We start from the raw sequence: 113,231 nt of genomic DNA, 5'->3' as shown, positions 1-113,231 counted from the left end.
ACCAAAGTCGCCGATACCCCGCTCGAACCAGTTTTCGGGTATCACCCGCGGGGCAATGACCAGCAGCACGAACAGCGACCAGCCGATGCCTGCCGTGGCCAGCAGCAGGAAGGGGACCAGGAAGTCGCCGAGGGTGGTCAGCGACAGCGTAGCCAGGGCCGCGACGATGGTGTAGTCGAGTGCGGTGCCGGCGATACGCGACATGGTGCGTGCCGAGACGTGGCGCTCCCAGCCGCGCTTGATCACGCACAGCTGGACGATGACTCCACCGATCATGGCCATGGGAAACAGGGGCACATGGGCCATGATTTCAAGGCCGCCATTACGTGCCCAGGTAAACTGCTCAATTGCTTGCAGCCCCTGCAGGATCAGCCAGCCGATGACGATGGCGATACCTACCAGACCCAGGTGGATGCTCAGCGGATCGGTGGTACCGGCTTCCTGTTCGAGGTCTTTCTGAAATTCGTGAATCTCCTCCCGCGAGGGCGCGCTGTCTTCCTGCATCAGCGCATCGGGATCGCCCTGATCGGGTGTTGGCGAGACGATCCGGCGGCGTGCGGCAATATTGATCAGCAGGGTACCCACCAGCACCCCCGAGACGATGCCGATGGTGGCCAGGCCGAGTGCCAGGTCGGCGCCCTCTTCGAAACCTAGCTCGGCGAAGGTGTCGGCCATGCCGGCAGCGGTGCCGTGTCCGCCCTCGAAACCGATCTCGATCAGCGCCCCGGCCATGGGGTTCATGCCGAACAGTGGCGCCAGTACCAGCAGCGCCAGGCTAAGACCCACCACGTACTGGCCCCAGGCCATGGTCTGGCCGACTACTACCTGTGGGCCGGCACGCAGCCAGATGGTGCGCAGGCCGGGGATCGGCTTGCCGAGGAACAGTGCGGCGAACACCACGTTGATCAGCAGGCCAGGAAGTTCCGCCCAGCTCTCCATCACGTAGTCGGGGAAGAGGCCGGCGCCATCGGTGAAGGGGCTGCCGGCTACAGCACCGAGCACTTCCGGGCCGAGCAGCAGCACGATCAGGCCGCCGACCACCGAACTGGGCAGGAACAGCCGACGCATCCAGCCTACCTTGGCACGCAGTACCGTGCTGAACAGCAGGATCAGGCCGATCAACAGCAGGGCAACGAACAGCTGGCCCACGCTCATGGTCATGAGAAACTCCCTTTCTCTTCAGCCGCACTATCAGCGTAGCCCGCTACGAGAAAAGGGGAAGGGCGTTTATTTGCCGATACAGAAGCTGCCGAAGATCTCGCCGAGCAGATCGTCGGCGCTGAATTCACCGGTGATCTCGCCCAGCGACTGCTGGGCGTCGCGCAGGTCTTCGGCGAGCAGTTCGCCGGCGCCGTAGCCGGCCAGCTGGGTTTCGCCGTTGATCAGCGCCTGCTTGGCGCGATCCAGGGCGTCGAGATGGCGACGTCGCGCCGAAAAGCGCCCCTCGGTGGTGGCAGTGAAACCCATCACCGTCTTGAGGTGCTCCTTGAGCGACGTGATGCCCGCGCCGGTCTTGGCCGACATGCGCAGTACCGGGGTGGCATTGGCGTCGTCGAGACCGGCCGGCTCATCGCTGGTGTCGACCTTGTTACGCACCAGCGTCAAGCGGCCAGGGTCGGCCAAGCGAGCGACGAATTCGGGCCAGATCTCCATCGGGTCGGTGGCGGCGGTGGTAGTGGCGTCGACCAGCAGCAGTACCCGGTCGGCCTTGGCAATCTCCTCCCAGGCACGAGCCACGCCGATCTTCTCCACTGCATCGGGGGTGTCGCGCAGTCCCGCCGTATCGATGATATGCAGCGGCATGCCGTCGAGATGGATATGCTCGCGCAGCACGTCGCGGGTGGTGCCCTCTATCTCGGTGACGATCGCCGTGTCCTGTTCGGTCAAGGCGTTGAGCAGGCTCGACTTGCCGGCATTGGGACGCCCGGCGATCACCACGCTCATGCCCTCGCGCATCAGGGCTCCCTGATTGGCGGCGGCGCGTACCTCGGCCAGCTCGTCCTTGACCCCTGCCAGCATCGTCGCGACCTTGCCATCGGCCAGGAAATCGATCTCCTCCTCGGGAAAATCGATCGCCGCCTCGACGTACATGCGCAGTTCGATCAGCCGTTGGACCAGCGCCTCGACCCGCTGCGAGAAAGCTCCCTGCAGCGAGCGCAGTGCGTTCTCGGCGGCGGCCCGGGAGCTTGCCTCGATCAGATCGGCGATGGCCTCGGCCTGGGCCAGGTCGAGCTTGTCGTTGAGAAAGGCGCGCTCGGAGAATTCGCCAGGCTTTGCCAGGCGGGCACCCAAGGCAACGCAGCGCTCGAGCAGCAGGTCCATGATTACCGGGCCACCGTGGCCCTGGAGTTCCAGCACGTCTTCGCCGGTGAACGAGTGAGGGCCGGCAAAATAAAGCGCGATGCCTTCGTCGATGTTGCCTTCAGCGCCCTGGAAGGGGCCGTAGTGAGCGCGGCGCGGCGTGGGGCAGTGGCCTACCATGGCGTTGGCGATAGCGCTGCTTAGCGGCCCCGATATGCGAATGATGCCCACGCCGCCGCGTCCGGGGGGCGTGGCCAGGGCGGCAATGGTGTCCTGAGTATAGAGGCGCTCGGGCATCGGGAATTCCTCGTCGTGGCGTGCGGGCATTGTCTCGGGCGTGGCCCATAAACGCCAGACCCCCGCACGTGGCGGGGGTCTGAAAGCGGCGTGGGCGTCGTGTTACTTGGTCTTCATGCCCTTGCCAATGCTTGGGTCGTTCTCGATCTTGCGTGTGATCGCGTACTGCTGGGCGATCGAGATGCAGTTGTTGACAACCCAGTAGATCACCAGGCCTGCCGGGAACCACAGGAAGAAGAAGGTGAAGACGATCGGCAGCATCTTCATGATCTTCGCCTGCATGGGGTCCGGCGGTGTCGGGTTGAGCAACTGCTGGACGAACATCGAGGCACCCATGAGGATCGGCAGGATGAAGAACGGATCCTTCACCGACAGATCCTGAATCCAGAACATGAACGGTGCGTGGCGTAGTTCCACCGACTCGAGCAGCATCCAGTACAGCGCAATGAACACCGGCATCTGCACCAGGATCGGCAGACAGCCACCCAGGGGATTGATCTTCTCCTTCTGGTAGAACTTCATCATTTCCTGGGACATTTTCTGGCGGTCGTCGCCGTACTGCTCCTTGAGGCGCTGCATCTCAGGGCCCAGCTTGCGCATGCGCGCCATCGATTTGTAGGCCTTGGCCGACAGCGGCCACATCGCCAGCTTGACCAGAATGGTCAGGAAGACAATCGACCAGCCCCAATTGCCGAGCAGGCTATGGATCTGATCGAGCAGCCAGAACAGCGGGTTGGCGATGAACCACAGCCAACCGAAGTCGACGGTCAGACGCAGGTTGGGCGCTACCTGCTCGAGGCGCTCCTGAACCTTGGGCCCCATGTACAGGGTCGCACCCAGGCGACTCTCGCCTTCGGCGGCGATCTGCGTGGTCGGGCCGGCGAATGCCGCGACGGTGCGATTACGGCTGTCGGTGGTGCCGTAATAGAGGTTCTGCTGGTTCTGCGCCGGCGCCCAGGCACTGGTGAAGTAGTGCTGGATGATCGCTACCCAGCCGCCTTCGACGTCACGGTTGTCGAAGTTGCCTCTACGGATATCGTCGAAGTCGACCTTTTCGTAGCGGTTGTCCGGCGAGGAGAAGGCCGCCCCGAGGTAGGAGCTCATGCCCAGTGCCACACCGCTGGTGGGGTCGGGGCTGTCATCGCGTGCCAGCTGGCCGATAAAGCGGGCTGTTACCGGCTCCTCGGTGTTGTTGGCCAGGTAGTAGCCGACGTCGACCGCATAGTTGTCGCGCTCGAAGGTATAGCGCTTGATCACCTCAACGCCGTTTACCTCTGCCGTCAGGTCAACGGTCAGGCTGTTGGCACCTTCTTCGAGGCGGTACTCGGTCTGTTCGGCATCAAAGCCGATGCGGCCCGAGTGGCCGTCGAGCTGCAGCCCGGACTTGGCCACGTAGCTGCGTGTCTCGCTGTCGGAGAGCAGTACGAAGGGGCGATCGGAGTCGAGCGTCAACTTGTGCTGGGGCAGGGCAGCGTAGACGATGTCACCGCCCTGAGGGTCGATACGCACGTCGAGGACGTCAGTGGTCACCGCGACCAGGTCGCGGCTCCGCGTTTCGGTCTCGGCGGCTGAGGGCAGATCGCTCTCCACCGCCGCCTGCTGATCGGCGCTGGGAACGCTCAGGCCGCCATCGTCGTCGGTCTCAGCACTGTCGACCTGCGGGGCCCCGCCGTTGGTAAAGGAGGGCGCGTCCGGCTCAGGCGCTGCCTGGCCGTAGTCCTGGTTCCACTGCACGACCAGCAGATATGCCAGCACGGCCAGCGGAACCAGCAGAAGTAGTCGTTTTACGTCCATGAGGGTCCTGCCCGATGGGTAATGAACATTCTGACGGCAACATCGATATCAGCGGTGCCGATACACACGAAAGCCTGCCAGAGGCAGGCTCGAAGCGTCACCGCGAAGACGGCGAGGAAGTGTCCTGGCTGACAGCGGCCGTCGACTGCTTGCGTACATCCTTCTCCAGACGCCGCCACATGCCGTAAAGCTGGCGGTGCAGGGTGTCGTTGTCCAGCTCGTGTACGCCTCGCCGGGAGAGTACCACGATGTCGACAGCGGGAAGTTGGTGCTGCTGAAGGCGGATGGATTCGCGAACCAGTCGTTTCAAACGATTGCGATCCACGGCCCGGCGCACGTTCTTCTTGCTGAAGACCAAGCCGACGCGGGGGTGACCCAGTGCGTTGGGGCTTGCCAGTGCCAGCAATCCTTTGCCGTGAATCTTGAACGCCGCGTGATCGAAGACGTGTCGGTACTCCCCGGCATTCAGCAGTCGCAGATGCCGGGGGAAACCATGACAGGACACACGCAAGCCGAGTTCAGGCGCTCAGACGCTTGCGGCCCTTGGCGCGACGACGCGCCAGCACGGCGCGGCCATTCTTGGTAGCCATGCGGGCACGGAAACCGTGCACGCGCTTGCGCTTGAGAACGCTGGGTTGAAAAGTGCGTTTCATAACTATCGATTCCCACGTGGTTAATTGGACGGAACGTCAATGGTGAGGCGCCCTGGCTCCGGCGGGGAACCCGGGGTAATTCGGCTCAAGACCGGGCATTTTAGTGAATTCGGGCCACGGGTGCAATTTTTCCTCACCGTCATCGCCTAGGGCCTTGGCCGTCGTCCAGCACGCGTTCTAGACAGCGCCGCGGCTAGGCTTGCCAGTGATTAGAACATCTTGTTATTAAAATTGGGGATGGTATATGTGGATAAGCCATTTTTCATCATGTATTACAGTTAGATAGCACTCTTCGATGGGTGTGGGGAACACTTTGATAACTGACGGCGACCCGCGTCTCGGTGGGTTGCGCGGTGGCGCCTGGGTAACGCTTCGGCGGGGCTCGATGGAGTGCGGCGCCGGCGAGTTTTCCACAGCGATGAGGCATGGTCGGTGCGTGTGGATAACTCGCTGCTTGGGCGATACAATGGCCGGTCATGCATCAACGGGATGGTGAGGTCGAGTGTCGGTCGCTCTTTGGCAACAATGTCTGGATTTCCTGCAGGACGAGCTCAGCTCGCAGCAGTACAACACCTGGATTCGCCCCCTCCAGGCGGAACAGGGGGAGTCCAACGAACTCTGCCTGTTGGCGCCCAATCGCTTCGTGCGTGACTGGGTAAGCGACAAGTACATCAAGCGAATCAACGAGTTGCTGCGTGAGCTGGCACCCACCAAGCCGCCCAAGGTAACGCTGGCAGTCGGCAGTCGCCGGGCCGTGCCAAGCCCGCAGCCACGCGACCTGGGCAATCCGGTGTCTGCTGCGCCGCGCCAGCCTGCATCGCCGGCGGTACACACGCCGCCGCGTGGCGACCTCGCCGACGAGCGCGAGATCGAGGCGCCCAGCGATACACCGTCGCCACGCGGCGGGTCCCGCGGGGGAGGCGCATCGCGCGGTGGTGGCGAGCGCCAGGTACAGGTTGAGGGCAGCCTCAAGCACCAGAGTGGCCTCAACCCCAATTTCACCTTCGAAACCTTCGTCGAGGGCAAGTCGAACCAGCTGGCCCGCGCCGCCTCGCGGCAAGTCTCGGAAAACCCTGGTGGTGCCTATAACCCGCTGTTCCTGTACGGCGGGGTTGGCCTGGGTAAGACTCACCTGATGCACGCCGTGGGCAATGCGCTGGCCACCCGCCGCGAGAATGCCACCGTGGTGTACCTGCACTCCGAGCGCTTCGTGGCCGACATGGTCAAGGCGCTGCAGCTCAATGCCATCAACGACTTCAAGCGCTTCTATCGCAGCGTCGACGCGCTGCTGATCGACGATATCCAGTTCTTCGCCGGTAAGGAGCGTTCCCAGGAAGAGTTTTTCCACACCTTCAATGCGTTGCTCGAGGGCGGTCAGCAGATGATCCTGACGTCCGACAGGTATCCCAAAGAAATCAATGGTGTAGAAGAGAGGCTCAAGTCTCGCTTCGGATGGGGGCTAACCGTTGCCATCGAGCCACCGGAGCTTGAGACGCGAGTGGCGATTCTGATGAAGAAGGCAGATCAGGCCAAGGTCGATCTGCCTCACGATGCTGCCTTCTTCATCGCCCAGAAGATTCGCTCCAACGTGCGCGAGCTGGAAGGAGCGTTGAAGAAGGTGATCGCCGACTCCCACTTCATGGGCAAGACGATCACCCAGGATTTCATTCGCGAGTCGCTGAAGGATCTGCTGGCACTGCAGGACAAGCAGGTCGGCGTCGACAATATTCAGCGCACGGTGGCCGAGTACTACAAGATCAAGCTGTCTGATCTGCTCTCCAAGCGCCGTTCGCGCTCGGTAGCGCGGCCGCGCCAAGTGGCCATGGCGCTGGCAAAGGAGCTGACCAACCACAGTCTGCCGGAAATCGGTGACGCTTTCGGCGGACGCGATCACACCACCGTATTGCACGCCTGTCGCAAGGTGCAATCGCTCAAGGAAGAGAGCGCGGATATCCGCGAGGACTACAAGAACCTGCTGCGGTTGCTGACCAGCTGATCGCGGCAATGCAAAGCCATCGAAACTCAGGACAAGAGTGGAGCCTCCATGAAATTTTCCATCTCCCGCGAAGCCTTGCTGCGCCCTTTGACGCTGGTCGCCGGCGTGGTCGAACGGCGCCAGACGCTGCCGGTACTTTCCAACGTATTGATCCAGGTCAGTGCCGATGAGCTGTCGCTGACCGGCACCGACCTCGAAGTCGAGCTGATCGGTCGCACGGCGCCGAGCCAGGTCGAGCAGCCCGGATCGGCTACCGTTCCGGCCCGCAAGCTGATGGATATCTGCAAGTCACTGCCGGAGCAGGCCGAGATCAGCCTTGCCCTCGAAGAGGGGCGTGCGGTGCTGCGCAGCGGTCGTTCGCGTTTCACCCTGTCGACCCTGCCGGTAGCGGAATTCCCCAATATCGAAGAGGGCCAGGGTAGCGTCGAACTCAGCCTGCCGCGTGGAACGCTCAAGCACTTGATCGACGCCACCTCCTTTGCCATGGCGCAGCAGGACGTGCGCTACTACCTGAATGGCATGCTGCTAGAGCTGCGCTCCAACCTGGTGCGTACCGTGGCCACCGATGGCCATCGTCTGGCGGTGTGCTCGCGTCCAGTGGATATCAGCGTGGAACCGGCCCAGAAGCTGATCGTGCCGCGTAAGGGGATACTCGAACTCGTGCGCCTGCTGGATGACAGCGATGAGCCGGTGAGCCTGACGCTGGGGGCCAGCCATGTACGCGCCCACACCGGTGACTTCACCTTCACCTCGAAGCTGGTCGACGGCAAGTTCCCTGACTATGAGCGAGTGGTGCCCCGCGGTGGCGACAAGGTGTTTATCGCCGAGCGGGCGCAGCTTCGCCAGGTGTTTTCACGTACCTCGATCCTCTCCAACGAGAAGTATCGTGGGGTCAGGCTCCACCTGGAAGAGGGCAACCTGCGGGTGATGGCCAATAACCCGGAACAGGAAGAGGCCGAGGAGAACGTGGCTGTGGAATACAGCGGCGCGGCCATGGAGATTGGTTTCAACGTTGGCTATCTGATCGATGTACTTGGCGTGCTTGACGAGGATCGCGTACAGATGACGCTGGCCGACCCTAACAGCAGCGCGCTGATGGAGGAGCCGGGCGGCGGCGATGCCATGTACGTTGTCATGCCCATGCGCCTCTAAGCCAGGCATTGATGCCGATCGCATGCCAATAGAGCGTCTCGCCTTCCAGGGGTTGCGTAACCTGGCGCCCCTGGACCTGCGCCCCCAGCCGGGTATCAATCTACTTCTCGGTGCCAACGGCAGCGGCAAGACCAGCCTGCTCGAGGGTATCCATATCCTTGCCATGGGTCGCTCCTTCCGTACCCAACAGCTCAAGCATGCCATCTCTCACGACGCGGATGCGCTCTCCCTGCACGCGCGTATTGGCGGCGATCCGCCGCTACCGATTGGCGTTCGTCGTCAACGCAGCGGCAGTGAGCTCGAGATGCGCATGGCGGGGGAACGTGTCGCTAGAGTCGCGCAGCTGGTCGAGGCACTGCCTCTGCAGCTGATCAATCCTGACGCTTTCCGCCTTCTGGAGGGCTCTCCTTCGTCGCGTCGAGAGTTTCTCGACTGGGGCGTGTTTCACGTGAAACATGACTTCTTTGAGGTATGGAAGGGGGTGCGGCGGGCATTGAAACATCGGAACGCGTTATTAAGGCATGGTAGAATGGATGGCCGCTCCCTGGCTGTTTGGGAGCACGAATTGGCACAATGGGGCGAGCGTCTAGACGTCCTGCGCAGCGACTACATGACCGCCTTCGTTCCTGTATTCGAAGAGACCCTGGCGGCCCTGCTGCCGTTGCCTGACCTGACGCTGCGCTACTCGCGGGGGTGGGACAGGCAACGCTCGCTGATGGAGGTGCTCAAGCAGGGCAGAGACACCGACCGGCAGATGGGTTTTACCCAGCAGGGACCTCAGCGAGCCGATCTACGCCTTCGCATCGAACGCAGGCCAGCAGTGGAGGTGCTCTCACGTGGCCAGCAGAAGTTGGTTGTCAGTGCGCTCAAGCTTGCCCAAGGCCGCTTGCTCGAGCGTCAGACGGGTCGGCGCTGCCTGTACCTGATCGATGACCTCCCCGCAGAACTCGATGCGCGGCATCAGCAAGTGTTTTGCCAATGGTTGGAAACGATGCGCTGTCAGGCATTTATTACCAGCGTCGAGCCGCAGGCGCTTCGCGACACCTGGCAGCCGAACACCCAGTTCAGCGTGTTTCACGTGAAACATGGCGAGGTCGCCCCGGACGATTCGGTGGCACTGACTCACGGAACGAAAGATTTCACGACGGAGTAGTCAATGAGCGAACAAGCTTACGACTCATCGAGCATAAAGGTCCTCAAGGGCCTGGATGCAGTACGCAAGCGTCCCGGCATGTATATCGGTGACACCGATGATGGCACGGGGCTGCACCACATGGTGTTTGAGCTGGTGGACAACTCCATCGATGAAGCTCTAGCGGGGCACTGCAGCGAAATCCGAGTCGTCATTCACCCTGACGAATCGATTACCGTCAGCGATAACGGGCGTGGCGTACCGACCGATATCCACGAGGAGGAGGGGGTTTCGGCCGCTGAGGTCATCATGACGGTGCTCCACGCCGGCGGCAAGTTCGATGACAACTCCTACAAGGTTTCCGGTGGCCTGCACGGCGTCGGGGTGTCGGTAGTCAATGCCCTGTCAGAAGAGCTCAAGTTGACGATCTGGCGGGCGGGACAGGTATTCGAACAGATTTACCATCATGGCGTACCCGAGGCGCCGCTGGGCGTCGTCGGCAAGACGGAGAAATCGGGAACGCGAGTGCATTTCCGGCCCTCTCCGGAAACCTTTGGTAATATCGAGTTTCACTACGACATTCTCGCCAAACGCTTGAGAGAGCTCTCTTTTCTGAACTCCGGCGTGGCTATCCGGCTGCTGGATGAGCGCAGCGGCAAGGAGGAGTTGTTCCACTATGAGGGCGGGTTGCGCGCCTTCGTCAACCACCTCAACACCAACAAGACCACGCTCAATCCGGTGTTCCATTTCAACGCGGAGCGTGAAGATGGTGTGGGTATCGAAGTGGCGATGCAGTGGAACGACACCTTTGCCGAGAATATCTTCTGCTACACCAATAATATTCCACAGCGCGACGGCGGCACGCACCTGGCAGGTTTTCGCGCCTCGCTGACGCGCACATTGAACAATTACATCGAAGCCGAGGGCCTGCTTAAGAAGGCCAAGGTCAATACCTCCGGTGACGATGCCCGCGAGGGCCTGACGGCAATTATTTCGGTCAAGGTGCCCGACCCGAAATTCTCTTCGCAAACCAAGGAAAAGCTGGTTTCTTCCGAGGTCAAGACCGCGGTCGAGCAGGAGATGGGGCGGCTGTTTTCCGAATACCTGGTCGAAAAGCCCAATGAGGCCAAGGCGATCGTCAACAAGATGCTCGAGGCGGCGCGTGCTCGCGAAGCGGCGCGCAAAGCGCGTGACATGACGCGCCGCAAGGGCGCGCTGGATATTGCCGGTTTGCCGGGCAAGCTTGCCGACTGCCAGGAGAAGGATCCGAGCCTCTCAGAGCTCTACCTGGTCGAGGGTGACTCGGCGGGTGGTAGTGCCAAGCAGGGCCGAGATCGGCGCACCCAGGCGATCCTGCCGCTCAAGGGCAAGATTCTCAACGTCGAAAAGGCGCGCTTCGACAAGATGCTGTCGTCGGCCGAAGTCGGTACCTTGATCACTGCGCTCGGCTGCGGCATCGGGCGCGAGGAGTTCAATCCTGACAAGCTGCGCTATCACTCGATCATCATCATGACCGATGCCGATGTCGACGGCTCGCATATTCGTACCCTGCTGCTGACTTTCTTCTTCCGTCAGATGTCGCAGTTGATCGAGCGTGGTCACGTCTTCATTGCCCAGCCGCCGCTCTACAAGATCAAGCGTGGCAAGCAGGAGAGCTACCTAAAGGACGAGCAGGCGCTGATCGACTATCTGACCACGACCGCGCTGGATGGCGCTCGCCTCTACGTCAATCCCGATGCGCCGGGTATCGCCGGTGAGCAGCTAGAGACGCTGGTCAATCAGTATCGCGACGTGATGAAGCGTATCGATCGTTTGTCGCGGGTCTATCCCAGTGAAGTGCTACGCAAGATCGTCCATGCTGCAACCCTGGAGGCCGAGGATAGCCTCAAGGATCGCGTCACCATGCAGCACTGGATCGATTTTCTTCAGCAAGAGATGGATAACGTGGTGGCCTACCAGGGCGGACCGCGCTACACCTTCGAGCTGCAGGAAGATCCCGAGCGCGGCTTCTTTTTACCTGCGGTCTCGTTGGCGGCTCACGGCGTAACCACCGACTATGTCTGGGGCGTGGATTTCTTCCGCAGCGCCGACTATCGTGCCTTGGCCAAGCTGGGTGAAACCTTGAATGGCCTGCTCGATGAAGGCTCCTACGTGGCACGCGGCGAGCGCCAACAGCCCGTGGAAACTTTCTATGAGGCCCTCGAGTGGCTGATGAAAGAGGCGCAGCGCGGTTTCTCAATCCAGCGCTACAAGGGGTTGGGTGAGATGAACCCCGATCAGCTGTGGGATACCACCATGAATCCGGAGACGCGGCGTATGCTGCGGGTGTCGATTGAAGACGCGGTGGCGGCCGACATGATGTTCAATACCCTGATGGGTGATGAGGTCGAGCCGCGTCGTGACTTTATCGAACGCTTCGCGCTGGTGGCTAACCTCGACGTCTAGGGCGATGTTTCACGTGAAACACGCTGGTTGAGCGCCAAGCAAAAAAGCCCCGAGATGCTATATCTCGGGGTTTTTGCTTTTGTGGCGCACTATTCTATGGCTCTTGTTGTTCCTCGAGCAGCCAATCAACGAAGCTGGCCAGGTCATCGAAGACTCTTGCCCGGCTACCAGGTGCTGCCAGCTCTGGGTGCTTGGTCAAGGTTCGCTCGCCCTTGCCACTGCGTACCAGCACTGGCTGGCATCCTCTTGCTTCTCCAACTTGAAGATCGACGTTCTTATCGCCAACCATCCAGCTGCCGCTGAGTGACGGCATACCCAGCGCGCGACCAATCTGATCGAGTAGGCCCGGTCGCGGCTTGCGGCAGTCGCAGTCATCCTCGGGGGAGTGGGGGCAGTAGGCGATATGCGCCAGCCTACCTCCGGCGTCGGCCACCATGGCTTGCAAGTGCTCGTGCATACTGGCCAGCGTGGCTTCGTCATAGTAGCCACGCGCAATACCCGACTGGTTGGTGGCGACTGCGACGGTCCATCCAGCCTGACAAAGGCGGCCGATCGCATGGATAGCGCTGGGGTAGGGGTGGAACTCCTCCAGAGATTTCACATAGTCGTCGGAGTCCTGGTTGATCACGCCGTCGCGATCAAGAATTATCAGGCGGTCTGCTCTCGGCATGAGGGATCTGCTGTGCATGGCTAGGGAGTGAATGCAGAGTGTTTCACGTGGAACATCAGCTGCCAAGTCCGCCGAACATTTACCCGCGGCAAGCGTGATCCCGCTGCCGACCAGGGCAGTGCATGTTCCACGTGAAACATCAGGCTTGAGCGAAGGGGGGGATAGAAAAGGGCCGGCGAGTGAACCTCGCCGGCCCTTGGGGTTTGAAGGAGAAGGTGGCTACTGCTGGAGTTCGGCAATATCCGCCACTTCAAGAAACAGCGCCTGAAGATTGGCCAGCAGTGCCAGGCGGTTGTTGCGCACCGCCGGGTCCTCGGCCATCACCATTACCTCATCGAAAAAGGCATCCACCGGCCCCCTCAGTGTAGCCAGGCGGTCAAGAGCGGCGCTGTAGTCGCCGGCCTGGAACAGCGGGGCGACCTCTTCACGGCGCGCTGACAGCGCCTGATGCAGGGCCTGCTCGGCGCCCTCGTGCAGTAGCTGGGGGGCCACGGTCGTGCTGCCGTCATGGTCCTGTTTGGCGAGAATGTTAGAGACTCGCTTGTTGGCGGCTGCCAGGGCTGCGGCCTCATCGCGAGCGGCGAAGGCGTGGACGGCACGCATGCGGCGGGCAAAGTCGAGGGGTTTGGTGACAGGGCGAGCGCGGACTGCCAGATAGCTCTCGACCGCCATGCCTTCATCCTGTGCCCAGGCACGGAAGCGATCCAGCATGTAGTCGAGCACGTCATCCACCAGCCCCTCGGCCTTGGGCAGCTGCTGGTGCTGCGCAACCGCCAGCGAGAGTAGCTCACGCAGGTCGAGGTCGAGTTCGGCCTTGACCATGATATTGAGGACGCCAATGGCGGCGCGACGCAAGGCAAAGGGATCCTTGGCGCCGGTGGGCCGTTGGCCGATACCGAAGATGCCGGTCAAGGTGTCGAGGCGGTCGGCCAGCGCCAGCGCCAAGCCGGTACGCGTCTGGGGGATCTCGTCAGTGGCAAAACGCGGCAGGTATTGCTCATGAAGTGCCTGGGCGACCTCCTCGGCCTCGCCGTCCTGGCGCGCGTAATAGCAGCCCATGATGCCCTGGAGTTCCGGGAACTCGAGCACCATCTCGGTCACCAGGTCGCACTTGGCGAGCAGGGCGGCGCGCTCGGCATGGGCGCCGTCGCCATCAATACGTTCGGCAATGGCACGGGCGACCACGGCACTGCGCCGGGCCTTGTCGGCCAGCGAGCCGAGTTGCTGCTGGAACACCACGCTGGCGAGGCCGGCCTGGCGCTCGGCCAGTGGCGTCTTGCGATCGACGTCGTAGAAGAAGGCGGCGTCGGCCAGGCGCGGGCGGATCACCTTCTCGTTGCCGTCGATTACCTGCTCCGGGTCGTGGCTCTCGATATTGGCGATGGTGATGAACAGAGGCTTGAGCTTGCCGTGCTCATCGAGCAGGTGGAAGTACTTCTGGTTGGCCTTCATGGACGAAATCAGGCACTCCGGCGGTACCTCGAGGAAGCGTTCGTCGAAGCTGCCGGTGAGTGCCACTGGCCACTCCACCAGCCCGCTGACCTCGGTGAGCAGGGTTTCGTCGATGACCGCCTGGGCATCCTGCACCTCGGCCTCGGCGAGCACCTGCTCTCGAATGCGCTCGCGGCGCCGCTGGCGGTCGGCCAGCACAAAGGCATTTTCCAGTGCGTCGAGGTAGGCATCGGCGTGGGCCAGGGTGATCGCCCCGGGGGCATGGAAGCGATGTCCATAGGTGAGGCGGTCGGCGCTCAGGCCGAGGGTCTCGGCCTCGATGATCTGCTCGCCGTAGAGCATCACTAGCCAGTGCACCGGGCGTGAAAATTCGATGCGGGATGCGCCCCAGCGCATGTTCTTGGGTACCGGCAGGCCAGTCACGGCCTTGTCGACGATACCCGGCAGCAGCCGCTCGATGCGCTCGCCCTGCTGGCGTTCGCGATAGCCGAGCCAGGTACCCTTGTCGGTCTCGAGGTGGATCAGTTCACTAACCTCGACGCCGCAGGAGCGGGCAAAGCCTTCGGCAGCCTTGGTTGGCTGACCATCCTTGAAGGCCGCGGCGAGTGCCGGGCCGCGGCGCTCGATCTCGCGGTCGGGCTGCTTGTCGGCAAGCTCGCTGACGTGCACCGCCAGGCGGCGCGGTGAGGCATAGGCGGTGACGTTGGCGAAGCTTACCTCGGCCTCGCTCAAGCCCTGGCGGATGCCCTCGGCGAGTGCATCGGAGAGTCGGTCGATGGCCGCGGGGGGCAGTTCTTCGACGCCGAGTTCGACCAGAAGGGGGTGAAAAGCCATACTCATGCGTCTCCCTGTGTATCGGCGGCTGCTTCTAGCAGCTCGCGGCGCAGGGCTTCCGGGGCCATGGGGAAGCCGGCGGCCTTGCGTGATTCGTAGTAGGCGTGGGCCACGTCGCGGGCCATGGTGCGTACGCGCAGGATGAAGCGCTGGCGTTCGGTCACCGAGATGGCATGTCGCGCGTCGAGCAGGTTGAAGGTGTGCGAGGCCTTGAGCACCATCTCGTAGGCGGGCAGTGGTAGGCCGGCGTCGAGCAGCTTGCTGCACTCGCGCTCCTGATGGTCGAAGGCGTCGAACAGCGCCGGCACGTCGGCATGCTCGAAGTTATAGGCCGACTGCTCGCGCTCGTTCTGCAGGTAGACGTCGCCATAGGTGACCTTGCTGCCATCGGGGGCGTGGGTCCAGATCAGGTCGTAGACGCTGTCGACGTCCTGCAGGTACATGGCGATGCGTTCCAGGCCGTAGGTCAGCTCGCCGGTGACCGGATAGCACTCGATGCCGCCGGCCTGCTGGAAGTAGGTGAACTGGGTGACTTCCATGCCGTTGAGCCAGACCTCCCAGCCCAGGCCCCAGGCACCGAGCGTAGGCGACTCCCAGTTATCCTCGACGAAGCGGATGTCGTGCACCAGCGGGTCGATGCCGAGGCGCGCCAGGGAGCCGAGGTAGAGGTCCTGAAGCGCGGAAGGAGAGGGCTTCATGACCACCTGGAACTGGTAATAGTGCTGCAGGCGGTTGGGGTTCTCGCCGTAGCGGCCGTCGGTGGGGCGGCGTGAAGGCTGCACGTAGGCGGCGTTCCAGGTCTCGGGACCAATGGCGCGCAGGAAGGTGGCCGGGTGAAACGTGCCGGCACCGACTTCCATGTCCAGCGGCTGCATGATCACGCAGCCGTGTTCGGCCCAGTATTGCTGCAGGGCAAGGATCAGGCCCTGGAAGGTTGTCACGTCTGGCGTCGACTGTGTCATTGCTGATGCACCGTTGGCCCATGAATTCAAGAACCGCCAAGTATACAATTACCAGCGAATCGGTTATAGGCACGCTGCAGGAATGTCGGCCTGGCCATCGGTCCGTGGCCTGCCTCCGGCAGGCGCGGCAACCAAGAGGATAGACACATGATCGTAGTGACGGGCGGCGCCGGGTTCATTGGCGCCAATCTGGTCAAGGCGCTGAACGCGCGCGGCCGCAGCGATGTGCTGGTGGTCGACGACCTGAGCGATGGCACCAAATTCGTCAACCTGGCCGACTGCACGCTGGGCGATTACCTCGACAAGGACGACTTCCTGATGCGCGTCGAGGCCGAGCTGCGCGGTGAGGATGCCGGCTTGCCCAGCATCGAGGCCATTTTCCACGAGGGCGCCTGTTCGGATACCACCGAGTGGGATGGGCGTTTCATGCTCGACAACAACTTCGAGTACTCCAAGGTGCTGCTGCACTACTGCCAGCGCAAGGGTATTCCCTTCCTGTACGCTTCCTCGGCCGCCACCTATGGCGGCAGCGAAGTGTTCGTCGAAGCCCCCGAGCACGAGCGGCCGCTCAACGTCTATGGCTACTCCAAGCTGCTCTTCGACCAGTACGTGCGGGCGCGCTGGGAGCAGTTCTCGAGCCAGGTAGTAGGCTTTCGCTATTTCAATGTCTACGGCCCTCGCGAACAGCACAAGGGCAAGATGGCCAGCGTCGCCTATCACCACCATACCCAGGTCCGGGCCGGCGAGAACCCCAAGCTGTTCGGTGCCTGGGACGGCTATGACGCCGGCATGCAGAGCCGCGACTTCGTGTATGTCGGCGACGTGGTCGACGTCAACCTGTGGTTCCTCGATCACCCCGAGCAGTCGGGCATCTTCAACCTCGGCAGCGGCCGCGCCGAACCGTTCAAGGCCATCGCCGAGAGCGTAATCGACTACTACGGGCGTGGGCAGATCGATTTCATCGACTTTCCCGATGAGCTCAAGGGGCGCTACCAGAGCTATACCCGCGCCGATATCTCACGCCTGCGCGCAGCCGGCTACTCCTACGACTTCAAGACCGTTGCCGAGGGCGTACGGGCCTATCTGGAGTGGTTGAATGGCTGATGCCGGCGAGCGGATCCTGGTCGTGGGTCCCTCCTGGGTCGGCGACATGGTGATGGCCCAGAGCCTGCTGATGACCCTCAAGGCGCGCCACCCCGGTTGCCGCATCGGGGTGGTGGCGCCGGCGTGGTCGCTGCCGATGCTGTCGCGCATGGCCGAGGTGGATGATGCCATCGCGCTGGACGTCGGCCACGGCGAGTTCGGCTGGCGGGTGCGGCGCGAGGTGGCGACATCGCTGCGCGGACGCTTCGATCGCGCCATCGTGCTGCCGCGTTCGTGGAAGTCGGCGCTAGTACCGTTTCTGGCACGGGTGCCGGTGCGGCTTGGCTTCACCGGCGAACAGCGGCTGGTGCTGCTCAATCGACGCCGGCCGCTCGACAAGGGCGCGCTCGACCAGACCGTCAAGCGCTTCGTCTCGCTGGGCTTGCCGGTCGCAGAGGCGGCCAGCGGCGACTTCGCGATTCCTCGTCCGCGACTGGCGGTGGACCCTGACAACCTTGTCGAACTGCGTCTGGCCCTGGGATTATCGTCGCGCCCGGCGATCGGCATGATGCCGGGGGCCGAATATGGTCCGGCCAAGCAGTGGCCTCCGGCTTACTTTCGGCAGCTGGCGACCTGGCTGGTGGAGGCCGGCTTCGAAGTGCGGGTGCTGGGTGGTCCCAAGGATGTCGAGGACGGCGAGCATATCGCCGCTGGCCTGGAGCACGTGCACAACCTGTGTGGCAAGACGCGTCTGGCCGATGCCGTGGATCTGCTCGCCGACTGCCAGCAGGTGGTGACCAATGACTCGGGGCTGATGCACGTCGCCGCCGCGGTGGGCACCCGGGTGCATGCGCTCTATGGCTCGTCGTCGCCGGATTTCACGCCGCCGCTGACCGCACGGGCGCATATCCACCGCCTGGGCCTGTCGTGCTCACCGTGTTTCGCGCGGGTCTGTCCGCTGGGGCATACCAACTGCCTCAACCAGCTGACGCCGCAGCGCATCTTCGCTGCACTGACAGCGCCCTCCGAGGGGCACGAGCCAGCCTAGAGCACCGGCGGCAGCTCCTCCTCCTCCTCACTCAGGCCTTCGTCCTGCTCGCGTTGCGTCGGGGCTAGGCCGTCCCACAGCCGCAGCTGCAGCTCGCGCTCCTCGCGCAGCTTGGCGTTGATCAATTCCAGCTGATGGCGCTCGAGCAGCGTCTGCACTGGCGACAGCAGCGAGGCGCCGAGGCCGGCGCGGTGCTGGTGAATCTCGAACCCCATGGCCTCGAGGATGGTCGGGAAGACGTCGACCATCGATGACTCGCGCTCGATGCGCTGTGGCTCCAGGTCGTTGCCCATCAGCATGAAGGTATTGGCGCGGGGGCTGGCGATCAGCTCGTCCCAGGCCGAGACGCGCATGGTCAGGTGGTCGCTGGCGATGACCACCAGGGTGTTATCGAGCAGCCCCTCGGCGGCCAGATCGTCGAGCAGCTCGCGGGTCAGCCAGGCGTTGCACTCCACCGAGTAGAGAATGTCGACGCCGTCGAACTCGCCCTGGCGGTCGAGGCAGCGCTGGGCCGGATGACCGTAGGGCGCATGACCGCCGATGGTCAGGGTGGTGAGATTCCAGGGCGCGTCGCCGGAGGCCAGTTCACGCACCTCCTCGATGACGAAATCGAACAGGGTGTCGTCATAGAGCCCCCAGCTGTTGAGGTACTCCGGGTCCTCCATGCGCGGAGTCAGCTCCTCACGACCCAGCACGCTGTCGTAGCCGTGGCCGTAGTAGAACAGCCCCTTGCCGGCGAAGGCCTTGCTGGCCCCGCCCAGGTAGGTTTGCTGGTAGCCCTGCTCACTGAGCAGGTCGCCGAGGCAGGTCACCCCGGGTACCACCTCGTCGAGCGGCTCGAACTGGCGGTCGTGGAGCAGGCCCGCCGGCATCAGCGGAGAGCCGCACTGGCTGGCGATCATGCCGGCCATGGTCCAGCCGGTGTTGTCGAGCTGGCGCACGCCCTCGAAGACCTTGGCGTCCTCGCCGATGGCGTCGAGATCGGCGTAGGCATCGCCGAAGCGCTCGCGGTCGGCATAGGTGCGCTCGATACTCTCGAGGTAGATCAGCAGCAGATTGGGCGGGGTATCCGGCGCGCTGTGAATGACCGGTTCCACGTAGCGCCGGTCGAGCCAGGCGCCATCCTCGGCAATGATGGCGGCGCTGCGCTGGGTGATGCCGTAAAGCAGCGGGTTGCTGGCCAGCAGCAGCAGCGCCAGGATGCGCTCGAACAGCCGCCAGCGGTGGTCGTGGCGCACCAGCCAGGTGAACGCCACGATGATCAGCACCGCGCACAGCGTGGAGAGGATGGCGGCCACCACACGGCTGGCACCACCGTGGTCGGTCATGCCTGCCTGGAGGTGAAAGTAGATGGCGCCGAGGTCGACGATGCCGAAGCTGGCCGCCAGATAGACATACAGCCACCACAGCAGCAGGGGAGCCAGCGACCAGGGAATCACCGCCTTGGGGGGACGTGGCCGGCGCGGCGCGCCCCAGCGGAACAGATAGGCGGCGAGCAGCCATAGCGTGGCGACCAGGAAGAACGGCCAGAGGCCCAGCGGTAGCAGCGAAGCGGTGGCATAGGCCAGACAGCCACCCAGGAAGAGCAGTGCCCACCAGCGTGGCTGGCGCAGCCTGGCGTCACGAAATACGGCTTGAAACATGGCAAGCGCTCGGCAGGTTTGGAGTGCCTCTAGCTTAGCAAGGCTGGCCGCCCGCTCATACGCCAGAGGCCAGGCGTTTGCCGGGCTCGACGAGCCGCTCTACACTTGGCGGTTTGCCGACCCTCGAGGATGCCCCATGTCGCTGGCCGCGGTAGTGATCGTCAAGAATGAAGCCGACAACCTGGCCGCCTGTCTGGAGACCCTGCGCTGGACCGATGAGCTGGTGGTGCTGGATGCCGGCAGCCAGGATGGCAGCGTCGAGATCGCCCGGCGCTACGCCGACAAGAATGCCGACAAGGTCGAGGTCAACGCCGACTGGCAGGGTTTCGGGATCCAGCGCCAGCGCGCCGAGGCGCTGGTCGAGAGCGACTGGATCCTGATGGTCGATGCCGACGAGCGTGTCACCCCCGCACTGCGCGCCAGCATCGAGGAGGCGCTGGCCGGAGCGCCAGCGATCTATCGCGTGGCGCGCCTGTCATGGTGCTTCGGCGCTTATATACGTCACGCCGGCTGGTACCCCGACCGGGTCGCACGGCTCTACCCGCGCGGGCGTGCCGGCTACGATAGTGCCCTGGTCCACGAGAAGCTTACCAACCCCGAGGGGCTGACGGTGCGCGACCTCGAGGGCGACCTGCTGCACTTCACTTACCGCGACCTGCGTCACTACCTGGAGAAGTCGGCCCACTACGCCCAGGCCTGGGCCGAACAGCGCGCCGCGCGCGGCAAGCGCGGCAGCCTGGCGGCGGGCATCGGCCACGGCCTGGGCTGCTTTCTGCGCATGTATCTACTCAAGGCGGGGTTTCTCGACGGTCGCGCCGGGCTGCTGCTGGCGCTGCTGTCGGCGCACTCGACTTTCGCCAAGTACGCCGACCTGTGGGTCAGGACCCGGACCGCGCCGCCTGACGATCCAGCAGCGCGCTGATGCGCAGGGCGGCATCGTTGAGGTCGATACGCGACATGTCGCTTTCGCTATCTTTACCGGGCGGTGGGCTGAAGGCCAGGCGGCGTTCGGCGGCGTTGCAGGTCTGCCAGCGCAGCGGCGTCGATGAGCGTTTGGCCGGATAGAAGCCGGCGGTGGCCAGGTTCAGGCAGCCGGCCACGTGGAGCGGGCCGGTGGAGCCGGCGATCAGCAGGTCGGCGGCGGCCAGGCCCTGGGCAAAGTCGCGCAGCGAATCACGCGGCGGTACCAGCTGGGCGTCCAGGCCATGCTCACCGAGCGCAGCACACAGCGTCTCGGCGGCCTGTTGCTCGCCGGGGCCGAAGGTCAGCAGCCAGTGCGGCGAGGCCTGGGCGTGACGTGCGATGGCGCTGGCCAGGTGGGCGTACTGCTCGAGGTCCAGGTTGACCGCCGAGCCGCCGCTGCCCGGATGCAGGAAGACCCAGGGGCGGGCGAGATCGAGGTCGAGGGTCTGCGCCAGGCGCCGCCGCTCGTCGTCGCGAGTCGCCGCCTCGAGCGGCCAGTAGGGCGGGGCCACCTGGGGTGGGGCAATGCCCAGTCGCGTCAGTAGCGCTTCGGCGAGCTCGAGGTTGTAGGCATACTCGGGCTGGAGCGAGCGCGACCTGCGTTGGGTCAGGCGATGATTGTAGAATAGCTGCGCCCACTTGGTGGCCGGCGCCAGCCGTAGGGGAATGCCGGCGCGAAAGCCCAGCCAGGCGATACGCGGCGTCGAGAACAGCGTCAGCAGCGCGTCGAAGCGCGCCGCGCGCAGCTGTTCGAGCAGCTCGCGCTGGGCCTGGCGCGGGGCGTCATCACCGGGGTCGAGTAGCACCGCGTCGATCCACGGGCAGGCCTCGGCCAGGGGAGCGGTGTAGGCCGGCACCAGGGCGGTGACATGCAGCGCGGCGTCGGCCTGCTTGAGGCAGGCCAGCGCCGGCCAAGCGAGCATGAAGTCGCCGAGTTTATCGTTACGCACCACCAGAATGCGCCGCGGCGCTGCCTGGGGCGCGGTCATGGGAGAGTCGTCTTGTCGCACAAGGTCATGCACATCTGCCTCTCGAGCGGCTGGGGTGGTCTGGAAATGTATCCCTCGCGGATTATACCCGAGCTGCAGCGCCAGGGCTGGGAGGTACACGGCCTGGCGCTGGCCGGCTCACGGGTCGCCGATAGCCTCGCGGCGGCGGGTGTGACGCCGCTGAGCGTGGCGTCACGCGGCGGCGCACTGCTGGCCGTGGCGCGCATCCTGGGCTATCTGCGGCGTCATCGCATCCAGGTGCTGCACTGCCACAAGTCCTCCGATCTGCGCCTGGTCGCCCTGCTCAAGACGCTGCGGCCCAGCCTGCGGCTGTTCTTCACCGAGCACATGGGCGTGACCCGACCCAAGAAGGGACTCTACCATCGCTGGGCCTACGGTAAACTTAGCCGGCTGTTCTCGATCAGCGAGGCCACCCGGGCGCGCAACCTCAAGGCCTTCGCGCTGCCGCCCGAGCGCATTCAGCGGCTCTACCTGGGTATCGACCCGACGCCCTATGCCGTCCACGGCGACATTGATGCGCTGCGTAGCGAGCTCGGCGCACCGCCCGGGGCACTGTTGATCGGCCTGCCCGGGCGGTTGACGCCGGGCAAGGGCCAGGATATCTGGCTGGAGGCGCTGGTGCGACTCGCCGTACGCGCACCGGCCCTGCACTGGCACGCCGTGATAATCGGCGGCTTGCACGCCAGCGAAGGCAGCGACGAGCCCTATGTCGCCGAGCTCGAGGCCAAGGTGGCCGCGCTGGGGCTCGGTGAGCGGGTCGCCTTCAGCGGCTTTCGTGGCGACCTGCCGCGCTTGCTGAGGGCGCTGGATATCGTCTGCATACCCTCCACCAACGAGGCTTTCGGGCTGACGGTGATCGAGGCGATGGCCGCCGGCCGTCCGGTGATCGGCGCCGACAGCGGCGCGATTCCCGAGCTGCTCGACGGTGCGGTCGGGCGCCTGGCCGCACCCGACGACCCCGACGCCTGGGCGCAGCAGCTGGAGGCCCTGGCCGACGACCCCGCGCTGCGCCAGCAGCTGGGCGGGGCGGCTGAGGAGCGGGTACGCCGGGACTTCTCGTTGAGCGCGCATGTTGCGGCGCTATGTGATGCCTATGTGGCAGCCGACACCGGCAAGGAGGCAGCATGAAGGCCTGGGTGGAAAAAGGCGGTTATCTTAATCATACCGGGCGCCGCTGGTTGTCGTGTCTGCATGTCGATAACGTGCGGCGCATCGTCGTGATTCGTCAGTGCGCTTTCGGCGACATGATGGCCACGCGGCCTTTTCTGGTCGAGCTGCGGCGATTCTTTCCCGAAGCGCATATCACCCTGAGTACCATCAGCCGCTACCAGTACGCGCTACCGCATGACCTGGTCGATGCCGTGCATGTCCTCGACACCGAAGAGCGCTCTCTGAAAGGCCGCTGGTCGCAGCTAAAGGCGCTTGGTGAGCCCGACGTGCTGTTCGATCTCGCCGATACCGCCCGCTCGCGGCTGTTGACGCTGCTGACCCCGGCTCGCGTAAAGCTCGGTTTTCCCTATCGGCGTAGCTTCAACCGCCTGCTGTTCGATATCGGCATTCTGCGTTCGGACTTTCACTACGAGGCAGAGGTGCTGCTCGACTTCCTCAAGATCATGGGCCATAAGCCTCAGTATCCGCTGGAATTCGCCATGCCTCGCCATCGTCGTGAGTCGGCGCGCCTGCGTATCGTCTATTTTCCGTTCGCGGCGGTGGCAGAAAAGTCGCTATCGCCGGAGTCGTGGTGCGAGGTGATCGAGCAGGCAGCACAGCGCTTGCCGCAGTTTGAGCACGTATTGCTCGAGGGCCACAAGGCGGAGGAGAGCGGCGCCTTTCTGGGCGAGGTGCTCACCCAGCATGGCAATGTGAGTGTGCAGCCACGCCTCGGCCTCGACGCCTTAGGGCCTTATATGGCCGAATCCAGCGTGCTGGTGTCTGGGGATACCGGGGTGCGCAACTTGGCCCTGGCGACGCATACGCCGACGCTAGGGATCTTCTTCATGACGGTGCCGTTTCGCTACTGGCCGCGCTACGAGGACTGCCACGAGGCGGTGTTTCACCGCGATGGCCAGGTCCCCGGCCGGATGGATATCATCGCCGGCCTCGTGGCGCTGCTGGCGCGGCTTTATCCGGCGCGAGTCGTCTCTTCTGAACAAGCCTGATAAGCGCGGCGAATGGTCTCCATGGCACCCGGCGGGGCGTCGAACTTGGCCAGCGAGCGCGCCAGGCGGTCGAGGTTGGCGGCCTGCCAGGCGCCGGGCGGGCGCAGCCGGCAGCGGTCGAGATCGATCAGCCATACCTGGTCTGCCGCGTCGACCAGCAGGTTGCGGGCATTGAGGTCGACGTGGTCGAGGCCGGCGGCATGGAAGCGTGCAATGCTGGCGCCGACCCGCTCCAGCAGAGTGGCGTCGGCGTCAGCCAGCCGCTCGGCCAGCGCCCGTGTGCCCGCCAGCCGCACGGTGATCAGCGCTGCCCGGTAGCTCAGGCCGTGCCGCCAGACGCAGGCCGCCACCGGCGGCGGCACCGGCAGGCCGCGGGCGTGGAGCTCGGCGGTGAGGCGCAGCTCGCGGAAGGCGCGGGTTCGTTCCAGGCCGGTCCACAGGTAACGATCACGGATGACGCGGCCGATTAGGCCGCCACGGCGATAGTGACGCAGCACCCACTGCTGTGAACCGGCCTGCACGAACAGGCTGGTGCCGCGTCCGGGTGCCTCGCCGACCACGCCGCCGTGCTGGCGCCAATAGGCGGGGGAGAACAGCGCGGGGTCGATTTGTGAGGCAGGCAAGGCGTCACATACACTGTGCGCATCATATAGAATGAATGTTTTCGCCGCCTGGAACCTTGCCAACTGCATGAAGCGTCCTCTACCCGCCCAGCCCCGCCATATCGGCATCCTGCGCCTGTCGGCGCTGGGCGATGTGTGTAATCTGGTACCCACCGTGCGTGCCTTGCAGCGCCAGTGGCCCGAGGCGCGCATCACCTGGATCATCGGCAAGGGCGAGCACAGTCTACTGGCGGGCCTGTCCGGGGTCGAGTTCGTGGTCTACGACAAGTCCTCCGGCCTGGCCGGCATGCGCGCGCTGTGGCGCCAGCTCGCCGAGACGCGCTTCGACGTGCTGCTGCACATGCAGCAGGCGATCCGCGCCAGCCTGCTGGGGCTGGGGCTCAAGACCGACATGCGCGTGGGCTACGACAGGGCGCGTTCCAAGGATGCCCAGCACTGGTTCACCCATCGCCAGCTGCCGCCGCACCCGCGCGCCCACGTGGTCGATTCGTTCATGGACTTCGCGCGCTTGCTCGGCGTCGAGGATACCCGCCTCGAGTGGCAGCTCAGCGTGCCGGATGCCGCTTTCGACGAAGCCCGACGGCTGAGCGCCGGGCGTCGCTACCTGGTGGTCAGCCCGTGCAGCAGCGTGCGGGTGCGCAACTTCCGTAACTGGTCGGCGGAGGGCTTTGCCGCAGTGATCGAGCACGCCTGGCAGCAGTACGGCCTGGTCACCCTGCTCACCGGCAGCGGCACTGCCAAGGAGCGCGAGATGTGTGAGCGCATCGCCGCCCAGGTGCCGGACCGCGAAGCGCTGGTCGACGCTGTCGGCCAGCTGTCGCTGAAGGGGTTGCTGGCGCTGATCGACGAGGCCCAGGCGGTGATCGCCCCGGACTCCGGCCCGGTGCATATGGCCAATGCCTTGCATACGCCGGTGATCGGCCTCTACGCCACCTCCAACCTGCAGCGTACCGGACCCTATCACTGGCGCCACCTGGCGGTGGACCGCTACCCCCAGGCGGTGGCGCACTTTCTGCACAAGGACGTCGAGGCGCTCGGCTGGGGCGAGCGGGTGCGCCACCCCGACGCCATGTCGCTGATCGCCGCCGACGACGTCATCGACCGTTTGGACACCCTGCTCTCGGAGCCCCGTGATGAAACTTGACCTCACCGCCCTGGAACATGCCCGCGTGCTGGTGGTCGGCGATGCCATGCTCGACCGCTACTGGCACGGCGGCACCTCGCGGATCTCCCCCGAGGCGCCGGTGCCGGTGGTGCGCGTCGAAGAGGCCGACGACCGCCCCGGCGGCGCCGCCAACGTAGCGCTCAATATCGCCTCGTTGGGTGGCCATGCCGGACTCGCCGGCCTGGTCGGCGACGACGCCAACGCCGACCTGCTCACTGCTAGCCTTGAGGATGCTGGAGTGAGCACTCACTTCCAGCGCAGCAGCGAGATTCCCACCATCACCAAACTGCGCGTGATGAGCCGCAACCAGCAGCTGATTCGTCTCGATTTCGAGCAGGGGCTCGGCGAAGTGGATACCTCGGCGCTGCTGGCCCAGGTCGAGGCGGCGCTGGACGGCGTCGACCTGGTGATCCTCTCCGACTACGGCAAGGGCACGCTCAATCGCATCGAGGAACTGATCGCGCTGGTGCGCGGTGCCGGCAAGCGCGTACTGGTCGACCCCAAGGGCAGCGACTTCCGCCGCTACCGCGGGGCCAGCGTGATCACCCCCAACCTCACCGAGTTCGAGACGGTGGTTGGCGCCTGCCGCAGCGATGAAGAGCTGGCGGCCAAAGGCGAAGCGCTGCGCGCCGAGCTCGAGCTGGAGGCGCTGTTGATCACCCGCAGCGAAAAGGGCATGACGCTGATTCGTGGCGATCACGTGCCGCTGCACCTGCCGACCCGCGCCCGCGAGGTGTTCGACGTCACCGGCGCCGGCGATACCGTGATCGGCGTGCTCGGCCTGGCGCTGGCCGCCGACCACGGCTTCGCCGAGGCCATGACCCTGGCCAACCTGGCCGCCGGCCTGGTAGTGGCCAAGCCGGGTACCGCGACACTGTCGATCGCCGAACTCTACACCGCCGTGCATGGCGACAAGCTCGCCGAGTTCGGGGTGATCGACGAGGCCCCGCTTATCGAGGCGGTGCGCGCCGCCCAGGCCCGCGGCGAGCGGGTAGTGATGACCAACGGCTGCTTCGACATCCTCCACGCCGGCCACGTTGCCTACCTGGAGCACGCCCGCCAGCTCGGCGACCGTCTGATCGTGGCGGTCAACGACGACGCCTCCATCGGACGCCTCAAGGGCCCCAAGCGCCCCATCAACCCGCTGGCGCGGCGCATGCAGGTACTCTCCGGCCTCGGCGCCGTGGACTGGGTGGTGCCCTTCGGCGAGGACACCCCGCAGCGCCTGATCGAGGCGGTATTGCCGGATATCCTGGTCAAGGGCGGCGACTACCGGCCCGAGGATATCGCCGGTGGCCAGGCGGTGCGTGACGCCGGCGGCGAGGTGCGCGTGCTGGGCTTCGAGGATGGCGTCTCGACCACCGCCATGATCTCCACCATCCTCGACCGCGAGCGCTGATGGCGGCGGCGGGCAAGCCCTGGGCGCGGTGGCTCTATTCGCTGGCACTGGCGCTGCTGACGCCGCTGGTGTGGCGCCGGGTGTGGCGCGAGCAGCGCCCTGCTCGGCCGCGCCGCGAGCGGCTGGGGCTGATCGAGGCGCCGCCCGGCCCCGGCCTGTGGCTGCACTGCGCCTCGCTGGGCGAGGTGATCGCCGCCCGGCCGCTGATCGAGGCGCTGCTCGACGACTACCCCGACCATCACCTCACGGTCACTACCATGACCGCCACCGGCGCCGAACGCGTCGAGGCGCTGCGCCGTGAAGCGGGCCTGGCGGCGCGGCTTCACCACCGCTTCCTGCCCCTGGACTACCCCGGGGCGACGCGGCGCTTTCTGGCGCGGCTGGCGCCGCAGATGGCGATCATCTTCGAAACCGAGCTGTGGCCCAACCTGCTGGCCGCCTGCCGCCGGCGGGGCATACCGCTGGCGGTGGTCAACGGCCGCCTCTCGCCGCAGGCCTTCGCGCGCTACCGGTGGATCCGGCCGCTGATTCAGGACGCACTGTGCGGGGTCGACTGGCTGGCCGCCAAGTCGGCGGAGGATCTTGCCCGCTTCCGGGCGCTGGGCATGGCCGCCGACCGCAGCCAGGCGGTCGGCTCGCTGAAGTTCGATATCAGCGTGGCGCCTGAGCTGCGCAGCGCGGCAGAGGCGCTGCGTACCGAGTTCGGCAACCGGCCGGTATGGATCGCTGGCTCCACCCACCCAGGAGAGGACGAGCAGCTGCTCGAGGCCCATGCGCTGCTGCGGCGCTCTCATCCGGACGCCCTGCTGATCCTGGTGCCCCGCCATCCGCAGCGCTTCGCGGCGGTGGCAGCGCTGTGCGCGGCGCACGGCATGGCGGCGCCGCGCCGCGCCCAGGGGCAGCTGCCGAGCCACGATGATGCCGTCTACCTGGGCGATACCCTGGGTGAGCTCACCCTGCTGTATGGCGCAGCCGACCTGGCCTTCGTCGGCGGTAGCCTGGTGCCGGTGGGCGGCCACAACCTGCTCGAGCCGGCGGCGATGGGCACCCCGCTGCTGAGCGGCGAGCAGCTGGCCAACTTTGCGGACATCGCCGAGACGCTGGATGAGGTTGGTGCGCTGGTGCGCGTCGCCGACGCCGGTGACCTGGCGACTGCGCTCGCCACGCTGTTCGATGACGACGCCGAGCGGCTACGCCAGGGCGTAGCCGGTCAGCGGGTGGTGGCGGCCAATCGCGGCGCCCTGGCGCGTACCCGGCAAGGACTGGCGCAACTGCTGCAGGGTGAGTGAGTGCTCGCTCACTCGATGGGCGTCAGCCGCTCGACACCGTTCGTATCGCCGAGCAGCAGCACGTCGGCACCGCGAGCGGCGAACAAACCGTTGGTGACCACCCCGACGATGGCGTTGAGGCGCGCCTCCATGGCCAGCGGGTCGTCGATCATGAAGTCGAAGCAGTCGATGATCTGGTTGCCGTTGTCGGTCACTACCCCCTGGCGATAGACCGGGTCTGCGCCGAGCTTGACCAGTTCGCGGGCCACATAGGAGCGCGCCATGGGGATCACCTCCACCGGCAGCGGGAAGGCACCGAGGCGCGCCACCCGCTTGGAGGCGTCGGCAATGCAGATGAAGCGCTCGCTGCAGGCGGCGACGATCTTCTCGCGGGTCAGAGCCGCGCCACCGCCCTTGATCATATGTAAGTGAGCGTTCACTTCGTCTGCCCCGTCGATATAGAAAGGCACGCTGCCGACCTCGTTGAGCTCGAAGACCTCGATGTCGTGGCGCCGCAGGCGCTCGGCGCTGGCCTCGGAGCTGGCCACGGCGCCCTTGAAGTCGTCGCGCAGCCCGGCCAGGCGGTCGATGAAAAGGTTGGCGGTGGAGCCGGTGCCGATGCCGAGCACGGTATTGCGGGCGAGATGCGGACGGATTTCATCGATGGCGGCGGCGGCCACGGCGTCCTTGAGTTCGTCTTGGGTCATGGGAGTTGATCGCGGCTGGTGAATGTGGGCGCCGCCAGTATACGTCAGCCACCTGCCACTGTGGATCAAGGTAATCACGGCTGCGCCTTTAGAGAGGGACGCCGGTGGCAGACCGAAGAGGAGGTTCTGCGCCATGGATGGCGCAGGTAGCGCCCAGGGACGGGTTCACAGCGCCTCCTCGTAGCCCTGCCGACGGATCAGTCCCAAGATACTGCAGTGATCTAGGATAGTGCTGCCCATGGATGGCGCGCTGGACGCCGGGGCCGCGGCAATGCTACCAATAGGGGTTTTCTCTGCCGTTTACGGCAGGCGCTTTTCTCGCTGCCTTCCCCCATCAGGACATCAGGATGCTCGAAGCTACCGTCAAGAAGATTCTCCAGGCCCGGGTCTACGATGCCGCCCGCGAAACGCCGATCTCACCGGCACCCTTCCTTTCCCGTCGCTTCAACAACACCATTCTGATCAAGCGCGAGGACCTGCAGCCGGTCTACTCGTTCAAGATTCGCGGCGCCTACAACAAGATGACCCAGCTCAGCGAGGCGCAGAAAGCCAAGGGCGTGATTGCCGCCTCGGCGGGCAACCACGCCCAGGGCCTGGCCATGGCCGCCAAGCTGATGGGGGTCAAGGCGGTGATCGTGATGCCGCGGATTACCCCCGACATCAAGGTCCAGGCGGTGCGCGCCCGGGGCGCCAAGGTGATCCTCAAGGGCGACGCCTTCTCGGCGGCCGCCGAGCACGCCCGCGAGCTGGTCGCCGAGCACGGCTATACCTACATCCCGCCGTTCGACGATATCGATGTGATCGCCGGCCAAGGCACCATCGGCGTGGAGATCCTGCGCCAGCACGGCGGCCGCCTCGACGCGGTGTTCGTGCCGGTCGGCGGCGGCGGCCTGATTGCCGGGGTGGCGGCCTACCTCAAATACCTGCGTCCCGACATCAAGGTGATCGGCGTCGAGGCCGAGGACAGCGCCTGCCTCAAGGCGGCGCTGGACGCCGGCAAACGGGTGACCCTGGACCAGGTTGGCGTGTTCGCCGAAGGCGTGGCGGTGGCGCAGATCGGCGAGATGCCGTTCAAGATCATGCGCGACCTCGTCGATGAGGTGATCACCGTCAATACCGACGAGATGTGTGCCGCGGTCAAGGACATCTTCGATGATACCCGGGCGGTGGCGGAAACCTCCGGGGCGCTGTCGCTGGCGGGACTCAAGAAGTATATCCAGCAGACCGGGGTCGAGGGCCAGACCCTGCTGTGCATCAACTCCGGGGCCAATACCAACTTCGATCGCCTGCAGCACATCGCCGAGCGCACCGAGCTTGGCGAGCAGCGCGAGGCGATCCTGGCGGTCACCATTCCCGAACGGCCGGGCAGCTTCAAGAAGTTCTGCAAGACCATCGGCAAGCGCATGGTCACCGAGTTCAACTATCGCTATGCGGACCCGGAGAGCGCGCATATCTTCGTCGGGGTGCAGGTCAAGCCGGGCGGAGAGGACCGCCAGGCGGTCATCGACCGGCTGATTGAGGCGGGCTACCCGGTGGAGGATCTCACCGACAACGAGCTGGCCAAGCTGCATATTCGACACCTCGGCGGCGGCCGGCCCAAGCAGCATTTCGAGGAGGAGGTCTACCGCTTCGAGTTTCCCGAGCGCCCTGGTGCGCTGATGAATTTCCTCACCCACCTGCCCCACGACTGGAACATTTCACTGTTTCACTATCGCAACCATGGTGCCGCCTATGGGCGGGTACTGGTGGGCATGCAGATCCCCAACGGCGATCGTAGCCACGTCGAGGAGCACTTCGACGAGATCGGCTATCGCTACTGGAAGGAGACCGATAACGCCGCCTATCGGCTGTTTATGGCGTGATCCATAACGGCATACCGTAGTAAGTGCCAACTCACTCGCTGCTGCGGATATGGTAGGGGTTTGATGGTCTAATCGTGGGATTGAGACGGTTGTTTTTGTCGTCCTTGGGGCCTATAGTCAGCCTGTCGTCAGGGGCGACATTAATGTTTCCGAATGTAACGATTTCACGGAGCTATTCATGAAGCGCAAGCCCGATCTGGTCATGGCATTGGCGCTGCTGTTTGTCATCGGTGTCGTGGCGACCGGCTACGCCCAGGCACTCGCCGGCAGCTGAGTGGACATCCCTGGCACGGCAGTGCCATGACCAGAGAACGACCGAGCCGATGCGGGGTAACCTGCATCGGCTTTTTCGTGGGTGGCTCAGGTAGCACGCGGCGGGCGTATCACCCCGGTATCGCTGACGATGGCGTCCAGCGGGATGTCCCAGCCGGCGCTGGGCAGCGCCGCAACCTGCTGGCAGGCGTGGGCTATGCCGAGCAGGCGCGGTCGCGGGCCGCCGCGGCGGGTAAAAGCGAAGCTGCGGTCGTAGAAGCCGCCGCCCATGCCCATGCGCTGGCCGTGGGCGTCGAAGCCCACCAGCGGCAGCAGCACCAGATCCAGCGCCCAGGCTGGCAGGCGTCGCGCGCGGTGTGCGGCGTGACGCGTGCTGGGTTCGAGGATGCCGAAGCGGTTGCGCACCATTGGCGTCTCGGCATGATAGTGGACGAACCACAGGCGGTTGTCGGCCAGTGGCATCAGTACCGGCAGATAGGCCCTGGCGCCGCGCCGTTCGAGCCAGTCGAGTAGCGGCGTGGGATCGATTTCGCCGTCGTTGGGCAGGTACAGGGCAACGCGTCGCGTGCGCTGCAGTTCGGGCAGCTGGCGCAGCTGATGGCAGAGACGGCGTGAGGCATCGCGCTGCTGGCTGGCGCTCAGCGCACGGCGTCGGCGACGCAGGTCACGACGCAGCTGGCGGCGCTGCTCGGCAAGTGTCGAGGTGGCGTGTGTCACGGAGCTAAGTCGCGCAATAAGGTATGAAGAGTTCCCCGGAGTGCCGCTGTCGTTCTGGCCCTTGAACCCATTGGTTCAAGGTGGGTGGCCGCAGACAGACCGTCAGGCTTTCCGTCGCACGGACATGCACACGGGTCTGTCTAGCATTTGGCCCCCTGGGTACTGCGCATAGGCTCGAGGGACTATAACGACTGGCGCACACCCCAGAGAACGCCTTCATCCTAACAGAGGCGGCGGGTGCGCCAAAGCGAAGGCGTGAATTATCGCCGCCATTCAGCGTGGCGTGACATCGGCCACGGCCTGTTCGAGGCGCTGGCCTAGCCGCTCCAGGGCGGCCTCGCTGTCTTTGCGCTCGTCGAGGGCCTGGAGTAGCTCGTGGGTGATATTGAGGGCCGCCATAAGGGCGATCTTCTCGGCGCCGAGCACCTTGCCTCGGGCATGGATGCCGTGCATGGCGCGATCCAAGTAGCGAGACGCACGGTTGAGCTGCGCCTGCTCCTCCGGCGGGCAGGCGATCACGTAGCTGCGCCCCAGCAGCGTGATCTCGGTGGTCGGCCGGCTGTCATCGGTCATGGTGCGCTCCCGGGCAAGGGATGAGGGTGGGCCAATAGTGGGGCAGATGCGTTAGGCTATGGCTATTCGATCATCATAAGAGAGCCGCTTGCAGACGGTCAACGCGCCGCTGTGGCTCGCCCCCTACTCCCGCGGATGTTTTGTCATGTCAGTGATCAACCACCAGCTCAGCTTCTCCGACGTCGCCGATGCCTTCCTCGTTCACGGCAGCCTGCAGTCGCCAGCCTTTCTCGATGGCCGGCTGGCCGCCAGCCTGGCCCTCCACGACCTGGCCGCCGACGCCTGGCTCAATGAGCTCTGCGATGCGCTGGGCGTCGACCAGCCCCACGACCAGGAAAGCGCCGAGGTGTTGCTGGCCTGGCGTCGCCAGAGTCTCGAGGCGCTGGCTGGCGAAGCGCTCAACTACGAGCCGCTGCTCCCCGACGAGATGTTCTCGCTGGCCGAGCGCGCCCGCGGCCTGCAGGAGTGGACGCTGGGCTTTCTCGAGGTACTCAACGATGTCGATCCCGAGCGGCGCCAGGGCTGGTCGGCGCCGCTGCGCGAAGCGCTGGACGATCTCGAGGGGCTGGCCGCCATCGACACCGAGCTCGAGGAGAGCAGCGAAAACGAGAACGATCTGTTCGCGCTGACCGAGCACGTCCGCATGGCGGCGATGCTGCTGTACACCGAGCAGCACCCCGGCAAGCCTCAGGTCGAACAGGTCGAGGAGCCCCACTGAATGTCGTCTCGAGATGCCATGCTGCTGCCCCCCGCCCTGCCACGACCGGCGCCGATCGGCCTGGCCGAATATCGCGACCGTCGCCTCACACTGATGGCCTCGCTGGCGCCCAATAGTGCCGTGCTGCTGCCGGCGGCGACCCTGGTGACCCGCTCGCGGGACAGCGAGTTCGCCTTCCGCCAGAACAGCGACTTCCACTACCTGAGCGGCTTTCCCGAACCGGACGCCCTGCTGCTGCTATTGCCCGGCCGCGAGGCCGGCGAGTGCGTGCTGTTCTGCCAGGACAAGGACGCCACCCTCGAAGCCTGGACCGGCGTACGCCTCGGCGCGGCCGGTGCCGAGGCCGAGTTTGGCATCGACCAGGCGTTCGAGAACGCCGAGCGCGAGGCGCGGTTGGCAGAGTTGCTCGATGGCCGCGAGACGCTTTACGTGCCGTTCGATGACGCCGAGGCCATGGCCCTGGCCGAGGCCGTGCGCGGCGAGCTGCAGGGGCGACGCCGGCAAGGCGCCGTGGCGCCGAGTCGATTCAGCGACGTGGCGGCACTGATTCACGAACAGCGCCTGGTCAAGAGCGCGGCGGAGCTTGCGCTGCTGCGCCACGCCGGCGAGATCTCGGCGCGTGCCCACCTGCGCGCCATGCGCACCGCAGCGCCGGGCCTGCATGAGTATCAGCTGCAGGCCGAGCTGGAGCACGAATTCATGTGGCACGGCGCCAGCGGCCCGGCCTATGCCAGCATCGTCGGCGGCGGCGCCAACGCCTGCGTACTCCACTACATCTCCAACCGCGATGCGCTACGTGACGGCGAACTGGTGCTGATCGACGCCGGTGCCGAGTTCGACCTCTATGCCGGCGACATCACCCGCACCTTCCCGGTCAGCGGCCGTTTCAACGCGGCGCAGCGCGCGCTCTACGAGGTAGTGCTGGCGGCCCAGGAGCGCGCCGTGGCAGCGGTGGCGCCGGGGGTGACGCTCAAGGCGATCCACGATGGCGTGGTACGCGACCTGACCCAGGGGCTGCTGGCGCTGGGCCTGCTCGAGGGTGAGCTCGAGGCCAACATCGACAGCGACGCCTACCGCCGCTTTTATCTGCACTCCACCTCGCACTGGCTGGGGCTGGATGTCCACGACGTCGGCGACTATCGCCTCGACGGCGAGCCACGAGGGCTGCTGCCGGGCATGGTGCTTACCGTGGAGCCGGGCCTCTACGTACCTGATGCCGAGGACATTCCCGCTGAGTATCGCGGGATCGGCATACGCATCGAGGACGATGTGGCGGTGACGGTAAACGGCCACGAGGTGTTGACCGCGGCGGTGCCCAAGCGGGTCGAGGATATCGAGGCGCTGATGGTCACGTCGTGATCAGTGTGCGGAGTGGTTGAAATCTACATTACGTAAATTACGTAATAGCAGCGAGAGGCGCTACGCATGAAGCAGCCAGTCAGTCGAGTGGATATCGCCATCGTAGGTGGCGGGCTGGTCGGTGCCAGCCTGGCGGCGGCGCTGGCGCCGCTGATCGAGCGTGACGCGCTCAAGGTGGCGGTGATCGAACCGGCTACGCTGCCTTCGAGTATAGACGTTGAGCCGGAACCGCAACCCAGCTTCGATGCGCGTGCCAGCGCCATCGCCCAGGGCTCCTGCGAGCATTTCGCCCGGCTGGGACTGTGGTCGAGCCTTGCCGAGCAGGCCGAGCCGATCCGTGACATCCACATCAGCGAGCGCGGCCGCCTCGGGGTGACCCGCCTGAATGCCGCAGAGCTGGGCGTGGCGGCGCTGGGCCATGTGATCCCCAATGCCTGGCTGGGACGGGTGCTGCACCAGCGTCTGGCGACGCTCGACCTCGAATGGCACTGCCCGGCGCGGGTCGAGACGATCGTCCCCCAGCCCGGGGGGCATCGCCTGCGGCTGTCGGATGGCGCGACCCTCGACGCCGAGCTGACGGTGCTGGCCGACGGTGGACGCTCGGGGCTCAAGGAGCAGCTGGGCATCGTCAGCCAGGCCACGCCCTACGATCAGGTGGCATTGATCGCCAACCTCGAGGTCAGCAAGCCGCACCGCGGCATGGCCTTCGAGCGTTTCACCGCGGAAGGCCCGCTGGCGCTGCTGCCGCTCTCGGGGCAGCGCATGGAACTGATCTGGACCCACCGCGCGGGGGTCGAGCAGGCCACCCTGGCGCTTTCCGACAGTGACTTCCTGGCCCGGCTGCAAGCGGCGTTCGGCGATCGCGCCGGCCGCTTCCGCCGCGTCGGCACGCGTCACTGCTACCCGCTGTCGCTGGTCACCGCCGAGGAGCCGACCCGCCCAGGGCTGGTAGTGCTGGGCAATGCTGCCCATGCGCTGCACCCGGTGGCCGGTCAGGGCTTCAACCTGGCACTGCGTGGGGTGATGGATCTGGTCGCGGCGCTAGAGGCTTCTCGGCAGCGCGGCCTGGGGCCGGGCAGTGCCGAGACGCTGGCCGATCTCGAGCGCCGCCGCGGTGTCGACCGGCATAACGTGATTCGCTTCAGCGACGGTCTGATCCGGCTCTTCGGCATCGACAACGGCTGGCTCTCCCACGCCCGTGCGGCGGGCCTGGTGGGGCTCAACCTGGTCGGGCCGCTGCGCCGCGGCTTGGCGCGGCGCGCGATGGGGCTGGAGCGCTGATCAGATATTGGACTGGGCGCTTTCGCTCTTGCTGGCCACGGCGTCATCGGCGGCGGGCTGCTGGCGCCCGGGCTTGCCGGGCAGGATGGCGTCTAGCAGCAGGGCAGCGAATGCCGCTGGCACCAGGCCCGATTTGAGCAACAGGCCGGCCTGACCGGGCATGGTGTCGGCGATGGCCTCCACCGCTGGCAGGCCGATACCCAGGCTCATGGCGACGGCGATGATCAGCATGGCGCGCTGATTGAGCTCGCACTCCTGGATGATCTTGAGCCCCGCCGAGGCGATCATGCCGAACATCACCACACCGGCGCCGCCCAGCACCGCATGCGGCATGGCCGCCACCAGGCCGCCCAGCTTGGGGAACAGGCCCATGCAGATCAGCAAGATGCCGCCGATGGTCACCACGTGGCGACTGACCACGCCGGTCAGGGTGATCAGGCCGACGTTCTGGGCATAAGCGGTGTTGGGCAGGGTGTTGAAGAAGGCGGCGAAGGAGGTGGCCACGCCGTCGGCCATCACGCCGCCGGAGAGTTCGCGATCCTTGGCCTGACGGCCGGCACCGCCGATGGTGATGGCGGAGATGTTGCCGATGGTCTCGAGGCCGACCACGAACATGATAAGCGTCATGCCGACGATGGCGGTCAGATGGAACTCCAATCCGTACTGCAGTGGCTGGGGAATGGCGAACCAGGCGGCATCGGTGACGCTTGAGAAATCGACCATGCCCAGGGCGATGGCCACCAGGTAGCCGCTGGTCAGCCCCACCAGCACCGAGGCGGCCTTGAGAAAGCCGCGGCCGAACTGGTGGGCGACGATGGTCACCACCAGTACGAACAGCGCCAGGCCTAGGTTGGTGGGCGAGGCAAAGTCATCGGCCCCCACCCCGCCGGCGGCATAGTTGAGACCCACCGGCATCAGGGTGATGCCGATCAACAGCACCACGATGCCGGTGACCACCGGCGAGAACCAGTGGCGAATCTTCTTGAGAAAGGCCCCCAGCACGATCTGCAGCAGGCCGGCGATCAAGGAGGCGCCCAGCACCGCGGCGAGCCCGAAGGCGTTGGCCAGCGGCAGGGCCACCGGCAGGAAACCGAAGCTGGTGCCCTGGACGATAGGCAGGCGGGCGCCGATCGGCCCCATGCCGATGGTCTGGATCAGCGTCGAGATGCCGGCCACGAACAGCGCTACCTGAATCAGGAAGATCTGTTCACCGGTGGCGGCGCCGATCACCCCGGCGATGATGATCGGCGGGGTCACGTTCCCGGCGAACATCGCCATGATGTGCTGCAGGCCCAGCGGGATGGCCTTGCCGAGCGGCGGCATGGCATCGGGATCCTGATTGACGGTGCGCGAGGGCCGCTGGCCCTGTGGGGAGTTGCTCATGGGTTAGCCTCTACTGTGCACTTTTTTTGTATACCGATAATAGGTCTTGTAGACACACTATATCCGGCAGTTGTGTACACAAAATAGACGGCTATGAAAAACATTTCCACCGGTTTTGTGTATCGCGCGATGCTGACTCGAGTGCGCCGCGCCGCCATGAGATACTCGTCGGCATCGCTCAGTGGTTGAGGAGACGCCCATGCAGGCGCAAGTGATCATCGTCGGTGGCGGAATGGTGGGCGCCAGCTTGGCGGTGCTGCTGGGCCAGGCCGGAATGGCGGTGACGGTCGTCGACGGGCGGCCCGCACCGCTGCCCCAGCCCTATGCGCCGGGCTCCACGCCCTCGCCGCGGGTCAGTGCCTTGACCCCGGTGTCGCAGCGCCTGCTCGCGGGGCTTGGGGTATGGCCGCGGTTAGTGCGCATCACGCCCTATACCGGCATGCAGGTGTGGGACGGCGAAGGCAGCGGTGAGATTCACTTCAGCGCCGATCAGGCCGGCGTGCCCGAACTCGGCCATATCGTCGAGAACGAGGTGCTGCTGGCGGCACTCGAGGCGCGCCTGGCCGAACTACCCAGCGTCACCCAGCGCTATGCCGCCCGGGCCGCGGGGCTTGCCCACGGCGCCGCCGGCAGTCGCCTGACGCTCGAGGATGGCGAGACGCTAGACGCACCGCTGGTGGTCGCCGCCGACGGCGCGCGCTCGCCGCTGCGCGAGCTGGCCGGCATCGAGACCCGCGAGGCGCCGACCGGCCAGCATGCGCTGGTCACCACGGTGCGCGTGGCGCAACGCCACGCCGGGGTCGCTCGCCAGGTATTCCTCGCCAGCGGACCGCTGGCCTTTCTACCGCTGACGCTCGACGGCGAGCCACACTACTGCTCGATCGTCTGGTCGACGTCGCCGGTCGAGGCCGAGCGGCTGGCCGGCCTGCCGCGTCCCGCCTTGGCGGCTGCGCTGCAGGAGGCCTTCGAGGGGCGCCTGGGGCACGTCGAGGTCGTCGATGACGCCATTGGCATTCCGCTGGTGCAGCGCCACGCCCGCGACTACGTGCTGCCTGGCCTGGCACTGGTCGGTGATGCCGCGCACAGCATCCACCCGCTGGCCGGCCAGGGCGTCAACCTGGGGCTGATGGACGCCGCGGTGCTGGCCGAGGAACTCATCGCGGCGCAGCGCCGCGGTGCGCCGCTTGGCGATCCGCGCATCCTGGCGCGCTACGCCCGCCGTCGGCGCGGCGACAACGCCGCCATGCTGGCGCTGATGGACGGCTTCCGGCTGCTGTTCGGCGCACGCCATCCGGCGCTGACCCTGGCGCGCAACGTTGGCCTCTCCGGCGTCGACCGGCTGACTCCGCTCAAGCGACTGCTGATGCGCCAGGCCATCGGCGAGCGCGGCCGCCTGCCCGCGACCTGCCGCTGAGGCGCGCAGCCGCCAGCGCAGTGGCCAGCTAGGCCGTGGCGTGGGTCCAGACCCGCGTCATGGCGTCGAGCTGCCGCGACAGACGCGACTTGAGCGCCTCTAGGGTCATGGCATCGTCGCTGACGAACTCCACGAACATCATGTTGAGGCTGTTGAACAGCAGGTCGCCCAGGGCGTCGCTATCCAGCCGTGGATCGATCTCCCCCTGAGCCTGGCCGCTGGCGAGCAGCGCCTGCACCTGGGCGCGCAGGCGTTCATCGAGCTGATGGTAGAGCACCCCGTTGGGGGTCAGCGGTGCTTCGATGGAGAGCGCCATGGCGGCGCGCCACATCTCCTTGCTCAGGTAGTTGAGCGAGTGGTCGTAGTAGTGGTTGATCAGCGCCTGCAGGGCATCGCGCATGCCCGACGGCGGCGTGGCCAGCAGCGTCTCGCCGGCGGCGAGCACCTCCTCGACCTCCATGGCGACGATGGCGATCAGGATATCGCCCTTGGTGGCATAGTAGTTGTAGACCGTCCCCACCGATACCTCGGCGACCTCGGCGATATCCTCGATGCGCACGTGGCGGTAGCCGCTGCGGCGAAACAGCAGCATGGACGCCTTGAGGATGCGGCGTTTGCGATCGGCTTTCTGGCGTGTACGAAGTCCCGTCAATCACCGTCTCCCTGGTGAGCTGAGTAGCGTTTAAAAATATTATTGACGTCAAACTTGAATCTATTCAATATTTTTTTGAGCCAGTAGCCATCCTGACGCTGCCGGCCGCTACCACCACCGGGAGATAACAAGATGAACAAGATCCGTTTTGTGCAGGTCGCTGGACTGCCCGCCTGTGCCCTGTTCGGCCTGACGGCAATGCCCGCCCAGGCCCAGGACAGCCTCAATGCCCTGGTATGGTGCGACCACATCGATGCTTCGCTGATCGAGCCCTTCGAGGAGGCCCACGGGGTCACCGTCAATCTGCGCGAGTACGAGGGTACCGGGGCCGCCTTTGCCATGCTCGAGCAGTCGCGGCCCGGCGACTGGGACGTGCTGGTCATCGATACCATCGACGTGCCGCGGGCCGTCGAAGCGGGCTTGCTGGCCGCGCTGCCGGATGACGAACTGCCCACCGACGACTTTTTCCCCGAGGTGGTGATGGCCTCGAGCAACAGCGTCGATGGCACCACCTATGCGGTGACCGAGAAGTTCGGCTACAACACCATCTCCTACAACGCCGACCGGGTCGATCCCGCCGATCTCGATGATCTGCTGGCGATTTGGTCCGGCGAGAGTGGCTCGCGGATTGCGATATACGATTACTACCTGCCGGTGATCGGCCTGGTGGCGGCGGGCCTGGGGCTGGATACCCAGGCGCTTACCGCCGATGACCTGCCGGCGATTCGCGAAGAGCTGTTCAAGATGAAGGCGGCGTCGCGCTCGGTGGGCGAAGTGGTGGCGAGCCAGACCGCCCTGGCCACCGGCGAGGCGGATATCATCGTTGGCGGTGGCGAATGGCTGACCGCGGTGCTGGCCGAGGAGCAGCCCGAGCTGACCTGGACGATTCCCGAGCAGGGCGCGGTGCGCTGGTCGCAGTCCATCGCCGTGCTCGAGGAGAGCCAGAACCGCGACCTGGCGGTGGAGTTCGTCAAGTACATCGTCAGCCCGCAAGGCCAGGCGGCGCTGGCCACCTCGTCATGCTTCTGGGGCATGCCGGCCAACCAGCGCGCCGCTGAGGTGCTCAGCGACGAACAGAAACAGGTGCTGCGCTGGGATGAGCAGGACGACTACCTGTCGCGCACCCAGCTGTATCCGGCCCCCGACGCCCAGCTCGACGGCCAGATGCAGGACCTGTGGCTCGAGATGCTGCAGCACTGATCATGGCACTCTCTACCACGCTACGCGGCTGGGGATTCGTCTCCCCGGCCCTGCTCTGGACGCTGGCCTTCTTCGTTGCGCCCTTCGCCATCATGGTGGCAATGAGCCTGGCGACCCTGGAGGGCCGCGAACTGATCTGGGGCTTCGATCTGGCCAACTATCGGCGCCTGTTCGGGCAGTCGTTCCTGGCCAATGCCATCGTCGTCTCACTGCAGATCACCCTGACGGTGACGCTGGTGTCGATTCTGCTGGCCTATCCGCTGGCCTGGATCATCGCCTTCCGGGTGCCGCCGCGCTGGCAGCGACTGGTGCTGCTGCTGGCGATCCTGCCGTTCTGGACCTCCTACGTGGTGCGCTCCTACTCCTGGCTGCTGGTGCTGTCGCGGGAAGGGGTGGTCAACAAGACCTTGATGTCACTCGGCGTGATCGCCGAGCCGCTGGAGATGGCCAGCACGCGCTTCGCCACGGTGACCGGCTTCGTGCACTTCTTCGTGATGCTGCTGACCCTGACCATCTTCGCCAACCTGGTGCAGCTGTCGCCCAACTACCGGCGTGCGGCCACCGATCTCGGCGCCAACGGCTGGCAGGCGTTTCGCCATGTGATTCTGCCGCTGACCCTGCCGGGCATCATGGTCGGTGCCTTTTTGACCTTCGTGCTGTGCATCGGCGACTACATCACGCCGCAGATTCTCGGCGGCAACAACGAGCTGACCGTGCCCCAGGTGATCATGGTGCAGCTGGGGCGGCGCGGCGACTTCCCGCTGGCCGCGGCGCTGTCGATCGTGCTGATGGGCCTGGTGACGCTGGCCTACCTGGCGTCGGCGCGCTGGCTACGACTGGATAGGGTATGAACATGCGCGGACTGCAGTGGGGATATCTGTTGCTGGCCTTCGCCTTCATCTATCTGCCGGTGGCGTCGCTGGTGCTGTTCTCGTTCAAGGACGGCAGCTTGCCGCTGCCGCCCTTCGAGGGGCCGACGCTACGCTGGTACGGCGAGGTGCTTGGCGACCGGCGCCTGATGGCGGCGCTGGGGCATTCGCTGATGGTGGCGGTGGGCTCGTCGCTGACCGCCTGCGTGCTGGGCTTTCTGGCCGCCTACGGCCTGGCCCGCCACGTGCTGCCGGGATCAGTCTGGCTGCGCGGCCTGCTGATTGCGCCAATGACCGTCAGCTACTTGATCGTTGGCCTGGGCCTGCTGATCGTATTCAATCAGCTCGGCATCGGCCTGTCGCTGTGGGCGGCGGGCATCGGCCACGTGGTGATCAACCTGCCGCTGTGCTTTGCCATCATCTACGCCTCTATGGGCGCCCAGCAGCAGAATATCGAGCGCGCCGCCCGCGATCTCGGCGCCGGCGAGGTGCGGGTGATTACCCAGGTCACGGTGCCGATGCTGGCGCCGGCGATCCTGGCGGCGTTCTTCCTGGCCATGACCCTGAGCTGGGACGAGTTCGTCATCGCCTTTCTGCTCACGCGCTTCGAGGTGACCCTGCCGGTCGAGATCTGGAGCCTGCTGCGTTCGGGCCTCTCGTCGAAGACCAACGCCATCGGCAGCCTGGTATTTCTCGGCTCCGCCGCCATCGTGCTGCTACTTGAACTGTTCATCTTCGGAAGGCGTCGCCCATGACTGCTCCCATTACCATCGAGTCGCTGTGCCACGATTTCGTAGATTTTCGTGCCCTGAGCGATATCGCGCTGGAGATCGACGCGGGGGAGTACATCGTGCTGCTCGGCCCGTCGGGCTGCGGCAAGACCACCCTGCTGTCGATCCTGGGCGGCTTCATCGTCCCCACCCGGGGCGCGGTGAAGATCGGCGGGCGCGACATGACCGGCGTGGCGCCGGCCAAGCGACCCACCACCACCATGTTCCAGGACTATGCGCTGTTCCCGCACATGACCCTGCGCGACAACGTCGCCTTCGGGCTACGCATGCGTGGCATGGCCAGGCGCGAGCGCTATGCCCGCGCCGAGCGGCTGCTCGAGCTGGTCGGCTTGCACGGCGATGCCGGCAAGCGGCCCCATGAGCTGTCCGGCGGCCAGCGCCAGCGGGTGGCGCTGGCCCGGGCGCTGGCGGTGGAGCCGGATGTGCTGCTGCTGGACGAGCCGCTGGGGGCGCTGGATCTCAAGCTGCGCCGCACCATGCAGGATGAACTCAAGAGCCTGCAGCGCGAGTTCGGCACCACCTTCATTCACGTTACCCACGACCAGGAGGAGGCGATGGCCATTGCCGACCGCATCGTGGTGATGAATCGTGGCCGTATCGAGGACGTGGGGCCGCCGGAGCGGGTTTATCAGCAACCCGCCAGCCTGTTTGCCGCCAACTTCATGGGTGAGACCAACCGCCTCCCGGCCACGCGAGGGTCCCAGGGACTGGAAACGCCGTTTGGCCACCTCGCGCCGCCGCAGGCGCTGGTCGGCGACGGGCCCTTTACCGTCTGCCTGCGCCCCGAGCAGATCCGCAGTGGCAGCGAGGGCTGGTCGCTGGGCAGTGCGCGGGTCGGCGATAGCGCCTTCTTCGGCACCCACTTCCGCTGTCACCTACACTGCGATGATGACGCCGAGACGACGCTGATCGCCCACCTGCCGCCCGAGGTGCAGCCGCAGCCCGGGGCGCGTCTGACGCTGTCGGTGGACCCGGCGCGGCTGAGTGTCTTCGCGGCTGAGGAGAGCATTTCATGAGTACACGTGCTAGCGCCGCGGAGTGGTACGCCACGCGGACCCTGGCAGATGGCGTCACGCATATCGAAGAGCCCTTCATCCAGGCCTTCTACCGCTGCAATATCTGGCATGTGCGCGGCCGCGATCGCGACATGCTGGTGGACAGCGGCATGGGCGTGGTGTCGCTGCGCGAGTGGGTGCCGCTGGTCACCGAGCGGTCGCTGACCGCGGTGGCCAGCCATACCCACTTCGATCATATCGGCTGCCATCACGAGTTCGACCAGCGCGTGGTGCATCGCGACGAGGCGGAGATCCTGGCCCAACCGGGGCGCCGCGCCACCCTGGCCGATCCCTACGTCAGCGATGATATCTTCGAGCGGGTGCCTCCCGAGCCCTTCGCCGCCACCACCTACACCGTCAAGGCAGCCCCCGCCACCCGGCTGGTGGAGGGAGGCGACGTCATCGACCTCGGCGACCGCGTCTTCGAGGTGATCCATACCCCGGGGCACTCCCCCGGGGGCATCGCACTCTGGGAGGCGCGCAGCGGCATCCTGTTTTCCGGCGACATTGTCTACGACGGGCCGTTGATCGAGGACACCTACCACGCCAACGCCGCCGACTACGAGCGCTCGATGCGCCGCCTTCTTGAGCTGCCGGTGAGCGTGGTCCACGGCGGCCACTTCCCCAGCTATGGCCGCGAGCGGCATCGCCAGATCATTCGCGAGTGGTTGGATGGCAAGGAGAGCGCTGGCTGATCATTGCTTGCGTCTAGCAAACGATCAGGGCTTGGCGGGTGACCGCCAAGCCCTGATGTCGTTGGTGGGTAAGGGCCGGTGGCTCAGCCGGCGGCGGACGGCCGCCGGTTGACCACGTTGAGGGCCTTGAGCAGGTTGAGCGCCTCGGTGAGCTGGTAGTCGTCGCGCAGGCGCTCGCTGGCGGCGCTGCGCTCGCGGGTCTCTTCCCGCGAGCGCAGGTGGCCCTCGAGGTCGGCTTCGCGCAGCTGGCGGCTGCTCTCGGTGACTTCCAGCCGGCCACGCACCACCTCCACGTCGGGGACGATGCCCTGGGCCTGGATCGAGCGGCCGTTGGGGGTGTAGTAGAGCGCGGTGGTCAGCTTGAGGCCGTCGCCGTTACCCAGCGGCATGACCTGCTGCACCGAGCCCTTGCCGAAGCTCTCGGTGCCCATCACCACGCCGCGGCGCTGGTCCTGTAGCGCGCCGGCGACGATCTCCGCCGCCGAGGCGCTGCCACCGTTGATCAGTACGACCAGCGGTACGTCCGGGGCGGCGGTGTCGCGGTTGGCCGAGAAGCTCAGCTCGCTGTCGGCCAGGCGGCCCTCGGTGTAGACGATGAGCCCGCTGTCGAGGAAGGCATCGGAGACCGCCACGGCGGCCTGCAGCACGCCGCCGGGGTTGTTGCGCAGGTCGAGCACCAGGCCGTCGAGGGGAGCGTCGGCCTCCATGCGCGCCAGCGCCTGGCGCACCTGCTCGCCGGTACGGTTCTGGAACTGGCTGACGCGCAGGTAGCCGTAGCCGGGCTCGAGCAGCTCACTGCGCACGCTCTCGCTGCGGATGACCTCGCGGGTCAGGCTGAACTCGCGGGGGCTGTCTTCGCCGCGCCGCTGGATGGTGATCTCGAGCTCGGTGCCGGGCTCGCCGCGCATCAGGTTGACCGCCTCTTGCAGCGACATGCGGTCGGTGGCCTGGCCCTCGACGCGCATGATCAGGTCGCGGGACTGCAGGCCGGCGCGCGACGCCGGGGTGTCGTCGATGGGGGTGATCACCGTCAGCTGACCATCCTCCATGCCGACCTCGATGCCGATGCCACCGAACTCGCCCTGGGTCGACTCGCGCAGGCTGCGGAATTCCTCCTGGTCGAGGTAGGCAGAGTGCGGGTCGAGCTCGCTGAGCATGCCGCGCATGGCGTTGCGTAGCAGGGTGCTGTCGTCGACCTCGTCGACGTAGGCGCGCTTGATGCGCTCGAAGATCTCGGCGAAGGTCTGGACGTCCTCGACCGGCAGCTCGTTGCCCGGGGTGCTGTTGGCCGCCGTGGCGTGCAGGGGCATCGCCAGCAGCGCCAGCGCGGCGGCCCAGGCGATCAGGTGTTTGCTAGCAGTGTCGAGCATGATGACTCCGATCCGCAGGTAAGAGACGGCACCAGCGCACGCCGTCGGTGATGCCCAGCATAGCCGCTGCGCCGTCGGTGAATCCATAGTTCCCCTATGACCACAGCGGCTCAGCGTTGTGCGATCCAGCCCTGAGGATCGATCGGCTCGCCGTTGCGGCGCACCTCGAAGTACAGCGCGGCGCGGCCCTGGCCACCGCTGTTGCCCACGGCGCCGAGCTCGTCGCCGCGGGATACGGCGCTGCCGACCTCGGCGCTGAAATGCTGCAGGTGGGCGTGGAGGGTCATGACCTGGTCGCCGTGGTCGACGATCAGCAGGTTGCCGAAGCCGCGCATCCAGTCGGCGAACACCACCCGGCCGCTGTGCACCGCGGTAACCGGCGTGCCCTCGCTGGCCTGGATCAGCATGCCGTTGCGGCTGATGCCGTCGCCGCGGCCGAAGCTCGAGGTCACCGAGCCCTGCACCGGCCACGGCAGGTCGCCCTGGGTTGCGGCGATGGCGGTGGAGGGCGGCGGCTCGGAGAGGCGCGCCATCTCCTCGCGCACCCGCTGCAGCACTCGCTCGGCGTCTTCGCGATCGCGGTCGAGGCCGTCGAGGCGCTGCTGCTCGCTGCTGTAGCGTGCGTCGAGCGAGGCTACCAGTGCCTCGCGCTCTTGCATCTGCGTGGCCAGGTCGGCGCTGCGCTCGGCCAGTTCGTCACTAAGGGCGGCTAGCTCGGCGTCGCGTTCATCGAGGGCGGCGCGATTGTCGGCGAGGTGTTCGTCGAGGGCGGCAATGGCGTCCAGGCGTTCGTTGCGAGCACGACTCAGGTGGTTGAGGTAGGTCTGCAGGCGGTCGAGGCGCGCCGGGTCGTCCTGATTGAGCAGCAGCTTGAGCTGCGGGGTATGGCCCAGCCGGTAGAGCGCCTCGAGCTGGGTAGCCAGGGCCTCGAGCTGGGCGTCGCGCTCGGCTTCGAGGATGCCGCGCCGGCGCTCGAGCTCGTCGATCTCGTCGGCCACCTCGCGGCGCTCGGCCTGCAGGGTATCCAGGCGGCGGTGGGTCGTGGCCAGGGCGGTCTCGACCTCACGCAGCTCGCGGTCGGCGTCGTCGCGGTCCTCGCGGGTTGACTCGAGGCGCCGCGACACCGCCTGGATCTCGCTGCCGATGGCGTCGAGGCGCTCCTGAGCGCGCCGTTCGCGGCCTTCGCTGGCATCGCTCGCGAGCGGCAGACTCAGCAGCAGCCCCGCCGCCAGTGTCGCCAGGCCGTGCAGGGCGCTGCGCCGCATGCCGGGCCTCACGCAGCGTCGATCAGCACGCGCCCGGTCATCTCCGCGGGAACCGCCTGGCCCATCATCGCCAGCAGCGTCGGCGCCAGGTCGCAGAGGCTGCCGTCGTCCTGCAGCCTGACCTTGCGTTCACCGACGTAGACCAGCGGCACCTCGAAGGTGGTGTGGGCGGTATGCGGATTGCCGGTCTGGGGATCGACCATCTGCTCGGCGTTGCCGTGGTCGGCGGTGACCAGGCAGGCGCCGCCGGCGCGCTGGATCGCCTCCACCACCCGTCCCAGGCAGATATCCACCGTCTCGATGGCCTTGACCGCGGCGTCGAAGTCGCCGGTGTGGCCGACCATGTCGCCGTTGGCGTAGTTGCAGATGATCAGGTCATGGGCGCCGGATTCGATGGCCGCCACCAGCTTGTCGGTGAGCTCGTAGGCGCTCATCTCGGGCTTTTCGTCGTAGGTCTTCACGTCCCGCGGCGAGGGCACCAGGATACGGGTCTCGCCGGGGTACTCGGCTTCCTGGCCGCCGGAGAAGAAGAAGGTCACGTGGGGGTACTTCTCGGTCTCGGCGATGCGCAGCTGGGTCAGGCCGCGCTCGGCCACCACCTCGCCCAGGGTGTTGGTCAGCGCCACGGGCGGGAAGGCCGCCGGCGCCGGAATGTCGGCGGCATACTGGGTGAGCATCACCAGGCCGTCGCCAGCCAGCCGCGGGCGTGTGTGGCGGGTGAAACCGTCGAAGCCATCCTCGACGAAGGCGCGGGTCAGCTCGCGGGCGCGATCGGCGCGGAAGTTCATGAAGATCGCCGCGTCACCGTCCTCGGTGACCACCGCGGCATTGTTGGGGCGCACGCTGGTGGCGCTGACGAATTCGTCGGTCTCGTTGCGCTGGTAGGCCTCGCGCAGTGCGACCTCGGCGCTTACCGCGTCGAATTCGCCAACGCCCTCGGTGATCAGCCGATAGGCTTTCTCGACGCGATCCCAGCGGTTGTCGCGGTCCATGGCGTAGTAGCGGCCGATCACCGAGGCGATGAAGCCGTTATCGGCCCCGACCAGCTCGGAGAGTCGCTCATTGACGCGCTCGATCGAGGCCAGGGCGCTCTTGGGCGGCATGTCGCGGCCGTCGAGGAAGGCGTGCACGTAGATGCGCTGGGCGCCGCGGCGTGCGGCCAGCTCGGCCATGGCGATGACGTGCTCCTCATGGCTGTGCACGCCGCCCGGCGACAGTAGGCCAAGCAGGTGCACCGCGCGCTGTGCCTCCACGGCGTCGTCGATGGGCCGGGTCAGGGCGGCGTTGTGGTCGAGGTCGCCGTCCTCGATGGCCTTGGTGATGCGGGTGAAGTCCTGGTAGACGATGCGTCCGGCGCCGAGGTTCATGTGGCCGACCTCGGAGTTGCCCATCTGGCCGTCGGGCAGGCCGACATAGTTGCCGTCGGTGTGGATCAGGCTGCTGGGGCAGTCGCGCTGCAGGCGGTCCATCACCGGGGTGTCGGCGGCGGCGACGGCGTTGGCCTCTAGGGCCTCGTTGTGGCCGTAGCCATCGAGGATAATCAGCGCCACGGGGCGCGGGGTGGCATCAGACATGCAATTGGCCTCATTGATAAGCGTCGTGCCCGGAGGGCCCGGGGTCGCGACTCACGGCTCCATGAGGCATCATATCGCACAGCCGCGCCGGGCGTCAGCCTGGTGGCAGGGCGATATGATGCCGCTAAGCGAAGGACGCCGGGGACAGGCCGAAGAGGAGGTTTGCGCCATGGATGGCGCAAGGTAGCGCCCAGGGATGGGTTTACAGCGCCTCCTCGTAGGCCTGTCGACGGATCAGTTCCGAGCGTTTCTGCCTAATCTGCGATAGCCCTGAGCCTGGCGGCCGGCGCGCAGACGCGATCACGCAGCTTGTGTATACTGGGCGCCGCTCGGCGCAACCGTTACCCAACAAGAGTTATCCGGACCCATGATCGACCAGCTCTTCGAATTCGTGCAGAACCACCCGCTGCTGGTGGGGGCGTTCCTGTTGGTGCTGACCGCCTGGATCGCGTATGAGGTGAGAGGCAGCAGCAAGAGCGGTGTCTCGGCCAGCGAGGCGACCCAGTTGATCAACCGCGAAGACGCCGTAGTAGTCGATATTCGCGAGGCCAACGACTTCAAGGTCGGCCATATCGCCGGGGCGCGCAATATTCCCCAGAGCAAGCTCGACAACCGCATCAGCGAGTTGGAAAAGTCGAAGGATAAGCCGATCATCGTGGTCTGCAAGCACGGCCAGTCATCCGGTGCCGCCCAGGCCAAACTGGAGAAGGCCGGCTTCGAGCGCGCCTTCAAGCTCAAGGGTGGCATGACCCAGTGGCAGGCTGATGGCATGCCGGTGGTCAAGAAGTAACCAGCGCTACTCACTTATCACACGCAACAGACGTCAAGGACCCTTCTCATGGCGGAAGACAACAATCAGCCCGCAGCCAGCAATCCCCAGGGCGCTGCCGGTGATCAGGAAAAGCCGCAGCTGAAATTCTCTCTGCAGCGCATCTACGTCAAGGATATCTCCTTCGAGTCGCCCAACGCGCCAGCGGTGTTTCAGCAGCCGTTCAAGCCCAAGGTTGGCCTCGATCTCAACACCTCGAGCAGCCAGGTCAGCGAGGACCTGTATGAGGTGGTGGTCAAGGTCACCGCCGAGGTCAAGCACAGCGAGACTGGCAACACGTCGTTCCTGGCCGAGATCGAGCAGGCCGGCCTGTTTCGCATCGGCGGCATCGAAGGGCAGCAGCTCGAGCACACCCTGGGCGCCTTCTGCCCCAACGTGCTGTTCCCCTATGCCCGCGAGTGCATCGACAACCTGGTCAACCGCGGTGGCTTCCCGCCGCTGATGCTGGCGCCGGTCAACTTCGAGGCGATCTACGCCCAGAAGAAGAAGCGCGAGGCCCAGCAGGCCAGCGAAACCACGCAGTAAGGGCCCATGCACCTGCTCGTGACTCGCGGAGCGGCTCGATGAGCGGCCCGCGCATCCACGTCGCCGCCGACTTCACCGTTGGCGGCGACGTCGTTCTGCCCGAGGGGCCGGCGCGCCACGTCGGCCGCGTGCTGCGCATGCGCCCTGGCGAGCGGCTGGCACTGTTCGATGGGCGCGGCCAGGAAGCCGATGCGGTGCTGGTCGACGTGGAGCGCAAACGAGTGGTGGTGCGCATCGAGGCCATCAACAGCGGCCGCGGCGAGTCACCGTTGGCGGTGCACCTGGGCCAGGCGATCTCCAAGGGCGACCGCATGGACTACGCCATCCAGAAGGCCGTGGAGCTGGGCGTGGCCGCCATCACGCCGCTCTATACCGAGCACGGCGACGTGCGTCTCAAGGGCGAGCGCGAGGCCAAGAAGCTCGCCCACTGGCAAGCGGTGGCGGCCAGCGCCTGCGAGCAGTGCGGCCGCGCCACGCTGCCGCCGGTGCACCCCCCGCAGCCGCTCGGCGACTGGCTGGCAGCCCGCGACGAAACCCTGCGCCTGGTGCTGCACCCGGCCACCGATGGCACCTTTGCCGAGCCCCACGGCGTGACCCGTGCGGCGCTGCTGATCGGCCCCGAAGGCGGCCTGTCAGCGGCCGAAGTCGACGCCGCCCTGCAGGCCGACTTCTCTCCCCTCACCCTCGGCCCGCGTATCCTGCGCACCGAGACCGCCCCGGTGGTGGCGCTCACGCTGCTTCAGTATCGCTTCGGCGACCTTTAACGCTGCAGGGGCGCTGTGTGTCCCAGGCTTCCTGCCGTGAGCAGCGGGTTCAAGGTTTCCAGAATGGCTTGCGCGCCTCGCGGGCAGCGGTTTGGCGATCAACACCGATATCCTCGAGTAGATGGCAATCGAGCTGCTTCAGGCGGCGCCGCGTACGGTGGCGCTGTGCCTGGCGTCGCCAGGCAGCGAGTCGTGAGGTCAGGTATTGGCTGAGCATGGCCGCTTCCTCAAAGGGATCACCCTGATAGGGTATTGAGGGCGCTTCATTCGATACAGATCCAGATATCAGTTGTTTTTTAGATACAGATAAGTGTTTTCGACGCTTGTAACGGCCGAAACGTGCTATCTGTATGGTCAGTCGTCGGTTTCTTTGGATCTGTCATGAATCGTTATCAAACAGTGGCCCTGGCGGTTGGCGAGCGCATCGAGCAGGGGCTGTATCGCGTCGGCGATCGGCTGCCGTCTATCCGCCAGCTGTGTCGGGAGTTCCGGGTCAGCGTTTCCACGGTGCAGGAGGCCTATCGGCGCCTGGAGGAGCGTGGCGTCGTCGAGGCGCGGCCACGCTCGGGCTATTTCGTTGCGGCGCGGATCGCCGCCAGCGCGCTGCCCAGCGTCTCGCGTCCCGCTCAGCGGCCGCTGGATGTCTCGCAGTGGGACCAGGTGCTGGAGTTAGTGGGAGAGTCGCCAAGTCACGACCGGCTGCTGAGGCTGGGGCGCGGCATCCCCGACCTCGAGGCCGCGACGCTCAAGCCGCTGCTGCGTCGGCTCTCGACGCTGCATCGGCGTGCCGCTGCCCAGGATCTCAACTACGATGGCCTGGCCGGTAGTCTCGAACTGCGTCGCCAGATTGCCCGCCTGGCGACGACGTCAGGCTGCCTGCTGCATCCCGACGACCTGCTGATCACCACCGGTTGCCAGGAGGCGCTGTCGCTCAGCCTGCGCACCCTGGCTGGCCCCGGCGACGTGGTGGCGGTGGACTCGCCGAGCTTCTACGGCACCATGCAGATTCTCAAGGCCCAGGGCCTCAAGGCATTGGAGATTCCTACCGATCCGCAGACCGGCATCAGCCTGGAGGCGCTGGAGCTGGCCCTGGAGCAGTGGCCGGTGAAGGCCATCCAGGTGACCCCGACCTGCAACAACCCCCTCGGCTACACCATGCCCGAGGCCCGCAAGCGTGCCTTGGTCGCCCTTGCCCAGCGCTTCGATGTAGCGATCGTGGAGGACGATATCTACGGTGACCTGGCCTTTGCCACACCTCGGCCGCGTACCATCAAGAGCTTCGACGATGATGACAGGGTGCTGCTGTGCAGCGCCTTCTCCAAGACCCTGGTGCCGGGTCTGCGGGTTGGCTGGATCGCCCCGGGGCGCTACCGGGATCAGGTGCTGCACATGAAGTACGTCTCCACCGGGGCCTCGGCGACCCTGCCACAGCTGGCGGTGGCGGAGTTCGTTGCCCACGGCCATTACGAGCGCCACCTGCGTCAGGTGGTCCGTCAGTACCAGCGCCAGCGCGACATCATGCTGGGCTGGGTGATGCGAGACTTCCCTCCAGGCACCCGGGTGAGCGATCCCCAGGGCGGCTTCCTGCTATGGCTGGAGCTGCCGGACGCGATTGACTGCGTGCGGCTCAATGCGCGGCTAAGCGAGGAGTCGCTGCATATCGCCCCTGGGTCGCTGTTCTCGGCCTCGGGGAAGTATCGCAACTGCCTGCGCCTCAATTACGCGGCGCCATTGACGGGCAAGATAGAGGCCGCAGTAAAGCGCATTGGTGAGACAGTCGCGAGCCAACTGGGCGAGCATGCCGAGCTGCTGGGATGACGGCGGGGCGCAGGACGCCCTGGGCCTCATCCGCTGGTGAGCTTGTCCTTGGTGGTGCGATAGACGCTATCGAGGTGGGCGAGCATGGCGCGCTCGGCGGCGTCGGGGTCTTGGCGGCGCAAGGCGTCGACGATGTGCGCGTGCTCCCGGTAGCTGCGCTCGATCGCCCCCTCTTCCACCATCACCTGGCGACGAATGTTGAGGCCGTAATCGTACAGCTCCCCGGCGTAACGCAGCAGCAGGGCGTTATTCGCGTACTCGGAGATCAGCTTGTGGAAGCTCTGGTCCGAGAGCTGGAAGTACACCGGTGAGTCGAACAGCTTGCTTTGGGCATCGAGCATTCGCTCCAGCTTTTGAATCCCCTCGGCGTCGATCCTGATCGCCGCTCGCCGGGCGATAGCGGCTTCGACCACGATACGGCTCTCGAATACGCAGTCCACGTCGAATTGCTCGAGCTCGCCTGCTCGGACAGCGCCCTCACGCATCTCGCCGAAGCGCGCCAGCGCCCGCTCGTCGGCGCAGATACGCGTCTTGCTGCCGTGCGAGACACTGATCAGGCCGAAGGCCGTCAGCTGGGCAAGCGCGCCGCGCACGGTCTCCCTGCTCACTTCGAAGAGCTGGGCGAGTTCGCGCTCGCTGGGTAGCACATCACCCTCGCGCAGCAGTCCCGTCAGCAGCATGTCGACCAGCTTATCCGCCAGGACGTCCTTCTTGGTCTTGTTCTTGAGTGCCTTCTCGAAGGCGAAAGCTGGGTTGTCCATTCATTTGTCTCCTGCCAACTGGTCTACATGCTAGACCAAAATGCTCCGCGTATGCCATAAAGCTTCCATGACTAGACAAAGGTCTATATTTCTCACAGCCAGCTTGACGCTTGGTCACAAGGGAATCTAGATTGCTTATCAACTGGTCCGGTAAACCAACCAGCAGACCAGATAAGCGAAACCATCGACATCACGCCAATCGATAACAAGAAGGAACACGCCATGCTCAAGCACCTCCTTGGCGCAAGCGCCCTGACGCTTGCCGTCGTCGCCACCCAGGCTCAAGCAGAGCAAGACAAGATCGTCATTGCCATCGGCGGTTCACCCCAGAGCCTGCAAGGGCAGACCGCCCAGGAATTCACCCGTCGCCTCCAGGAGCGGCTGGGAGATGATCTCCAGATTGATTACTACGACAGCGGCCAGTTGGGTGATGAGCGCCAGCTGATCCAGCGCCTGCGCATGGGCACCGTGGATCTCGCCGCGATCTCTTCGATCATGTCGTCGGTTTCGCCGGACTTTGCGCTCTTCGACCTGCCCTACCTGGTCAAGGATCGCGAGCACCTGAAGCGTATCGATGACGAGATCGTGATGACGGATCTTGCCGAGAGCGCCGAACAGCGTGGCCTGAAGATCGTCTCGACCTGGGAAAATGGCTTTCGCCACATCACCAACAGTCGCCGGGCGATTACCACGCCGGATGACCTCGATGGGCTGAGGATCCGTACGCCGCAAAGCGACTGGCGTACTCGGATGTTCTCTACCTGGGGTGCCAACCCCACGCCGATGGCCTTCTCGGAAGTCTTCGTCGGGCTGCAGACCGGTGTCATCGACGGCCAGGAGAACCCGCTCAGCAATATCTACGGCGCACGGCTGCATGAGGTACAGCAGTACCTGTCGCTCTCCAACCATGTTTATAGCCCCATCTGGCTGACCGCCGGGCAAGGTGGCTGGAATCAGTTCTCCGACGAGGTTCGCGAAGCGATCAGCGAGGCGGCAGCGGAAACCCAGGCGTGGGCCTTTGAGCGGGGCGCCGAGCTCGACGCGGAGCTGCTCGAGACCATGCGAGAAGCTGGCGTCGAGATCAACGACGTTGATCGCGAGGCCTTCATCGACGCCAGTAATCCCGTATACGCGGTGTTCGCCGAGCAAGTCGAGGGTGGCCAAGCGTTGGTGGATCGTGCCATGGCACTGGCCGACGACTGATTCTCGCTTCATCGGGGCGCCCCAGGGGCGCCCTCATTCTTCCGCAAGAGAGCAACACCATGGTCCTGATTGACCGCATACGCTATCTGCTGGAAAAGCTGCTGGAAGTCTTCACCATTTTCCTGCTGCTGGCCCTGACCTCCATCGTGCTTGCTGCCGTGGCCTTCCGGACTTTCGGCAGCTCGATCGCCTGGTATGACGAGGTGGCTTCCATCGGCTTGGCCTGGTTGACCTTCTATGGCGCCAACCTGGCGGCGCTCAAGCGTGCGCACATGGGGTTCCCTGGCATCGTCAGCAGCGCGCCGCCTGCGCTGCGCATGGCGCTGTTCGTGCTTAGTGAAGCCATCGTCATCGGCTTTTTCGCGGTGATCGCCTACTACGGTTATCACGTCTTCGAGATCCTGGCCTGGGACCGCCTGGTCTCGCTACCCAGCATCAGCCTGACGGTCACCCAGTCGGCCATACCCATCAGCGCGGCACTGTTCATCGTCTGCGAATGCCTGACGCTACCCGAGGCGTGGAAGAAGATGCGTGCCGGTGTCGACAGCGAGCATGAAGCCATCGAAGAGGCGATCCGCCTGGCCGAGGAAGATCTCAAGGAGAACCGCTCATGATTCTGCTGCTGGTTATCGCCGCGCTGTTTGCCTTGGTCCTGATCAACGTGCCCATCGCCGTGGCGATCGGGGTCGTGGGTGTCGTCGGCGTCTACATCAATATGGGGCCGCAGTATCTGCTCAATGTACCGCTGACGCTGTTCAACGGTGCTACCAACTTCCCGCTGATCGCCATTCCGCTGTTCATCTTTGCCGGGGCATTGATGAACACCTCGGGGATTTCCACGCGGTTGATCAACCTGGTCACGGCGCTGGTCGGTTTCGTGCGCGGTGGCCTGGCGATGGTCAACGTCGGGGTATCGATGTTCTTTGCCGAAATCTCCGGCTCGGCCGTTGCTGATGTGGCGGCTACCGGTTCGGTGCTGATCCCCGAGATGAAGCGCAAGAAGTACAATCCGGAGTTTTCCGCCGCCATCACCTCCTCCTCGGCCTCGCTGGCGGTGATCATTCCCCCCTCGCTGTCGATGATTCTGTATGGCGCCATCGCCGAAGTTTCCATCGTGCAGCTGTTCGTGGCCGGCATCATTCCCGGCATTCTTGGGGGCTTCGGGCTCGCCTGCTTCTGCTACTACTACGCGGTGAAGTACGACCTGCCGCGGGAAGAGGCGTTCTCGCTGGCCCGGCTGGGCAAGGCGTTCAAGGAGGCCGCCTGGGCGCTGCTGCTGCCGGTGATCATCCTGGGTGGGATCTTCGGCGGTTTCGTCACTGCCACCGAAGGCGCCGGCATCGCGGTACTGGCGGCCCTCGTCATTGGCGGGCTGATCTACCGCGAGTTCAACTGGAAGATGCTCTATCGGGCCGTCAACGAGGGCGTGATCCAGACCGCCGTGGTGATGCTGCTGGTGGCTACCTCCGCGGTGCTGGGACTGTTCCTGACCGAGATGCAATTACCCCAGCAGCTGGCGCGGCAGATCACCATGCTGACCGAGAACCCCATCGCGGTATTGGCACTGCTCAATATTCTGCTGTTGCTGCTCGGCATGTTCCTGCACGGTGCTGCGGCGATCATCCTGGTGGTCCCCATCGTCATGCCATTGGTGCATCAGATCGGCATCGACCCGATCCACTTTGGCCTGATTCTCACCCTCAACCTGGCGATCGGCCAGCAGACGCCGCCGGTCGCCTCGGTGCTGGCAACGGCCTGCTCGATTGCCAAGACCGACATGTGGAACACCACCCGGGTCAACCTGCCGATGATCGGGGTGCTGTTCATCGTCTTGCTGCTGGTGACCTATATCCCGGCGATCCCCCTTTACCTCGTTGATCTCTTCTATTGAGCAGGAGCGACTCATGAACGATTCACGCCCCGTCATTGCCGTCATTCTCGGCGACCCGGCCGGCATAGGCCCGGAGCTGGTGGCCAAACTATTCAACGAAGCCGGACTCTTCGACGACGTGCATACCGTGCTGCTCGGCGATCGCTGGCTGTGGCAGGAGGGCCAGCGGGTGGCCGGCATCAGCCATCACCTGCCTGAGGTGGGTACCTTCGAAGCGGCGCGCCGGCACAGCGGCCCCGTGTTCCTGCCGATGGATACCCTATCCGAGGGAGAGGTCGGCTACGCGGAGGAGACGGCTGCTGGCGGTGCCTCGGTGCTGGCGCTGTTGAGCCGCTGCATGGATGCAGCACTGGCCGGGGAGGTCGACGCCATCTGCTTTGCACCGCTCAACAAGTTTGCGATGAAGAAAGGTGGGCTCAAGTACGAAGACGAGCTGCACTTCTTTGCCGATTACCTTGGCGTTGATGGTTACTTCTGCGAGTTCAACACCTTGGGCAATCTCTGGACGGCACGTATTTCGTCGCATATCCCGCTCAAGGAGGCCGCCGCCTACATCACCGAGGAGCGCATCGTCGCGGCCAGCCGCTTGATCTACGACTCGTTGCAGCTGGCCGGCAATACTGCGCCACGGGTCGCCGTGGCGGCCTTCAATCCGCATGGCGGCGAGGGCGGTACCTGCGGCCGCGAGGAGATCGAGGTGATCGCGCCTGCCGTCGAGAAGTGCCGCGTCCAAGGCTATCCGGTGAGCGGTCCGTTTCCTGCCGATACGCTGTTCATCAAGGCCCGCGACGGTGAGTTCGACGCGGTGGTCACCATGTACCACGACCAGGGCCAGATCGCCATCAAGCTGCTGGGCTTCATGGAGGGCGTCACCGTGCAGGGGGGGTTACCGATCCCCATCGCTACGCCCGCCCACGGCACGGCATTCGATATCGCCGGGCAGGGCAAGGCCAATGTCGGCCCGACCCGCAATGCCTTCGCCATTGCCAGCCGCATGGGCAGAAACCTTCGCCAACAGCGTCTTGCCGCTCAGGCTTGAGCGTCACCGTCTTTAGATAGGGAAGCCATAATGAAAATTACCCGCGTCCGTACCCGTGTCTTCGAATGGAAGGGCCATACCGTGCCGGCCCAGCCGCACTTCTGCTCCAACGCCATGGATGAGCTCTGGGACCGAGGCGACTCCATGGGCACCTTCCGCTTCCACGGCTGGACCACGGTGGAGATCGAAACCGACAGCGGTATCGTCGGCCTGGGTAACGTTGCCCTGGCACCGCGCATCGCCAAGGCGATCATCGACCAGTACCTGGCACCGCTGGTGATCGGCCAGGACCCCTTCGACTATGAATATCTGTGGCAGCGCATGTACCGCTCGACCCATGCCTGGGGGCGCAAGGGCATCGGCATGGCGGCGATCTCAGGTGTCGACATCGCGATCTGGGACATCATGGGCAAGGCGGTGGGCAAGCCTGTCTTCAAGCTGCTCGGCGGTCGTACCAAGGAGAAGATTCCCTGCTACGCCTCCAAGCTCTATCGCACCGACCTCAAGAGCATGCAGGAGGAGGCCCAGTCCTATCTCGATCAGGGGTTCACGGCGATGAAGATGCGCTTCGGCTATGGCCCCAAGGATGGCCCCGCCGGCATGCGCGAGAACCTTAACAGCGTGGCGGCGGTGCGCGAGGTGATCGGCGACGATATCGACCTGATGCTCGAGTGCTACATGGGCTGGAACCTCGAGTACACCAAGCGCATGTTGCCCAAGCTGGAGCGCTTCGAGCCGCGCTGGCTCGAGGAGCCGGTGCTGGCCGACGATATCGATGGCTACGCCGAGCTCAATCGGCTCACCAGCATCCCGATCTCCGGCGGTGAACATGAGTTCACCTCCTACGGCTTCCGTCAGTTGCTGGAGAAGCGCGCGGTCTCGGTCATCCAGTACGACACCAATCGGGTCGGCGGCATCACCGCCGCGCACAAGATCAACGCCATCGCCGAGTCGTTCAGCGTGCCGGTGATCCCTCACGCTGGCCAGATGCACAACTATCACCTGACCATGTCGACGCTGGCCTCGCCGATGTCGGAGTTCTTCCCGGTCCACGACGTCGAGATCGGTAACGAACTGTTCTACTACCTGTTCGAAGGCGACCCAGAGCCGGTCAACGGCTTCCTCGATCTCGACGACGACACGCCGGGCCTGGGCCTGACGCTCAACGAAACATATTTCGACCAGTTCCATATCATCGAGTGAGGCATGGCATGCGACTGATCCAATACCTCGACCAGGACCGGCTGCGGGTGGCCCTGGTGGAAAGTGCCGACGCGGTGCGCCCGATCGATATCGACGGCGGCACCTATGCCCTGGCCAATATCGCCATCGACTCCGGCCAGCCGCTCACTCGGGTCGTCGAGGCACGCCTCGGCGATAGCCTGATCGACTACCAGGCGCTGGTCGACGAGCGGCGCCTGCTGCCGCCGCTGACCCATCCCGACCCGGCCCACTGTCTGGTCACCGGTACCGGCCTGACCCACCTGGGCAGCGCCGATACCCGCTCGGCGATGCATGCCAAGACGCAGGTGAAGGAAGAGGAACTCACCGACTCGATGCGCATGTTCAAGCTGGGCGTGGAGGGCGGCAAGCCCGCCACCGGCGAGAGCGGCGCTCAGCCGGAGTGGTTCTACAAGGGCGACGGCGACTGCATCGTAGCCCCCGAGGGGGCGCTGCCGGTGCCCGCCTTCGCCGAGGACGCCGGTGAGGAGCCGGAGCTCGCCGGGCTCTATCTGGTGGGCGCCGACGGCACCCCGTGGCGGGTCGGCTATGCGCTGGGCAACGAGTTCTCCGACCACGTCACCGAGCGCTTCAACTACCTGTGGCTGGCCCACTCCAAGCTGCGCGCCTGCAGCGTCGGCCCGGAACTGCTGGTCGGCGAGCTGCCGGCGCACCTGGAGGGCGTCAGCCGCATCGTGCGTGACGGCGAGACGCTGTGGGAGAAGCCGTTCCTCACCGGCGAGGCCAACATGGCGCACAGCCTGGCCAACCTCGAGCACCACCACTTCAAGTACTCCAACTTCCGCCGCCCTGGCGACGTCCACGTGCACTTCTTCGGCACCGCGACGCTGAGCTTTGCCGACGACATTCAGACCCGTGACGGTGATCGCTTCGAGATCGAACTGCCCGCCTTCGGCCGGCCGCTGCGCAATCCGCTGCGATTCGCCGAGGCGGCCCCGGTCACCGTCACCACCCTTTGAGCGGCCCCGGGAGGGACGGCAAGCGCGAGGCGTGATGCAAGCAGCGGCAGTGTAAGAATCCGGGCGATGCGCCCGTGGATGGCAAGCGAGTGAGACCTTGATAGCGGCCCGCGGGCCGCTTTTTTTGCGCACTCTTTGCCGCAGGCACGCTCGCCACGCCATAATGCCTGCCACTTGCTGCCTATCCGGATGTATTGCCATGCCACGCCCGCCCCGGGAGTCCTCCATGACGCCCGCTGTTTCTACTCCCACGCCCCTGGCCCAGGTTGGCGAGGTGGCCTACCTGGAGGTGGTCACGGTCAATGCCACCGGCGCCTTCCTGGCCTGGGGCCAGCCCAAGGATCTGCTGCTGCCGTTCGGTGAGCAGCGCTTCCGCCCCGACGTCGGCAAGCGGGTGCTGGTGATGATCTACCAGGACCAGCAGGGTCGGCCGGTGGCTTCGCAGCGCCTCGATCGCTTTATCGTCGACGCCGCCGAGGGTCTCGCCGCGGGGGACGAGGTGACGCTGATCACCGAGGACCGCACCGACCTGGGCGTCAAGGCGGTGGTCAATCACCGCTACTGGGGGCTGCTCTACCACGACGACCTGCCGCGCGCGCTGCGCCGCGGCCAGCGGCTGACCGGCTATGTCAAGCGGGTGCGCGACGACGGCCGCCTCGACCTGTCGCTGCTGCCGCCTGGCGAAGCCAAGCTCGACGTGGTCGGCGAGGCGGTGCTAAAGGCGCTGCGCGAGAGCGGCGGCTACCTGGCACTGGCCGACAAAAGCCCGGCGGCGGAGATCAAGGCGCGCCTCGGGGTCAGCAAGAGCGCCTTCAAGCAGGCCATTGGGCGGCTCTACAAGCGCCGCCTGATCCTGATCGAGGAGGGCGCTATTCGCCTGGTGCCGGGCGCTCACCGAGGCGAGTGATCGCGGCGGCTTGGTCTCGCTCGTGGCCCTGGGTCATACTGCGTCCACTATCAGTTGACTGCATGGATACCCCGCGATGAGCAAGCGCGCACTCAGGATTGGCGTGGTGATGGACCCCATCGCCGATATCGCCTACAAGAAAGACACCACCATGGCCATGCTGTGGGCGATCCAGGACCGCGGCTGGTCGCTCGCCTACATGGAGCAGGAGGACCTGTTCCTGCAGGATGGCCGTGCCTATGCCCGGCAGTCCGAGCTCAAGGTGCATCGCGACCCCCAGCACTGGTACGACCTGGGCGTGGCAGCCGCGAGGCCGCTGGCCGAACTCGACGTGATCCTGATGCGCAAGGATCCGCCGGTGGATGCCCACTTCCTCAACGCCGTACACCTGCTGGGCTTCGCCGAGCGCGAGGGCGTGCTGGTGGTCAATCCGACCCGTGCGCTGCTGGAGTGCAACGAGAAACTCTTCGCCCAGCAGTTCCCGCAGTGCTGCACGCCGACCCTGGTGTCGTGCAGCGAGCCGGTGCTGCGCGCCTTCCACGCCGAGCATGGCGATGTGATCTTCAAGCCGCTGGACGGCATGGGCGGCAGCGGCATCTTCCACGTCCAGCCCGAGGGCCGCAATCTCGGCGCCATCATCGAGACCCTCAGCGAGCGCGGCAGCCGCCAGATCATGGCCCAGCGCTATATTCCCGAGATCCGCGACGGCGATACCCGCATCCTGCTGGTCGACGGCGAGCCGGTGCCTTACGGGTTGGCGCGGGTGCCGATGGCCGGCGAGACCCGCGGCAACCTGGCTGCCGGCGGCACCGGCGTCAGCCGCGAGCTGACCGCCCGCGATCACTGGCTGATCGAGCAGGTTCAGCCGATGATTCGTGACAAGGGGCTGCTGTTCGTCGGCCTCGACGTGATCGGCGACTACATCACCGAGATCAACGTCACCAGCCCCACCTGCGTACGTGAGATCGACGACCAGCGCGGTACCGACATCGCCGGGCTGCTGCTGGATGCCATCGAGCGGCGGCTCGGCTGAGGCGGCCCACATGGCCAGCGTCGGCGATGCCATCGACTATGCCCCGGTCACCCGCGCCTACCGGCGCTGGCTGGCCTGGGCGCTGGCGATCGTGCTGCACCTGGCGATCCTGGGCGTGGTGGCGAGCTGGACGCTGAGCCCGGAGGTGGCGCCGCGGGCGAGCATCGACGTGGTACTTGTCAGCCAGCCCGCGCAGCAAACGGTGGACAGCGACAGCATCGCCGAGGCCGACCAGCAGGCCCGCGGCGATAGCGCTGCCAGCGCCGCGGCGGCCAGCCTGTCTGCCGCCGACCCGGCCCAGGCCGCGCCCGCCGCCAGCGAGCTGACGCCGCAGCTCTCCGCCGCGCCGTTGGCGGAGGTGCTCAGCGCCAGCCAGGGCGAGCCGAGCCCGACCCGCGGCGACCCGGCGCTGGCGCAGGAGCCGACGCGTGCCGAGCCTCGGCCTGCGGCCCCGGCGGCGGCCCGCGACAGCCGCGATCCGCTCGGCCAGGCAGCGCTCAGCCTGCGCCAGCAGGGCGAGGCTGCCACGCTGGCCGCCGAGCAGCCCGGGGAAGCGCGCCAGGCCGCCCGTGAGGCCGCCGAGTCGAGCTACATCGAGGCCTGGACGCGGCGCATAGAGGCCTACGGCAACCGCGACTACCCGGCGCCGGCGAACCTCGACGGTGAGCTGCGCATCCGCGTGGTGGTGGGTCGCGATGGTCAGCTCCGCCAGGCAGAGGTGGTACAATCGTCACTACATCCCGAACTCGACCGGGTGGCCCTGGCCACCGTGCACGGTGCGGCCCCCTATCCGCCCTTTGGCGACGCGCTGGGGGAGCTCGACAGCCTATCGATCACCCGCGTCTGGCGCTTCGGGAAAGGCAATCATATCGGCGTGCAATGAGGGCAGGACCGCCCCGCGCCCGGGAGGCCCATGCAGAGCTTGAAACACCATTTTTTGCTGGCGATGCCGCATCTCGACGATGCCAACTTCGCCGGTAGCCTGAGTTACCTGTGCGACCACGACGACAACGGCACCATGGGGGTGATCGTCAATCGTCCCCTCGACCTGACTCTCGATGCGCTGTTCGAGCAGCTCGACCTGGGCGGCGACGACAGCCCGCACCGCGATGCGCCGGTCTACTACGGTGGCCCGGTGCACAAGGATCGCGGCTTCATCCTGCATCGCGGCAGTGCCACGCCCTGGGATTCGAGCATCCAGGTCGCCGAGGATATCGCCCTGACCACCTCGATGGACATGCTGCAGGCGCTGGCCAGCGGCCATGGCCCTGAGCAGTTTCTGGTCTGCCTGGGGTGTGCCGGCTGGGAGGCGGGTCAGCTCGAGGGCGAGCTCAAGGAGAACGCCTGGCTGACCGTGGAGGGTAGCGCCCAGATCCTCTTCGAGACACCGCCCGAGCAGCGGCTGCAGGCCGCCGCCGGCAGCCTCGGCGTGGATCTCAACCTGATGAGCCGCGAGGCGGGCCACTCATGAGGCGGGAACGGGGCTGATGGGCAAGGCCGGTGAGCGCCTGATCCTGGCTTTTGACTTCGGCACCCGGCGGATAGGCGTGGCGGTGGGCAACGAACTGCTGGCCAGCGCTCGCCAGCTCGACCCGCTGCACGCCCGCGACGGCATCCCCGACTGGGCGGTGATCACGCGGCTGGTCGACGAGTGGCGGCCCGACCTGTTCGTGGTCGGCCTGCCGCTGACCCGCGACGGAGAAGAGCAGGAGATGAGCGTGCGGGCGCGCAAGTTCGGCAAGCGGCTGTTCGGGCGCTACGGCATTGCCTGCGAGATGGTCGACGAACGCGGCTCGACCAGGGAGGCCAAGGCCATCGCCCGTGAGGCGGGCCACCGCGGCAACTACCGCGACGATGGCGTCGACGGCATCGCCGCGGTGCTTATCCTGGAGGGTTGGTTCGCCCGCCAGGAAGGCTTGCTCGGCTAGTTGCCGGCGTTCTGCTTGGCGATATCGTCGGCGGTGATACAGGTGTACTTCTCGATGAAGAACGCCAGGGTCGCCGGATGGCTGAAGCGCTCCTCGAACTGCTCGACCTCGCCGTCGTGCTCACGACGCACGCGCGCGCTGTAGCGGTTGCCCTCGCGGCCCACGGTGACGCTGGCCTTGCGCTTGTCGTTGACGTTCTCGGCGCTCAGCGGGGACTGGCGATTGAGCAGCGCCTCCAGGGTCTTGCCACCCTCGACGTCCTCCTCGGAGGCCCACAGCGCCTGGTCGCGGTTGCCGTAGTGGTAGAGGATCACCACCAGCAGCGCCGAGAATACCGCACTGATCAGCATCCAGGTGATGTCGGTCTTCGACAGCCCTGCGGTCAATATCATGACCAGCTGCAGTACCACGGCAACTGCCAGGATTCCTGCCAGTGGCCGCCAGATCCGCGGGTTCATGAAACCGCGACCCAGGGTATAGCCCCACAGGCCAACCACGGCCAGCGCGCCGATGCCGAGTTGCGCCAACGACAGCGGCGACCCACCGCCCATCAGCAGCGCAAAGGCGCCGATAGCGATCAGCAGGCTATAGAAGGCTCCCAACGAGAGATAGGCGGTGTGCATGTTCATGGTCGATATGACTCCTTGACGGTACGCATGCTTGTAGTTAGTGGACGATACCCGGCGGATATTCGCAGTCTCGCACATTCCACGGCGTTCGGCAGCCTATCCCATTGGCTAGGACGCATTATCGAAGCTGTGCCAAGCGAGGGACGCCGGGGGCAGGCCAAAGAGGGGGTTTCGATGCCATGGATGGCATCGGTAGCGCCCAGGGACGGTTTACAGCGCCCCCTCGCCGGCCTGCCGACGGATCAGTCCAGAGCGCTCCTTCCTATGATTTGCTGGGGGCGTCAGCCAGCCGCATCGTCGACCCCCACCCGTTCAGGCACGAACCAGCGCACCGGGCGCAGGTCCTTCTCGATCAGGTCCTCGACCTGCAGCAGGGTGGCGAAGATCGCCATGCGCACCGGAATGCCGTTGTCGGTCTGGCGGAAGATCGCCAGGCGCGGGTCGCCGTTAAGGTCAACGTCCAGGTCGTTGGCCTCGGCACGACTGTCGCGGGGCAGCGGGTGCATGACGATGGTGTCGCGGCCACAGCGCTTGTCCATGAAGGTGCGGTCGACGCTGAAGTCCCGCGACAGGCTGAAGCCCTCGCTCATCTCGGCGGTGAAGCGCTCCTTCTGGATGCGCGTGGTGTAGACCACGTCCACGTCGGCATAGTCGTCGGCCAGGCTCTCGCGCTGCTCGACGCGATGGCCGCGAGAGGCGACCAGGTCGATCAGGTGACTCGGCATCTCCAGCCCCGGCGGCGCCACCAGGGTGATGCGCAGAGGGTCGTAGAGCGACAGCAGCTTGATCAGCGAATGCACGGTGCGGCCGTACTTGAGGTCGCCGGTCAGCAGCACGTGGGCACCGGCCAGCGGCTTGCCGAGCCGTGCGAACTCCTTGTCGATGGTATAGAAGTCGAGCAGCGCCTGGCTGGGGTGCTCGCCGGGGCCATCGCCGCCGTTGATCACCGGTACGTGGGTGGCGGCGGCGAACTCGGCCACCGAGCCCTGGTCGGGGTGGCGCATGACGATGGCATCGCAGTAGCCGCTCATCACCCGGCTGGTGTCGTAGAGCGATTCGCCCTTGGCCATCGACGAGAAGGTGAAGCCGGTGGTGTCGCAGACGCTGCCGCCCAGGCGGCTGAATGCCGCATGGAAGCTGACCCGGGTGCGGGTGCTGGCCTCGAAGAACAGGTTGCCGAGCACCGCACCCTCCAGTACCCGGGTGACCTGACGCCGCTGGGCAATGGGCTCCATGCGTGCGGCGACCCGCAGCAGGTGATCGACGCGGTCACGGGAAAGAGAATCGACGGACAGCAGGTGGGGACTCATCGCGGGCCTCGCAGTGCGGCGGAAAACTGGCGCTCAGTGTAACCGCGAACGCGCTGCTCGGCACGGGGCCGCGGCGCTCAATACTCCTCGGCGCTGGGCAGGCGGCCGCCCAGCTGGGTAGTGATCTCGCGGGCGGCGCGGCTGACCAGGCCGCCGAGTTCGGCGAGGCGCGATTCGGGAATCCGCGCCACCGGCCCCGAGACCGAGATGGCGCCCAGCGGGTTGCCTTGCTCATCGTGGATCGAGGCGGCCACGCAGTGCAGGCCCACGGCGTGCTCCTCGCGGTCGCAGGCGTAGCCCTGGCGGCGAATCTCGGCCATGCCCTGGCGCAATCGCGCCGGGGTATCGATGGTGTTGTCGGTGACCTTGGGCAACCCGCGGGCCTGCAGGATGCGCTCGACCTCCTTCTCCGGCAACCAGGCCAGCAGCGCCTTGCCGACGCCTGATGCGTGCAGCGGTGCCCGCGAGCCGAGGCGGGTGATCATGCGCATCATCTGCGGCGACTCGCTCTGGGCCAGGAACACCGCCATGCCGTCGTCGCGGATGCCCAGGTTGGCCGACTCGCCGCTCTCGTCGGTCAGCCGCCGCAGATAGGGACGGGCGGTGGCCACGAAATCGCGGGATTCTAGGAAGGTGTTGCCGATCTGGAAGGTCTTGACGCCGATCTTCCATAGCCCCAGCTCGGCATCCTGGGTGATGAAGCCCTGCTTGTGCAGCGCCTGCAGCAGACGGTGGGTGGTGGAGGGCGCCAGGCCGACGATCTGGGCGATGTCGGACAGCGCCAGGCCCACCGGCGCCGCGGCCAGCCCCTCGAGGATATTCAGCCCGCGCACCAGCGACTGGCTGTGCCCGCCGCTGCTCTTGCCCGACCCGGCCGGCCGGCCTACCGCCTTGCGTTTGGTCTCGCTCACGCCTTGCTCCCCATCCCCGTGCACCAGTAATCGCTGGTGCACAGGATACACGCTCGCCGTTGGGCTGTCGTGCCGGCGGAAATCGATTCCATTCCGCCGTTGGGGTTAGCCCAGGCGCCCCTCGAGGCGCAGCAGGGCAATGCGGTTGATCTGCTCCACAGCGGTGCGACGCTCCTCGGCGGGGTCGTTGTCGAGACGGGTCTCGAAGGCGGCGAGGATAGCGTGGCGATCGTTGCCCTTGACCGCCATCACGAAGGGAAAGCCGAACTTGGCCTTGTAGGCGGCGTTGAGACGCTCGAAGCGTGCCAGCTCCTCGGTGCTGCACTGGTCGAGCCCGGCGCCGGCCTGCTCGCGGCTCGAGTCGTCGGTCAGCTCGCCGGCCAGCGCCGCCTTGCCGGCCAGGTCGGGGTGGGCGCGGATGACCTCGAGCTGACGCTCGGCGCTGGCGCGGCTAAGCACCTCGCCCATCGCCGCGGCGAGGCCGGCGGGGCTGTCCTGTTCAGCGTCGAGGCCAGCCTCCCAGGCCAGCTCGGCGACCCACGGCGAATGCTCATAGATGTCGCCGTAGCTGGCGACGAAGGCATCGCGGTCGAGTTGGCTGGGGCGTGGGGTCAGCGTCGGATGGCTCATGCTAGCGGTCTCCTGATGGTCACGTATGGTGCGATACATTTACTGTATACAAAAAAACTTTGAAATGTACTCTCTTTAGAGCTAAAACTGTCTTCATAGAATAGGGTCTAGCTACCTCACCAACAAATAGGAGATCCCCATGGGACGTTTGACGACGCACGTACTGGATACCTCTCTGGGTCGCCCCGGGCACGGCATTCGCATCGAGGTGTTTCGCCTCGAGGGCGAGCAGCGCACTCGCCTCGGCGAGGTGGTAACCAACGACGATGGCCGCTGCGACGCGCCGATTCTCGAAGGCGAGGCCCTCAGCGTGGGCGAATATGAACTACTGTTCCACGCCGGTGAGTATCTGACACGCCAGGGCGTTGCCGGCCGAGAGCCACGCTTCCTTGATCGCATCCCGCTGCGTTTCGGTGTCGCCGATGCCAGCGAGCACTACCATGTGCCGCTGCTGCTGTCGCCGTATTGCTACTCGACCTACCGCGGCAGCTGAGCGGCGATACCCTGACCGAGAGACGACACAACAACCACAGCGAGAGCTAGCGTATGCAATCCTTTCTCCTCGAGTTCGCCAACCTGCTGCTGCGATGGTTGCACGTCATCGCCGCGATTGCCTGGATCGGCGAATCGATCTACTTCGTGATGCTGGACAACGGCCTGAAGAAGCCCAAGGCCGCCGAGGACCGCGACAAGGGCGTGTTCGGCGAGATGTGGGCGGTCCACGGCGGCGGCTTCTATCACAACCAGAAATACGCCACGGCACCGGCCAAGCTGCCCGATGACCTGCACTGGTCGTTCTGGAAGTCCTACGTGACCTGGCTGTCGGGCTTCGCGCTGTTCGTGCTGCTGTACATGGCCAATCCCAGCTTCTATCTGGTCAATCCCAACAGCAGCTGGGAGTGGGCCGCCAACCTCAGCGGCGCCGAGGCCAATATCCTGGCGCTGGCTTTCCTGTTCGGCGGCTGGGTGGTCTACAACGAGCTATGCAAGCGCATCAGCCCCAACATGGAGCGCGATGGCCTGCTGAGTCTTGCCGTGGCGGTGCTGATGGTGGTGGTGGCCTATCTCAGCGTGCAGATGTTCTCCGGCCGTGCGGCCTTCCTGCTCACCGGCGCGGTGATGGCCACGGCGATGTCGGCCAACGTGTTCTTCTGGATCATCCCCGGCCAGCGGCGCATGGTGGCGGCGATGAAGGCCGGCGAGACCCCCAACCCGCTGGATGGCAAGCGCGGCAAGCAGCGCTCGGTGCACAACACCTACTTCACCCTGCCGGTGGTGCTGTTGATGATCAGCAACCACTACTCGTTTGCCTACAACCACGACTATGCCTGGGTGATCATGTCGCTGTTCATCTTCGCCGGGGCGCTGATCCGTCAGTTCTTCGTGCTGATGCACTCGGGCAAGATCCAGCCGGCCTACCCGGCCGCGGGCACCGCGCTGATCGCCGTGGCGCTATGGGTGGCGATGCCGGCCGGCCCCGGCGCGCCGGCCGCCGACGATGACGAGGGCACCTCGATGGCCGAGGTCACCACCATCATCGAAGACCGCTGCGTGCAGTGCCACGCGCGGAGCCCCAGCCACGCCAGCTTCTCCTCGGCGCCGGCCGGTGTCGCCTACGACAGCGAGGAGCAGATTCGTCGCCAGATGAGCCAGATCAAGCAGGTGGTCGAAAGCGGCTACATGCCGCTCGGCAACATGACCAATATGACCGACGAGGAGCGTGAGGCGATTGCCGCCTGGCGCGAGTGACCGCCCAAGCACTGCTCCCCATGCCTGCGGCCCGCCACCTCGGCGGGCCGCAGTCGTATCCGCTGTCGCAATGTGTATACAATGATCGCATGCCAAGCGCAGCGGCTCACCGGACCAACGCCCTGCGCCGACGACGAGGAGATACCCATCATGACCCAGCGACAGCCAGCCTCCACGGCGGCCCCCAGCGACGCCAAACCGCGCAAGCGCCTGGGCAAGAACGGCGATGGTGCCGAACGTCACGATGCGATCTACCGCTCGATCAGCGATGCCATCATCGAGCACCGCCTGAAGCCCGGCGCGCGGCTGCGCGAGGACGCCCTGGCCGAGGTGTTCGCGGTCAGCCGTACCGGCATCCGCAAGATCCTGCAGCGCCTGGCGCTGGAGCAGCTGGTGACCCTGACGCCACGCCGCGGTGCCAGCGTCACCCGCCCCACCGCCGAGGAAGCCAAGGACGTCTTCGATGCCCGGCAGATGGTCGAGTGCGGCCTGATGCCGGATGTCGCCCGCAGCATCACGCCAGCAGATGTGGGTGAGCTGCGCGACATGGCGCGGCGTGAGCGCGAGGCGCTGCGCGCCGGCGAGCAGAGCTCCGCGATCAAGCTCTCGGCGGCTTTCCACGAGCGCCTGGCCCAGCTCTCCGGCAATGCCACCCTGGCCGAGTTCGTGGCCAGGCTATGTTCGCGCTCGTCGCTGATCCTCGCCGTCTACGGCAACCCCGGCCACCTGGGCTGCGAGTCCCACGATCACGATGAGCTGATCCACTTCCTCGAGTCGGGCGACGGCGAGCGCGCCGCCGCCTTCATGAGCCGCCATCTCAAGGCCATCGAGGCCTCGCTGTCGATCGTCGAGGAGGTCGAAGAGGTACCGGACCTGCAGCGCATCTTTACCGAGAACTGAGTGCACCGGCATGGCGCTATCGAGGGGGCTGCTTGCCACTTTGTGGTGCGGCCCGACGGGGCATTGCCTTGTGAATCCCCACAGTGGCGTGCCGAGGTGTTCACCGCGCCGGCACCAGCTGGAGGCGACTAAGCTATTGTTGTATACGAAATTTGTCGTCTTTGTATTTTAGAAAAGCACGATCTCTCCTCAGCGAATGCCCGTTACAGCGCCAAGTTGGCCCTGTACTTGCATTAACTCTCCCTGCAGTGCGGGCGATGCTAGGTCGCTTGGCTGGTAAACCCACGAGGGGAGAGTGCAAACATGGTATACAACAAGAGTGCGCAAACATGGCGCCGTGCAGTGCCCGCCGCGGCCCTGAGCCTCGGTCTCGCCGTCCTGGCGGCACCGCTTGCCGCCCAGGCAGAACAAACCCTGCGGATCGCCATGACGGCGTCGGACATTCCGCTGACCACCGGCCAGCCGGATAGCGGCTTCGAGGGTTATCGCTTCGTCGGCTACACCATCTACGACGCGCTGATCAACTGGGACATGTCCTCCGCCGATGAGGTCAGCGGCTTGACCCCGGGCCTTGCGGAGTCGTGGGAAATCGACGCAGACGACCAGCAGGTGTGGTATTTCCACCTGCGCGAGGGGGTCACCTTTCACGACGGCAGCGACTGGAATGCCGATGCCGCGATCTGGAACCTCGACAAGGTCTACGACGAGGATTCGCCGCAGTTCGATGCCCGCCAGGCCGGCAATGTGCGTGGCCGCATCCCCTCCATGGACGGCTACGAGAAGGTCGACGACTACACCATCAGCTTTACCACCAGCGAGCCGGATGCCTGGTTCCCCTATCAGCTGACCTTCCTGCTGTTCTCCAGCCCGGCCCAGTGGGAAGCGCTGGACGGCGACTGGGATGAGTTCGCCCGCCAGCCCTCGGGGACCGGTCCCTTCAAGATGACGCGCCTGGTGCCGCGCGAGCGTGCCGTGCTCGAACCCTTTGCCGATTACTGGGACGCCGACCGCGTGCCGCAGATCGACCGCGTGGAGCTGCTGCCGATGCCGGAGTCGAGCAGCCGCACCTCGGCGCTGCTCTCCGACCAGGTCGACTGGATCGAGTCGCCGGCGGCGGACGCCATCGCGCGCATGGAATCCCAGGGCATGACCATTACCAGCAACCCCTATCCGCACACCTGGCCCTACCAGTTCTCGATGCTCGAGGGCAGCCCGTGGCGCGATATCAACGTGCGCAAGGCGGCCAATCTGGCGGTGGATCGTGAAGGCCTGGAGGCCCTGCTGGGCGGCATGATGGTGCCGGCGGTGGGCACCGTGACCCCGGATCACCCCTGGTTCGGCGAGCCCGAGTTCGAGATCGGCTACGACCCCGACGAGGCGCGTCGCCTGCTCGCGGAGAGCGGCTATGGCCCGGATAACCCGGTCGAGATCAAGGTGCTGATCTCCACCTCCGGTTCCGGCCAGATGCAGCCGCTGGCGATGAACGAGTATATCCAGCAGACCTTCGCCGAAGTCGGCATCGAGCTGGAGTTCGAAGTGCTGGACTGGGAGTCGCTGTTCCCCAACTGGCGGCGCGGTGCCGATCACGAGACCAGCCTCGAGGCGCATGGCACCAACATCTCGTTCGGCTGGCTCGACCCGTTCGCGGCCTTCTATCGCTTCATGCACTCCAGCATGGCGCCGCCCAACGGTTTCAACTGGGGCTACATGGATGATCCCGAGTACGACCGCCTGCTCGACGAGGCCAAGGTGACCTTCGACCAGGAGGCCCAGGACGCGCTGCTGGCCGAGTTCCATGCGCGCATGGTCGACGATGCGGCCTGGCTGTGGGTGGCCCACGACGTCGGGCCGCGGGCCATGAACCCGCGTGTCCAGGGCTTCGTGCAGTCCAAGAACTGGTTCCAGGACCTGACCCCGGTCTACATCGAAGAGTGAGCCGTGCGCCGGCATGGCGGCACGCGATGTGCCGCCATGCCGCTGCCTGCCTGGAGATCGCATGCCTACCTATTTTCTCAAACGCGTGCTCTACGTCATTCCCATCACCCTGGCGGTGAGCTTCTTCTGCTTCTCGCTGGTGCACCTCTCCCCGGGCGATCCGATGGACGCGGTGGTATCGGCGGATGCGCCGTCGGAGGTGGTGGCGATGGTGCAGCGCGCCTACGGCTTCGACCGCCCGCTGCCGGAGCAGTACGGCCGCTGGGTGCTGCGCGCGGTGCAGGGTGACCTGGGACTGTCGGCGGCCAACGGCCGCGCGGTCACCGCCGAGGTCTTCAGTGCGCTGAAGAATACCCTGCTGCTGGCGTTCGCCGCCTCGCTGATCGGCTTCACCCTGGGCTGCGTGTTCGGCACCCTGGCCGGCTACTTCCAGGGCTCGCTGCTCGATCGCCTGGTCACCGGGATCGCGGTGAGCGGGGTCAGCGTGCCGCACTACTGGCTGGGCATGCTGCTGGTGATCGTGTTCTCGGTGGAGCTCAACTGGCTGCCCTCATCGGGGGCCGGGCCCGGCAGCTCCAGCGACTGGGCCTTCGAGTGGGCCTATCTGCGCCACCTGATCCTGCCTGCCGTGACCCTCTCGGTGATTCCCATGGGCGTGGTCACACGCACCATACGTGCCATGGTCGCCGATATCCTCGCCCATGAGTTCGTCGAGGCGCTACGCGCCAAGGGCATGGCCGAGCGTCAGGTGTTTCGCCATGTGGTCAAGAACGTGGCACCCACCGCCCTGGCGGTGATGGGCCTGCAGCTGGGCTATCTGCTGGGTGGGTCGATCCTGGTCGAGACGGTGTTCTCGTGGCCGGGCACCGGCCTGCTGCTGAATAACGCCATCTTCCAGCGCGACCTGCCGATCCTGCAGGGCACCATCCTGGTGCTGGCGCTGTTCTTCGTGATGCTCAACCTCATCGTCGACCTGGCCCAGGCCCGCCTGGACCCTCGGATCCAGCGCGGCTGAACGGCCTAGGAGAACGCTATGTCACTTACCCTCGAGGCCGCCTCCCAGGCGCCCCCAGCAGCGCCGGTCAAGGGCTACTGGCGCTCGGTGTTCGGCCGCCTGTGCCAAGACCCGGTGGCCCTGGTGTCCGCCATCGTGCTGCTGCTGATCCTGCTGGCGGCGCTGTTTGCGCCTTGGGTGGCGCCGGCCAGCCCCTTCCAGACCAGCATGCTCAATCGCCTGCAGCCGATCGGCTCGCCGGGCTTTCCCCTGGGCAGCGACGAGCTGGGGCGCGACGTGCTGTCGCGGCTGATTCACGGCGCGCGGCTGTCGCTGCTGATCGGCGTGATGCCGGTCATCAATGCCTTCGTGATCGGCAGCGCCATCGGCATCGTCGCCGGCTTCGTCGGCGGCAAGACCAACAGCGTGATCATGCGCGTGATCGATGTGTTCTACGCCTTTCCCGCGGTGCTACTGGCGGTGGCGCTGGCCGGCGCGCTGGGCGCTGGGCTGGTCAACTCGCTGCTGTCGCTGACGGTGGTCTTCATACCGCCCATCGCCCGAGTCGCGGAGAGCGTGACCACCCAGGTGCGCAGCGTCGACTACATCGAGGCGGCCCGCGCCAGCGGCGCCCGCAGCCTGACCATCATCCGCCGCCATGTGCTGGGCAACGTGCTGGGGCCGATCTTCGTCTACGCCACCTCGTTGATCAGCGTCAGCATGATCCTCGCCTCGGGCCTCTCCTTCCTGGGCCTGGGCGCCAGGCCGCCGATGCCGGAGTGGGGGCTGATGCTCAACACCATGCGCGACGCCATCTACGTCAATCCCTGGGTGGCGGTGCTGCCGGGGATGATGATCTTCACGGTGTCGATCTGCTTCAACATGCTCAGCGACGGGCTGCGCTCGGCCATGGACGTCAAGCTATGATGACTTCGCAACCGCTTTCCCGACATGCGGACCTCGACCGCGGCGGCAAGGCGCAGCCGCTGCTGCGGGTGCGCGACCTCAAGAAGCATTTCATCCTGGCGCGGGGCGGGTTCGGCCGCCAGGCTTCCCGGGTCCACGCCGTGGACGGCGTCGACTTCGATGTCTTCAAGGGCGAGACGCTGGGCATCGTCGGCGAGTCGGGCTGCGGCAAGTCGACCACCGCGCGCCTGCTGATGCACCTGCTGGCCGCGGATGGCGGCGAGATGGTCTTCGACGGCGACGCCATCGGCCGGCGCGGCGGCATCTCGGTGCGTGAGATGCGGCGTCAGGTGCAGATGGTGTTTCAGAACTCCTACGCCTCGCTCAACCCGCGCATGAGCGTCGAGGACTCCATCGCCTTCGGCCCCCAGGTGCACGGCGTGACGCGCCGCGAATCGCGCCAGCGGGCGCGGCGCCTGCTCGACCAGGTCGGCCTCTCGGCGAGCCTGTTCGCGCATCGCTATCCGCACGAGCTGTCCGGCGGTCAGCGCCAGCGGGTCAATATCGCCCGCGCCCTGGCGCTGGAGCCGCGCCTGTTGATCCTCGACGAGGCGGTGTCGGCGCTCGACAAGTCGGTGGAGGCCCAGGTGCTTAACCTGCTGATGGATCTCAAGCAGGAGTATGGCCTGACCTATCTGTTCATCTCCCACGACCTCAACGTGGTCCGCTATATCAGCGACCGGGTGATGGTGATGTACCTCGGCAAGGTCGCCGAGATGGGCGAGGTGGAGGCGCTCTATCGCGCGCCGGCCCACCCCTATACCCGCGCGCTGCTGTCGGCGATGCCCTCGATGCAGCCCGACCAGCGCACCCAGCAGGCGCCGCTGGTCGGCGATCCGCCCAATCCCATCGACCTGCCGCCGGGCTGCCGCTTCTGCCCGCGCTGCCCGATGGCCATCGATGCCTGTCGCGCCGAGGAGCCGGCCCTCGAGCTCTGCGCACCGGCTCATCAGGTCGCCTGCTTGCGCGCCGACGAGGTCATGGCCGGTGCCGTTCCCGTCACGCGCGTCTCAGAGGAGAGCCCGACATGAGCGATGCCGCTGCAAATCTCGAGCCCACCGCCGCGACGTCGCCGCTGGTCGAGATCGCTGACCTGACGGTGCGCTTTCGCACCCCGACCCGCCAGGTGCACGCCGTCAATGGGGTCGACCTGACTCTCGGTCGCGGCGAGGTATTGACCATTCTCGGCGAGAGCGGCTCCGGCAAGAGCGTGACCCTGCGTACCCTGATGCGCCTGCTGCCGGAGCGGCGCACGCAGATCTCGGGTCGCGTCAGTGTCGATGGCCAGGACGTGCTGGCCATGTCACAACGCCAGCTGACCCGCTTCCGCGGTCGCACGGCGTCGATGATCTTCCAGGAGCCGATGCTGGCCTTCGATCCGGTCTACCGCATCGGCGAGCAGATCGCCGAGACGGTATGTCGGCATGAAGGCGTCAGCCGGCGCGAGGGCATGGCCCGGGCGCTGGAGCTGTTCGAGCTGGTGCGCATCCCCTCGCCCCAGCGCCGCCTGGCCAACTACCCCCACGAGCTCTCGGGGGGCATGAGTCAGCGGGCGATGATCGCGCTGGCGCTCTCCTGCCGGCCCAAGCTGCTGCTCGCCGACGAGCCGACCACGGCGCTGGATGCCACGGTGCAGATCCAGATCCTACTGCTGCTGCGCGACCTGCAGCGCGAGCTGGGCATGTCGGTGATCTTCGTCACCCACGACATGGGCGTCGCCAACGAGATCTCCGATCGTATTGCGGTGATGTATGCCGGGCGCATCGTCGAGTCGGGGCGGGTCGAGGAGATCATTGGCGATCCGCAGCACCCCTATACCCAGGGCCTGATGGCCTCGCGCGCCTCCGGCGCGCAGCGCGGCCAACGCTTGCAGGCGATTCCCGGGGCGCCGCCCGACCTTGCCGAACTGCCGCGTGGCTGCGCCTTTGCGCCACGCTGCCCCAGGGCCACCGACGAGTGCCTGGCGGCGGTGCCTGCCGCTCGCGCGTTAAGCGACACTCACTGGGCGGCCTGCTGCCGGCTGGGTGCCTGATGGCCGCGCCGCGGCGCGGGGCAGCCGCGCGTGGTCAAGGCAAGGCAGGCGACGGCGCCGAGCGCCACGAGGCGATCCATCGGGCGATCAGCGAGGCGATCATCGAGCAGCGCCTCAAGCCCGGCGCGCGGCTGCGCGAGGATGCCCTGGCCGAGGTGTTCGGGGTCAGTCGTACCGGGATTCGCAAGATCCTGCAGCGTCTGGCGCTGGAGCGCATGGTCACGCTGACGCCGCGCCGCGGGGCCAGCGTGACCCGGCCTAGCGTGGAGGAGGCCAGGGAGGTCTTCGCCGCGCGCCAGCTGGTCGAGTGTGGCTTGATGCCATGCGCCGCCGCCAACATCAGCCCCGCTGACGCCAGTGCGCTGCGCGACCTGGCCCGCCGCGAGCATGAGGCGCTGCGGGCGGGCAAGCAGAGCGCCGCGATCAAGCTCTCGGCGCTGTTCCACGAGCGACTGGCCCAGCTCGCCGGCAATGCCACCCTGGCCGAGTTCGTGGCCGGGCTGTGCTCGCGCTCGTCGCTGATCCTCGCCGTCTATGGCAACCCCGGCCACCTGGGTTGCGAATCCCACGACCACAGCGAGCTGATCCGGCTGCTCGAGGAAGGCAGCGGCGAGCGCGCCGCGCTCTTCATGAGCCGCCACCTCAAGGCTATCGAGGCCTCGCTGTCGGTGGTCGAGGAGCCCAGCGGGGCTCCCGACCTGCAGCGCATCTTCAGCGAGTGAGGCAGCACGGTGAGCGTAGTGCTGTCAGGCGGCCGCAGGCAGCGGCATGCGGTACTGGCGCATCAGGCCATAGTAGAAAAGCCCGCCCAGCGCCGCGCCCATCATCCAGCCAAAGCCGTCGAGGCCACTCATCGCCGGGACCAGTATGGTGGAGATGGAAAACAGCGCGGCGCCGCCAAAGGCCAGCAGCGCTCGGGTGTTCCAGCCGTTGACATAGTAGTAGGCGCCCCCGGGAGCCGACGAGAACAGCTCCTCCATGCTCAGCTGCTGGCGTTTGATCAGATAGTAGTCGACGACGATGATGCCGTAGAACGGCGCAATCACCGCACCCAGCGCGTTGACGAAGCCCGGCACGCCGATCTGGCTGATCACCGAGACCCACAGCGCGCCGACGAAGAAGGCGATCACGGCGGTGATCAGCCCGCCGATCTTGAAGCTGATCTTGCTCGGAAAGAGGTTGGCCAGGTCGTAGGCCGGTGGAATGAAGTTGGCCACCAGGTTGATGCCCACGGTGGCGGCGAAGAAGGTCAGCGCGGCAACGATGGTCAGCGGCAGCGAATCGACCCGCTCGACGATGTCCGCCGGGTTGGTCAGGGCGTCGCCGAACAGCACCAGGGTGCCGGCGGTGATGATCAGGGCGATGAAGGAGAAGAACGCCACGTTGAGCGGCAGGCCGAGCAGGTTGCCGAGCTTCATCTGGCGTTCGGTCTTCACGAAGCGGGTGAAATCGCCGAAGTTGATCACCACCGCGGCGAAGTAGGCCACCATGGTGCCGACGATGGCCATGAAAGCCGCGATCGAACTACCGGAGCGTTCGCCGTCGCCACTGAAGATGGTGCTCACCGCGGGCAGCAGTTCGCTGCCGGCCTGGTACCAGACGATGATCATCAGCACCACCATCACCACGTAGACCAGCGGGCCTGCCCAGTTGAGGAAGTGCTTGATGCGCTCTATGCCCTGCCAGAAGATCGCGATCTGAAACAGCCAGACGATCACGAAGGAGATCCAGGCGATGCCAGAGAGCCCCAGGAAGGTCGAACCATTGCCGGCACCGAACAGGGCGACCAGCAGCAGCGCGACGGCGGTGGAGGCGAAGTAGGTCTGCACCCCGTACCAGAAGATGCCGATGATGGCGCGCAGCATGGCCGGCAGGTTGGCGCCGCGTACGCCCATGCTGGCGCGCACCATCACCGGGAACGGAATGCCGTACTTGACGCTGGGCTTGCCGGTCAGGTTGACCAGGAACATCACGATCACCCCGGCCAGGATGATTGCCGCCATCACTGCCCAGCCGTTGAGGCCGTAAGCGAGGAACAGCGAGGCCGCCAAGGTATAGCCAAACAGGCTCTGAATGTCGTTGGACCACACATTGAAGATCTCGAAGGCGCCCCAGTTGCGGTCCTTGTGCTTGAGTGGGGCAAGGTCCTCGTTATAGAGGCTCGGGTCGATCGTCTGAATATCCAGATCACTCGCTTTCATGGGTGTCACCATTGTCGTTATTCGAAGGGAGGCCCCCACCCGGTGGTGGCCGGGTGGGGCTCGGCGCAGCGGGCGTTATTGGCGGAAGCGCTGGCAGGGCGCCCAGTGCTGCATCAGCAGGTAGTAGGTAATGCCGGCGGGGATCAGACTGGCGTACCACGATACCGCGGAGAAGGTCAGGGCGGCGGCGATGCCCACGGCAGTGGCGATCAGTGCGGCATAGTTGACGCCCTGGTAGGGACCGGTCTCGTCATACAGCTTGCCGATATCCAGCGTGCGGCGACGGATCACGTAGTAGTCGACCACCAGGATGGCGAAGATCGGACCCAGGAAGGCGGAGTAGGTCTGCACGAACAGCTGCAGGCCGGCGGCGGACTCTGGCTGGACCAGCTTCCAGGGGAAGGTGGCGAAGGCCAGCAGCCCGACGATCACCGTGGCGATGGGGAACTTCAGCTTGAACACGTCCATCAGCACGTAGGTCGGCGGCACCACGTTGTTGAGCACATTGGTGGTGACCTGGGCAAAGGCGATGAACAGCAGGGTGGTCATCAGCAGCGGGGTGTTGTCCACGGCGTTGGCGAACACCTGGATGGGATCGGCGGTACCGGTGGCTTCCGAGACCATATAGCCGATCAGTCCCATGAACAGCGTGCAGGGCAGGATCGACATGGCGTAGATGGTGGTCAGCAGGCCCGGGCCGGTGCCGCGCTTGTGCTCCCGGGAGTAGTCGCTGACGTTGAGCATCATGGTGCTGTAGATACCCAGGAACAGCATGGTGGCGCCCCAGAACGGCATGCCCCAGGAGCCTTCCATGGTCAGCAGGTTGGCGGAGAGCTCGTCGCCGTAGCGCTGCACCGTGGCATAGAACATGTAGGTCAGGGAGGCGAGGATGAAGGCGCTGCCGATGTTCTCCAGCCACTTGATGCCCTGGAAACCCATCACCGACAGGCCGATCTGCAGCAGCTGGAAGGTGATGAAGTAGAAGATCAGGTTATCGAAACCGAACAGCGTGGCCGAGACCATGTTCAGCGCGCCGGCGCCAATCCAGCTCTGGAAGCCGTACCACACCACCGCGGGGACCGCTCGCACCAGGCCGGGTATGCGCGTGCCGGTAAAGCCGAAGGCGCTGCGCGCCTGGACCATGAAGGGGATGCCGTACTTGTAGCCGGCGGCACCATTGATGGCCAGGGCGATACCGATCACGAAGCAGCCTATGGCGATCGCCAGGGTGGCCTGTATCAGGTTGAGCGTGCCGACCACGCTGGAGCCCATGGCGAAGGTGCCGATCGACACGCAGCCGCCGAACCACGCCAGGAAATAGGAGGGACGACCCATGATGCGGGTCTGCTGGGGAGCCAGGCTTTCCTGCCCCGGAGCCTTGGTGGGGGATCCGGTGGTGGCGCCGCTTGGTTCGGCCTGTGCCGCTGACTGATCGCTGTTGGTCATATCGCGGTCCTCGCAAGGGAAGGTGGTTGTTGTGGTGCGACCTGCGCTGTGCGGTTCGTGAACAAAGTAATTTTTATTTGTATACAAAAATAGGCAAGGCTATGCTGAATTGCAAGCGCTGAATGCTGCTCGGTTGAGAATTTTTATTTCATATAAAACAGTGATTTACACTTTTTGTCTGGAAGGTACTCATAGCGAGGAAGAGTGGCGACAGTACTATCGGCGACTCGATAAGCGACCATGTCGTCATTTTTATGTGATAAATGTATACAATTAGTCTGGCCGGGCAACCCGCCCGGCGACGTGCTTGAGGAGGCGCTCATGCGTTTACTGCTGCTCAACGGCAATGCCAATCTCGCCATGACCGATCAGATGGCTGCCAAGGCCCGAGGGCTGCTTGGGCCAGGCGTCGAGGTGGTCGCAGAGACGGCCGTCGATAGCGTTGCCTACATTGCATCGCGGCGCGACTGTGCGCTGTCTGCGGCTGCGGTGGTGGGCTTGGCCGAGGATCATCTGGTCAACGATCCCGAGCGGTTCGATGCCATTTTGCTGGCCTGTTTCGGTGAGCCGGGCATCAGTGCGGTGCGTGAGATCAGTACGGTGCCGGTGGTGGGGATGCTCGAGGCGTCGGTGCTGAGCGCCCTGCAGCTGGGCGGGCGTTTCTCGGTGATTACGCCGGGGCAGCGCTGGCCGCGGATGATCGAGGATCAGCTCAACGATCTCGGCGTGGCGCGACACTGCCTGGGGATCGACGCCATCGCCATCGATGACCTGGTGCTGCCGGCCCAGCGCGATCTGGCCAGGCAGCGGCTGGTGGCGACCCTCGAGGCGCAGCGCTCACGGCTGGCGCCGGATGTGGTCATCGTGGGGGGCGCCGCGTTTGCGGGGCTGGCGACGCAGTTGGCACCGGCGAAAGAGTGCCGGGTGATCGACTGCCTGGAGGCGGCGCTGGCCCAGGTACAGGCCATGTTGACGCTTACCGCGCAGGGCAGGCACGCAGATCCCTTGCAACCCACCTGAACACACTCTATCTTTAAATTGTATACATAAAGTGTTGCCAGCATAGCGTTCAGAATAGACAAGGAGAGGCTCTACCATGCCCCACGACTACCCTCGCGACCTGATCGGCTACGGCCGCACCCCGCCCCAGGCCAACTGGCCGGGCAAGGCCAGAATTGCGGTGCAGTTCGTGCTCAACTACGAAGAGGGTGGCGAGAGCTGTGTGCTGCATGGCGACAGTCACTCCGAGAAGTTTCTCTCCGAGATCGTCGGCGCCGAGGCCTACCCTGAGCGCCACCTGAGCATGGAGTCGATCTACGAATACGGCTCACGGGCCGGGGTGTGGCGGGTGCTCAACGAGTTCGACAAGCGTGGCCTGCCGCTGACCGTATTCGGCGTGGCCATGGCGTTGGAACGCCATCCCGAGGTGGCCCATGCCTTCCAGGAGCTGGGCCACGAGATCGCCTGCCACGGCTATCGCTGGCTGCACTACCAGGGCATGCCCGAGAGCCTCGAACGCGAGCACATGCAGCGCGCCATCGAGATCTTCCAGACGCTCTACGGAGAAAAGCCACTGGGCTGGTACACCGGTCGCGACAGCGTCAATACGCGCCGGCTGGTACTCGATGAGGGCTCGTTCCTCTACGACAGCGACTACTACGGCGACGACCTGCCGTTCTGGACCCGCGAGCAGGACAGCCAGGGCGAAACCCACGATCATCTGGTGGTGCCCTACACCCTGGATACCAACGACATGCGCTTCGCGACCCCCCAGGGCTTCAACACCGCTGAGCACTTCTTCAGCTACCTGCGCGACGCCTTCGACGTGCTCTACGCCGAGGGCGAGGAGACCCCCAAGATGATGTCGGTCGGTCTGCACTGTCGCCTGATTGGCCGCCCCGGGCGCTTCCGCGCCCTGCAGCGCTTCCTCGATCACATCGAAGCGCATGACCGGGTCTGGGTGACGCGCCGGGTGGACATCGCCCGCCACTGGGCCGAGCAGCATCCGGCGCCGGCGCGCTGACAGCCTTGCCTAGAGGCCAGTCGCCAACCCGCTTTTGAGTATATGGAATTAATTTCCAATAAATATATCGAGAATGTCTGATGTCGAAACGATCCTACTACGCCCCCCACGGCGGACACCCGCCCCAGACCCAGCTGCTCAGCGACCGCGCGGTATTCACCGAGGCTTATGCGGTGATTCCCAAGGGCGTGTTCGGCGATATCGTCACCAGCAACCTGCCGTTCTGGAACGACACGCGGCTATGGGTGCTGGCACGGCCGCTGTCCGGCTTCGCCGAGACCTTCTCGCAGTACATCATGGAGGTGGCGCCGGGCGGAGGCAGCGAGCGGCCCGAGCTCGATCCCGCCGCCGAGGGCGTGCTGTTCGTGGTCGAGGGGGAGATGACCCTGACCCTGGCCGGCGAGCGCCACCACATGACGCCCGGCGGCTACGCCTTCATCCCGCCAGGCAGCGACTGGCAGCTGCATAACGCGTCGGCGGCGCCGGTGCGCTTCCACTGGGTACGCAAGGCGTTCGAGTTCGTCGACGGCCTCGAGGTGCCGGAGGCCTTCGTCACCAACGAGAACGACATCGCGCCAGTCGAGATGCCGGATACCGAGGGGCGCTGGGCTACCACTCGCTTCGTCGACCCCGCCGATGTGCGCCACGACATGCACGTCAATATCGTCACCTTCCAGCCGGGCGGCGTGATCCCCTTCGATGAGACCCATGTGATGGAGCACGGCCTCTACGTGCTGGAGGGCAAGGCGGTCTATCACCTCAACCAGGACTGGGTGGAGGTCGAGGCCGGCGACTTCATGTGGCTGCGCGCCTTCTGCCCACAGGCCTGCTATGCCGGTGGCCCGGGGCCGTTCCGCTATTTGCTCTACAAGGACGTCAACCGCCATCCGGCGCTGCGCTTGGGTGCTCGCTGAGACCGAGCAGAGCACTTCGGAGAGCGAGAGGCGCCGGGGACAGGTCGTAGAGGGGGTTTGCGCCATGGATGGCGCAAGGTAGCGCCCAGGGACGGGTTTACAGCGCCCCCTCGTAGGCCTGCCGCCGGATCAGCCTCGAGTGGCGCTACTCTGCCATTGCGTTGCCACACATAACAAAGCCTGGGAAATGGAGTCTACATGCTGGAACTCAACGCCGCGCCGCTGACGCCGGAGGCCTTCGCGCCCTTCGGTGATGTGATCGATACGCGCACTGCGGACTACTTTCATATCAATGCCGGGCGCACCTGCCGCTATCACGACCTGGCCAAGGTCGAGACACTGGGCGAGCAGGCGCATACGCTGATCAGCATCTTCGTCAGCCAGCCGGTGGATGTGCCGCTCGAACTCGACTTCCTGGAGCGCCACCCCCAGGGCAGCCAGGCCTTCATGCCGCTGCACGAGGAGCGCTTCATCATCGTGGTCGCCCCACCGGGGGATAGCATCCACCCGGGCGACGTGCGCGCTTTCGTCACCGACGGCCGCCAGGGCGTCAACTACCGTGCCGGTACCTGGCATGCCATCCAGTCGGTGCTCGAGCGCGAGGGCGAGTTCCTGGTCGTCGACCGCGGCGGCGAGGGTAACAACTGCGACGAGTATCCGCTGGCGCTGCGCATCAGCCTCGACTGAGCTGCCGCGACACCGCAGCGTCGTGATGGGGTTTGCCGAGAACGGGCAGGAGGCGCGGCCTTCTGCCCCTTCGGCGTGTCCGCTCGATGCGTTTTCGGGTGCTGTATGGCATCTCTTTCTGCTCGATGAGAACCGCTCGCGAGGCTGATGAATGGTGTTCTCGATTCTCTATTGGTATTTAGTGGAAATATTTTCCATAAAATATTGACGGCAAATCTTCGGCGGTCTAGCTTGGTATACAACAACAACGGATCACGTCACCGAGGAGGAATCGTCGTGGCCAAGATGACCGCAGCAGAAGCCGCCATCCACGTGTTGAAGAAGGAAGGCATCGAGATGGCGTTCGGCGTGCCCGGCGCCGCCATCAACCCGTTCTACGCCGCCATGCGCAAGGTCGGCGGCGTCGACCACGTGCTGGCGCGTCACGTCGAGGGCGCCTCGCACATGGCCGAGGGCTATACGCGTACCCAGGCCGGCAATATCGGCGTGTGTATCGGCACCTCCGGCCCCGCCGGCACCGACATGATCACCGGGCTCTACTCGGCCAGCGCCGACTCTATCCCGATCCTGTGCATCACCGGCCAGGCGCCGCGTGCCAAGTTGCACAAGGAGGACTTCCAGGCGGTGGATATCCAGGCCATCGCCGGGCCGGTGACCAAGTGGGCGGTCACCGTGCTCGAGCCGGCCCAGGTGCCGCGGGCCTTCCAACAGGCCTTCCAGCTGATGCGCAGCTCGCGTCCCGGCCCGGTGCTGATCGACCTGCCGATCGACGTGCAGATGAGCGAGATCGAATTCGACCCGGACACCTATGAGCCGCTGCCGGCCTACAAGCCCAGCGCATCGCGCGCCCAGGCCGAGAAGGCCATGGCGATGCTCAATGCCGCCGAGCGGCCGCTGCTGGTCGCCGGGGGTGGCATCGTCAACGCCGACGCCAGCGAGCTGCTCACCGAGCTGGCCGAGATCACCGGTGTGCCGGTGATCCCGACGCTGATGGGCTGGGGCACCATCCCCGACGACCATCCGCTGATGGCCGGCATGGTGGGGCTGCAGACCTCGCACCGCTACGGCAATGCCACCCTGCTGGCCTCGGATTTCGTGATGGGCATCGGCAACCGCTGGGCCAATCGCCACACCGGTAACCTCGAGACCTATACCGAGGGGCGTACCTTCGTCCACGTGGATATCGAACCGACCCAGATCGGACGCATCTTCGGCCCCGACTACGGCATCGTCTCCGACGCTCGCGCGGCCCTCGAGCTGTTCGTCGAGATCGCCAAGGAGTGGCGGGCAGCCGGCACGCTCAAGGACCGCAGCGCCTGGGCCGAGGCGTGCCAGGCGCGCAAGCGCAGCCTGCTGCGCAAGACCCACTTCGACAACGTGCCGGTCAAGCCGCAGCGCGTCTACGAAGAGATGAACAAGGTCTTCGGTCGCGACACCCGCTACGTGAGTACCATCGGGCTGTCGCAGATTGCCGGCGCGCAGTTCCTGCACGTCTACAAGCCGCGCCACTGGATCAACTGCGGCCAGGCCGGGCCGTTGGGCTGGACCATTCCCGCTGCGCTGGGGGTGTGCCGCGCCGATCCGAGTGCCGAGGTGGTGGCGCTCTCCGGCGACTACGATTTCCAGTTCATGGTCGAGGAGCTCGCCGCCGGCGCCCAGTTCAAGCTGCCCTACATCCACGTGCTGGTGAACAACTCCTACCTGGGGCTGATTCGCCAGGCCCAGCGCGGCTTCGACATGGACTACTGCGTGCAGCTGTCGTTCGAGAACATCAACTGCCCGGAGATCAACGACTACGGCGTCGATCACGTCTCGGTGGTGGAGGGGCTGGGCTGCAAGGCACTGCGCGTCACCCGGCCCGACGAGATCGCGCCGGCACTTGAGCAGGCCCGCGAGCTGATGCGCGAGCATCGCGTGCCGGTGGTGGTCGAGGTGATCCTCGAGCGGGTCACCAATATTGCCATGGGCACTGATCTGGACGGCGTCAACGAGTTCGAAGACCTGGCCGAGAACCAGGAAGATGCGCCGACCTCGATCAGCGCCCTGACGTGACGTTCAGAACACCACACGGGGCGCCGGGGAAAGGCCAGAGGGGAGGTTCTACGCCAGGGGTGAGAAGCACTGCTTCGAACGGGCTGGCCATGGATGGCCAGCACCGGCCCTGCAAGTGGAGCAGGATGCGAGAGCGCCGCAGGGCGTAGGTAGCGCCCAGGGAAGGGTTTACAGCGCCTCCCCGCAGGCCTGGCGCCGGATCAGCCCCGCTGCAGAATAGAACCAGCGACCCAATGGAGATGAGATATGCCCAAGTTTGCCGCCAATCTCAGCATGCTGTTTACCGAGGAGGAGTTCCTCGACCGTTTCGAGGCCGCCGCCAAGGCCGGCTTCAAGGGCGTCGAGTATCTGTTCCCCTACGATTACCCGGCCAGCGAGATCAAGGCCCGGCTCGATGCCCACGGCCTGACTCAGGTGCTGCACAACCTGCCGGCCGGTGACTGGGCCGCCGGCGAGCGCGGCATCGCCTGCCATCCGGATCGCGTCGAGGAGTTTCGTGCCGGCGTCGAGCAGGCCATCGACTACGCCACTGCGCTGGGCTGCAGGCAGGTCAACTGCTTGGCCGGCATCCAGCCCCAGGGCGTCAGCCAGGAGCAGGCGCGCCAGACGCTGATCGACAACCTGCGCTACGCCGCCGACAAGCTCGAGGCGGCGGGTATCCTGCTGCTCGCCGAGCCGATCAATACCCGCGACATCCCGGGCTTCTTCCTCAATCGCACCGATCAGGCATTGGCGCTGTTCGAAACGGTGGGAAGCGCTAATCTCAAGTTGCAGTACGACATCTATCACATGCAGATCATGGAGGGGGATCTGGCGCCGACCATCGAGGCTAATCTGGCGCAGATCGCGCACGTACAGCTGGCCGACAACCCGGGGCGTCACGAGCCGGGAACGGGCGAAATCCACTACCCGTTTCTGTTCGCACATCTCGACCGGCTCGGCTACGACGGTTGGATCGGCTGCGAGTACAAGCCGGCCACTACCACCCGTGAGGGCCTGGGCTGGCTGGATAGCGTGCGATGAGTCGGGTGGGTGTTGCCCAGCAGCGATGAGCTGTGCCGGTGGCAAGCCTTCGCGAGGGCGCTGTGAACCCATCCCTGGGCGCTACATTTGCCATCCATGGCAAATAACCCTCGCTTCGCCTTGCCCCCGGCGCTCATCTCTACAGTGGCTGGAAACGAGCGCACACTCAGCAAGCACACTGACAATCTGACAGGAGACATATTATGAGCAAGATCGGATTTATCGGCCTGGGCATCATGGGCCGCCCCATGGCCGGACATCTTCTGGACGCCGGCCATGAGCTGCTGACGGTGAAGCGCGGCGCGCTGGACGCCGGCCTGGCCGAAAAAGGCATGCGCGAGCTGGATACCCCGGCAGCCGTCGCCGCCGAGGCCGAGGTGATCATCAGCATTGTGCCCGACACCCCGGACGTCGAGCTGGTGCTATTCGGCGAGGGCGGCGTGATCGAGGGCCTCAAGCCCGGCACCCTGGTGATCGACATGAGCTCGATCGCGCCGATCGCCACTCAAGAGTTCGCCAAGCGTATTACCGAGGCCGGCGGCGAGTACGTCGACGCCCCGGTGTCCGGCGGCGAGGGCGGTGCCATCAACGCCGCGCTGACCATCATGGTCGGTGCCACCGAGGAGGGCTTCGCGCGGGCCAAGCCGGTCCTCGAGGTGATGGGCAAGACCATCACCCATATCGGTGGTCACGGCGCCGGCCAGACCTGCAAGGTGGCCAACCAGATCGTCGTCGCGCTGACCATCGAGGCGGTGGCCGAGGGCCTGCTGTTCGCCTCCAAGGCGGGTGCCGACGTGGCCAAGGTGCGCGAATCGCTGCTCGGCGGCCTGGCCCAGTCGAAGATCCTCGATGTGCACGGTGAGCGCATGATCAAGCGCACCTTCGACCCGGGCTTCAAGATCAAGCTGCACCAGAAGGACCTCAACCTGGCGCTGGAGGGGGCGCGCAGCCTCAAGCTGTCGCTGCCGGGTACTGCCAACGCCCAGCAGCTGTTCCAGGCCTGTGCTGCCCACGGCGGTGAGGAGTGGGATCACGCCGGCATCCTGCGCGCTCTCGAGCAGCTCGCCGATCACCAAATCGGCAGCTGAAGCGGCGCTCTGCCGACGCGACAGCCCCAGCGATGGGGCTGTCATGAGCGCTAGAACAGGGAGCGCGCCAGCGCTCCGCATGAGTTGGCAGGCGTCGGGTCGTCGCCTGCCATCGCCACTGCATGTGGCCTTCCACCGGTGACAGGCGCCCCCTGCGACTTGCGGCTTGTCACCGGCTTTTTTGCTGCCCCGATACGCGATCCCGCTTTCACTTGCGTCGCGCGCTGCGTGCTGTGAGGAGTTGACCGATGAATGCCTTTACCCCCCATGCCCCCTTCACCAGCGGTGAGGCGACCCGCCGCTGGCTGTTACATCTGGCCAAGGGTGCGGTTGCTGCCGTGCACCCCGATGCCCTGCTGACGGATAACCTGCCGCCGCCGCCTGCCGGCCGCACGTGGGTGGTGGGTGCCGGCAAGGCCGCTGCGGCCATGGCCCAGGCGCTGGAGCGCGTCTGGCAGCGACACTACCCGCAGGCTGAGCTGGGCGGCGTGGTGGTCACCCGCTATGGCCACGGAGCCGAATGCCGCCATATCGAGGTGCTGGAGGCGTCGCACCCGATGCCCGATGCGCTCGGCGAACAGGCCGCGCGGCGCATGCTCGACAGCGTAAGCGGGCTCGGCGAAGACGACCTGGTGATCGCGCTGGTCTCGGGCGGCGGCTCGGCGCTGATGACCCTGCCGGCGCCGGGCCTGGCGCTGCGCCAGAAGCAGGCGATCAACCAGGCGCTGCTCCGCTGCGGTGCGCCGATTCGCGAGATCAACACCGTGCGTCGCCACCTGTCGGCGATCAAGGGCGGTCGGCTGGCCGCGGCGGCGCACCCGGCGCAAGTGGTGACCTACCTGATCTCCGACGTGCCCGGCGACGACCCGACCCTGATCGCCTCGGGACCGACGCTGCCGGATGCCACCACAGCGCAGGATGCGCTGGCGATCCTCGAGCGTCACGCCATCACGATTCCCGACAGCGTGCGGCGCCACCTGGTCAGCGACGTCTCGGCGCCTGGACCCGGGGCACCCGGCTTTTCTCGCGATGTCTCGCGGGTGCTGGCCAAGGCCAGCGATGCCTTGGCCACCGCGCGCGAGCGCGCTGAACGCAGCGGCGTGCAGGTGCGCCTGCTCGGCGACGATCTCGAGGGCGAGGCGCGCGACCTGGGCCGCGCCCAGGGGCGCATGGCGCTCACCGCCCAGGGCGAGATCAGCACCCCGCTGCTGATCCTCTCCGGCGGTGAAACCAGCGTCACCGTGCAGGGGGACGGTCGCGGCGGACGCAACGTCGAGTACCTGCTGGGGCTATTCGATACCCTCAAAGGCGCCGAGGGCATCTATGCCCTGGCCATCGATACCGACGGCATCGACGGCTCAGAAGACAACGCCGGGGCGCTGTTCGGCCCCCGATGCTGGGGCCGCGCCCGGGCCGCCCGGCTGTCGGTGGCCGACCACCTGGCGCGCAACGACGCCTACAGCTTCTTCGCTGCGCTCGACGACCTGATCATCACTGGGCCGACCCGCACCAACGTCAACGACCTGCGCGCCATCCTGGTGCTGCCGAGGGCCTGATGAGACGCGACTCACCCGTGCTCCGCCATGCCGATGCCCTGCAGCGTCTCGCAAGCCGCTGACATGGGCGCGATCTGGCGCCACACTAGCGCTGGTAACCCATCTGCAACGGGAGTCATGCATGGCGCGCGCATGGTGCTGTGACAAGGGCACGCCGGAGGGCGGCGGTGCGCTGCTGGCGGACGTCAGCCTGCCGGCGGCGGTGATTCACGAGGCGCCGCTGGCGCACAACCTGGCCTGGATGCAGCGCTTCGCCGACGCCCACGGCGCGCGGCTGGCGCCCCACGGCAAGACCAGCATGGCGCCGGCGCTATTCAAGCGCCAGATTGAGGCCGGGGCCTGGGGCATTACCCTGGCCACGGCGGCACAGTGCCGCGCGGCCTTCGCCCACGGCACGGCGCGCCTGCTGATGGCCAATCAGCTGGTGGGCGAGGCCAATATGGCGATCGTTGCCGACCTGCTCGAGGCCGGCGCGGATTTCCACTGTGTGGTCGACAGTGCCGACAACGTTCGCCAGCTGGGTCGCTACTTCGCCGCCCGCGGCCTGCGGCTCAAGGTGCTGATCGAGCTCGGCATCGAGGGCGGCCGCTGCGGCTGCCGCGATCACGACCAGGTGCTGGCGCTGGGCGAGGCGATCGACAGCGAGTCGGCGCTGGTGCTGGCAGGCCTCGAGGGCTACGAGGGCGTGGTACAGGGTGATGACCCCCAGGCCAGCGTACGCGGCTATGCCTGGCGCCTGGTGGAAGCCTGCCGGGCCCTCGACCACGAGGGCCTGTTCGAGACCGCCGAGCCGATCATCACCGCGTCGGGCTCGGCCTGGTACGACCTGATCGCCGAGGCCTTCCAGCAGGCGCGGCTGGCCGAGCACATCGTGCCCGTGCTGCGCCCCGGCTGCTACGTGGTCCACGATCATGGCCTCTACCGCGAGGCGCAGCGCGGCGTGCTGGCGCGGCGCCCCGAGCTGCAGCGGGGGCTCGAGCCGGCGCTTGAGGTGTTCGCCCAGGTGCAGTCGCTGCCAGAGCCGGGGCTGGCCATCGCCGCCCTCGGCAAGCGCGATATCGCCGCCGACCAGCTGCCGCTGGCGCTGCGCCGCTACCGAGAGGGCGGTAGCCCCGACGACGGGCTATCGGTGGCCGGCTGGCGGGTCACCAAGCTGATGGACCAGCACGCCTTCATTCGCCTGCCCGAGGCGCGCGACGACGACATCCGCGTCGGCGATATCGTCGCCTTCGGTGCCTCCCACCCCTGCCTCACCTTCGACAAGTGGCGCCAGCTGCTGCTGGTCGATGACCAGCTGCGTGTCCGCGAGACGCTGACAACGCTGTTCTGAACGCCATGACGCGGCGGCCTGGCGCCGCCGCGTAGCGCGCCTCTGCGACCAATGTATAGGGGGTTGTGCGTTGACCGTACACAGTAGGCACTGCTAGCTTGCTGCTAACTGTTAACAATTTACAAGAGGTGTGAGATGGCGAAGATTCAAGCGTCAAGCGCGTTGCAGCGGTTTCGTGTGCTGGACCTGTCCCGCGTCAGAGCGGGCCCGACCTGCGTGCGCATGCTGGCCGACTTCGGCGCCGACGTCATTCGCATCGAGCCGCCGATGGGCGTCGACCCTAACGCCAACATGTTTGCCGACGTACGTCTCGGCGGTGACTTCCAGAACCTCAATCGCAACAAGCGCTCGCTGACGCTCAATCTCAAGAAGCCGGAAGCCAAGGAGATCCTCTACAAGCTGGTCGAAGAGGCCGATGTAGTGGTCGAGAACTGGCGGCCCGACGTCAAGGAGCGCCTGGGCGTCGACTATGAGTCGCTGAAGAAGATCAATCCGCGCATCATCCTGGCCAGCATCTCCGGCTTCGGCCAGTCGGGTCCCTACGTCAAGCGGCCTGGCTTCGACCAGATCGTCCAGGGCATGGGCGGCATGATGTCGGTCACCGGCTTGCCGGGCCAGGGGCCGGTGCGGGCGGGGATCGCCGTGGCCGATTCCAGCGCCGGCCTGTACACCGCGCTGGGCATCATGACGGCACTGCTCGAGCGCGAGCAGTCCGGTGAAGGCCAGTGGGTGCATACGTCACTGCTGCACGCCCAGATCGCCATGCTCGACTTCCAGGCGGCACGCTACCTCAACGATGGTGATGTGCCGATACAGGCGGGCAACGATCACCCCACCAGCTGCCCGATGGGGCTATTCCACGGCAGCGACGGCGATTTCAACATCGGCGTCTCCGGCGACGGCCAGTGGGTACAGTTCTGCAAGGCGCTGGACAAGCCCGAGTGGGGTGAGGATCCCCGCTTCAAGACGGTCAAGGATCGCCGTGAGCATCGACCCGAACTCAACGCTCTGATTCAGGAGATCTTCTCCACCCAGAGCGTCAGCTACTGGGTCGACCGCCTGAACGCCTTCGGCGTGCCGTCCGGGCCGGTGTATACGGTGCCGGAAATGTTCGAGGACCCGCAGATCCAGCACCTCGGCGTTTACCAGGAAGTCGAGGATAGCGATATCGGCAAGAAGTACTTCATCACCCAGCCGGTGCATCTGTCGCGTACCACCGCCAACGTGGCCAAGGTGGCGCCCAAGTGGGGCGAGCACACCGACGAGATACTGGGAGAGCTGGACTACTCGCAGGAGCAGATCAGCCACTTTCATGAGATTGGCGCCGTCTAATTGATCAGCCTGATATATCACGAGGAAGCACAACCATGAGTGCCCAAGAAAAACCGCCTGGCTACATCGATACCACCCTGGACGGTGGCGTGCTGCGCATCATCATCTGCAACGAAAAGCGCTATAACGCCATGTCGCTGGAGATGTGGAAAAGCGTCGCCAAGGCGGTGACCGATGCCCAAAGCAATGACGACGTACGCGTCATCGTGCTGCAGGGGGCCGGCAAGAAAGCCTTCATGTCGGGCGCCGACATCAGCGAATTCAAGGAGAAGCGCAGCGACAAGGCGCAGGCGCAGCACTATGCCGACAGCGTCAACGCCGCCCAGTCCGCGCTGCGCAGCAGCATCAAGCCGACCGTCGCCGCGATCAAGGGGATCTGCATGGGTGGCGGCATGGGGCTATCGCTCTCATGTGACCTGCGCTACAGCACCGAAACAGCCAAGTTCTGCATGCCGGCGGGCAAGCTCGGCGTGGGTTACGCCTACGAAGGTATCAAGCGCTTCGTCGACATCGTCGGCGCCACGCGCACCGCAGAGCTGTTCCTCACCGCGCGCACCTTCAGCGGCAGCGAGGCGGCTCGGATCGGGTTGGTCAACGAAGTGTTCAGCGAAGAGCATTTCGACAAGCTCGTCGATGAGCGTATCACCAGCATGGCCGGCTATGCCCCGCTGACCATGCAGGCGGTCAAGACCGGCATTCGCTGCGTACTGCAGGAGGACGATGCCCCGTCGGTGGAGGAGGTCAGCCGCATGGTGACGGCATGTTTCGAAAGTGACGACTATCGGGAGGGCCAGGCTGCTTTCAAGGAGAAACGTAAACCCCGCTTCCAAGGCAAGTAAGCACGACCAACAAGCATCACTTGATTACTACCCCAAGACCCAAGAATAACCAGGAGTACGTCATGCACAACGTCAAGCTCAAGAAGACCGCTACCACCCTCGCCACCGCCATTGCGGTCGCTACCGCCGGAATGGCCCTTACCACCAGCCACGCCTTGGCTGACGGCTGGGAGCCGGAAGAGCAGTTGAACATTACCATCGCCTTTGGCCCGGGTGGCGGCAATGACGTGCTGTCGCGCACGCTGATCGACATCCTCGAGAAGTACGACCTGTACCCCGAGAATATCGTCGCCACCAACCGTCCAGGTGGCAGCGGGGCCGTGGGCTGGGGCTACGTCTTCAACCAGGAAGGCAACCCCTACCACCTCTCCACCACCAGCGGCAGCTTCATCGCTACCCCGCTGCAGGCCGACACCCCTTGGGACACCATGTCCTTTACCCATATCGCGCTGATGGCTGCCGATGATCAGGTACTGGTGGTCAACGGTGACAGCGATATTCAGGACTTCGACGACTACCTGGAATGGGCCCGCGAAAACCCGCCTGCGGTAGGTGGTATCGGCTCGGTGAACAACGACTTCATCGTTGCCCAACTGCTCTCCCAGGAAGCCGGCTACGACTACGACTATGTGCCCTTCAACCAGCAGGGCGAGCTGACCACGGCGCTGCTCTCCAAGTCGGTCGATGCGATGGTGGCGACGCCGGGTTCGGTGATCGGTCTGATCGAATCGGGTGACTTCCGCGCACTGGCGTTCAGCGGCGAGACCGTACCCGATGCGCTGGAGGGTGTGCCGTCCTTCGCCGAGCTTGGCTACGGCGACGCCGCAGTGGCGATGCCGCGCGGTCTGATTATGCCCCCGGGCGTTCCGGAAGAAGCTCGCGAGTGGTGGATCGATACCATTGCCCAGGTGGTGGAAACGCCTGAATGGGCGGAATACGTAGAAGCCAACTTCCTTACTGAGAATGTGCAGTTTGGGGATGACTTCACTGACTTCCTGGAAAGCACCATCAATAACTTCGAGACTATTCTCACTGAAACTGGCGCAATCTAATCCAGTCACTGCTTGAGTTATAATAGTTGCTTAACCCGGCCATGCGTAAGCATGGCCGGTACCATGCAGATGCTGAATATGGCCGCGCTGTGCAGATGCTTGTGCAGCATTGAAATCTCGCAGCAGCCTCAGTGAGACTTACCATGAGACTCTTTTTCTACCTCTTTATTTTGGTAGTAGCAGTTTGCTACACCTATATGGCATTTGTAGACCTGAGCTTCCTGACCAATCGCGGACGCATGGGGCCGGGTTTCTTTCCGAGAATTCTAGGCGTCAGCATGATCGCTGCCATGCTGCTGGTGATCTTGAGCGATATCAAGAACAGGACGCTATTCTCCGGCGCTCAGGATAGCCAATACCAGGACGCAGCCGTGTTAATCGGTTTGTCGCTGACCTTTGGCGTGCTGCTGATGGTGCTTGGCTATGTCATCGCAATACCCGCCTATATCGCTGCCACGCTTTACTATTTCAATCGCGGTAAGCACAAAACCAATGCCGCTGTGACGGTGGCCGTGCCGGTAGTGATTCACTTCCTGTTTGGCACCCTGTTGAACGCAGCACTGCCGCAGGGCATGTGGTGGTAGCCCACAATCAATAGACAAGGGTATCGCAATGGAAATCTTTGACAATTTGTTGATGGGCCTGTCGATCGCCATCACCCCAGTGAATCTGCTCTACCTGCTACTCGGTGCAATGATCGGCATGATGATCGGTGCCATTCCGGGCTTCGGGCCCTCGGCGGGCATTGCCATTCTGCTCCCGGTTACCTTCAGCATGGACCCGATCAGTGCAGTCATGATGCTGGCCGCCATCTACTATGGCGCCATGTACGGCGGCACCATCACCGCCATCCTGCTCAATACCCCGGGCGACTCCACCACGGTGGCCTCAACCTTCGACGGCTTTCCGCTGGCCAAGCAGGGCCGTGCCGGCCCGGCCCTGGTGATGCAGGCCTGCGCCTCTTTCACCGGCGGCACCGTGGGGGTCATCCTGATCACCCTGCTGGCCCCCATGTTCGCACTAGTGACGCGCAGTTTCGGCCCCCCGGAATTCTTTCTGCTGTGCTTGATGGGCATCTTGACCCTGGTGGCGCTGATGTCGGGCAACTGGATGCTGGGCCTGGTGTCGGCGCTGATCGGTTTCGCACTGGGCACGGTGGGTGTCGATCTGGAGACCGGTCATCAGCGCTTCACGTTTGGTTCCACCGAGCTGATCGGTGGCATTCACTTCATACCGGTGGCGATTGGCCTGTTTGGTATCGGTGAGTTGTTTCACGCCTTCTATAGCGGAGCCCACAAGAGCGGCAGTGGTGGGATCGTCGAGTACCAGAATGAGGAGCGCTTCTGGCCGACCAGGAAGGATTTCCGCGAGAGCAAATTCACCATGCCGCGCAATGCCATCCTCGGCTTCTGCATCGGCCTGATCCCCGGCGCCGGCGCGACCATCGCCTCGCTGATGGCCTACTCGCTGGAGAAGTCGCTTTCCAAGACGCCCAAGAAGTTCGGCCACGGCGAGATGCGCGGCTTGACGGCACCCGAGTCGGCCAACAATGCGGCGTCCTCCGGGGCCATGGTGCCGCTGCTGACCCTGGGGATCCCCGGTTCGGCCTCCACCGCCGTGCTGCTGGCGGCGTTCATCATGTGGGGACTGCGTCCCGGGCCGCTGCTGATGGCGGAAAATCCCGAGTTCGCCTGGGGCCTGATCAGCAGCATGTACCTGGGTAACATGGCGCTGCTGGTCATCAGCATCTTCGCCATCCCGCTGTTCGTCTACATCATCAAGGCGCCCTACCGCATTCTGGCCCCGCTGGTACTGGTGGTCTGTGTGATGGGTACCTTCAGCGTCAATGCCAGCATGATCGAGGTATTTATCATGCTCGGCGCTGGTGTGATCGGCTTTTTGATGAAGCGCTTCGGCTTTTCGCCGGCGGCGGTGGTGCTGGCGCTGGTGCTGGGGCCGATGGCGGAGGAGTCGCTGCGTCAGACCCTGATCATCAGCCGCGGCTCGTTCGACATCTTTTTCCTACGTCCCTCGTCGGTCTACATCATGGTGTTCTTCGTCGCGGTGATTTTCTCCGGCATCCTGCTCAACGCCTATCGCAAGAAAGCCAATATCCAAGGAGACCCAGCATGATCGATGACGCAAAGGTCAGAGACGTATTCGAAGAGGCGCTTGCCACCCAGGAGCCGGCCTTCGAGAAGTTTTTCCTGGCCAAGTTCCTGCAGCTCTCGATTACCTATACCGACGAGGTGTGCCATGTGGTGCTGCCGGTCGCGCCGCACCTCTACAACCCTCAGGGTAGCCTTCACGGCGGGGTGATGGCGCTGGCCATGGACGTCTCCATGGGGCACCTGATTCACCACGTGATGGGGGCCGGGGGCAGTACCATCGAGATGAAGATCCAGTACATGCGTCCGGCCATGGCCGGCGAGGTGCGCCTCGAGGGCCGTTTCATCAAGCAGGGCCGTAACCTCTCCTTCCTCGAGTCGCGTGCCTTTGATGGAGCCGGCAAGCTGGTCGGCATGGCCACCTCCACCTGGAAGATGCCGGCCAATGGCTAGTTTGCTGGCCCTGCTGGATAGCCTCTCGCCCCTGTCGGGAGGCGTCAATGCGCTGTTGATCCTGCTGAGCCTGGTGACGGCCTGGATGACCAGCGCCTTTGGCATTGGTGGCAGTGCCCTGCTGATCATGTCCATGGCCCAGGTCATGCCGCCAGCGGCGGTGATTCCGGTACACGGCATGGTCCAGCTGGGCGCCAACGGCAGTCGTTTCACGTTGACCTGGCGCGACGTCGACTATCGGCGCCTGGCGGCCATCGTACCCGGTATCCTGATCGGCGCGGCGATGGCCTCGTGGCTGCTGATACGCCTGCCGCCCGGCATGCTCGAGTTGATCATCGCCAGCTTCATGATCTTCATGTGCTGGGGGCCGTCGCTGCCCGCGCGGGCGGTGGGCATGGGCGGCAGCCTGGTGATGGGCGCCCTGACCACCTTTCTGTCCAGCTTCGTGGGTGCAGCAGGTTCGATTGTGGCCGCCTACCTCAAGCACATCAGTCCCGAGCGGCTGGTGCGCGTGGCGACCTTCTCGGCGGTAATGTCGCTGCAGCATCTCTCCAAGGCGTTCATCTTCGGTTTCGCGGGTTTCGTGTTCTTCGATTGGTTGCTGCTGATGGCAGCGATGATTGGCGTCGGGTTCGTGGGCACTTGGGCGGGGCTGAAAGTATTGCAGCAGGTCAGTAATAATAACTTCGACTTTATCATGAAGATATTGCTGACAATATTGTCCATCCGGTTGCTGTGGGTGGCGTTCGAGAAATTGGTGTTGATATAATCGACCCGATATCTCCTTTATAAGTGAGGCGCGCCATGGATCCAGTATTGGAATCGGCCAATATCATTACCGAGCGAAAGGCATCATCTTTGACGACGATAGTCGCCGAAGAGCTCGAAAAACTGATTTTATCCGGCTATTTGAAGCCCGGGGAGCGGCTCAACGAAATGCGCCTGGCCGAGAAGTTCAACGTCAGTCGTGGCATCGTTCGCGAAGCGCGGCGCGGCCTGGAGCGGGCCGGATTGGTGAATAGTCTGCCCAACCGTGGCGTATTCGTAAAAAAAGTGACTCGCGAAGAGTATGTGGAAAATAGCGAAGTCCGGGCGCTGATTACCGCTTTTTTATGCGGTAAAGCGGCAGAGAATGCGGGTAATAAAGAAAAAAAAGAGCTGGAAAAGAAACTGGCAGAAATGGGTCAAGCAGCGGCGCGCGATGATGCCGATGCCTATTTTCATCTCAACTTGGCATTTCATGAATATATCTTGAAAACCGCCAACCACCAGCGCGCCAGTGCGATATATCGGGACCTGGTCAAGGACTCTCTATTAGCGCGTAAGTATCTGCTGCAGGGTGCGGTGGTGATGAGCAAATCCCACGAAGAGCATACCGAGATCGTCGACGCCATTGTCGCCAACGACAAGGCACGCGCCTACCAGGCGGGCCTCGAACATACCAGCAAGGGCCTGGCGCGGTGGTTGGAGCGCCAGGCCGAGGCAGAGGAGTGATCCCGATGGGCCCCAGACAATCACAATGCACCAGGAGAACATGATGGATTCCAGCAGCGCCAGCGGCAAGGTGTGGTCACCGGTGGTGACCCCCTTCCAATCCGACCTCTCCCCCGACCTGCCGCGCTATATCGAGCACTGCCGGTGGCTGGTCGACAACGACGTGGGCCTGGCCGTGTTCGGCACCAACTCCGAGGCCAATTCGCTCAGCGTGGCCCACAAGCAGCAGCTGCTCGACGCGCTGGTGGAGGCCGGCGTGCCGGGCAGCCGGCTTATGCCCGGTACCGGCAGCTGCGCCATCGAGGATGCCGTGACGCTGAGCCGGCATGCCCTCGAGGCGGGCTGCCACGGGGTGCTGATGCTGCCGCCGTTCTACTACAAGAACGTGCCCGATGAGGGCCTCTATCGCTACTTCGCAGAAGTGGTCGAGCGGGTTGGCGATGCGGCGCTCAAGATCTATCTCTACCACATCCCGCCGGTGGCCCAGGTGCCGATCAGCCTCGGCCTGATCGAGCGGCTGCGCAAGGCCTATCCCGAGACCTTCGTCGGTATCAAGGACAGTTCCGGTGATTGGGATAACACCCGGGCCATGATCCAGCAGTTCGCCGGCGATGGCTTCCAGGTCTATGCCGGCAACGAGCGGTTCCTGCTGCAGACCATGCGCGAGGGCGGCGCAGGCTGCATCAGCGCCACCGCCAACGTCAACGGCCGGGCCATTGTGGCACTGGCCAAGCAGTGGCAGGAGAGCGACGCCGACCAGGCACAGCTGGGGCTGAATGCCACCCGTGAGGTGTTCGAAGGCTTTCCGATGATCCCTGCGCTCAAGTCGGCGATCGCCGACTTCCGCGATAGCGCCGACTGGTGCCGGGTGCGTCCGCCGCTGGTGGCGCTGGACGAAGCGCAGCGTCGTCAGCTCGCCACCGCGCTCGATGAGCACGGCTTCTCCATGTGAGTGCAGGAACCCTTCGATGACGCAACGCAATCGCAAGCTGGCCGGTATCCTCAATCTCCACGATTTCGAGGTGGCGGCCAGGAAGAAACTGCCGCGGCCAATCTTCGGCTACGTGTACAACGCCGCCGAGGACCGCAAGACCTATCAGGCCAACCGCAGTGCCTTCGACGACTACCGCTTCGTGCCGCGCACCTTCGTCAATGTCTCGTCGATCTCGCTCGAGACCACGCTGTTTGGTGAAACCCACCAGGCACCCTTCGGCATCGCGCCGATGGGCATCAGCGCCATCTCCGCCTACCGTGGCGACCTGGTGCTGGCGCAGGCGGCCAAGCATGCCGGCATTCCGATGATTCTCAGCGGCGCCTCGCTGATCCCCATGGAAGAGGTCGCCGCCAGCGGCGGCACCGACTGGTTTCAGGCCTACCTGCCGGGCACGCCGGATGCCATCGAGGCGCTGATCAGGCGCGTCAAGCGCGCCGGTTTCCAGAACCTGGTGGTGACCCTGGATTATCCGGTGCCGCCCAATCCCGAGCACAATATCCGTAGCGGCTTCTCGTCGCCGCTCAAGCCCACCGCGCGGCTGGCGGTGGACGGCCTGCTGCGGCCGCGCTGGCTGCTCGACACCTTTTCCCGCACGCTGCTGCGCCACGGCATGCCGCACTTCGAGAACAACTACGCCCAGCGCGGCGCGCCGATCATCTCGCGGCACGTGGCCCGAGACTTCTCCGGCCGCAGCCACTTCGACTGGGAGTACCTCGACCTGGTGCGCCGGCTGTGGCCGGGGCGCCTGGTGGTCAAGGGCGTGCTGCATCCCGAGGATGCGGTACGCGCGCGTGATGCCGGAGTCGACGGCATCATCCTCTCCAACCACGGCGGGCGCCAGCTGGACGGCAGCGTCTCGCCGCTGCAGGTGCTGCCGCGGGTGGTGGCCGATGTGCCGGATATCCCGATCATGATCGACAGCGGCTTCCGTCGCGGCAGCGACGTGATCAAGGCGCTGGCGCTGGGGGCCAGCTTCGTGTTCCTCGGGCGGCCCTTCAACTATGCCGCGGCCTGTGCCGGCGAGGCCGGGGTGCGCCATGCCGCGACCCTGCTGGCCGATGAGGTGCGCCGCGACATGGCGCTGCTCGGCGTCACCGAGATCGCTGCCCTGGGCCGCGAGCATCTCTACGAGACCAGCCGCCTGGCCAGCGGCGCCTGACCACAACCAAAAGCCACCAGGAAGCCTTGTCATGCGTATTACCGATATTCGCGCCTCGATTCATGCCCTCAACGTCGATGTACCGGGCGTCGAGGCGTCGTTGGAGCGCCGCGTGTTCGTATTCGTCGAGGTCGAGACCGACGCCGGCATTGGCGGGTTCGGCCTGACCGGCGCCATGCTGCCGGCGGCGGTGGTGGCCTGCATCGAGCATCACCTCAAGCCGGCACTGCTCGGCATGCCGGCGCTGTCGCGTGAGCGCATCCACGCCCACGTCTGGCGCAAGCTCAATATCCGCGGCTATACCGGGGTGATCTCCAACGCGCTGTCGGCCATCGACATCGCGCTGTGGGATATCTGGGGCAAGCAGGAGCAGCGCTCGGTGCACGAGCTGATCGGCGGCTACCGCGACTGGGCGCCGACCTACGCTACCTTCGGCTATCCGTTCTTCGATACCGACCAGCTTGCCGAGCACGCCAAGCGCTTCCTCGCCGATGGCCACCGGATGCTCAAGATGGTGGTGGGTGGCGATCCGTCACGCAGCTGGAAGGAGGATGTGGAGCGGGTGCGCTGCGTACGCGAGGCGATCGGCGACGATGCCGACCTGATCATCGACGCCAACTGCTGGTTCGACCCCTTCGAGGCGCGCCAGCTGGCCCAGGCGGTGGCCGACTGCCGGCTGCTGTGGTTCGAGGAGCCGCTGCAGCAGAACGATGTGCGCGCGCTGGCCGATTTGCGCAGCCAGGTGAGCATGCCGCTGGCGGTCGGCCAGATGGAAGGCAACCGCTGGCGCTACCGCGAGTTCATCGCCGAGCGGGCAGTGGACATCATCCAGCCCAACGTGATCTACAACGGTGGCTTCACCGAGTCGATCAAGGTGGCGCACATGGCTCAAGCCTTCAATATGCCGATGACCAACGGCGGCGGCTGGCCAATCTTCAACATGCACCTGCTGTGCGGCCTGATGAACGGCGGCGCGGTAGAGTTCCACTACGGCATCTGGCAGGTCGGCAAGCACTTCTTCCACGGCACCCCCGACCCCGAGAACGGTCGCATGCAGCTGTCGGGGGCGCCGGGGCTCGGCTTCACGCCCAACTTCGATGCGCTCGAGGCGGCGCGTCTCGATGCAACCCAGCTCGCCACCTCGAGCAGCCACGATGCCCACGGCTATCGCCTGAGAGGCTGAGCGCCGCTCACTGCTCGATACCGTTCTCCTTGAGCTTCGAGGCCAGACGGTTGGCGACGCGATCCATTTGCCAGGGATCGACGCCGGGCAGCATGCGCCGGGCCTCGGCGAATAGCGTGGCGGCCTTGGTGTGGCGGCCGGAGTAGATCAGCATGATCAGCGTACCCTCGATCTGCTTCTCGGTATGGGCCGGCTCGTTATGCTTGTCGCGGCGTCCACCGCTGCTACGGGAAATTCTCACGGGCTGATTCTCACGGGGATTCGGCGCACGCCTCTCAAGCGGGCGTTTGATCATGCATTATGGGCATTAATGCCTGCCGGGTCATCCTCTCTAGGCTAGCGCGGCGGGGCGGCCAGCCGCGCCAGGCGGTCGCCGAACAGATAGGCACCCAGTGCAGTCAGGATCAGCAGCGCGCCGACCACCATCGACGGCGATGGCTGTTCGGCGTTGAAGGCCATGCCCAGGCCCAGCGCCAGCACCGGGGTGATCAGCGTCACCAGGGCGACCGTAGCGGCGCTCAGCCGTGACAGGATCAGGTAGTAGCACAGAAAGCCCAGCAGCGAGCCGAATACCCCGAGGTAGAGCACCGACCAGAGTCCGCGCTGGCTCAGTGGCACCATGAGCGGCTCGCCGCTGGCCAGCCACAGCGCCGCGAAACACGGCATGCTCAGCAACAGCGCACCGACGGTCTGGTTGAGCGGGTGCAGGCCCGCGGCGACGCGCTGTACGGCGATGCCGCTGCCGCTGAACAGCGTCACCGAGACCACCATCAGCGCCAGGGCGCCGAGCTGCTGGCGGCCGACCTGTAGCGAGTCGGCGAAGATCACCGCCAGCCCGACCACCCCCAGCACACAGCCGATCCAGTGCCAGCGAGCCAGCTTGTTGGCGCCAGGCAGCAGCTGCAGCATCAGCCCCGAGAGCAGCGGGGCCAGGCCGAACATCACCGACATCAGCCCCGAGGCGAGGGTCTGGGAGGCGTGATAGCTCAGCGCCATGGCGCCGAACACCCCGGGTACCGCCGCGGCGTAGCTGGCCAGGGCGCGCCTGGAGAGGCTCAGGCGCCTCCCGCTGGCGTAGAGGATCGCCAGCCCCAGCACCACCGCAATCGCCATGCGCAGCCATACGCTGCCCACCGGCGCGCCGGCCTCGGCGCTCCACTTGATGGCCAGCGGCGTGGTGGCCCATACCAGTACCACGATGAGATAGGCCGCAGAGGTGGGCATGGCATCCGTCCTTGGTAAGCTGAACCGGCGGCACATGCTGCGCAGCAATACGCGTCACAGCAGTGAATTTTCCCGAGAGTTGCTGTCAGCATAACAAAAACCGCCGCCGATTGATGAGGCGGATGCGCAGTTGGGCTGCCGACGGAGTCGCCCCGGGCGTTGCTTAGCCCCTACGGCAGCCTTGGGATGCATGACAGAGTGCTCAGCGCTCGGAGACGGCATCCTTCATGGTGCGCGGGTCGCGGCCGATCGGATGGGGCTCGCCGCGGGCCTTGGCCAGATCGATCTGGCGCTGGCGCTCACGGGCGGCGGCGCGGGTCTTCTCGGGCAGCGAATCGATGCAGTGCGGGCAGCTCACCCCGGGCTCATAGGCGGCGGAGCGCATCTCCTCGACCGACACCGGCATGCGGCAGGCGTGGCACTGTTCAAAGTCGCCCTCGCTGAGGTCGTGGCGCACGGTGACGCGGTTGTCGAACACGAAGCACTCGCCGCGCCACAGCGACTGCGCCTCGGGCACCTTCTCGAGGTAGTTCAGCACCCCGCCCTTGAGGTGGTAGACCTCTTCGAAGCCCTCCTTGAGCATGAAACTCGAGGCCTTCTCGCAGCGGATGCCGCCGGTGCAGAACATCGCCACCTTCTTGTGGCGAGCCGGGTCGTAGTGCCGACGCACGTAGTCGGGAAACTCGCGGAAGGTCGTGGTGCGAGGATCGATGGCGCCCTCGAAGCTGCCGATGGCGACCTCGTAGTCGTTGCGGGTATCGATCACCAGCACCTCGGGGTCGCTGATCACGTCGTTCCACTGCTCGGGCTCGACGTAGGTGCCTACCGTATCGTTGGGGTCGATATCGGGCACGCCGATGGTGACGATCTCGCGCTTCAGCTTGACCTTGGTGCGATAGAAGGGCGGCTCGTCGCAGTACGACTCCTTGTGATCGATATCGGTCAGGCGCGGGTCGGCGGTAAGCCAGTCGAGCAGCGCATCGATGGCCTCGCGGCTGCCGGCCACGGTGCCGTTGATGCCTTCGCGGGCCAGTAGCAGGGTGCCCTTGACGCCGTACGCGAGCATGGTCTGGCGCAGCGGCTCGCGGAGTGCCTCGAAATCATCCAGGGTGACGAACTTGTACAACGCCGCGACCACGATCCGCGGCGAATCGACGCTTTCTTGCATGCTTGGCTCCTGGTTGTCGCCCTCGCAAAGGGCGGACCATGGGTTGAGGCGGGCATTCTACGACAGCACCACGGGCGCTGCATCTCCTGCCACCTGATCCAGGTCAAGCCGATACAAGAAGGCCTCGTCACCGGTGGTGACGAGGCCAGGTCGAACCGTGAGCAGCGGCTGGCTCAATCCTCGAAGTTGGTCTCCGAGTAGAGCACGCGCACGCGCAGGGTATGCTCGACCTGCTTGAGCGCCTTGAGCGCCTGTGCGCCGTAGGCCTTGTCGACGTCGATCACCACGTAGCCGACCTTCTCGTTGGTCTGCAGGTACTGGCCGGAGATGTTGATGCCGTTCTCCGACAGCACCCGGTTGATCTCGGACAGCACCCCGGGCACGTTGTCGTGAATGTGCAGCAGGCGGTGCTTGTCGGGGTGCGCGGGCAGCGCCACCTCGGGGAAGTTGACCGAGGTCACGGTGGTGCCGTTGTCGGAGTAGGTGATCAGCTTCTCGGAGACCTCGACGCCGATGTTCTCCTGGGCCTCGAGGGTCGAACCGCCGACATGGGGCGTGAGGATCACGTTGGGCAGGCCGCGCAGCGGGCTCTCGAACTCCTCGTTGTTGCCCTTGGGCTCGACCGGGAAGACATCGATGGCCGCCCCCAGCAGCTTGCCGGCCTTGAGCGCCTCGGCGAGCTCCTCGATCACCACTACGCTGCCGCGCGAGGCGTTGATCAGGATGCCGCCCTGCTTCATCAGGGCGATCTGCTCGCGGCCGATCATCCACTTGGTCGAGGGCAGCTCGGGGACGTGCAGGCTGACCACGTCGGCGCGCGCCAGCAGCTCCTCGAGGCTGGCCACCTGGCGGGCGTTGCCCATGCCCAGCTTGGTCACCACGTCGTAATAGATGACGTCGAAGCCCAGCGACTCGGCGAGCACCGAGAGCTGGGCGCCGATGCTGCCGTAGCCAACGATGCCCAGGGTCTTGCCGCGCGCCTCGTGGGAGTTCTTGGCCGACTTCAGCCAGCCGCCCTGGTGGGCGCGGGCGCTCTTCTCGGGGATGCCGCGCAGCAGCATGATCGCCTCGGCCAGCACCAGCTCGGCCACCGAGCGGGTGTTGGAGTAGGGCGCATTGAATACCGGGATACCGCGGGTCAGCGCCGCGCCAAGGTCGACCTGGTTGGTACCGATGCAGAAGCAGCCCACCGCGGCGAGCTTCTCGGCGGCATCGAACACCCGCTGGGTCAGTTGGGTGCGTGAGCGAATGCCGAGGAAGTGAACGTCGCGGATCTTGTCGATCAGCGTGTCCTCGTCCAGTGAGGTCGACAGGTGCTCGATGTTGGTGTAACCAGCGTTGAGAAGGTTGTCCACTGCACTCTGGTGGACGCCCTCGAGCAGCAGAATCTTTATCTTGCTCTTGTCCAGGGAGGTTTTGGCCATCGTCGAATCAACCCTTTGTGCGGCGCAGCCGCTTGCTATCGGTATCGTGGTGAGCCTGTTGCAACAGGGGCGCTATCCTAGCACAGCAGGCCCGCGCCTCGGCCGGCGGCGGCGATGAAAATCCTGCGCCGTGACTATGAGCGGGCTGCATGTAGCGGCTGGCATAACCTGGGGCAGACGACCCCGGGGGTGGAGCGTGTATACTGTGGCATCATTTTCCCACGTGCTAAGAGCAACATACGCCATGGTCGATAGCCCGGCTGATATGCCCCCGGCGCCGCAGGATTTCGCCGCCACCCTCGAACGTCTCGAAGCGCTGGTCGCCCGGCTCGAGTCCGGCTCACTGTCGCTGGAAGACTCGCTGGCCGCCTTCGAGCAGGGCGTGGGCCTGACCCGCGATGCCCAGCAGCGCCTCGACGCTGCCGAACTCAGGGTGCGCCAGTTGATCGAGCAGCCCACCGGCGAGCTCGGCGAAGCGCCGTTCGACACCGAGGGTCGGGCGCAGTGACGGCACCGCTGGCGCTGCGCCTCGTCGAAGACCGCGCGCGGGTCGATGGCTGCCTCGAGGCCCTGTGGCAAGCGCGGCCGTCGGTCGAGCCACGTCTCGAAGCGGCCATGCGCTACGCTGTACTGGGCGGCGGCAAGCGGCTGCGTCCGGTGCTGGTATATGCCGCCGGGCGTGCCCTGGGGGCGGCGGATGCCGAGCTCGATGCACCGGCGGTGGCGATCGAACTGATTCACGCCTATTCGCTGGCGCACGACGATCTACCGGCGATGGACGATGATGACCTGCGCCGCGGCCAGCCCACGCTGCACAAGGCCTTCGACGAGGCTACCGCGATCCTCGCCGGCGATGCCCTGCAGACCTTGGCCTTCGAGGTGCTGGCAGGTACCAGGCACGCGCGGCTCGCCGCCCTGGTGGCAACCCTGGCCAGCGCCGCCGGTCGCCAGGGCATGGTCGCCGGCCAGGCGCTGGATCTGGCGGCGGTGGGTGGCCAGCCCGATGTTGCCGCGCTGGCGCATATGCACCGCCACAAGACCGGCGCGCTGATCAGCGCCGCGCTGCGCCTGGGGGGAGTGATTGCTGTCGCCGAGGACGACCCGCGGCTGGCAGCGCTGGCGGCCTATGGCGATGCCATCGGCCTGGCCTTTCAGATTCACGACGATGTGCTCGACGTCATCGGCGACACCCAGGTGCTGGGCAAGACCTCCGGCGCCGACGCCGCACGCGACAAGCCGACTTACCCGAGCCTGCTCGGCCTCGATGGCGCCCGCGCCAAGGCCGATGGGCTGCTCGATGACGCCCTGGCGGCGCTGGCGCCGCTCGGTGAGCGGGGCTCGGTGCTTGCCGAGCTGGCTCGCTACATGATCGAGCGCGACCACTGACGACGGTACCCCATGAAGCTGTTCGACGAAATTCCCGCCGAGCGCCCGGCCACGCCGCTGCTCGACACGCTCGACACGCCGGCCGGGCTGCGCGCCATGAGCCCGGCCCAACTGGCCCAGGTGGCCGACGAGCTGCGCGCCTATCTGCTCTACAGCGTGGGCTGCAGCGGGGGGCACTTCGGCGCCGGGCTCGGCGTTGTCGAGCTGACCGTGGCGCTGCACCACGCCCTCAGCACGCCGCATGACCGGCTGGTGTGGGACGTCGGTCACCAGGCCTACCCGCACAAGATCCTTACCGGGCGCCGCGAGGCGATGCTCGGCATTCGCCAGTACGGCGGCCTGGCGGCATTTCCGCGCCGCGCCGAGTCGGAGTACGACACCTTCGGCGTGGGGCACTCCAGCACCTCGATCTCGGCGGCGCTGGGCATGGCCCTGGCCGCTCGCGCTCGCGGCGAGCGGCGGCGGGTATGTGCGGTGATCGGCGATGGCGCGCTGACCGCCGGCATGGCCTTCGAGGCACTGGCCCACGCCGGCCATGTCGATGCCAACCTGCTGGTGGTGCTCAACGACAACGAGATGTCGATCTCCGAGAACGTTGGCGGCATTGCCAGCTACCTGGCGCGGATCCTCGCCAGCAAGCCCTATACCGCGATGCGCGAAAACAGCAAGCGGGTGCTGTCGCATCTTCCCGGTGCGCTGGAATTGGCGCGGCGCACCGAAGAGCACATGAAGGGCATGATCAGCCCCGCCACGCTGTTCGAGGAGATGGGCTTCAACTATATCGGGCCCATCGACGGCCACGACCTCGACGCCCTGACCCACGCCCTGAACAATATGCGCGACCTCGACGGTCCGCAGTTCCTGCACGTCAAGACGCGCAAGGGGCGCGGCTTCCAGCCCGCCGAGGCCGACCCCATCGGCTACCATGCCATCACCAAGCTGGAGAAGAACGGCGATACCCCGCTCAGCGCACCGGTAGCCCCCGCAAGGAAAAAGCCCAAGTACTGCAACGTCTTCGGCGACTGGATCTGCGATATGGCCGCCGTCGACGAGCGGCTGATCGGCATCACCCCGGCGATGCGCGAAGGCTCCGACCTGATCCGCTTCTCGCAGGCGTATCCCGAGCGCTACTTCGATGTCGCGATCGCCGAGCAGCACGCCGTGACCATGGCCGCCGGGATGGCCTGCGAGGGCACCAAGCCGGTGGTGGCGATCTACTCGACCTTCCTGCAGCGCGGCTACGACCAGCTGATTCACGACGTGGCGGTCCAGCACCTCGACGTCACCTTCGCCATCGACCGCGCCGGCCTGGTCGGCGAGGACGGCCCCACCCACCACGGCAGCATGGATCTCTCCTATCTACGCTGCGTGCCGGGCATGGTGATCCTGGCGCCGGCCGACGAGGCCGAGTGCCGCGCCATGCTCAGCGCGGCCTATCGCCATCCCGGTCCGGCGGCGGTGCGCTATCCCCGCGGCAGCGGGCCCGGGGTCGAGATTCCCGAGCATCTCGAGCCCATCGAGATTGGCCGCGCCGAGCCGCGTCGCGAGGGGCGCAGCGTCGCACTACTGGCCTTCGGTAGCCTCAATACGCCAGCCGCGGAGGTCGCCGAGCGGCTCGATGCCAGCCATCTCAACATGCGCTCGGTCAAGCCGCTGGACCGCAGCGCCGTGCTGGCCGCGGCCCGCGACCATGACCTGCTGGTGACCCTGGAGGAGAACGTGGTTGCCGGCGGCGCCGGCAGCGCGGTCAATGAGCTGCTGGCCACCGAGGGCGTGGCGGTCGAGGTCCTCAATCTCGGCCTGCCCGACGCCTTCGTCGAACATGGCAAGCCCGGCGAGCTGCTCGCCGAGTGCGGGCTCGATGCGGCGGGCATCGAGGCGGCGATTCGGCGGCGTCTAACGGTCGGCTAGTCGATCTTCCCCACACCCCCTTGCGTGGCATGGCAACGCCTCGACCCTCGGTCGAGGCGTTTTTTTAGCACGCTTCGATCTTGGGTTATCGGTTTTAGTTATCTAAAGCGGCAGTAAGATTTCCCGGCGCTTCCCGTAAGGCGACGTTATGGATGAGGTTTGCCGAGGAAATTGCCGTCATTTTATGTAAGACATATCTGACATTTAATGTAGTCAGTGGCGATGCTGTGATGGCCATAATCGCTAAAAATGCGCTCAAGATCCGGAAAGATTGGCGATAAAAGAAGCAATGTCGCTTATCGTGCTGTCGCCCCGCTTCTCGTCGGACTCCCCGTGCAGGCCAGCACCCCCTCTGGATTACCCGATAGCGTCTGCCTACCCTCGCGCCCTCGATATCTGCCTACCCTCGCGCCCTCGATACAAGATCATTCAGGGTTCACCGCAGAGGATCGCAGCATGGCGAAGGAAGGGACCGTCGCGCCGAAAGAGCGCATCAATATCAAGTACGTGCCTGCCACCGGCGATCAGCAGGCCGAAACCGAGCTGCCGCTGAAACTACTGGTGGTCGGCGACTTCAAGGGCGGTGCCGAAGAGACGCCGATCGAAGAGCGTGATGCGGTCTCGGTCGACAAGAACAACTTCCAGTCGGTGATGCGTGAGGCCGGTCTCGGCCTGCAGGCCAGCGTGCCCAATCGTCTCACCGATGGCGATGACGCCGCCGACCTGGCGGTGGATCTCGAATTCAAGTCGCTCAGCGACTTTGCCCCGGACAGCGTGGCCCGCCAGGTGCCCGAGTTGCGCAAGCTGGTCGAGCTGCGCGAGGCGCTGGTCGCCCTCAAGGGGCCGCTGGGCAACGTGCCGGCGTTCCGCGACCGGCTGCAGAAGCTGCTGGAGAGCGAGGACGCGCGCCAGCAGCTGCTCGCCGAGCTCGAGCTGCTCGACGGCGATAGCGACGCCAAGGGCGACAGCTGATTTCTCCGCTGGCGCCCTAGGGCACCGCGGTCACCCATGAATTCGAGGCATAGTGATGAGTGATACGGCACAGCAGCAGGGCCAGGCCAGCGAGGCCGTGGCCGAGGAATCCCTACTCGACCAGGTCATGGCGCAGACGCGCATGGCGCCGGCCGACGAGGGCTACGACGTCGCCAAGCAGGGCGTGGCAGCCTTTATCGCCGAGCTGCTCAACAGCGACAGCGAGGCCCCTCAGGTCAACAAGTCCGTGGTCGATCGCATGATCGTCGAGCTCGACCGCAAGATCGGCGGCCAGGTCGACGAAATTCTCCACGACCAGGGCTTTCAGCAGATCGAGTCGGCCTGGCGCGGCCTCAAGCTGCTGGTGGATCGCACCGACTTCCGCGAGAACATCAAGCTCGACCTGCTGCATGCCACCAAGGAGGAGCTGCTCGAAGACTTCGAGTTCGCCCCGGAGCTGAGCCAGAGCGGCCTCTACCAGCACGTCTACGCCTCGGGCTACGGGCAGTTCGGCGGCGAGCCGGTGGGCGGCATCATCGGCCACTACGACTTCTCGCCCTCGACCCCCGATATCAAGCTGCTGCAGTACACCTCGGCGGTGGGGGCGATGGCTCACGCGCCCTTCCTGTCCTCGGTGGCGCCCAGCTTCTTCGGTGTCGACAGCTTCGAGGAGCTGCCCAATATCAAGGACTTCAAGGCAATCTTCGAAGGGCCCAAGTACGCCCGCTGGCGCAGCCTGCGCGAGTCGGAAGACGCCCGCTACCTGGGCCTGACCGCGCCGCGCTTCCTGCTGCGCATGCCCTACGACCCGGTCGAGAACCCGGTCAAGAGCTTCAACTATCGCGAAACCGTCAGCGAGAACCACGAGCACTATCTGTGGGGCAACACCGCCTACCTGCTCGCCGAGCGCCTCACCGACAGCTTCGCCAAGTACCGCTGGTGCCCCAATATCATCGGTCCGCAGAGCGGCGGCGCCGTCGAGAACCTGCCGGTGCATACCTATGAGGCGCTGGGGCAGATCCAGGCCAAGATTCCCACCGAGGTGCTGGTCACCGACCGGCGCGAGTTCGAGATGGCCGAAGAGGGCTTCATCTCGCTGACCATGCGCAAGGGCAGCGACAACGCCGCCTTCTTCTCCGCCAACTCGGTGCAGAAGCCCAAGGTCTTCCCCAACACTGCCGAGGGCAAGGCCGCCGAGACCAACTTCAAGCTCGGCACCCAGCTTCCCTACATGTTCATCATCAATCGCCTGGCGCACTACATCAAGGTGCTGCAGCGCGAGCAGATCGGCTCCTGGAAGGAGCGCCAGGACCTCGAGCGCGAGCTCAACGCCTGGATCCGCCAGTACGTCGCCGACCAGGAGAACCCGCCGGCCGACGTGCGCAGCCGCCGGCCGCTGCGCGCCGCCTCGATCCAGGTTTCCGACGTCGAGGGCGAGCCGGGCTGGTACCAGGTCTCGCTCGCCGTGCGCCCGCACTTCAAGTACATGGGCGCCAACTTCGAGCTGTCGCTGGTCGGGCGTCTCGACAAGGAATAAGGGGAGCGCCACCGCCATGGCTGATGATATTGGCGGCGTGCTCGGAAGCCGGCTGTTCGAGCGCCTCGCGGCGCCCGAACGGGCCGCTGCAGCAGGGGAAACTGGCCTGGCCGAGGCCGTTGAGTCGATCAAGCGCCACCTGGTGGATCTGCTCAACAGCCACCCGGGGCACAGTGAATGTGCCCCGGCGCTGGGCCTGCTCGACTTCAATGACGCGACCATCGGCGTGCTCGATCTGGAGCTCAACATCCAGCGTGCGATACGCCAGTGCATCGAGCGCTTCGAGCCCCGGGTGCGTCGCGTCGAGGTCGAGTCGGTGCCCAATCGGGGCGACCCCCTGCAGCTGCACTTCCAGGTACATGCCACCCTGGCGCTGGGCCGCGAGAACGCCCAGACCACCATCGATCTGCTGCTCAATAACAAGCGCTATCAGTGCCTTGATTGATCGCCGTTGCCACCGAGGCTTGCATGCTCAATCGTTATTATCGGGACGAGCTCAACTTCTTGAAGCGCCAGGGTCGGGAGTTTGCCGAGGGCAATCCCGGCCTGAGTCGCTTCCTGTCCGAGCGTAGCACCGACCCCGACGTCGAGCGGTTGCTGGAGGGCTTCGCCTTCCTCACCGGGCGCATGCGCGAGAAGGTCGAGGATGAGTTTCCCGAGCTGACGCACTCGCTGCTTGGCATGCTGTGGCCCAACTACCTGCGCCCGGTGCCAAGCATGACGGTGGTGCAGTTCACGCCAACCTGGCATGCGCTGAGCGCCAGCCAGCGGGTGCCGCGGGGCACTGCCCTGGCCAGCCGCCCGGTGGAGGGCACGGCGTGCCGCTTTCGCACCTGCCACGAGGTGGCGCTCTATCCCCTGGCCCATGCCGGGGTCGAGGCGCGTCATTCGCGGGAGTCCTCGATCGTCGAGTTGGCGCTGGACGTGCACAGCGACCAGCCGCTGGATGCCCTGGGGGTCGACGACCTGCGCCTGCACCTGGGCGGCGATGGCTATACGGCGCGTACGCTCTACCTGTGGCTGAGCCACTACCTGGCGCGCCTCGAACTGGAGGTGGACGGCCAGCTGGTGCCCTTGCCCAGCAAGCTGCTCCAGCCGGTGGGCTTCTCCCGCGAGGATGCGCTGCTGCCCTATCCGCGCAACGTCTACCAGGGCTACCGCATCCTGCAGGAGTACCTCTGCTTCCCCGAGGCGTTCCAGTTCTTCGATCTGGTCGGCCTGGGCGATCACCTGCCGGCGCGGCATGCCGGGCGGGTCACGCTGCGGCTGGTGTTTTCGCGCACGCTGCCGGCGGATGCCAGGGTCCGCGACGAGCATCTGGCACTCTACTGCACGCCGGCCATCAACCTGTTTTCCCACGACGCCGATCCGGTCGATCTCAGCGGCGAGCGCAGTGAATATCGTATCCATCCCAGTAGCCGCTACCCGTCGCACTTCGAAGTGTTCAGCGTCGATGCGGTACACGGCTGGCTGGAGAGCGACGCGGGCAAGGTGCGCGGCGAGCCGCGCAGCTATGTGCCGTTCGAGAGCTTTCAGCACCAGATCGAGCGCGACCGCCAGCGCGAGGCGCTCTACTACCGGGTGCGCGTGCGCGACAGCCTGCGCGGCGACGGCTTCGACCACGATATCGCCTTCGTGCGCGGCGACGAACGCGCCTGCCTGGGCCTGCGCGAGACCGTCTCGCTGCGCCTGACCTGCAGCAACCGCGAGCTGCCCGAGCGCCTCACGGTGGGCGATATCTGCGTGCCCACCGAGGACAGCCCGGCCTATGCCGGCTTTCGCAATATCACCCGGCCGACGCCGGCGCTGCGCCCGACCCTCGACGGCAGCCTGCTGTGGACCCTGATCTCCAACCTGTCGCTCAACTACTTGTCGCTGCTCGAGCGCGACGCGCTGTGTTCGGTGCTGCGCGCCTACGACTTCCGGGCACTGGTCGACCGCCAGGCCGAGCGGGTCGCCCAGAAGCGCCTGGCCGGGATCGTGGCGATCGAGACGACGTCCATCGACCGCCTGGCGCGGGGCTTGCCGGTACGCGGGCTGCGCTCGGTGATGACCCTCGACCAGGAGGCGTTCGGCGACGAGGGCAGCCTGTATCTGTTCGGCAGCGTGCTGGCACGATTCTTCTCGCTCTACGCCAGCATCAACTCGTTCCATGAGCTGCACGTCATCAATCGCCACAACCGCGAGCGCTACACATGGACCTTGCAGTCGGGACAACAGCCACTGATGTAGCGCTGGCGCCCCTGCTGCGAGGGGCCCGCCGCTACGACTTCTACCAGCTCGTCGAGCTGCTGCACCGCCACCATGAGGATGACCTCGAGGCTGGTGGGGGCGGTAGCGTGGCCGAACGGGTGCGCTACCGGGCCTCGGCGTCGCTGGGCTTTCCCGGTAGCGACGTGGTGGCCCTGGCGCCGACCGCGGCGGGCCACTACGACCTGGAGGTGAGCTTCTTCGGCCTGCAGGGCGCCCAGTCGCCGCTGCCCGGCTACTACCTCGAGACGCTGGCCCACGAGGCCGCCCACCGCGAAGGGGTGGCCGGGGACTTTCTCGATTTCTTCAACCACCGCCTGCTGACCCTGGTGCACCGCAGCTGGCGCAAGTATCGCCACTACGTGCGCTACCAGGATGGTGCCAGCGATGGCTTCTCGGCGGCGGTGTTCGCGCTGGTCGGCCTGGCCGACGGCGAGCTGCGCGGCGAGACGCCGATCAACTGGAGCAAGATGCTGGCCTATGCCGGCCTGCTGGCCGGGCGCTCGCGCTCCCCGGAGGTGGTCAGCAGCGTGGTCGGCCACTGCTTCGATCTCGACGGCGTGGAGGTCGAGGAGTGGGTGATGCGCTGGGTCGAGATCCCCGCCGACCAGCGCAGCCGCAGCGGCATGAGCGGCATGACCCTGGGCCAGGACATGGTCGCCGGCGAGCGGGTCGCGGATGTCGGCGGCAAGTTCGCGCTGTGCCTGCGTGGACTGAGCCTCGAGCGCTTTCGCGACTTTCTGCCCGACGGCCGTGAGCACGCGCCGCTCAAGACGCTGGTCGACTTCGTGCTGCGTGAGCCGCTCGCCTACGACCTCGAGCTGGAGCTGCTGGAGAGCGCGGTGCGCCCCATGCGACTCGGCGAGGCCGGCAGCTGCCAGCTCGGCTGGACCACCTTCGTCAATCCCGAATCCGGCGGCGCCGCGCGGCGCCGACGAGTGCGCATCCAGATGACAGGTTAATGCCCATGCACGCGACCCGACACTCGGCCATCACCCTGGTGGTCACCAACAGCGAGCGCCTCGAGGGGCGCTCGACCAGCAGCCACGTGTTCCACGAGGCGGGCGGCACCCTGGGCAGCGGCGGCAGCGACGACTGGCTGCTGCAGGACCACGCCGGGCGCATCCAGCCGGGCCACGCCCAGCTGCAGCGCCAGGACGGGCGCTTCTGCCTGGTCGACCGCAGCGGCCAGACCTTCGTCAATCACGCCACCCTGCCGGTCGGCCGCGACCGGCGAGTCGCACTACGCGACGGCGATGAGCTGCTGGTCGGCGAGTACCGGCTGCGGGTTCACCTCGGCGACCGCCAGGCGGCCCAGCCCGGCGCCCAGCCGCTGGCGGCACTGGTCACCGAGGAACAGGAGGCGCTGGACGGCAGCGGGGCGCCGCTCAAGCAGGCCGCCCCGGCGCGCCATGACGATCCGCTCGAGGCGCTCGGCGAGTCGACCCCGGGAGCGCGGCAGCGCGACCCGCTCAGCGCGCTGGCCGACCCGGCCGGCGACGACGAGACGGTAATCGATGTGCTCGACAGCGCCTGGGACGAGACCCAAGCCCCGGGCGACAGGGCATATGACCTACACGATCGGCGTCAGGCGGCGATGCGCATGCCGGCCATCAAACAACGCGAGGAGACGGGCATGGACAGGAGTACGCAAATGGATGAA

106 protein-coding genes and 1 other RNA gene (2 of these 107 only partly in view) are annotated in these 113,231 nt (G+C 65.6%); 75 read left to right on the top strand and 32 right to left on the bottom strand.

Features of this window, described 5'->3' with window-relative positions; all coding sequences use genetic code 11:
- The 5 genes from QC821_RS01335 to rpmH form a co-directional block, all read right to left on the bottom strand.
- A protein-coding gene (locus QC821_RS01335; RefSeq protein ID WP_309715929.1) for a sodium/glutamate symporter crosses the window boundary here: on the bottom strand, nt 1–1,161 show its 5' portion. Its footprint begins 291 nt before the window's first position; 1,161 of the gene's 1,452 nt are visible here — the first part of the coding sequence; it begins with the start codon at nt 1,159–1,161; the stop codon falls past the left edge of the window.
- Between the two features lie 66 nt (nt 1,162–1,227).
- Complete coding sequence (gene mnmE / locus QC821_RS01330) at nt 1,228–2,598, bottom strand: tRNA uridine-5-carboxymethylaminomethyl(34) synthesis GTPase MnmE (RefSeq protein WP_309715928.1); 1,371 nt, start codon at nt 2,596–2,598, stop codon at nt 1,228–1,230.
- Nucleotides 2,599–2,700: 102 nt separating this feature from the next.
- Complete coding sequence (yidC, locus tag QC821_RS01325) at nt 2,701–4,392, bottom strand: membrane protein insertase YidC (RefSeq protein WP_309715926.1); 1,692 nt, start codon at nt 4,390–4,392, stop codon at nt 2,701–2,703.
- A 97-nt stretch (nt 4,393–4,489) separates the two neighbouring features.
- Nucleotides 4,490–4,897, bottom strand: coding sequence for a ribonuclease P protein component (gene rnpA / locus QC821_RS01320; protein WP_309716370.1), 408 nt, complete (start codon nt 4,895–4,897; stop codon nt 4,490–4,492).
- Between the two features lie 13 nt (nt 4,898–4,910).
- The gene (rpmH, locus tag QC821_RS01315) at nt 4,911–5,045 is read right to left on the bottom strand and encodes a 50S ribosomal protein L34 (protein ID WP_010626003.1); all 135 of its coding nucleotides are present in this window, start codon (nt 5,043–5,045) and stop codon (nt 4,911–4,913) included.
- A gap of 502 nt (nt 5,046–5,547) precedes the next feature.
- Here rpmH and dnaA point away from each other — a divergent pair.
- The 4 genes from dnaA to gyrB are packed head-to-tail and all read left to right on the top strand — an operon-like array spanning nt 5,548 to nt 11,770.
- On the top strand, nt 5,548–7,041 hold the full coding sequence (gene dnaA, locus QC821_RS01310) for a chromosomal replication initiator protein DnaA (protein WP_309715924.1): 1,494 nt from the start codon (nt 5,548–5,550) through the stop codon (nt 7,039–7,041).
- A gap of 48 nt (nt 7,042–7,089) precedes the next feature.
- Nucleotides 7,090–8,193, top strand: coding sequence for a DNA polymerase III subunit beta (gene dnaN / locus QC821_RS01305; protein ID WP_309715922.1), 1,104 nt, complete (start codon nt 7,090–7,092; stop codon nt 8,191–8,193).
- A gap of 22 nt (nt 8,194–8,215) precedes the next feature.
- Nucleotides 8,216–9,346: a DNA replication/repair protein RecF gene (gene recF, locus QC821_RS01300; RefSeq protein ID WP_309715919.1), complete on the top strand. Its 1,131-nt coding sequence runs from the start codon at nt 8,216–8,218 to the stop codon at nt 9,344–9,346.
- A 3-nt stretch (nt 9,347–9,349) separates the two neighbouring features.
- Nucleotides 9,350–11,770, top strand: coding sequence for a DNA topoisomerase (ATP-hydrolyzing) subunit B (gene gyrB, locus QC821_RS01295; RefSeq protein ID WP_309715916.1), 2,421 nt, complete (start codon nt 9,350–9,352; stop codon nt 11,768–11,770).
- A 94-nt stretch (nt 11,771–11,864) separates the two neighbouring features.
- On the opposite strand, the gene gmhB is transcribed toward gyrB, so the two are convergent.
- The 3 genes from gmhB to glyQ all read right to left on the bottom strand — a co-directional run bounded on the left by gmhB (nt 11,865) and on the right by glyQ (nt 15,688).
- Nucleotides 11,865–12,440 carry a D-glycero-beta-D-manno-heptose 1,7-bisphosphate 7-phosphatase gene (gene gmhB / locus QC821_RS01290; RefSeq protein WP_309715913.1) on the bottom strand — a complete coding sequence of 192 codons (576 nt, stop codon included), beginning with the start codon at nt 12,438–12,440 and terminating at the stop codon, nt 11,865–11,867.
- Between the two features lie 219 nt (nt 12,441–12,659).
- Nucleotides 12,660–14,726, bottom strand: a complete 2,067-nt coding sequence (glyS, locus tag QC821_RS01285) for a glycine--tRNA ligase subunit beta (protein ID WP_309715910.1) — start codon at nt 14,724–14,726, stop codon at nt 12,660–12,662.
- 2 nt (nt 14,727–14,728) lie between these two features.
- Nucleotides 14,729–15,688, bottom strand: coding sequence for a glycine--tRNA ligase subunit alpha (gene glyQ, locus QC821_RS01280; RefSeq protein ID WP_309715907.1), 960 nt, complete (start codon nt 15,686–15,688; stop codon nt 14,729–14,731).
- Between the two features lie 147 nt (nt 15,689–15,835).
- On the opposite strand from glyQ, the gene rfaD reads away from it, so the two are divergent.
- Entirely contained in the window at nt 15,836–16,792 is a 957-nt protein-coding gene (gene rfaD / locus QC821_RS01275; protein ID WP_309715904.1) for an ADP-glyceromanno-heptose 6-epimerase, read from the top strand.
- A complete protein-coding gene (gene waaF / locus QC821_RS01270) occupies nt 16,785–17,819 on the top strand; it encodes a lipopolysaccharide heptosyltransferase II (RefSeq protein ID WP_309715901.1) in 1,035 nt (344 codons plus the stop codon). The genes rfaD and waaF overlap by 8 nt, the downstream gene beginning before the upstream one ends.
- Here waaF and QC821_RS01265 read toward each other — a convergent pair.
- The gene (locus QC821_RS01265; RefSeq protein WP_309715900.1) at nt 17,816–19,462 is read right to left on the bottom strand and encodes a sulfatase-like hydrolase/transferase; all 1,647 of its coding nucleotides are present in this window, start codon (nt 19,460–19,462) and stop codon (nt 17,816–17,818) included. The genes waaF and QC821_RS01265 overlap by 4 nt on opposite strands.
- Nucleotides 19,463–19,598: 136 nt before the next feature.
- Here QC821_RS01265 and QC821_RS01260 point away from each other — a divergent pair, with 136 nt between their 5' ends.
- Nucleotides 19,599–20,384, top strand: coding sequence for a glycosyltransferase family 2 protein (locus QC821_RS01260; protein ID WP_309715897.1), 786 nt, complete (start codon nt 19,599–19,601; stop codon nt 20,382–20,384).
- Here QC821_RS01260 and QC821_RS01255 read toward each other — a convergent pair.
- Nucleotides 20,341–21,414 carry a glycosyltransferase family 9 protein gene (locus tag QC821_RS01255; protein WP_309715894.1) on the bottom strand — a complete coding sequence of 358 codons (1,074 nt, stop codon included), beginning with the start codon at nt 21,412–21,414 and terminating at the stop codon, nt 20,341–20,343. The genes QC821_RS01260 and QC821_RS01255 overlap by 44 nt on opposite strands.
- Nucleotides 21,415–21,426: 12 nt before the next feature.
- On the opposite strand from QC821_RS01255, the gene QC821_RS01250 reads away from it, so the two are divergent.
- Nucleotides 21,427–22,563 (top strand): glycosyltransferase family 4 protein, encoded by a 1,137-nt coding sequence (locus QC821_RS01250; protein WP_309715891.1) that lies wholly within the window; start codon nt 21,427–21,429, stop codon nt 22,561–22,563.
- On the top strand, nt 22,560–23,594 hold the full coding sequence (locus tag QC821_RS01245) for a glycosyltransferase family 9 protein (RefSeq protein ID WP_309715888.1): 1,035 nt from the start codon (nt 22,560–22,562) through the stop codon (nt 23,592–23,594). The genes QC821_RS01250 and QC821_RS01245 overlap by 4 nt, the downstream gene beginning before the upstream one ends.
- Here the strand turns inward: QC821_RS01245 and QC821_RS01240 are convergent.
- The gene (locus QC821_RS01240) at nt 23,558–24,286 is read right to left on the bottom strand and encodes a 3-deoxy-D-manno-octulosonic acid kinase (RefSeq protein WP_309715885.1); all 729 of its coding nucleotides are present in this window, start codon (nt 24,284–24,286) and stop codon (nt 23,558–23,560) included. The two genes, QC821_RS01245 and QC821_RS01240, sit on opposite strands and share 37 nt — an antisense overlap.
- Here QC821_RS01240 and QC821_RS01235 point away from each other — a divergent pair.
- Genes QC821_RS01235 through waaA form a run of 3 tightly spaced genes read left to right on the top strand, consistent with a single transcriptional unit; the run spans nt 24,285 to nt 28,070 of the window.
- Nucleotides 24,285–25,361: a glycosyltransferase family 9 protein gene (locus QC821_RS01235; protein WP_309715882.1), complete on the top strand. Its 1,077-nt coding sequence runs from the start codon at nt 24,285–24,287 to the stop codon at nt 25,359–25,361. The two genes, QC821_RS01240 and QC821_RS01235, sit on opposite strands and share 2 nt — an antisense overlap.
- Nucleotides 25,351–26,781 (top strand): bifunctional D-glycero-beta-D-manno-heptose-7-phosphate kinase/D-glycero-beta-D-manno-heptose 1-phosphate adenylyltransferase HldE, encoded by a 1,431-nt coding sequence (gene hldE / locus QC821_RS01230; RefSeq protein ID WP_309715880.1) that lies wholly within the window; start codon nt 25,351–25,353, stop codon nt 26,779–26,781. The genes QC821_RS01235 and hldE overlap by 11 nt, the downstream gene beginning before the upstream one ends.
- A complete protein-coding gene (waaA, locus tag QC821_RS01225) occupies nt 26,781–28,070 on the top strand; it encodes a lipid IV(A) 3-deoxy-D-manno-octulosonic acid transferase (protein ID WP_309715877.1) in 1,290 nt (429 codons plus the stop codon). The genes hldE and waaA overlap by 1 nt, the downstream gene beginning before the upstream one ends.
- 8 nt (nt 28,071–28,078) lie before the next feature.
- On the opposite strand, the gene rpiA is transcribed toward waaA, so the two are convergent.
- Complete coding sequence (rpiA, locus tag QC821_RS01220) at nt 28,079–28,756, bottom strand: ribose-5-phosphate isomerase RpiA (RefSeq protein WP_309715874.1); 678 nt, start codon at nt 28,754–28,756, stop codon at nt 28,079–28,081.
- A gap of 347 nt (nt 28,757–29,103) precedes the next feature.
- On the opposite strand from rpiA, the gene ilvA reads away from it, so the two are divergent.
- Complete coding sequence (gene ilvA / locus QC821_RS01215; protein ID WP_309715871.1) at nt 29,104–30,618, top strand: threonine ammonia-lyase, biosynthetic; 1,515 nt, start codon at nt 29,104–29,106, stop codon at nt 30,616–30,618.
- A 360-nt stretch (nt 30,619–30,978) separates the two neighbouring features.
- Here the strand turns inward: ilvA and QC821_RS01210 are convergent, their stop codons facing one another.
- The 3 genes from QC821_RS01210 to QC821_RS01200 all read right to left on the bottom strand — a co-directional run bounded on the left by QC821_RS01210 (nt 30,979) and on the right by QC821_RS01200 (nt 32,181).
- Nucleotides 30,979–31,608 carry a 5-formyltetrahydrofolate cyclo-ligase gene (locus QC821_RS01210; protein WP_309715868.1) on the bottom strand — a complete coding sequence of 210 codons (630 nt, stop codon included), beginning with the start codon at nt 31,606–31,608 and terminating at the stop codon, nt 30,979–30,981.
- A 28-nt stretch (nt 31,609–31,636) separates the two neighbouring features.
- A non-coding RNA gene (gene ssrS / locus QC821_RS01205) (6S RNA) lies at nt 31,637–31,821 on the bottom strand.
- 60 nt (nt 31,822–31,881) lie between these two features.
- A complete protein-coding gene (locus tag QC821_RS01200) occupies nt 31,882–32,181 on the bottom strand; it encodes a cell division protein ZapA (RefSeq protein WP_309715865.1) in 300 nt (99 codons plus the stop codon).
- A gap of 145 nt (nt 32,182–32,326) precedes the next feature.
- Between QC821_RS01200 and QC821_RS01195 the strand changes: the two genes are divergently transcribed.
- The 3 genes from QC821_RS01195 (at nt 32,327) to ubiH (ending at nt 35,539) form a co-directional block, all read left to right on the top strand.
- The gene (locus QC821_RS01195; RefSeq protein WP_309715862.1) at nt 32,327–32,899 is read left to right on the top strand and encodes a UPF0149 family protein; all 573 of its coding nucleotides are present in this window, start codon (nt 32,327–32,329) and stop codon (nt 32,897–32,899) included.
- Complete coding sequence (pepP, locus tag QC821_RS01190; RefSeq protein ID WP_309715859.1) at nt 32,900–34,258, top strand: Xaa-Pro aminopeptidase; 1,359 nt, start codon at nt 32,900–32,902, stop codon at nt 34,256–34,258.
- 66 nt (nt 34,259–34,324) lie between these two features.
- Nucleotides 34,325–35,539 (top strand): 2-octaprenyl-6-methoxyphenyl hydroxylase, encoded by a 1,215-nt coding sequence (gene ubiH, locus QC821_RS01185; RefSeq protein ID WP_309715856.1) that lies wholly within the window; start codon nt 34,325–34,327, stop codon nt 35,537–35,539.
- On the opposite strand, the gene QC821_RS01180 is transcribed toward ubiH, so the two are convergent.
- Nucleotides 35,540–36,922 carry a uracil-xanthine permease family protein gene (locus tag QC821_RS01180; RefSeq protein ID WP_309715855.1) on the bottom strand — a complete coding sequence of 461 codons (1,383 nt, stop codon included), beginning with the start codon at nt 36,920–36,922 and terminating at the stop codon, nt 35,540–35,542.
- 199 nt (nt 36,923–37,121) lie between these two features.
- Between QC821_RS01180 and QC821_RS01175 the strand changes: the two genes are divergently transcribed.
- Nucleotides 37,122–38,336, top strand: coding sequence for a UbiH/UbiF/VisC/COQ6 family ubiquinone biosynthesis hydroxylase (locus QC821_RS01175; RefSeq protein WP_309715852.1), 1,215 nt, complete (start codon nt 37,122–37,124; stop codon nt 38,334–38,336).
- Nucleotides 38,337–38,364: 28 nt separating this feature from the next.
- On the opposite strand, the gene QC821_RS01170 is transcribed toward QC821_RS01175, so the two are convergent.
- On the bottom strand, nt 38,365–38,988 hold the full coding sequence (locus tag QC821_RS01170; RefSeq protein ID WP_309715850.1) for a TetR/AcrR family transcriptional regulator: 624 nt from the start codon (nt 38,986–38,988) through the stop codon (nt 38,365–38,367).
- 132 nt (nt 38,989–39,120) lie between these two features.
- Here QC821_RS01170 and QC821_RS01165 point away from each other — a divergent pair, with 132 nt between their 5' ends.
- From QC821_RS01165 to QC821_RS01145, 5 genes are read left to right on the top strand one after another with little or no spacing between them, the layout of a single operon-like run.
- Nucleotides 39,121–40,188, top strand: coding sequence for an extracellular solute-binding protein (locus QC821_RS01165; protein ID WP_309715847.1), 1,068 nt, complete (start codon nt 39,121–39,123; stop codon nt 40,186–40,188).
- A gap of 2 nt (nt 40,189–40,190) precedes the next feature.
- Nucleotides 40,191–41,039 carry an ABC transporter permease gene (locus QC821_RS01160; protein WP_309715843.1) on the top strand — a complete coding sequence of 283 codons (849 nt, stop codon included), beginning with the start codon at nt 40,191–40,193 and terminating at the stop codon, nt 41,037–41,039.
- Nucleotides 41,036–41,812, top strand: coding sequence for an ABC transporter permease (locus QC821_RS01155; RefSeq protein ID WP_309715841.1), 777 nt, complete (start codon nt 41,036–41,038; stop codon nt 41,810–41,812). The genes QC821_RS01160 and QC821_RS01155 overlap by 4 nt, the downstream gene beginning before the upstream one ends.
- Entirely contained in the window at nt 41,809–42,864 is a 1,056-nt protein-coding gene (locus QC821_RS01150; protein WP_309715838.1) for an ABC transporter ATP-binding protein, read from the top strand. Before QC821_RS01155 ends, QC821_RS01150 begins: the two co-directional genes overlap by 4 nt.
- Nucleotides 42,861–43,598 (top strand): MBL fold metallo-hydrolase, encoded by a 738-nt coding sequence (locus tag QC821_RS01145; RefSeq protein ID WP_309715835.1) that lies wholly within the window; start codon nt 42,861–42,863, stop codon nt 43,596–43,598. Before QC821_RS01150 ends, QC821_RS01145 begins: the two co-directional genes overlap by 4 nt.
- A gap of 83 nt (nt 43,599–43,681) precedes the next feature.
- Here QC821_RS01145 and QC821_RS01140 read toward each other — a convergent pair whose 3' ends face one another.
- The 3 genes from QC821_RS01140 to gpmI all read right to left on the bottom strand — a co-directional run bounded on the left by QC821_RS01140 (nt 43,682) and on the right by gpmI (nt 47,807).
- A complete protein-coding gene (locus tag QC821_RS01140; protein ID WP_309715832.1) occupies nt 43,682–44,968 on the bottom strand; it encodes a S41 family peptidase in 1,287 nt (428 codons plus the stop codon).
- 110 nt (nt 44,969–45,078) lie between these two features.
- The gene (locus QC821_RS01135; RefSeq protein ID WP_309715829.1) at nt 45,079–46,233 is read right to left on the bottom strand and encodes a murein hydrolase activator EnvC family protein; all 1,155 of its coding nucleotides are present in this window, start codon (nt 46,231–46,233) and stop codon (nt 45,079–45,081) included.
- Nucleotides 46,234–46,241: 8 nt separating this feature from the next.
- Complete coding sequence (gpmI, locus tag QC821_RS01130) at nt 46,242–47,807, bottom strand: 2,3-bisphosphoglycerate-independent phosphoglycerate mutase (RefSeq protein ID WP_309715826.1); 1,566 nt, start codon at nt 47,805–47,807, stop codon at nt 46,242–46,244.
- Nucleotides 47,808–48,174: 367 nt separating this feature from the next.
- On the opposite strand from gpmI, the gene QC821_RS01125 reads away from it, so the two are divergent.
- The 3 genes from QC821_RS01125 to QC821_RS01115 are packed head-to-tail and all read left to right on the top strand — an operon-like array spanning nt 48,175 to nt 49,925.
- Complete coding sequence (locus QC821_RS01125) at nt 48,175–48,597, top strand: rhodanese-like domain-containing protein (RefSeq protein ID WP_076745918.1); 423 nt, start codon at nt 48,175–48,177, stop codon at nt 48,595–48,597.
- A 48-nt stretch (nt 48,598–48,645) separates the two neighbouring features.
- A complete protein-coding gene (gene secB / locus QC821_RS01120) occupies nt 48,646–49,161 on the top strand; it encodes a protein-export chaperone SecB (protein WP_309715821.1) in 516 nt (171 codons plus the stop codon).
- A 38-nt stretch (nt 49,162–49,199) separates the two neighbouring features.
- Nucleotides 49,200–49,925, top strand: coding sequence for a 16S rRNA (uracil(1498)-N(3))-methyltransferase (locus QC821_RS01115; RefSeq protein WP_309715818.1), 726 nt, complete (start codon nt 49,200–49,202; stop codon nt 49,923–49,925).
- Between the two features lie 49 nt (nt 49,926–49,974).
- Here QC821_RS01115 and QC821_RS01110 read toward each other — a convergent pair whose 3' ends face one another.
- Nucleotides 49,975–50,142, bottom strand: coding sequence for a DUF1127 domain-containing protein (locus QC821_RS01110; RefSeq protein WP_309715815.1), 168 nt, complete (start codon nt 50,140–50,142; stop codon nt 49,975–49,977).
- A 164-nt stretch (nt 50,143–50,306) separates the two neighbouring features.
- Between QC821_RS01110 and QC821_RS01105 the strand changes: the two genes are divergently transcribed.
- A complete protein-coding gene (locus QC821_RS01105) occupies nt 50,307–51,743 on the top strand; it encodes an aminotransferase-like domain-containing protein (protein ID WP_309715812.1) in 1,437 nt (478 codons plus the stop codon).
- Between the two features lie 26 nt (nt 51,744–51,769).
- Here the strand turns inward: QC821_RS01105 and QC821_RS01100 are convergent, their stop codons facing one another.
- Nucleotides 51,770–52,504: a FadR/GntR family transcriptional regulator gene (locus tag QC821_RS01100; RefSeq protein WP_309715809.1), complete on the bottom strand. Its 735-nt coding sequence runs from the start codon at nt 52,502–52,504 to the stop codon at nt 51,770–51,772.
- A gap of 222 nt (nt 52,505–52,726) precedes the next feature.
- On the opposite strand from QC821_RS01100, the gene QC821_RS01095 reads away from it, so the two are divergent.
- The 11 genes from QC821_RS01095 to ruvX all read left to right on the top strand — a co-directional run bounded on the left by QC821_RS01095 (nt 52,727) and on the right by ruvX (nt 62,706).
- Complete coding sequence (locus tag QC821_RS01095) at nt 52,727–53,707, top strand: TRAP transporter substrate-binding protein (protein ID WP_309715806.1); 981 nt, start codon at nt 52,727–52,729, stop codon at nt 53,705–53,707.
- Between the two features lie 59 nt (nt 53,708–53,766).
- Entirely contained in the window at nt 53,767–54,321 is a 555-nt protein-coding gene (locus tag QC821_RS01090; protein WP_309715803.1) for a TRAP transporter small permease, read from the top strand.
- Complete coding sequence (locus tag QC821_RS01085) at nt 54,318–55,598, top strand: TRAP transporter large permease (protein ID WP_309715800.1); 1,281 nt, start codon at nt 54,318–54,320, stop codon at nt 55,596–55,598. The genes QC821_RS01090 and QC821_RS01085 overlap by 4 nt, the downstream gene beginning before the upstream one ends.
- Nucleotides 55,599–55,611: 13 nt before the next feature.
- On the top strand, nt 55,612–56,637 hold the full coding sequence (locus QC821_RS01080) for a 4-hydroxythreonine-4-phosphate dehydrogenase PdxA (RefSeq protein WP_309715798.1): 1,026 nt from the start codon (nt 55,612–55,614) through the stop codon (nt 56,635–56,637).
- Between the two features lie 30 nt (nt 56,638–56,667).
- Complete coding sequence (locus QC821_RS01075) at nt 56,668–57,840, top strand: L-rhamnonate dehydratase (RefSeq protein WP_309715795.1); 1,173 nt, start codon at nt 56,668–56,670, stop codon at nt 57,838–57,840.
- Between the two features lie 8 nt (nt 57,841–57,848).
- On the top strand, nt 57,849–58,838 hold the full coding sequence (araD1, locus tag QC821_RS01070) for an AraD1 family protein (protein ID WP_309715793.1): 990 nt from the start codon (nt 57,849–57,851) through the stop codon (nt 58,836–58,838).
- Between the two features lie 226 nt (nt 58,839–59,064).
- Nucleotides 59,065–59,745, top strand: a complete 681-nt coding sequence (locus tag QC821_RS01065; RefSeq protein WP_309715789.1) for a CvfB family protein — start codon at nt 59,065–59,067, stop codon at nt 59,743–59,745.
- Nucleotides 59,746–59,821: 76 nt separating this feature from the next.
- A complete protein-coding gene (gshB, locus tag QC821_RS01060) occupies nt 59,822–60,778 on the top strand; it encodes a glutathione synthase (protein ID WP_309715786.1) in 957 nt (318 codons plus the stop codon).
- A gap of 10 nt (nt 60,779–60,788) precedes the next feature.
- Entirely contained in the window at nt 60,789–61,661 is an 873-nt protein-coding gene (locus tag QC821_RS01055) for an energy transducer TonB (RefSeq protein WP_309715784.1), read from the top strand.
- 30 nt (nt 61,662–61,691) lie between these two features.
- Entirely contained in the window at nt 61,692–62,249 is a 558-nt protein-coding gene (locus QC821_RS01050) for a YqgE/AlgH family protein (RefSeq protein WP_309715781.1), read from the top strand.
- Nucleotides 62,250–62,265: 16 nt separating this feature from the next.
- Nucleotides 62,266–62,706 (top strand): Holliday junction resolvase RuvX, encoded by a 441-nt coding sequence (ruvX, locus tag QC821_RS01045; protein WP_309715778.1) that lies wholly within the window; start codon nt 62,266–62,268, stop codon nt 62,704–62,706.
- Here the strand turns inward: ruvX and QC821_RS01040 are convergent.
- The 4 genes from QC821_RS01040 to uraD all read right to left on the bottom strand — a co-directional run bounded on the left by QC821_RS01040 (nt 62,703) and on the right by uraD (nt 66,186).
- Nucleotides 62,703–63,335 (bottom strand): hypothetical protein, encoded by a 633-nt coding sequence (locus QC821_RS01040; protein WP_309715775.1) that lies wholly within the window; start codon nt 63,333–63,335, stop codon nt 62,703–62,705. The genes ruvX and QC821_RS01040 overlap by 4 nt on opposite strands.
- Before the next feature lie 281 nt (nt 63,336–63,616).
- Nucleotides 63,617–64,645, bottom strand: coding sequence for an aspartate carbamoyltransferase (gene pyrB / locus QC821_RS01035; RefSeq protein ID WP_309715772.1), 1,029 nt, complete (start codon nt 64,643–64,645; stop codon nt 63,617–63,619).
- Nucleotides 64,646–64,722: 77 nt separating this feature from the next.
- Nucleotides 64,723–65,556 carry an IclR family transcriptional regulator gene (locus tag QC821_RS01030; RefSeq protein ID WP_095620579.1) on the bottom strand — a complete coding sequence of 278 codons (834 nt, stop codon included), beginning with the start codon at nt 65,554–65,556 and terminating at the stop codon, nt 64,723–64,725.
- A 105-nt stretch (nt 65,557–65,661) separates the two neighbouring features.
- The gene (gene uraD / locus QC821_RS01025) at nt 65,662–66,186 is read right to left on the bottom strand and encodes a 2-oxo-4-hydroxy-4-carboxy-5-ureidoimidazoline decarboxylase (RefSeq protein ID WP_309715767.1); all 525 of its coding nucleotides are present in this window, start codon (nt 66,184–66,186) and stop codon (nt 65,662–65,664) included.
- 139 nt (nt 66,187–66,325) lie between these two features.
- On the opposite strand from uraD, the gene uraH reads away from it, so the two are divergent.
- The 9 genes from uraH (at nt 66,326) to QC821_RS00980 (ending at nt 75,484) form a co-directional block, all read left to right on the top strand.
- Nucleotides 66,326–66,679, top strand: a complete 354-nt coding sequence (uraH, locus tag QC821_RS01020; protein WP_309715764.1) for a hydroxyisourate hydrolase — start codon at nt 66,326–66,328, stop codon at nt 66,677–66,679.
- A gap of 53 nt (nt 66,680–66,732) precedes the next feature.
- On the top strand, nt 66,733–67,935 hold the full coding sequence (locus QC821_RS01015; protein WP_309715762.1) for a urate hydroxylase PuuD: 1,203 nt from the start codon (nt 66,733–66,735) through the stop codon (nt 67,933–67,935).
- Between the two features lie 150 nt (nt 67,936–68,085).
- The gene (locus tag QC821_RS01010; protein WP_309715759.1) at nt 68,086–68,835 is read left to right on the top strand and encodes a GntR family transcriptional regulator; all 750 of its coding nucleotides are present in this window, start codon (nt 68,086–68,088) and stop codon (nt 68,833–68,835) included.
- A gap of 303 nt (nt 68,836–69,138) precedes the next feature.
- Nucleotides 69,139–70,770, top strand: coding sequence for an ABC transporter substrate-binding protein (locus QC821_RS01005; protein WP_309715756.1), 1,632 nt, complete (start codon nt 69,139–69,141; stop codon nt 70,768–70,770).
- Between the two features lie 61 nt (nt 70,771–70,831).
- Nucleotides 70,832–71,785, top strand: a complete 954-nt coding sequence (locus tag QC821_RS01000) for an ABC transporter permease (RefSeq protein WP_309715753.1) — start codon at nt 70,832–70,834, stop codon at nt 71,783–71,785.
- Between the two features lie 18 nt (nt 71,786–71,803).
- Nucleotides 71,804–72,691: an ABC transporter permease gene (locus QC821_RS00995; protein WP_309715751.1), complete on the top strand. Its 888-nt coding sequence runs from the start codon at nt 71,804–71,806 to the stop codon at nt 72,689–72,691.
- A complete protein-coding gene (locus tag QC821_RS00990) occupies nt 72,688–73,761 on the top strand; it encodes an ABC transporter ATP-binding protein (RefSeq protein ID WP_309715748.1) in 1,074 nt (357 codons plus the stop codon). The genes QC821_RS00995 and QC821_RS00990 overlap by 4 nt, the downstream gene beginning before the upstream one ends.
- Entirely contained in the window at nt 73,758–74,762 is a 1,005-nt protein-coding gene (locus QC821_RS00985; protein WP_309715745.1) for an ABC transporter ATP-binding protein, read from the top strand. Before QC821_RS00990 ends, QC821_RS00985 begins: the two co-directional genes overlap by 4 nt.
- A complete protein-coding gene (locus QC821_RS00980) occupies nt 74,762–75,484 on the top strand; it encodes a GntR family transcriptional regulator (protein WP_309715743.1) in 723 nt (240 codons plus the stop codon). The genes QC821_RS00985 and QC821_RS00980 overlap by 1 nt, the downstream gene beginning before the upstream one ends.
- 24 nt (nt 75,485–75,508) lie before the next feature.
- On the opposite strand, the gene QC821_RS00975 is transcribed toward QC821_RS00980, so the two are convergent.
- Nucleotides 75,509–76,963, bottom strand: coding sequence for an NCS1 family nucleobase:cation symporter-1 (locus QC821_RS00975; RefSeq protein ID WP_309715741.1), 1,455 nt, complete (start codon nt 76,961–76,963; stop codon nt 75,509–75,511).
- A 75-nt stretch (nt 76,964–77,038) separates the two neighbouring features.
- Nucleotides 77,039–78,409: an NCS1 family transporter gene (locus tag QC821_RS00970; protein ID WP_309715739.1), complete on the bottom strand. Its 1,371-nt coding sequence runs from the start codon at nt 78,407–78,409 to the stop codon at nt 77,039–77,041.
- A 321-nt stretch (nt 78,410–78,730) separates the two neighbouring features.
- Between QC821_RS00970 and QC821_RS00965 the strand changes: the two genes are divergently transcribed.
- The 20 genes from QC821_RS00965 (at nt 78,731) to QC821_RS00870 (ending at nt 99,696) form a co-directional block, all read left to right on the top strand.
- Nucleotides 78,731–79,429, top strand: a complete 699-nt coding sequence (locus QC821_RS00965; protein WP_309715736.1) for an aspartate/glutamate racemase family protein — start codon at nt 78,731–78,733, stop codon at nt 79,427–79,429.
- Nucleotides 79,430–79,505: 76 nt separating this feature from the next.
- Nucleotides 79,506–80,432 carry an allantoinase PuuE gene (gene puuE, locus QC821_RS00960; RefSeq protein WP_309715734.1) on the top strand — a complete coding sequence of 309 codons (927 nt, stop codon included), beginning with the start codon at nt 79,506–79,508 and terminating at the stop codon, nt 80,430–80,432.
- Nucleotides 80,433–80,512: 80 nt separating this feature from the next.
- Nucleotides 80,513–81,346, top strand: a complete 834-nt coding sequence (locus QC821_RS00955) for a bifunctional allantoicase/(S)-ureidoglycine aminohydrolase (RefSeq protein ID WP_309715731.1) — start codon at nt 80,513–80,515, stop codon at nt 81,344–81,346.
- Between the two features lie 198 nt (nt 81,347–81,544).
- Entirely contained in the window at nt 81,545–82,033 is a 489-nt protein-coding gene (locus tag QC821_RS00950) for an ureidoglycolate lyase (RefSeq protein ID WP_309715728.1), read from the top strand.
- Nucleotides 82,034–82,309: 276 nt separating this feature from the next.
- Nucleotides 82,310–84,085, top strand: a complete 1,776-nt coding sequence (gene gcl / locus QC821_RS00945) for a glyoxylate carboligase (protein WP_309715725.1) — start codon at nt 82,310–82,312, stop codon at nt 84,083–84,085.
- A gap of 246 nt (nt 84,086–84,331) precedes the next feature.
- A complete protein-coding gene (gene hyi / locus QC821_RS00940) occupies nt 84,332–85,108 on the top strand; it encodes a hydroxypyruvate isomerase (protein WP_309715722.1) in 777 nt (258 codons plus the stop codon).
- 203 nt (nt 85,109–85,311) lie between these two features.
- A complete protein-coding gene (locus QC821_RS00935) occupies nt 85,312–86,196 on the top strand; it encodes a 2-hydroxy-3-oxopropionate reductase (protein ID WP_309715719.1) in 885 nt (294 codons plus the stop codon).
- A 248-nt stretch (nt 86,197–86,444) separates the two neighbouring features.
- On the top strand, nt 86,445–87,752 hold the full coding sequence (locus QC821_RS00930) for a glycerate kinase type-2 family protein (protein WP_309715716.1): 1,308 nt from the start codon (nt 86,445–86,447) through the stop codon (nt 87,750–87,752).
- A gap of 121 nt (nt 87,753–87,873) precedes the next feature.
- On the top strand, nt 87,874–89,082 hold the full coding sequence (locus QC821_RS00925) for an amino acid deaminase (RefSeq protein WP_309715713.1): 1,209 nt from the start codon (nt 87,874–87,876) through the stop codon (nt 89,080–89,082).
- Between the two features lie 135 nt (nt 89,083–89,217).
- Nucleotides 89,218–90,414: a CaiB/BaiF CoA transferase family protein gene (locus tag QC821_RS00920; protein ID WP_309715709.1), complete on the top strand. Its 1,197-nt coding sequence runs from the start codon at nt 89,218–89,220 to the stop codon at nt 90,412–90,414.
- Nucleotides 90,415–90,449: 35 nt separating this feature from the next.
- The gene (locus QC821_RS00915) at nt 90,450–91,253 is read left to right on the top strand and encodes an enoyl-CoA hydratase (protein ID WP_309715707.1); all 804 of its coding nucleotides are present in this window, start codon (nt 90,450–90,452) and stop codon (nt 91,251–91,253) included.
- Nucleotides 91,254–91,315: 62 nt separating this feature from the next.
- Entirely contained in the window at nt 91,316–92,305 is a 990-nt protein-coding gene (locus tag QC821_RS00910) for a Bug family tripartite tricarboxylate transporter substrate binding protein (RefSeq protein ID WP_309715704.1), read from the top strand.
- Between the two features lie 143 nt (nt 92,306–92,448).
- A complete protein-coding gene (locus QC821_RS00905) occupies nt 92,449–92,889 on the top strand; it encodes a tripartite tricarboxylate transporter TctB family protein (protein ID WP_309715701.1) in 441 nt (146 codons plus the stop codon).
- 28 nt (nt 92,890–92,917) lie between these two features.
- Nucleotides 92,918–94,438 carry a tripartite tricarboxylate transporter permease gene (locus tag QC821_RS00900; protein WP_309715698.1) on the top strand — a complete coding sequence of 507 codons (1,521 nt, stop codon included), beginning with the start codon at nt 92,918–92,920 and terminating at the stop codon, nt 94,436–94,438.
- Entirely contained in the window at nt 94,435–94,866 is a 432-nt protein-coding gene (locus tag QC821_RS00895) for a PaaI family thioesterase (RefSeq protein ID WP_309715696.1), read from the top strand. The genes QC821_RS00900 and QC821_RS00895 overlap by 4 nt, the downstream gene beginning before the upstream one ends.
- Nucleotides 94,859–95,635, top strand: coding sequence for a sulfite exporter TauE/SafE family protein (locus QC821_RS00890; RefSeq protein ID WP_309715693.1), 777 nt, complete (start codon nt 94,859–94,861; stop codon nt 95,633–95,635). The genes QC821_RS00895 and QC821_RS00890 overlap by 8 nt, the downstream gene beginning before the upstream one ends.
- A 35-nt stretch (nt 95,636–95,670) precedes the next feature.
- Nucleotides 95,671–96,360, top strand: coding sequence for a GntR family transcriptional regulator (locus QC821_RS00885; RefSeq protein WP_309715691.1), 690 nt, complete (start codon nt 95,671–95,673; stop codon nt 96,358–96,360).
- Nucleotides 96,361–96,403: 43 nt separating this feature from the next.
- Entirely contained in the window at nt 96,404–97,312 is a 909-nt protein-coding gene (locus QC821_RS00880; RefSeq protein WP_309715688.1) for a dihydrodipicolinate synthase family protein, read from the top strand.
- A 16-nt stretch (nt 97,313–97,328) separates the two neighbouring features.
- The gene (locus QC821_RS00875; RefSeq protein WP_309715685.1) at nt 97,329–98,513 is read left to right on the top strand and encodes an alpha-hydroxy acid oxidase; all 1,185 of its coding nucleotides are present in this window, start codon (nt 97,329–97,331) and stop codon (nt 98,511–98,513) included.
- A 31-nt stretch (nt 98,514–98,544) separates the two neighbouring features.
- A complete protein-coding gene (locus QC821_RS00870; protein WP_309715682.1) occupies nt 98,545–99,696 on the top strand; it encodes a mandelate racemase/muconate lactonizing enzyme family protein in 1,152 nt (383 codons plus the stop codon).
- Between the two features lie 7 nt (nt 99,697–99,703).
- On the opposite strand, the gene QC821_RS00865 is transcribed toward QC821_RS00870, so the two are convergent.
- From QC821_RS00865 to serA, 4 genes are all read right to left on the bottom strand, one after another.
- The gene (locus QC821_RS00865) at nt 99,704–99,937 is read right to left on the bottom strand and encodes a hypothetical protein (RefSeq protein ID WP_309715679.1); all 234 of its coding nucleotides are present in this window, start codon (nt 99,935–99,937) and stop codon (nt 99,704–99,706) included.
- A gap of 95 nt (nt 99,938–100,032) precedes the next feature.
- Nucleotides 100,033–100,920, bottom strand: coding sequence for a DMT family transporter (locus tag QC821_RS00860; protein WP_309715676.1), 888 nt, complete (start codon nt 100,918–100,920; stop codon nt 100,033–100,035).
- A 202-nt stretch (nt 100,921–101,122) separates the two neighbouring features.
- Nucleotides 101,123–102,088: an oxygen-dependent tRNA uridine(34) hydroxylase TrhO gene (gene trhO, locus QC821_RS00855; RefSeq protein WP_309715673.1), complete on the bottom strand. Its 966-nt coding sequence runs from the start codon at nt 102,086–102,088 to the stop codon at nt 101,123–101,125.
- A gap of 173 nt (nt 102,089–102,261) precedes the next feature.
- The gene (gene serA, locus QC821_RS00850) at nt 102,262–103,512 is read right to left on the bottom strand and encodes a phosphoglycerate dehydrogenase (RefSeq protein WP_076745982.1); all 1,251 of its coding nucleotides are present in this window, start codon (nt 103,510–103,512) and stop codon (nt 102,262–102,264) included.
- 244 nt (nt 103,513–103,756) lie between these two features.
- Here serA and QC821_RS00845 point away from each other — a divergent pair, with 244 nt between their 5' ends.
- The 9 genes from QC821_RS00845 to tagH form a co-directional block, all read left to right on the top strand.
- Nucleotides 103,757–104,020, top strand: a complete 264-nt coding sequence (locus QC821_RS00845; protein ID WP_309715667.1) for an exodeoxyribonuclease VII small subunit — start codon at nt 103,757–103,759, stop codon at nt 104,018–104,020.
- Nucleotides 104,017–104,898 (top strand): polyprenyl synthetase family protein, encoded by an 882-nt coding sequence (locus tag QC821_RS00840; RefSeq protein ID WP_309715664.1) that lies wholly within the window; start codon nt 104,017–104,019, stop codon nt 104,896–104,898. Before QC821_RS00845 ends, QC821_RS00840 begins: the two co-directional genes overlap by 4 nt.
- Nucleotides 104,899–104,910: 12 nt before the next feature.
- On the top strand, nt 104,911–106,809 hold the full coding sequence (gene dxs, locus QC821_RS00835; RefSeq protein WP_309715661.1) for a 1-deoxy-D-xylulose-5-phosphate synthase: 1,899 nt from the start codon (nt 104,911–104,913) through the stop codon (nt 106,807–106,809).
- 456 nt (nt 106,810–107,265) lie between these two features.
- A complete protein-coding gene (gene tssB / locus QC821_RS00830; protein WP_095620631.1) occupies nt 107,266–107,781 on the top strand; it encodes a type VI secretion system contractile sheath small subunit in 516 nt (171 codons plus the stop codon).
- Between the two features lie 55 nt (nt 107,782–107,836).
- Nucleotides 107,837–109,318, top strand: a complete 1,482-nt coding sequence (gene tssC, locus QC821_RS00825; protein WP_309715657.1) for a type VI secretion system contractile sheath large subunit — start codon at nt 107,837–107,839, stop codon at nt 109,316–109,318.
- A gap of 16 nt (nt 109,319–109,334) precedes the next feature.
- A complete protein-coding gene (tssE, locus tag QC821_RS00820) occupies nt 109,335–109,763 on the top strand; it encodes a type VI secretion system baseplate subunit TssE (RefSeq protein ID WP_309715654.1) in 429 nt (142 codons plus the stop codon).
- 23 nt (nt 109,764–109,786) lie between these two features.
- The gene (tssF, locus tag QC821_RS00815) at nt 109,787–111,550 is read left to right on the top strand and encodes a type VI secretion system baseplate subunit TssF (RefSeq protein ID WP_309715651.1); all 1,764 of its coding nucleotides are present in this window, start codon (nt 109,787–109,789) and stop codon (nt 111,548–111,550) included.
- Nucleotides 111,514–112,530, top strand: coding sequence for a type VI secretion system baseplate subunit TssG (gene tssG, locus QC821_RS00810; protein WP_309715648.1), 1,017 nt, complete (start codon nt 111,514–111,516; stop codon nt 112,528–112,530). Before tssF ends, tssG begins: the two co-directional genes overlap by 37 nt.
- 5 nt (nt 112,531–112,535) lie before the next feature.
- Nucleotides 112,536–113,231, top strand: the 5' portion of a protein-coding gene (tagH, locus tag QC821_RS00805; RefSeq protein WP_309715645.1) for a type VI secretion system-associated FHA domain protein TagH. 669 nt of this gene lie beyond the right edge of the window; 696 of the gene's 1,365 nt are visible here — the first part of the coding sequence; its start codon is at nt 112,536–112,538; the stop codon falls past the right edge of the window.

The organism is Franzmannia qiaohouensis (assembly GCF_031451695.1).
Taxonomy (GTDB): Bacteria; Pseudomonadota; Gammaproteobacteria; order Pseudomonadales; family Halomonadaceae; genus Franzmannia; species Franzmannia qiaohouensis.
Note: the sequence above shows the minus strand (reverse complement) of the source record. Positions and strands in the feature narration are given on the sequence as shown.

Coding starts and splice junctions, on each gene's coding strand:
- mnmE (WP_309715928.1), bottom strand. CDS start 2,598: ATGCCCGAGCGCCTCTATACTCAGGACACCATTGCCGCCCTGGCCACG.
- yidC (WP_309715926.1), bottom strand. CDS start 4,392: ATGGACGTAAAACGACTACTTCTGCTGGTTCCGCTGGCCGTGCTGGCA.
- rpmH (WP_010626003.1), bottom strand. CDS start 5,045: ATGAAACGCACTTTTCAACCCAGCGTTCTCAAGCGCAAGCGCGTGCAC.
- dnaN (WP_309715922.1), top strand. CDS start 7,090: ATGAAATTTTCCATCTCCCGCGAAGCCTTGCTGCGCCCTTTGACGCTG.
- recF (WP_309715919.1), top strand. CDS start 8,216: ATGCCAATAGAGCGTCTCGCCTTCCAGGGGTTGCGTAACCTGGCGCCC.
- gyrB (WP_309715916.1), top strand. CDS start 9,350: ATGAGCGAACAAGCTTACGACTCATCGAGCATAAAGGTCCTCAAGGGC.
- gmhB (WP_309715913.1), bottom strand. CDS start 12,440: ATGCCGAGAGCAGACCGCCTGATAATTCTTGATCGCGACGGCGTGATC.
- glyS (WP_309715910.1), bottom strand. CDS start 14,726: ATGGCTTTTCACCCCCTTCTGGTCGAACTCGGCGTCGAAGAACTGCCC.
- glyQ (WP_309715907.1), bottom strand. CDS start 15,688: ATGACACAGTCGACGCCAGACGTGACAACCTTCCAGGGCCTGATCCTT.
- rfaD (WP_309715904.1), top strand. CDS start 15,836: ATGATCGTAGTGACGGGCGGCGCCGGGTTCATTGGCGCCAATCTGGTC.
- waaF (WP_309715901.1), top strand. CDS start 16,785: ATGGCTGATGCCGGCGAGCGGATCCTGGTCGTGGGTCCCTCCTGGGTC.
- QC821_RS01265 (WP_309715900.1), bottom strand. CDS start 19,462: ATGTTTCAAGCCGTATTTCGTGACGCCAGGCTGCGCCAGCCACGCTGG.
- QC821_RS01260 (WP_309715897.1), top strand. CDS start 19,599: ATGTCGCTGGCCGCGGTAGTGATCGTCAAGAATGAAGCCGACAACCTG.
- QC821_RS01255 (WP_309715894.1), bottom strand. CDS start 21,414: ATGACCGCGCCCCAGGCAGCGCCGCGGCGCATTCTGGTGGTGCGTAAC.
- QC821_RS01245 (WP_309715888.1), top strand. CDS start 22,560: ATGAAGGCCTGGGTGGAAAAAGGCGGTTATCTTAATCATACCGGGCGC.
- QC821_RS01235 (WP_309715882.1), top strand. CDS start 24,285: ATGAAGCGTCCTCTACCCGCCCAGCCCCGCCATATCGGCATCCTGCGC.
- QC821_RS01240 (WP_309715885.1), bottom strand. CDS start 24,286: ATGCAGTTGGCAAGGTTCCAGGCGGCGAAAACATTCATTCTATATGAT.
- hldE (WP_309715880.1), top strand. CDS start 25,351: ATGAAACTTGACCTCACCGCCCTGGAACATGCCCGCGTGCTGGTGGTC.
- waaA (WP_309715877.1), top strand. CDS start 26,781: ATGGCGGCGGCGGGCAAGCCCTGGGCGCGGTGGCTCTATTCGCTGGCA.
- rpiA (WP_309715874.1), bottom strand. CDS start 28,756: ATGACCCAAGACGAACTCAAGGACGCCGTGGCCGCCGCCGCCATCGAT.
- ilvA (WP_309715871.1), top strand. CDS start 29,104: ATGCTCGAAGCTACCGTCAAGAAGATTCTCCAGGCCCGGGTCTACGAT.
- QC821_RS01200 (WP_309715865.1), bottom strand. CDS start 32,181: ATGACCGATGACAGCCGGCCGACCACCGAGATCACGCTGCTGGGGCGC.
- QC821_RS01195 (WP_309715862.1), top strand. CDS start 32,327: ATGTCAGTGATCAACCACCAGCTCAGCTTCTCCGACGTCGCCGATGCC.
- pepP (WP_309715859.1), top strand. CDS start 32,900: ATGTCGTCTCGAGATGCCATGCTGCTGCCCCCCGCCCTGCCACGACCG.
- ubiH (WP_309715856.1), top strand. CDS start 34,325: ATGAAGCAGCCAGTCAGTCGAGTGGATATCGCCATCGTAGGTGGCGGG.
- QC821_RS01180 (WP_309715855.1), bottom strand. CDS start 36,922: ATGAGCAACTCCCCACAGGGCCAGCGGCCCTCGCGCACCGTCAATCAG.
- QC821_RS01175 (WP_309715852.1), top strand. CDS start 37,122: ATGCAGGCGCAAGTGATCATCGTCGGTGGCGGAATGGTGGGCGCCAGC.
- QC821_RS01165 (WP_309715847.1), top strand. CDS start 39,121: ATGAACAAGATCCGTTTTGTGCAGGTCGCTGGACTGCCCGCCTGTGCC.
- QC821_RS01160 (WP_309715843.1), top strand. CDS start 40,191: ATGGCACTCTCTACCACGCTACGCGGCTGGGGATTCGTCTCCCCGGCC.
- QC821_RS01155 (WP_309715841.1), top strand. CDS start 41,036: ATGAACATGCGCGGACTGCAGTGGGGATATCTGTTGCTGGCCTTCGCC.
- QC821_RS01150 (WP_309715838.1), top strand. CDS start 41,809: ATGACTGCTCCCATTACCATCGAGTCGCTGTGCCACGATTTCGTAGAT.
- QC821_RS01145 (WP_309715835.1), top strand. CDS start 42,861: ATGAGTACACGTGCTAGCGCCGCGGAGTGGTACGCCACGCGGACCCTG.
- QC821_RS01140 (WP_309715832.1), bottom strand. CDS start 44,968: ATGCTCGACACTGCTAGCAAACACCTGATCGCCTGGGCCGCCGCGCTG.
- QC821_RS01135 (WP_309715829.1), bottom strand. CDS start 46,233: ATGCGGCGCAGCGCCCTGCACGGCCTGGCGACACTGGCGGCGGGGCTG.
- gpmI (WP_309715826.1), bottom strand. CDS start 47,807: ATGTCTGATGCCACCCCGCGCCCCGTGGCGCTGATTATCCTCGATGGC.
- QC821_RS01125 (WP_076745918.1), top strand. CDS start 48,175: ATGATCGACCAGCTCTTCGAATTCGTGCAGAACCACCCGCTGCTGGTG.
- secB (WP_309715821.1), top strand. CDS start 48,646: ATGGCGGAAGACAACAATCAGCCCGCAGCCAGCAATCCCCAGGGCGCT.
- QC821_RS01115 (WP_309715818.1), top strand. CDS start 49,200: ATGAGCGGCCCGCGCATCCACGTCGCCGCCGACTTCACCGTTGGCGGC.
- QC821_RS01110 (WP_309715815.1), bottom strand. CDS start 50,142: ATGCTCAGCCAATACCTGACCTCACGACTCGCTGCCTGGCGACGCCAG.
- QC821_RS01105 (WP_309715812.1), top strand. CDS start 50,307: ATGAATCGTTATCAAACAGTGGCCCTGGCGGTTGGCGAGCGCATCGAG.
- QC821_RS01100 (WP_309715809.1), bottom strand. CDS start 52,504: ATGGACAACCCAGCTTTCGCCTTCGAGAAGGCACTCAAGAACAAGACC.
- QC821_RS01095 (WP_309715806.1), top strand. CDS start 52,727: ATGCTCAAGCACCTCCTTGGCGCAAGCGCCCTGACGCTTGCCGTCGTC.
- QC821_RS01090 (WP_309715803.1), top strand. CDS start 53,767: ATGGTCCTGATTGACCGCATACGCTATCTGCTGGAAAAGCTGCTGGAA.
- QC821_RS01085 (WP_309715800.1), top strand. CDS start 54,318: ATGATTCTGCTGCTGGTTATCGCCGCGCTGTTTGCCTTGGTCCTGATC.
- QC821_RS01080 (WP_309715798.1), top strand. CDS start 55,612: ATGAACGATTCACGCCCCGTCATTGCCGTCATTCTCGGCGACCCGGCC.
- QC821_RS01075 (WP_309715795.1), top strand. CDS start 56,668: ATGAAAATTACCCGCGTCCGTACCCGTGTCTTCGAATGGAAGGGCCAT.
- araD1 (WP_309715793.1), top strand. CDS start 57,849: ATGCGACTGATCCAATACCTCGACCAGGACCGGCTGCGGGTGGCCCTG.
- QC821_RS01065 (WP_309715789.1), top strand. CDS start 59,065: ATGACGCCCGCTGTTTCTACTCCCACGCCCCTGGCCCAGGTTGGCGAG.
- gshB (WP_309715786.1), top strand. CDS start 59,822: ATGAGCAAGCGCGCACTCAGGATTGGCGTGGTGATGGACCCCATCGCC.
- QC821_RS01055 (WP_309715784.1), top strand. CDS start 60,789: ATGGCCAGCGTCGGCGATGCCATCGACTATGCCCCGGTCACCCGCGCC.
- QC821_RS01050 (WP_309715781.1), top strand. CDS start 61,692: ATGCAGAGCTTGAAACACCATTTTTTGCTGGCGATGCCGCATCTCGAC.
- ruvX (WP_309715778.1), top strand. CDS start 62,266: ATGGGCAAGGCCGGTGAGCGCCTGATCCTGGCTTTTGACTTCGGCACC.
- QC821_RS01040 (WP_309715775.1), bottom strand. CDS start 63,335: ATGAACATGCACACCGCCTATCTCTCGTTGGGAGCCTTCTATAGCCTG.
- pyrB (WP_309715772.1), bottom strand. CDS start 64,645: ATGAGTCCCCACCTGCTGTCCGTCGATTCTCTTTCCCGTGACCGCGTC.
- uraD (WP_309715767.1), bottom strand. CDS start 66,186: ATGAGCCATCCGACGCTGACCCCACGCCCCAGCCAACTCGACCGCGAT.
- uraH (WP_309715764.1), top strand. CDS start 66,326: ATGGGACGTTTGACGACGCACGTACTGGATACCTCTCTGGGTCGCCCC.
- QC821_RS01015 (WP_309715762.1), top strand. CDS start 66,733: ATGCAATCCTTTCTCCTCGAGTTCGCCAACCTGCTGCTGCGATGGTTG.
- QC821_RS01010 (WP_309715759.1), top strand. CDS start 68,086: ATGACCCAGCGACAGCCAGCCTCCACGGCGGCCCCCAGCGACGCCAAA.
- QC821_RS01005 (WP_309715756.1), top strand. CDS start 69,139: ATGGTATACAACAAGAGTGCGCAAACATGGCGCCGTGCAGTGCCCGCC.
- QC821_RS01000 (WP_309715753.1), top strand. CDS start 70,832: ATGCCTACCTATTTTCTCAAACGCGTGCTCTACGTCATTCCCATCACC.
- QC821_RS00995 (WP_309715751.1), top strand. CDS start 71,804: ATGTCACTTACCCTCGAGGCCGCCTCCCAGGCGCCCCCAGCAGCGCCG.
- QC821_RS00990 (WP_309715748.1), top strand. CDS start 72,688: ATGATGACTTCGCAACCGCTTTCCCGACATGCGGACCTCGACCGCGGC.
- QC821_RS00985 (WP_309715745.1), top strand. CDS start 73,758: ATGAGCGATGCCGCTGCAAATCTCGAGCCCACCGCCGCGACGTCGCCG.
- QC821_RS00980 (WP_309715743.1), top strand. CDS start 74,762: ATGGCCGCGCCGCGGCGCGGGGCAGCCGCGCGTGGTCAAGGCAAGGCA.
- QC821_RS00975 (WP_309715741.1), bottom strand. CDS start 76,963: ATGAAAGCGAGTGATCTGGATATTCAGACGATCGACCCGAGCCTCTAT.
- QC821_RS00970 (WP_309715739.1), bottom strand. CDS start 78,409: ATGACCAACAGCGATCAGTCAGCGGCACAGGCCGAACCAAGCGGCGCC.
- QC821_RS00965 (WP_309715736.1), top strand. CDS start 78,731: ATGCGTTTACTGCTGCTCAACGGCAATGCCAATCTCGCCATGACCGAT.
- puuE (WP_309715734.1), top strand. CDS start 79,506: ATGCCCCACGACTACCCTCGCGACCTGATCGGCTACGGCCGCACCCCG.
- QC821_RS00955 (WP_309715731.1), top strand. CDS start 80,513: ATGTCGAAACGATCCTACTACGCCCCCCACGGCGGACACCCGCCCCAG.
- QC821_RS00950 (WP_309715728.1), top strand. CDS start 81,545: ATGCTGGAACTCAACGCCGCGCCGCTGACGCCGGAGGCCTTCGCGCCC.
- hyi (WP_309715722.1), top strand. CDS start 84,332: ATGCCCAAGTTTGCCGCCAATCTCAGCATGCTGTTTACCGAGGAGGAG.
- QC821_RS00935 (WP_309715719.1), top strand. CDS start 85,312: ATGAGCAAGATCGGATTTATCGGCCTGGGCATCATGGGCCGCCCCATG.
- QC821_RS00930 (WP_309715716.1), top strand. CDS start 86,445: ATGAATGCCTTTACCCCCCATGCCCCCTTCACCAGCGGTGAGGCGACC.
- QC821_RS00925 (WP_309715713.1), top strand. CDS start 87,874: ATGGCGCGCGCATGGTGCTGTGACAAGGGCACGCCGGAGGGCGGCGGT.
- QC821_RS00920 (WP_309715709.1), top strand. CDS start 89,218: ATGGCGAAGATTCAAGCGTCAAGCGCGTTGCAGCGGTTTCGTGTGCTG.
- QC821_RS00915 (WP_309715707.1), top strand. CDS start 90,450: ATGAGTGCCCAAGAAAAACCGCCTGGCTACATCGATACCACCCTGGAC.
- QC821_RS00910 (WP_309715704.1), top strand. CDS start 91,316: ATGCACAACGTCAAGCTCAAGAAGACCGCTACCACCCTCGCCACCGCC.
- QC821_RS00905 (WP_309715701.1), top strand. CDS start 92,449: ATGAGACTCTTTTTCTACCTCTTTATTTTGGTAGTAGCAGTTTGCTAC.
- QC821_RS00900 (WP_309715698.1), top strand. CDS start 92,918: ATGGAAATCTTTGACAATTTGTTGATGGGCCTGTCGATCGCCATCACC.
- QC821_RS00895 (WP_309715696.1), top strand. CDS start 94,435: ATGATCGATGACGCAAAGGTCAGAGACGTATTCGAAGAGGCGCTTGCC.
- QC821_RS00890 (WP_309715693.1), top strand. CDS start 94,859: ATGGCTAGTTTGCTGGCCCTGCTGGATAGCCTCTCGCCCCTGTCGGGA.
- QC821_RS00885 (WP_309715691.1), top strand. CDS start 95,671: ATGGATCCAGTATTGGAATCGGCCAATATCATTACCGAGCGAAAGGCA.
- QC821_RS00880 (WP_309715688.1), top strand. CDS start 96,404: ATGGATTCCAGCAGCGCCAGCGGCAAGGTGTGGTCACCGGTGGTGACC.
- QC821_RS00875 (WP_309715685.1), top strand. CDS start 97,329: ATGACGCAACGCAATCGCAAGCTGGCCGGTATCCTCAATCTCCACGAT.
- QC821_RS00870 (WP_309715682.1), top strand. CDS start 98,545: ATGCGTATTACCGATATTCGCGCCTCGATTCATGCCCTCAACGTCGAT.
- QC821_RS00860 (WP_309715676.1), bottom strand. CDS start 100,920: ATGCCCACCTCTGCGGCCTATCTCATCGTGGTACTGGTATGGGCCACC.
- trhO (WP_309715673.1), bottom strand. CDS start 102,088: ATGCAAGAAAGCGTCGATTCGCCGCGGATCGTGGTCGCGGCGTTGTAC.
- serA (WP_076745982.1), bottom strand. CDS start 103,512: ATGGCCAAAACCTCCCTGGACAAGAGCAAGATAAAGATTCTGCTGCTC.
- QC821_RS00845 (WP_309715667.1), top strand. CDS start 103,757: ATGGTCGATAGCCCGGCTGATATGCCCCCGGCGCCGCAGGATTTCGCC.
- dxs (WP_309715661.1), top strand. CDS start 104,911: ATGAAGCTGTTCGACGAAATTCCCGCCGAGCGCCCGGCCACGCCGCTG.
- tssB (WP_095620631.1), top strand. CDS start 107,266: ATGGCGAAGGAAGGGACCGTCGCGCCGAAAGAGCGCATCAATATCAAG.
- tssC (WP_309715657.1), top strand. CDS start 107,837: ATGAGTGATACGGCACAGCAGCAGGGCCAGGCCAGCGAGGCCGTGGCC.
- tssE (WP_309715654.1), top strand. CDS start 109,335: ATGGCTGATGATATTGGCGGCGTGCTCGGAAGCCGGCTGTTCGAGCGC.
- tssF (WP_309715651.1), top strand. CDS start 109,787: ATGCTCAATCGTTATTATCGGGACGAGCTCAACTTCTTGAAGCGCCAG.
- tssG (WP_309715648.1), top strand. CDS start 111,514: ATGGACCTTGCAGTCGGGACAACAGCCACTGATGTAGCGCTGGCGCCC.